General features: G+C 35.4%; 84 protein-coding genes (2 of these 84 cut by a window edge). 33 read left to right on the forward strand and 51 right to left on the reverse strand.

Annotation, left to right across the window (positions count from 1 at the left end; genetic code table 11):
* The 11 genes from ACIDC4_RS19860 to ACIDC4_RS19910 form a co-directional block, all read right to left on the reverse strand.
* Positions 1–1839 carry the 5' portion of a family 43 glycosylhydrolase gene (locus tag ACIDC4_RS19860; protein ID WP_412044219.1) on the reverse strand. Its footprint begins 306 nt before the window's first position, so 1839 of the gene's 2145 nt are visible here — the first part of the coding sequence; its start codon is at positions 1837–1839; the stop codon falls past the left edge of the window.
* A 198-nt stretch (positions 1840–2037) separates the two neighbouring features.
* Positions 2038–4137 carry a beta-galactosidase gene (locus tag ACIDC4_RS19865; RefSeq protein WP_412044220.1) on the reverse strand — a complete coding sequence of 700 codons (2100 nt, stop codon included), beginning with the start codon at positions 4135–4137 and terminating at the stop codon, positions 2038–2040.
* A 2-nt stretch (positions 4138–4139) separates the two neighbouring features.
* Positions 4140–6830 (reverse strand): DUF5695 domain-containing protein, encoded by a 2691-nt coding sequence (locus tag ACIDC4_RS19870; RefSeq protein WP_412044221.1) that lies wholly within the window; start codon positions 6828–6830, stop codon positions 4140–4142.
* A 286-nt stretch (positions 6831–7116) separates the two neighbouring features.
* Complete coding sequence (locus tag ACIDC4_RS19875; RefSeq protein WP_412044222.1) at positions 7117–8808, reverse strand: DUF885 family protein; 1692 nt, start codon at positions 8806–8808, stop codon at positions 7117–7119.
* A 118-nt stretch (positions 8809–8926) separates the two neighbouring features.
* Positions 8927–11977, reverse strand: a complete 3051-nt coding sequence (locus ACIDC4_RS19880; RefSeq protein WP_412044223.1) for a beta-L-arabinofuranosidase domain-containing protein — start codon at positions 11975–11977, stop codon at positions 8927–8929.
* A 24-nt stretch (positions 11978–12001) separates the two neighbouring features.
* The gene (locus ACIDC4_RS19885) at positions 12002–14251 is read right to left on the reverse strand and encodes a S9 family peptidase (protein ID WP_412044224.1); all 2250 of its coding nucleotides are present in this window, start codon (positions 14249–14251) and stop codon (positions 12002–12004) included.
* Positions 14252–14629: 378 nt separating this feature from the next.
* Entirely contained in the window at positions 14630–16045 is a 1416-nt protein-coding gene (locus ACIDC4_RS19890; RefSeq protein ID WP_412044225.1) for an APC family permease, read from the reverse strand.
* Positions 16046–16482: 437 nt separating this feature from the next.
* A complete protein-coding gene (locus ACIDC4_RS19895; RefSeq protein WP_412044226.1) occupies positions 16483–17718 on the reverse strand; it encodes an NAD(P)/FAD-dependent oxidoreductase in 1236 nt (411 codons plus the stop codon).
* A gap of 76 nt (positions 17719–17794) precedes the next feature.
* Positions 17795–18805, reverse strand: a complete 1011-nt coding sequence (locus ACIDC4_RS19900; protein ID WP_412044227.1) for a 4-hydroxyproline epimerase — start codon at positions 18803–18805, stop codon at positions 17795–17797.
* Positions 18806–18808: 3 nt separating this feature from the next.
* Positions 18809–20377 carry an aldehyde dehydrogenase (NADP(+)) gene (locus tag ACIDC4_RS19905; protein ID WP_412044228.1) on the reverse strand — a complete coding sequence of 523 codons (1569 nt, stop codon included), beginning with the start codon at positions 20375–20377 and terminating at the stop codon, positions 18809–18811.
* A gap of 20 nt (positions 20378–20397) precedes the next feature.
* Positions 20398–21312 (reverse strand): dihydrodipicolinate synthase family protein, encoded by a 915-nt coding sequence (locus tag ACIDC4_RS19910; RefSeq protein ID WP_412044229.1) that lies wholly within the window; start codon positions 21310–21312, stop codon positions 20398–20400.
* 138 nt (positions 21313–21450) lie between these two features.
* Between ACIDC4_RS19910 and ACIDC4_RS19915 the strand changes: the two genes are divergently transcribed.
* Entirely contained in the window at positions 21451–22293 is an 843-nt protein-coding gene (locus tag ACIDC4_RS19915; protein ID WP_412044230.1) for an AraC family transcriptional regulator, read from the forward strand.
* 635 nt (positions 22294–22928) lie between these two features.
* Here the strand turns inward: ACIDC4_RS19915 and ACIDC4_RS19920 are convergent.
* The 5 genes from ACIDC4_RS19920 to ACIDC4_RS19940 all read right to left on the reverse strand — a co-directional run bounded on the left by ACIDC4_RS19920 (position 22929) and on the right by ACIDC4_RS19940 (position 37150).
* The gene (locus ACIDC4_RS19920; RefSeq protein WP_412044231.1) at positions 22929–24536 is read right to left on the reverse strand and encodes a RagB/SusD family nutrient uptake outer membrane protein; all 1608 of its coding nucleotides are present in this window, start codon (positions 24534–24536) and stop codon (positions 22929–22931) included.
* A gap of 11 nt (positions 24537–24547) precedes the next feature.
* Positions 24548–27535 carry a SusC/RagA family TonB-linked outer membrane protein gene (locus ACIDC4_RS19925; protein WP_412044232.1) on the reverse strand — a complete coding sequence of 996 codons (2988 nt, stop codon included), beginning with the start codon at positions 27533–27535 and terminating at the stop codon, positions 24548–24550.
* Positions 27536–27899: 364 nt separating this feature from the next.
* Positions 27900–29840: an OmpA family protein gene (locus tag ACIDC4_RS19930; RefSeq protein WP_412044233.1), complete on the reverse strand. Its 1941-nt coding sequence runs from the start codon at positions 29838–29840 to the stop codon at positions 27900–27902.
* A gap of 11 nt (positions 29841–29851) precedes the next feature.
* Positions 29852–30757, reverse strand: a complete 906-nt coding sequence (locus ACIDC4_RS19935; RefSeq protein ID WP_412044234.1) for a PorP/SprF family type IX secretion system membrane protein — start codon at positions 30755–30757, stop codon at positions 29852–29854.
* A 63-nt stretch (positions 30758–30820) separates the two neighbouring features.
* Positions 30821–37150 carry a DUF7507 domain-containing protein gene (locus ACIDC4_RS19940; protein WP_412044235.1) on the reverse strand — a complete coding sequence of 2110 codons (6330 nt, stop codon included), beginning with the start codon at positions 37148–37150 and terminating at the stop codon, positions 30821–30823.
* A gap of 680 nt (positions 37151–37830) precedes the next feature.
* Here ACIDC4_RS19940 and ACIDC4_RS19945 point away from each other — a divergent pair.
* From ACIDC4_RS19945 to ACIDC4_RS19990, 10 genes are all read left to right on the forward strand, one after another.
* Positions 37831–39414 carry a helix-turn-helix domain-containing protein gene (locus tag ACIDC4_RS19945; RefSeq protein WP_412044236.1) on the forward strand — a complete coding sequence of 528 codons (1584 nt, stop codon included), beginning with the start codon at positions 37831–37833 and terminating at the stop codon, positions 39412–39414.
* Positions 39415–39463: 49 nt separating this feature from the next.
* Positions 39464–39880: a hypothetical protein gene (locus ACIDC4_RS19950; protein ID WP_412044237.1), complete on the forward strand. Its 417-nt coding sequence runs from the start codon at positions 39464–39466 to the stop codon at positions 39878–39880.
* Positions 39881–39915: 35 nt separating this feature from the next.
* Positions 39916–40920 carry a TQO small subunit DoxD gene (locus tag ACIDC4_RS19955; RefSeq protein ID WP_412044238.1) on the forward strand — a complete coding sequence of 335 codons (1005 nt, stop codon included), beginning with the start codon at positions 39916–39918 and terminating at the stop codon, positions 40918–40920.
* A 250-nt stretch (positions 40921–41170) separates the two neighbouring features.
* Entirely contained in the window at positions 41171–42298 is a 1128-nt protein-coding gene (locus ACIDC4_RS19960; RefSeq protein WP_412044239.1) for an NAD(P)/FAD-dependent oxidoreductase, read from the forward strand.
* Positions 42299–43012: a methyltransferase domain-containing protein gene (locus ACIDC4_RS19965; protein ID WP_412044240.1), complete on the forward strand. Its 714-nt coding sequence runs from the start codon at positions 42299–42301 to the stop codon at positions 43010–43012.
* Complete coding sequence (locus ACIDC4_RS19970) at positions 43009–44061, forward strand: type III polyketide synthase (protein ID WP_412044241.1); 1053 nt, start codon at positions 43009–43011, stop codon at positions 44059–44061. The genes ACIDC4_RS19965 and ACIDC4_RS19970 overlap by 4 nt, the downstream gene beginning before the upstream one ends.
* 294 nt (positions 44062–44355) lie before the next feature.
* A complete protein-coding gene (locus tag ACIDC4_RS19975) occupies positions 44356–44793 on the forward strand; it encodes a 3-hydroxyacyl-ACP dehydratase FabZ family protein (protein ID WP_412044242.1) in 438 nt (145 codons plus the stop codon).
* Positions 44790–46064, forward strand: coding sequence for a beta-ketoacyl-[acyl-carrier-protein] synthase family protein (locus ACIDC4_RS19980; protein WP_412044243.1), 1275 nt, complete (start codon positions 44790–44792; stop codon positions 46062–46064). Before ACIDC4_RS19975 ends, ACIDC4_RS19980 begins: the two co-directional genes overlap by 4 nt.
* Position 46065: 1 nt before the next feature.
* The gene (locus tag ACIDC4_RS19985; RefSeq protein ID WP_412044244.1) at positions 46066–46320 is read left to right on the forward strand and encodes an acyl carrier protein; all 255 of its coding nucleotides are present in this window, start codon (positions 46066–46068) and stop codon (positions 46318–46320) included.
* Entirely contained in the window at positions 46317–46823 is a 507-nt protein-coding gene (locus ACIDC4_RS19990) for a 4'-phosphopantetheinyl transferase family protein (RefSeq protein WP_412044245.1), read from the forward strand. Before ACIDC4_RS19985 ends, ACIDC4_RS19990 begins: the two co-directional genes overlap by 4 nt.
* A gap of 17 nt (positions 46824–46840) precedes the next feature.
* Here ACIDC4_RS19990 and ACIDC4_RS19995 read toward each other — a convergent pair whose 3' ends face one another.
* The gene (locus ACIDC4_RS19995) at positions 46841–47587 is read right to left on the reverse strand and encodes an IclR family transcriptional regulator (protein WP_412044246.1); all 747 of its coding nucleotides are present in this window, start codon (positions 47585–47587) and stop codon (positions 46841–46843) included.
* Between the two features lie 71 nt (positions 47588–47658).
* Between ACIDC4_RS19995 and ACIDC4_RS20000 the strand changes: the two genes are divergently transcribed.
* From ACIDC4_RS20000 to ACIDC4_RS20010, 3 genes are all read left to right on the forward strand, one after another.
* Positions 47659–48609 (forward strand): aldo/keto reductase, encoded by a 951-nt coding sequence (locus ACIDC4_RS20000; protein ID WP_412044247.1) that lies wholly within the window; start codon positions 47659–47661, stop codon positions 48607–48609.
* A 358-nt stretch (positions 48610–48967) separates the two neighbouring features.
* Entirely contained in the window at positions 48968–49384 is a 417-nt protein-coding gene (locus ACIDC4_RS20005) for an OsmC family protein (RefSeq protein WP_412044248.1), read from the forward strand.
* A gap of 109 nt (positions 49385–49493) precedes the next feature.
* A complete protein-coding gene (locus tag ACIDC4_RS20010) occupies positions 49494–50282 on the forward strand; it encodes an alpha/beta hydrolase (protein WP_412044249.1) in 789 nt (262 codons plus the stop codon).
* 168 nt (positions 50283–50450) lie between these two features.
* Here the strand turns inward: ACIDC4_RS20010 and ACIDC4_RS20015 are convergent, their stop codons facing one another.
* Positions 50451–51440 (reverse strand): hydrogen peroxide-inducible genes activator, encoded by a 990-nt coding sequence (locus ACIDC4_RS20015; protein ID WP_412044250.1) that lies wholly within the window; start codon positions 51438–51440, stop codon positions 50451–50453.
* Between the two features lie 145 nt (positions 51441–51585).
* Entirely contained in the window at positions 51586–52404 is an 819-nt protein-coding gene (locus ACIDC4_RS20020) for an alpha/beta hydrolase (RefSeq protein ID WP_412044251.1), read from the reverse strand.
* A 256-nt stretch (positions 52405–52660) separates the two neighbouring features.
* On the opposite strand from ACIDC4_RS20020, the gene ACIDC4_RS20025 reads away from it, so the two are divergent.
* Complete coding sequence (locus tag ACIDC4_RS20025) at positions 52661–53095, forward strand: META domain-containing protein (RefSeq protein WP_412044252.1); 435 nt, start codon at positions 52661–52663, stop codon at positions 53093–53095.
* Positions 53096–53264: 169 nt separating this feature from the next.
* On the opposite strand, the gene ACIDC4_RS20030 is transcribed toward ACIDC4_RS20025, so the two are convergent.
* Complete coding sequence (locus tag ACIDC4_RS20030) at positions 53265–55604, reverse strand: TonB-dependent siderophore receptor (RefSeq protein WP_412044253.1); 2340 nt, start codon at positions 55602–55604, stop codon at positions 53265–53267.
* A 444-nt stretch (positions 55605–56048) separates the two neighbouring features.
* Here ACIDC4_RS20030 and ACIDC4_RS20035 point away from each other — a divergent pair, with 444 nt between their 5' ends.
* The gene (locus ACIDC4_RS20035; RefSeq protein WP_412044254.1) at positions 56049–57173 is read left to right on the forward strand and encodes a PepSY-associated TM helix domain-containing protein; all 1125 of its coding nucleotides are present in this window, start codon (positions 56049–56051) and stop codon (positions 57171–57173) included.
* 42 nt (positions 57174–57215) lie between these two features.
* Here ACIDC4_RS20035 and ACIDC4_RS20040 read toward each other — a convergent pair whose 3' ends face one another.
* The 3 genes from ACIDC4_RS20040 to ACIDC4_RS20050 form a co-directional block, all read right to left on the reverse strand.
* Complete coding sequence (locus ACIDC4_RS20040; RefSeq protein WP_412044255.1) at positions 57216–58430, reverse strand: MFS transporter; 1215 nt, start codon at positions 58428–58430, stop codon at positions 57216–57218.
* Positions 58431–58489: 59 nt separating this feature from the next.
* Positions 58490–59071, reverse strand: coding sequence for a TetR/AcrR family transcriptional regulator (locus tag ACIDC4_RS20045; protein WP_412044256.1), 582 nt, complete (start codon positions 59069–59071; stop codon positions 58490–58492).
* Positions 59072–59276: 205 nt separating this feature from the next.
* On the reverse strand, positions 59277–60272 hold the full coding sequence (locus tag ACIDC4_RS20050) for an SLAC1 family transporter (RefSeq protein ID WP_412044257.1): 996 nt from the start codon (positions 60270–60272) through the stop codon (positions 59277–59279).
* A gap of 93 nt (positions 60273–60365) precedes the next feature.
* On the opposite strand from ACIDC4_RS20050, the gene ACIDC4_RS20055 reads away from it, so the two are divergent.
* From ACIDC4_RS20055 to ACIDC4_RS20065, 3 genes are all read left to right on the forward strand, one after another.
* A complete protein-coding gene (locus ACIDC4_RS20055; RefSeq protein WP_412044258.1) occupies positions 60366–61205 on the forward strand; it encodes an AraC family transcriptional regulator in 840 nt (279 codons plus the stop codon).
* Positions 61206–61405: 200 nt separating this feature from the next.
* Positions 61406–61795: a DoxX family protein gene (locus tag ACIDC4_RS20060; protein ID WP_412044259.1), complete on the forward strand. Its 390-nt coding sequence runs from the start codon at positions 61406–61408 to the stop codon at positions 61793–61795.
* A gap of 226 nt (positions 61796–62021) precedes the next feature.
* Entirely contained in the window at positions 62022–62822 is an 801-nt protein-coding gene (locus ACIDC4_RS20065; protein ID WP_412044260.1) for a DUF1223 domain-containing protein, read from the forward strand.
* A gap of 153 nt (positions 62823–62975) precedes the next feature.
* Here ACIDC4_RS20065 and ACIDC4_RS20070 read toward each other — a convergent pair whose 3' ends face one another.
* From ACIDC4_RS20070 to ACIDC4_RS20150, 17 genes are all read right to left on the reverse strand, one after another.
* A complete protein-coding gene (locus tag ACIDC4_RS20070) occupies positions 62976–63743 on the reverse strand; it encodes a LytR/AlgR family response regulator transcription factor (RefSeq protein WP_230039088.1) in 768 nt (255 codons plus the stop codon).
* Entirely contained in the window at positions 63724–64740 is a 1017-nt protein-coding gene (locus ACIDC4_RS20075; RefSeq protein WP_412044261.1) for a sensor histidine kinase, read from the reverse strand. Before ACIDC4_RS20075 ends, ACIDC4_RS20070 begins: the two co-directional genes overlap by 20 nt.
* 451 nt (positions 64741–65191) lie before the next feature.
* The gene (locus ACIDC4_RS20080) at positions 65192–65596 is read right to left on the reverse strand and encodes a hypothetical protein (RefSeq protein WP_412044262.1); all 405 of its coding nucleotides are present in this window, start codon (positions 65594–65596) and stop codon (positions 65192–65194) included.
* A gap of 601 nt (positions 65597–66197) precedes the next feature.
* Entirely contained in the window at positions 66198–66878 is a 681-nt protein-coding gene (locus ACIDC4_RS20085; RefSeq protein WP_412044263.1) for a metal-dependent hydrolase, read from the reverse strand.
* Between the two features lie 91 nt (positions 66879–66969).
* A complete protein-coding gene (locus ACIDC4_RS20090) occupies positions 66970–67740 on the reverse strand; it encodes a DUF1223 domain-containing protein (protein WP_412044264.1) in 771 nt (256 codons plus the stop codon).
* 64 nt (positions 67741–67804) lie between these two features.
* Complete coding sequence (locus tag ACIDC4_RS20095) at positions 67805–68215, reverse strand: organic hydroperoxide resistance protein (RefSeq protein WP_412044265.1); 411 nt, start codon at positions 68213–68215, stop codon at positions 67805–67807.
* Between the two features lie 411 nt (positions 68216–68626).
* A complete protein-coding gene (locus ACIDC4_RS20100; RefSeq protein ID WP_412044266.1) occupies positions 68627–69643 on the reverse strand; it encodes an alpha/beta fold hydrolase in 1017 nt (338 codons plus the stop codon).
* A 136-nt stretch (positions 69644–69779) separates the two neighbouring features.
* On the reverse strand, positions 69780–70181 hold the full coding sequence (locus tag ACIDC4_RS20105) for a cupin domain-containing protein (RefSeq protein ID WP_412044267.1): 402 nt from the start codon (positions 70179–70181) through the stop codon (positions 69780–69782).
* Positions 70182–70385: 204 nt separating this feature from the next.
* On the reverse strand, positions 70386–71681 hold the full coding sequence (locus ACIDC4_RS20110; protein ID WP_412044268.1) for an epoxide hydrolase family protein: 1296 nt from the start codon (positions 71679–71681) through the stop codon (positions 70386–70388).
* Between the two features lie 957 nt (positions 71682–72638).
* Positions 72639–73724 carry an NAD(P)H-dependent flavin oxidoreductase gene (locus ACIDC4_RS20115; RefSeq protein ID WP_412044269.1) on the reverse strand — a complete coding sequence of 362 codons (1086 nt, stop codon included), beginning with the start codon at positions 73722–73724 and terminating at the stop codon, positions 72639–72641.
* A 17-nt stretch (positions 73725–73741) separates the two neighbouring features.
* Complete coding sequence (locus ACIDC4_RS20120) at positions 73742–74191, reverse strand: nuclear transport factor 2 family protein (protein ID WP_412044270.1); 450 nt, start codon at positions 74189–74191, stop codon at positions 73742–73744.
* A 4-nt stretch (positions 74192–74195) separates the two neighbouring features.
* Positions 74196–74927, reverse strand: a complete 732-nt coding sequence (locus ACIDC4_RS20125; RefSeq protein ID WP_412044271.1) for an SDR family NAD(P)-dependent oxidoreductase — start codon at positions 74925–74927, stop codon at positions 74196–74198.
* Between the two features lie 5 nt (positions 74928–74932).
* Positions 74933–75151, reverse strand: coding sequence for a tautomerase family protein (locus ACIDC4_RS20130; protein WP_055095205.1), 219 nt, complete (start codon positions 75149–75151; stop codon positions 74933–74935).
* Between the two features lie 4 nt (positions 75152–75155).
* Entirely contained in the window at positions 75156–75695 is a 540-nt protein-coding gene (locus ACIDC4_RS20135) for a YceI family protein (RefSeq protein ID WP_412044272.1), read from the reverse strand.
* Positions 75696–76206: 511 nt separating this feature from the next.
* Positions 76207–76779 (reverse strand): Crp/Fnr family transcriptional regulator, encoded by a 573-nt coding sequence (locus ACIDC4_RS20140; protein ID WP_412044273.1) that lies wholly within the window; start codon positions 76777–76779, stop codon positions 76207–76209.
* Positions 76780–77268: 489 nt separating this feature from the next.
* Positions 77269–79728 (reverse strand): hypothetical protein, encoded by a 2460-nt coding sequence (locus ACIDC4_RS20145; protein ID WP_412044274.1) that lies wholly within the window; start codon positions 79726–79728, stop codon positions 77269–77271.
* Positions 79729–80019: 291 nt separating this feature from the next.
* The gene (locus ACIDC4_RS20150; protein ID WP_412044275.1) at positions 80020–80763 is read right to left on the reverse strand and encodes an SDR family oxidoreductase; all 744 of its coding nucleotides are present in this window, start codon (positions 80761–80763) and stop codon (positions 80020–80022) included.
* 329 nt (positions 80764–81092) lie between these two features.
* Between ACIDC4_RS20150 and ACIDC4_RS20155 the strand changes: the two genes are divergently transcribed.
* Positions 81093–81434: a winged helix-turn-helix transcriptional regulator gene (locus ACIDC4_RS20155; protein ID WP_412044276.1), complete on the forward strand. Its 342-nt coding sequence runs from the start codon at positions 81093–81095 to the stop codon at positions 81432–81434.
* 109 nt (positions 81435–81543) lie between these two features.
* Here ACIDC4_RS20155 and ACIDC4_RS20160 read toward each other — a convergent pair whose 3' ends face one another.
* Together ACIDC4_RS20160 and ACIDC4_RS20165 are read right to left on the reverse strand one after the other, a co-directional pair.
* Complete coding sequence (locus ACIDC4_RS20160) at positions 81544–82032, reverse strand: MarR family winged helix-turn-helix transcriptional regulator (RefSeq protein WP_412044277.1); 489 nt, start codon at positions 82030–82032, stop codon at positions 81544–81546.
* Between the two features lie 2 nt (positions 82033–82034).
* Positions 82035–82526 (reverse strand): GNAT family N-acetyltransferase, encoded by a 492-nt coding sequence (locus ACIDC4_RS20165; RefSeq protein ID WP_412044278.1) that lies wholly within the window; start codon positions 82524–82526, stop codon positions 82035–82037.
* A gap of 341 nt (positions 82527–82867) precedes the next feature.
* Here ACIDC4_RS20165 and ACIDC4_RS20170 point away from each other — a divergent pair, with 341 nt between their 5' ends.
* A complete protein-coding gene (locus tag ACIDC4_RS20170; RefSeq protein ID WP_412044279.1) occupies positions 82868–83455 on the forward strand; it encodes a TetR/AcrR family transcriptional regulator in 588 nt (195 codons plus the stop codon).
* Between the two features lie 95 nt (positions 83456–83550).
* Entirely contained in the window at positions 83551–84363 is an 813-nt protein-coding gene (locus tag ACIDC4_RS20175; protein ID WP_412044280.1) for an SDR family NAD(P)-dependent oxidoreductase, read from the forward strand.
* Between the two features lie 68 nt (positions 84364–84431).
* Here the strand turns inward: ACIDC4_RS20175 and ACIDC4_RS20180 are convergent, their stop codons facing one another.
* Together ACIDC4_RS20180 and ACIDC4_RS20185 are read right to left on the reverse strand one after the other, a co-directional pair.
* Positions 84432–86855 (reverse strand): ABC transporter permease, encoded by a 2424-nt coding sequence (locus ACIDC4_RS20180; protein WP_412044281.1) that lies wholly within the window; start codon positions 86853–86855, stop codon positions 84432–84434.
* 3 nt (positions 86856–86858) lie between these two features.
* Positions 86859–87572, reverse strand: coding sequence for an ABC transporter ATP-binding protein (locus ACIDC4_RS20185; RefSeq protein WP_412044282.1), 714 nt, complete (start codon positions 87570–87572; stop codon positions 86859–86861).
* Positions 87573–87853: 281 nt separating this feature from the next.
* On the opposite strand from ACIDC4_RS20185, the gene ACIDC4_RS20190 reads away from it, so the two are divergent.
* The 8 genes from ACIDC4_RS20190 (at position 87854) to pdeM (ending at position 99515) form a co-directional block, all read left to right on the forward strand.
* Positions 87854–89206 carry a sigma-54-dependent transcriptional regulator gene (locus tag ACIDC4_RS20190; protein ID WP_412044283.1) on the forward strand — a complete coding sequence of 451 codons (1353 nt, stop codon included), beginning with the start codon at positions 87854–87856 and terminating at the stop codon, positions 89204–89206.
* A gap of 203 nt (positions 89207–89409) precedes the next feature.
* A complete protein-coding gene (locus ACIDC4_RS20195) occupies positions 89410–90744 on the forward strand; it encodes a sensor histidine kinase (RefSeq protein ID WP_412044284.1) in 1335 nt (444 codons plus the stop codon).
* 72 nt (positions 90745–90816) lie between these two features.
* Positions 90817–91194 carry a response regulator gene (locus tag ACIDC4_RS20200; protein ID WP_412044285.1) on the forward strand — a complete coding sequence of 126 codons (378 nt, stop codon included), beginning with the start codon at positions 90817–90819 and terminating at the stop codon, positions 91192–91194.
* A gap of 565 nt (positions 91195–91759) precedes the next feature.
* A complete protein-coding gene (locus tag ACIDC4_RS20205; RefSeq protein WP_412044286.1) occupies positions 91760–92365 on the forward strand; it encodes a hypothetical protein in 606 nt (201 codons plus the stop codon).
* Positions 92366–92372: 7 nt separating this feature from the next.
* On the forward strand, positions 92373–93416 hold the full coding sequence (locus ACIDC4_RS20210) for a ligase-associated DNA damage response exonuclease (protein ID WP_412044287.1): 1044 nt from the start codon (positions 92373–92375) through the stop codon (positions 93414–93416).
* 219 nt (positions 93417–93635) lie between these two features.
* Positions 93636–95237, forward strand: a complete 1602-nt coding sequence (locus ACIDC4_RS20215) for an ATP-dependent DNA ligase (protein WP_412044288.1) — start codon at positions 93636–93638, stop codon at positions 95235–95237.
* 1176 nt (positions 95238–96413) lie between these two features.
* The gene (locus ACIDC4_RS20220) at positions 96414–98873 is read left to right on the forward strand and encodes a ligase-associated DNA damage response DEXH box helicase (protein WP_412045651.1); all 2460 of its coding nucleotides are present in this window, start codon (positions 96414–96416) and stop codon (positions 98871–98873) included.
* Positions 98874–98879: 6 nt separating this feature from the next.
* Positions 98880–99515: a ligase-associated DNA damage response endonuclease PdeM gene (gene pdeM / locus ACIDC4_RS20225; RefSeq protein ID WP_412045652.1), complete on the forward strand. Its 636-nt coding sequence runs from the start codon at positions 98880–98882 to the stop codon at positions 99513–99515.
* Here pdeM and ACIDC4_RS20230 read toward each other — a convergent pair.
* The 3 genes from ACIDC4_RS20230 to ACIDC4_RS20240 form a co-directional block, all read right to left on the reverse strand.
* A complete protein-coding gene (locus ACIDC4_RS20230; RefSeq protein ID WP_412045653.1) occupies positions 99507–100013 on the reverse strand; it encodes a hypothetical protein in 507 nt (168 codons plus the stop codon). The two genes, pdeM and ACIDC4_RS20230, sit on opposite strands and share 9 nt — an antisense overlap.
* Positions 100014–100584: 571 nt before the next feature.
* Positions 100585–101448 (reverse strand): helix-turn-helix domain-containing protein, encoded by an 864-nt coding sequence (locus tag ACIDC4_RS20235; protein ID WP_412045654.1) that lies wholly within the window; start codon positions 101446–101448, stop codon positions 100585–100587.
* A gap of 118 nt (positions 101449–101566) precedes the next feature.
* Positions 101567–102793, reverse strand: coding sequence for a PQQ-dependent sugar dehydrogenase (locus ACIDC4_RS20240; protein WP_412045655.1), 1227 nt, complete (start codon positions 102791–102793; stop codon positions 101567–101569).
* A gap of 445 nt (positions 102794–103238) precedes the next feature.
* Here ACIDC4_RS20240 and ACIDC4_RS20245 point away from each other — a divergent pair, with 445 nt between their 5' ends.
* Positions 103239–103901 (forward strand): FadR/GntR family transcriptional regulator, encoded by a 663-nt coding sequence (locus tag ACIDC4_RS20245; RefSeq protein ID WP_230039140.1) that lies wholly within the window; start codon positions 103239–103241, stop codon positions 103899–103901.
* A 45-nt stretch (positions 103902–103946) separates the two neighbouring features.
* Positions 103947–105179, forward strand: a complete 1233-nt coding sequence (locus ACIDC4_RS20250) for an MFS transporter (RefSeq protein ID WP_412045656.1) — start codon at positions 103947–103949, stop codon at positions 105177–105179.
* A gap of 101 nt (positions 105180–105280) precedes the next feature.
* On the opposite strand, the gene ACIDC4_RS20255 is transcribed toward ACIDC4_RS20250, so the two are convergent.
* The 3 genes from ACIDC4_RS20255 to ACIDC4_RS20265 form a co-directional block, all read right to left on the reverse strand.
* Positions 105281–106306 (reverse strand): NAD(P)-dependent alcohol dehydrogenase, encoded by a 1026-nt coding sequence (locus ACIDC4_RS20255; protein ID WP_412045657.1) that lies wholly within the window; start codon positions 106304–106306, stop codon positions 105281–105283.
* A gap of 168 nt (positions 106307–106474) precedes the next feature.
* Entirely contained in the window at positions 106475–107416 is a 942-nt protein-coding gene (locus ACIDC4_RS20260; RefSeq protein WP_412045658.1) for a PorP/SprF family type IX secretion system membrane protein, read from the reverse strand.
* 21 nt (positions 107417–107437) lie between these two features.
* Positions 107438–112444 (reverse strand): T9SS type B sorting domain-containing protein, encoded by a 5007-nt coding sequence (locus ACIDC4_RS20265; RefSeq protein WP_488381160.1) that lies wholly within the window; start codon positions 112442–112444, stop codon positions 107438–107440.
* Between the two features lie 271 nt (positions 112445–112715).
* On the opposite strand from ACIDC4_RS20265, the gene ACIDC4_RS20270 reads away from it, so the two are divergent.
* Positions 112716–114449 (forward strand): tetratricopeptide repeat protein, encoded by a 1734-nt coding sequence (locus ACIDC4_RS20270; protein WP_412045642.1) that lies wholly within the window; start codon positions 112716–112718, stop codon positions 114447–114449.
* An 86-nt stretch (positions 114450–114535) separates the two neighbouring features.
* On the opposite strand, the gene metQ is transcribed toward ACIDC4_RS20270, so the two are convergent.
* On the reverse strand, positions 114536–115343 hold the 3' portion of the coding sequence (gene metQ / locus ACIDC4_RS20275) for a methionine ABC transporter substrate-binding lipoprotein MetQ (protein ID WP_412045643.1). The gene runs 11 nt beyond the window's last position; 808 of the gene's 819 nt are visible here — the last part of the coding sequence; its start codon lies off the right edge, out of view — the gene reads right to left on this strand; the stop codon is at positions 114536–114538.

Below are 115343 nucleotides of genomic sequence, written 5' to 3' on the forward strand. Positions count from 1 at the left end.
TCCGTAATTGCTGCTATTATAAGCCAAAGCATTGTATGAATTGGCTAAATTAAATTCGTTTCTGTCACACCACGATGCCAGAATTTCTCCTTCTTTGGCAACGTCAGGATTTTTCACCCAGGTTGCGACTGTATAAGAACCATTCCATGCTAAAGATTTCGGAACTGGTTTATCTAATGTCAATGCTCCGTTTTTAAAATGAAAAGCTTTAATTCCATCCGGTTTTTCTAAAGTTATTTCGCCGCTTTTTGTGAAAGTTCCACCAATAGCACCTTTATTCGAAATTATATTTATGGATGAATTGTTTGCGATTTTATTAGCATCAAGATCAACTAATAATTTCTTAGTGCTTTTTACAGCAGGAGGTATTTTCGATGGTACATTTTTTAATGCTAACGGAAGATCAAATAAAGAACTATACACTTTGATATTCCAAACTGCAGCATACAATCCTGTTTTTTCAGTCGCTAAAACAGTAAGCTTTATATAACGTGCTTTTACATCATTATCATCAATCATTGGACTTCCGGCGGTGCTGTTTTTAGATTTATCAGCATAAAGCAACCAGTTTTTTCCGTTTACAGAATATTCCAGTTTGTATTGGTAATAATAACTCGCAAATTCAAATTGCGTCATTACTCTTTTTATGGTTTGAACAGTTCCCAAATCGATGGTTAAGTCCTGAGATGATATATTATTCGCCGCTTTCCACATTGTGGCATTATTATCATCTGTCGCATACGAAGGTTTATATTCGTAATCGTATTGAGTCGATTTTAAATGATAATAAGATGATGCTGTTGTTTTTGATCCGAAAGCAATATCCTTTGGTACAGTAGATTTAACAAGATCACTTATACCTTTACTTGTAGGTAGTACTTTTTGTATGGTAGAATCATTTTCGAAAATCATTTTATCGATACAAACCTGTCTGGCAAGTCCGCCTCGAGTCATAGGATAATCGTGTTTATGATACACAATGTAATAATCGTCTTTATCTTGTAATACAGAATGATGACCGGGACCATGTACGGTTTGATCTTCATTGGTACTCAAAATTGGATTGTTTTGTCCAGGCGTAAAAGGTCCGTATGGCGAATCAGAATACGAATAACGAACATTATAAGTTTCGTCGTGGCAAGAAGCTCCTGAATACATTAAGATATATTTAGAACCTTTTTTCATCATATAAGCAGCTTCAAACGGAGCGGGAGTTTGTGCAAGCGGAATATTGGTCGAATGAACCATTTCTCCCATCGTTTTTTTGTTTAATTCTCCAACAGCGTATCCGCCGTTGTAATGCACCCAGGTTCCCCAATAACCATATAATTTACCATCGGTGTCTTTAAAAAACTGCGCATCCAGAGACGGATAACCTTCTCGTGGATATCCGTTTGAAATTACGGGAACGTCCTGTTCGCTTAATTTTTTCCAAGGACCAACAGGAGTATCTGAAACATAGCCGTAAATATTACAGCCTATTTCGCAATTTCCAAAATACAAATAATATTTACCATCGTCTCCTTCTACAATATCCGGAGCCCAAAAATTCGTAATCGATTTTGCTGAAAATGAAGGAATTTCCATGATATAATTGAACCAATTTTTGAAGTCTTTACTATACCAGACTGTAGGCGCGCCAGATGCCAGCATTTCATTATCTGTCGTGGCATAGATATAATAAATATCGCCAAACTTTTTAATGGTAGGATCAGCAAACCAACCCGGCAAAATAGGATTTCCGGCTCCGGGCGTGTTTACAGGAATATCTTTTTGAGCAAAAACAGTTCCTGTAAAAACAAGTATGATAAGACTGTAAAATAGTTTCTTTTTCAGCATTGTATCTTTTTTATCAATATTAAAATGGTACGCAGATGACACGGATTTGCTTTGCAAAAACGCGGATTTGTACGGATTTTTTATTCTAGTTTCAAAAAACTTCATTGATAGCGGAGTCGAAGACTTTTTATAGAAACGGGGGCTTCGACTCCGCTCAGCCTGACAAGCATTATCTAATTTATATTTAAATAAATTCTATTAATATTTCCAAACCAATACATCAGCAGTTTTTATTGCTTTGGTACCAATAATGATTTTTGCTTTGTCCGGTAAATTCATATTATAAACCTTATCAGAATAATTGACTGCAATACCAAATCCGTCGCGATATTCGACCATAATTCCTTCAGGATAATTTTCTATAAGGGCATTTTGTTTTTGGTACAACTTTCTTAATACCTGTTTTTCAAGTTCACCGTTTTTAGAATCTACACCAATATACGTTACAGTTCCTTTACCTAAATTACGCGAAATAATAGCGGGTGTTCCAGCATAAAAATCTCCTTCGTAAGTGGCCCAAACTTCTGTTTCTTTATTAGGTTTTAATAAATCTCCCCAACTGGTCCAGGCAAATTCCTGATTATTAAATTTAATAACGCCCGGAGATTGAGGCATTAATAAATCATAGGATTCTATTTGAGAACCAATTAAATTCCACATAGGTTCGTAGAATTTAGCTTCCCAAAGATGACCTTGGCGATTTTGAATTCCGGATCGGCAACTCATTATCAAATTCCCTCCGTTTTTGGCATACAAGGTTAGTTTATCGATCATTTTTTGATCAATCATCTGATAAGCAGGTACTATCAAAAAAGGATATTTAGAAAAATTAGTAGTGTCGCGAACAAAGTCTACCGGAGCACCAAAAGATTTCGTCGCTCTGTAATATTTTAAAAAGTGTCCAATAGTATTCCACTCTTTTGTTTGCTTGTTTAATTCAATCCCCATTACATTATCCGGATTGAACAGAATTCCGGTTTTTCGTTTTAAATAATAATCCGGCAATGTTGCCTTAGCATCATACTTTTTTCGCAGCGTATCAATTTCTTTTATAAACTGACCAAATTCATTACCCCCTACCGTTGGCGTTACACCATCGGTACCTACAATTCCGTAATGAAATTGCTCGTAACCGTATAAAGGCGCACGAAAACGATACGTACACGTAAATTTACTTCCGCCGGCAAAAACATGCCACAACCACATGCGAACACTTCCCGGCAAAGGCTGCGGATTAATACTGCCCCAGTTTACTTGTCCAGGCTGTAATTCCATACAACCATACATTCCTTTTAAAGGTCGGAAAAAGTCATTCGACATTCCAATACTGGTATAATCGCCTAAACGATATCCTTTTGAACCTATTCCTAAACTTCCTCCGTAGACCAAATATCTTGTGTAACAATCAAAATCCAGTTCTTTAGACATTCCAACAAAACTTTCATCGTAATTGGATCTGTAATTAGACGTAATCCATTGGTCTTTGCTTACCAGTTTGCGTATCGTAACTGCCTGACTGTCCAGAAAAGTGGCGGTTTCCTCATCAGCAAATCGATAATGATCTAATTGAGAATGCAGGTTCATTCCCCATTCTTTGTGCAACGGAATATTAATTTGACTAAAGTCAGAATAAGTTCCGCTCCAGAAATTATTTCCCCACGCCTGATTTAACGCTTCAATAGTTTTATATTTTGTCTTTAGCCAATTGCGATAGCGTTGCTGCGCATCTGCACCATAATCCAGAAAACGGGATGGCTCGTTGTCTACCTGCCAACCAATAATGTTTTTATTATTACCATATCTTTTGGCCAATTGCTCAATCATTTTTAAAGAATAAGAACGATAATAATTACTTGAAAATGATGCGTGTTGTCTCGAACCATGATCGGTTTTTGTCCCATCTTCATAAGTTGAAAGAATATCCGGATGTTGACGAACGAGCCATACCGGCGGAGTGGCTGTCGACGTACACATAATAATTTTCAACTTATATTTTGCAGCAATTTCAACCGCTTTATCCAGCCATTTAAAATCATAAACACCTTCCTGTGGTTCTAATTGCGCCCAGGCAAATTCTCCAAAATGGGTAAATTCGAAACCCATTTCGGCAATTTTTTTCAAATCACGATCCCATTGACTCTGATCCCAATGTTCAGGGTAATAATAAACCCCTACTGTAGTCAGGTCTTTTTTGAGGAAAAATTTATCGAAATTTTGTGCACTGGAATTTAAACCGGCAACTATTCCAAATAAAACAAATAGTAGCTTTTTGAAAAGATGTTTTGATTGCTGTTTCATTCTTATAATTTAATTTGAATTGCTTTTGTTTTCAAGGCAATTTTATATGCTCCTCTTACTTTTTCATAAGGCAATTTTACCTCTTTATCGATTCTTAAATAAGCATCTGGTGTATACGCTGTTTTAGGATCTAAAGTAATTTTTACTTCACCCGTTTTAGTATTGTAGCTCACTTTATTGAATGTTCCTGCATCTAATGTCAGCCACATTTTTTTTGCCCCAATGAATACTTTAGATTTAGCTGCTGTTGTAATTTCTACTTCGACTTCATCGCCTTTCTCTTTTAAATTTCCTCCAAAAGCCAACCAGCCCAAATCTTTTTCATTGGTTATAAAAGTCGCTGTATTTACCGCATAACCAAAGAAACCGGAACCATAATCACCAGATAAATAATCGATTCTAAGCGTTTCAGGATAAGAGTGAAAAGCCGATGGTCCAAAACCATCTTCGGTAATATTCGAAATTCCGCCTAATAATCCACCGTAACCTACTTTTAGTAAATGAAAATCTTCAGGTGTTTTTCTGAATTGTTCCAAAACCGGAATCGCATTCAACGCCGAACCATAATGATGAATCTGACGTTCTACTCTCGACAATTTTCCTCCATACAAAAAGTCCCAATACCTGCGCGCGTTTCCGTTATACGCCCAGTTAGGCATTGTTGGCATATAAGCTAAAATGGCATCCAGTGTAATCTTTGCTTTGTCATTGTATCCAAAATAATCCGACCACATATAAACTTCTTCCTGACCTGTAGAATCCCAAGGCATTTCACTTCCAAAAGGATAATTAAGCGTTCGCCAATGATCGGCTCTTGCTTTCATTTTAGCTTCCAGATTATTAGCCATTTCGGTATATCCTTCGGTTTTTAGATCTTTTAAAATCAATAAAAAAACCGTTCCTTCCATTTGTCCAAACTGCGCATAATAAGGCGCCAGAGTTGTCATTGCAATACTGGTTTCGTAGGCATTTTTTAAATACCAATCCCAGCTATGATTCGTTACCAATCCTTTGTGGTATCTCGCCAAACGATACATTGTCCAGTGTGCAGCGGCAACGTGAGGATAATTGTATGATCTTCCCGGATCATCAGATCCTTTTTTGTCCCATGCAGCCCATGTTTTGTAATTTACATCTTTACTGTACGTTCCTTCCGGCATTAAAGTAGGTTCGTAATAAAAAACACTTTTTTTAACACCGTATTTAAGCGTATCTGCTGTGTTATACTGAATTCCGCCCCAAAGTGTTTTATCAACAAATTGCTCTAACTTTACTATTTCTTCTTTATTAGGCTCTATCAATTGTTTCATAATAGCGCCCAACCAGCCTCCTGCTCCACCTTCGTCACTTAAACCAGCAATCCATACGCGGCTGTCCTGACTTACTTGTTTTTTAGTTTCATAATCATACGAGATTACAGAAGGATTTCTGTGAAAAGGATCATTTTTCTCGTCAAACCATTGTGCGGTTGTAGAGAAATGACCAAAATCTGCCACAACATCTTTTTCAGCTTTTATTACTTTATAATTAATCGTTTGCTGTAAACCATCTTCATAAATTACCGTCAATCTGGCTCTTCCCCATTTTTTTCCGTTTACTTTGTATTGAAAATATCCTTTATCATTTTTTCCTTTTGCCTCAATTGCCAAAGCGCCTTCCGGTTCAATTTTAAAAGATTTAACGGCTTTTTTATATTGTAAAAAAAGTTGGCCGTCGACATCTTGCGGCAATACATATCCGGGAACTCCTATCGCTACCGGACGTTCTTTTTCGATTAATGTTTTTTGGATGTTTTTAATTTCATCAACCAAAACCAATTTCAAAGAGAAATTTTTAGAAGCTCCGGGCTCAAGTACTGTCGAAGAAGGAGTATTCCATTGTTCTGCTGATTTCCATTCATTTTCAGCATAGGCTTTACTCAATGGCATCCATTCATGAAATCCTTCAAAAACGATACTTCTTGGCGTAGCATCATCCAATAACGGACGATAGGCTTCAAATGGCATATTTTCTTCAGGAAGTAATAACAACGCCGGACCGTGACCGCTTAATCTTTTTACTTCAAGATAACCGGCATCTTTTCCTATATAAGGATCAAAAAATACATTATGGGCATGTGTTTCATCCAATGATTTTCCTTCTAGAATATTATTAAAAACCATAGGAATTCCTAAAGCTCCAATTTCTATTGCTGTTCCTGAAGTATTCGTAATTTCAAAACGCATCACCAAATCTCCGTTTTTATCTTCGTAATAACGTTTTACGCTAAGCGGAGTTCCCGCCGGAAAAGTATTAGAAAGATCGGCTGCTGCCAATGTAGTTCCTGAAACTGAAAGTTCTTTTACCGACGCACGTTTGGCTGCACTCGAGTAATTTTTCCAGGCTCCGGTCGCATCTTTAATTCTAAAATTAATATCTCCCAATTGGTAAAGTCCGTCTTTGTCTCTTATCGAAAGTCGCTCACCTGGAGTAAAATCAAAGGTTTTATCTGTCGCAGGAGATAAAGAAGCTACCGTTTGAGAGGATTTTAATAATTTAAGCTGAAATGATTTGGTGCTCACATTAATGAATCCTTTATCTATCTCCAATGTCGATTTTTCAGCTTTGATTTTATCCCAATACTCCTGCGCTTGCAAATTATTTGAAGCAATCGAGCAGCAAATCATCACGGCTAATAATGTTATTTTTTTCATATTTATTATTATTTTAAAAATCTAAACAGACTTTATTTATTCTTTTTATTTATACTTTTTAGAGATGAATTTTATTCTAATTAATTCAAGTTGCTAATGGCAATGTCATTAAGTTAAAATTTCACATAACCGCTTTGCGATCTTAAAGCAAAGCGCAATTCATAAAGCTTTGTAAACTTTGCGTAACCCTTTGCGAACTTTGCGGTAAAATTTTATTTTTTGCTTTTTAAAAAACTTAATGACATGTCCATAAGCACTACAGTTATTAAATACCAGCTTGAATTAATTATTTAAAATCAGTCGAAAACTTCCAATTCGTTTTATAATCTTCAGCAACAGGTAAATCTTCTAATATAATTCTGAGCATTTCTACCGGCATTATATTTTCTTTTAAAACACGGTCGTGAAATTGCTTTTCTGTCCAACCTTTGGCCAGCAATTCGTTTCTTAAAGCATAAAACTGTAATCCTCCTGTCATATAAGCAACCTGATATAATGGTGCATCTCCGCTGGCAAAAGAACGTCTTACTTCGGCTTCTGCATTGGCTCTTTCGTGCCCTACTTCGTTTACTAACAAATCAATGCATTGCTGTGGCGTCATTTCTCCCAAATGGTATTTTAATGAAAAAATGATTCGGGCGCAACGGTGAATTCTCCAGAATAACATTCCTAATTTTTGTTCGGGCGTTTGTGGAAATTGTTTGTTCCAAAGGTTGATTTCCCAATACAAAGCCCAGCCTTCCATCCAAAACGGAGTATCAAAAGGCTGCCTGTACGATTTATAACGGCTATTCATGAAAAACTGCAAATTATGTCCCGGCAATAATTCGTGCTGCACGGTCGCAAAAGAGAAGTTCGGATTATTACCACGCATACTCATCAGCTTGTCTTTCTGATCCATATCTTCGGTTGGATACGAAATACTAATTTCCCATCCTCCTGTAAAAAACGGGTTTATTTTCTGGCGTTCCGGTGTCATCATAATCATTTGCCAGGTTTCTTTTGTCAAATCCGGCAAGGTGATTAAATCCCTGTCTTCTATAAATTTAACCGATTGCTCGTACAAACTTGTAATGGCTTGCGGTTGTTCGCCTGCAGGAACATAAGTGTCTTTTACGTGTTCCAGCGCTTTTTTCCAATCGTTTCCGTAACCTAATTCTGTCGATGCTTTTATCATTTCTTTCTTGCACCACTCAAATTGATTTTGTGCAGTAGCAATAAGTTCTTCAGGCGAATACGGAATATATTCATAAGCTAAACTTTTGATAATAGCTTCTCTGCCAATTGGTTTTCCTATAATGCCGCTTCCGTCATCTTTTACGCTGTTTTTAGCATAGTTTCCTCTTAAAAATTCTTCGTAAACTTTAAGTTTATCCGATAGGTTTTTATACGGTTTCTGCATCCACCAGGTAAAGTCAGGATCGTAACTATAATAAAATTCATAAGCTTCTTTTAATGATTTCTCGAAAGAAACGACAGATTTAGCGGCTTTATCTGCTGCAAACCAATCTTTAAAAGGTTTATTTTTTAAAACCTCTGTTTTTTTATCAATACTAATTCCGGCAAGGTCAAATGCTTTTGCCAATTGACTCGAAACGGGTCTTTTGCCTCTTCTTCTTTCTTGGATAAAAAGAGTAATATCATCTGAAAAATCCAATACCGAAGCGACTTCTTTATACCCTTTATATTCTATTTGTAAAAAGTAATTCTCTTTATTAATTAGATTTTTCAACAGCAAATAATCTACTTTTCCGTCTTTAGACAAATTTTTAAAATCAATAGCTTTTACTGTTTTTTCCCAATCGGCATAAAACTTTGAAAACCGAACATAATATTCTTCTGATTCATTGTTCGAATAAAAATTCTGCAAGGTTGTTTTATCTGCCTGAAAAGTATTTATAACATCAATAAGGTCGTTTGCAAATGAAGGAACTGCCATTGCTAAAAATAAAAAAAGGGTTAGGAAATATTTTTTCATGTTTTTGGTTTGATGATTCTGAATGTTTTTTTGCCACAGATTAAAGGATTAAAATGATTTTTTAATCAGTGAGAATCTGTGTAATCTGTGGCATTATTTTTTAGCCATTTCTAATAAATTATTTCAGCGTAACATCCAGATAAACCGAATGGCGGCCATAGCTTTCGTAAAATGGTTTATACACAATTCCGTCGATAGTAAATTCTAGTTTCTTAGGATCTCCCTGTATCGATTTACTGATATCTTTTACGTCTAAGGTTACTTTGCGCCAGTCTTTTCTTGGTTCGGGCTCCTGCGCGGCAAGCAATATTGGTCCATAAAATAAACTCGCGATATTTTGCTGATCCATTACCGATTCTAAGTGAAACTGAAACGGCATGCGCAATTCAATTGCGTCTCCGTCTTTCCATTTTCTATTCAAAGTAAGATAGCTTCCGGGTTGGGCTTTTATCTTTTCCTCTTTCCCATTTATCTTTACAAAAAATCCTTTGGTTGCCCAATGTGGTACACGAACTTTAATATCAAATTTGCCATTTCCTTTGATCGTCAATCGGGTAAAATCTTCATTAGGAAAATCTGTTGTTTGTACTATAGTTACCTTTTTTTCTGTCCATTCTAAAGTGGATGGTACGTAAAGATTGACATACAATGTATTGGTGTCTGTACTTTTAAAATAAATGGAATTCTGGAATTTTGTATTACTCTCAATAGCAGTTCCATTGCAACAAGTAAAACCTGTCATGTGTGCATTACCAAATTGTTTTACTGAACCCGGTCGTAACGGTACGTGATACGTATTGGCAGGACTATCTTGAGCTACAGAAGCCAGAATATGATTATAAAGACCACGCTCGTAGTAATCCATATATTCTGCACGCTGATCATAAAGGAACAAATCTCCCGTTAATTTCAGCATATTGTAAGTGGCGCAAGTCTCATTTTGACCTCCCGATGAAAAACCATTTTCGTAAATCGTAGCGGGCTGGCTTATAAAACATTCTGCATTTGCTGGATTCCTTGCTCCTGCAACACCACCAATCGTATACATATAATCGTTTACAGTTTTGTACCAAAAGTTATCAGCTACGTTGTAATATTCAGGCGTATTAGAATCACGGTACATTTCGAGCGCTCCCATAATTTGCGGAATGTGCTGATTGGCATGCAATCCGCGGAAAGTGTCTACATTTTTTGCCAGTCCGTGTGAGTGTTTGGCATCGCCGTAAAACACTTTGATGTTATCGAATAATTGGGCTACTTCCAGATAATGAGGATCTTTTGTAATTCTGTACAATCTTGCCATGGCTTCGTTCATTCCGCCAAATTCTCCAGCGATATATCGGTTCCACATACTGATAAGCGTTTCGGTAGGTAGTTTTTTCATACGCGCATACACCCAGTCTCCCATGCCTTTGGCTGTTTCAAGCGCTTTTTCGTTGCCACTTACTTCGTAAACATCCATTAAACCGGCAAGGATTTTATGCAAAGTGTAATAAGGTGCCCAAATTTGAGTTTTTTGTCCTCCGTAAGTTGCTCCGTTTTCGAGCATAATAAACTGATCCGGCGGATAAGCACTAATAAATCCTTTTCCCCAATTCCAGTAATCGGTACGAATACCTTCCGGACTTAAATCTGAATCGTAACTTGTTTTTCCAGGACCAAAAGGAACTTCCGTAGGATCTGACACAGATTTACCTCCGGCTTCCTTTGGTTTTCCTGAAAGCTGTTCTAAATCGTACAACGTATTGACCATGTACTCCATTTTTTCCTTAAAATTGGCCTGAAGCGTTTTATCATAACCTGTACTTGCATATGCCTGAGCAATAGCCGTTAGGTAATGTCCGGTTGCGTGTCCGCGCAATTTGGTTTCTTGTGTGTCCCAAACTCCAAGTGGTTCTGCTCCTGTTGGCTGTGCTTGTCCAAACGCGTTACGGAACATATATAAAAAAGAATCAGGATCTGTGGTGGCAAGTGTTGTGATGAATTTATCGCGGTTCTCTATAAATTTTGTCTGGTTTCCATCAAGATCATTATTCAAAGAAACCTGATCAAGATGAAATACTTCTAATTTGCGTTGTGGTGTTACAACTTCTTTTGCTTCAATTACTTTTACAAGGGCTTTTGGTTTTAATGCTGTTCCGGGAATGATTCCGGTTACGGTATATTGACCTGTTTTTAGTACCTGACTATTGTCTGTTGGCGCAGGCCAGATTACACGAACTTCCGGTCCCTGAACGCCATCTTTGTAAACTCCTTTGATATAACTTGGTAATCTTGGCAGAAATCCTACTCCTGTTGTTACTGAAATATCTGAAACGCTGGTTAAATATTGATTGTAAAGTTGCGGACTTGTTTTAGGAAACGACGGAAGATCTTTTGCTTGTTCTTCTCCTGATTCTTCTTCCTGCTCTTCTTTTAAAGAATTATGGTAGATTCTGGCCACTTGTTTATCGTTTAAAGGAATGCGGTAGATTCTAAAATCATGTAGTTTAGCATTCAGAGAAGCACTTTCTGATGTTAATGATTTACCAATGTAAAGCACATTTTTATCTCCTGATTTATTATCGAAAATCTGATCTAAATTGAGTGCTACATTTTTAGTTTCGCTTACCTGTACTCCATTCACGAAAGTGGTAATAGATTTAGATGGAATATTGATCACAACGGCCACATGATACCATTTGTCTTTTTCGAGAGCCGGTGCATTTGCTTTGTATTTTGCTCCTGTTCCATTATTTATTTCAGCCTGAAATCCTCCATCAGTTGCTATTGGTTCAGCAAAAAAATGGGCATTGGTACTTTTTCCAAAATCAAAAAATATCTGCCCTTTTTGTGCAGATCGCAGGAAAATCCAGCCTGTTATACTTACAGATTCTTCTCCTACCAATGCATCACCCGGAAGTGTTACAAAAGCTTTGGCATCTGCCGGTAAAGACAATACTTTACCAAACTGTTCGTCATTTACAAATTTGGCTTGTGATTCCTGAATTTTTCCGTGTAAATTATTTCTTGACCAATCCTTTGCATTTCCGTCAAATATATAGCGCGCTATCAATCCTGTCTCACCAATTCCGTCTAAAATCTGATCGCCTCCTTGTGCCATTACTGTAGTTGAACAGGATGCCCAAAAACTTAATACTACACAAATAAATAGCCTATATCTTTTCATAATCTAATTCTTTTTAAACGTTTTTTACTTATAAACTTCGCTCCACTCCGGTGGTGTAACACCTAATAAATGCTGCACAAAATAGTCTCTGCGTTTGCGTTCTCCATAATCACCTCCGGCCGAATGTCCCATTCCTGGAACAGTTACTAATTCAAAATTTTTATTGGCTTTTATCAGCGCGTTTGCAAATTGCATGGTAGAGGCCGGATCAACATTATCATCTAATTCACCTAGAATTAACATCAAATTTCCGTTTAGTTGTGCAGCATTTGCTGTATTCGAGCAAGCTTCATATTCTGGTCCTACCGGATATCCCATCCATTGTTCGTTCCACCACATTTTATCCATTCGATTATCATGACAGCCACAAGATGCTACGGCTACATCATAAAAATCAGAATTAAAAACTAAGGCTGCTCCCGCATTTTGTCCTCCTGCAGATGTTCCGTGAATTCCAACTTTATCAATATTCATATAAGGATATTTGGTTGCAGCGGCTTTCATCCAGAGTTTTCTGTCTGGGAAACCTCCGTCTTTTAAATTTTTCCAGCAAACATCATGAAAAGCTTTTGAACGATTTGAAGTTCCCATTCCGTCAATCTGAACTACTATAAATCCTAATTCTGCCAGCGAAGACATCGCCCAGTAATAAGGCTGGAAATTTTTAGGTACAAATGAATCCTGCGGACCTGCATAAATGTATTCGATAATGGGATATTTTCGATTAGGATCTAAAGTAGTTGGACGCACGATAACGCCCCAAATATCTGTTTTGCCATCTCTACCTTTTGCTGTAAAAACTTCCGGTGCAGTCCAGCCTGTTTTCTGTAATTCGGTGATATCGGCTTTTTGCATTTCTACAATAGATTTTTGAGTGTCGATGCTTTTTAAAATGGTAATTGGTGCCAAATCTACACGCGAATACTGATCGACATAATATTTATAATCTGGCGAAAAAGTCACTTTATGATTCCCGTTTTCTGTTGTTAATCTTGTGAAGTTTTTTCCATTAAAATCAATTCGGCAAAACTGTAACAAATACGGATCCTGGTCTTTGTCTAATCCGCTTGCCGTAAAATAGATTTGTTTCTTTTCTTCGTCCACTTTAATTACTTCTCTAACTGGCCAGTTACCTTTAGTAATCTGATTCTTTACTTTACCTGTAAGAGCGTCGTATAAATACAAATGATTCCATCCGTCACGTTCCGAAGCCCAAACAATTTCATTACTTTTTTTACTATCAAAACGATATCTTTTTCCGCTGTATTCTACAAACGTCGGACTTGTTTCTTCTATAATAACCTTTACTTTTCCGGTTGTCGCATTTACTTCAAGAACGCGATATACCTGATGTCCTCTTTGATTGTATTCGAAAGTAAAACTGCTGCTGTCGTCTTTCCATTCAAACCCTGAAAGATCATATTGCTCCTGAAATAAATCAGTCGCCACCGGAATTTGTTTTTTTGAAGCCACAACGAACAGTTGCGGACTCTTAAATGGTAACTGATCGCCTGGTTTTAAATAATCTCTCGTTTGTAATTTGGGTTGAAACTGATCTTTAGGACTTGATTCTACAAAATAAATTTTGTGTTCTTCGCCAGGTCTTACTTTATACGCCATGATTTCGGCACTATTTGGTGACCACTGTAAATATGATGAATAATAAAAACCTTTTGAGCCATCATAACTCAACTGGGTTTCTACTTTAGTCTTTTTATTTTTAATATATAAATTGTAATTTTTAATGAATGCCGTATGTAAAGAATCCGGAGAACCTACAGGTTTATTACCCAGTTCATCAAAGTTTCCGCCCCAATAATCATTTGCTTTCAAAGGCTTTTTGTAGGCGCCTAATTTCTTTAATTCGTAAGTACTTAAATTACAAGAGATTTTGATTGTATCTGCTGTAAAAGTAAGTCTAGACAAGGTTTTGTCAAACTCTAAATTTTCAATTGGGAGATCTTTGGCGTTTATTTCTTTCCCTGCTATTTTTGATAATGACTGTGCTAATTTATTATGATCAAAAGCTTGTTGTTGTTTTTGCTGTTTGGCATCTACCAAAAGAAATTCTTTTCCTTTTAATAGATTATTGCTATACCATACATAGTCATTTCCAACCCAATGAAACTCTTTAGGAATATTAGTTACTTTATTTTTGAATAAAGAATCTACAGCGTTCGCTCTCTTATACTCTTTCAAAGTTCCCTGAGCCTGAGCTATTAAACAATACGAAAGTGTTAAAAATACACTTATTTTTTTACCAGTTGTTCTCATAATTTAAATATTAATAAAAATATATATTATTTATTGAGATCTATGGGTTAATATTAACAAATACTAATATTATATTACCCATCGAAACCAAAATGTGAGGAAAATCAGTTATTAAATGCAAGTAAGGTGTTGAAAAACAGTATTTCTTAACCTTAAAAATGAAATGAAGTAAATCGAATTATTTTTTCTTTGGCTTAAGCCAAAACAAATTCACTACACCTATTTGAGCATTTTATATTGTAGAGACGCACAGCAACGCGTGTACGAAAAATTTCTTAATATTCAATTTGTCAGACACATAAGTGCATCTACATCAATAATTGATTCAAAATTTTAGCAGACCTAACAGGTTTTAAAAACCTGTTAGGATGTCAAAGATTAATTTGGCGTTTTTTCTTTTATTAAATAATAGATTGGAATTCCCATTAACATAATTAAAACACCCCAGCCACAAGTAGAAAATTTGGTAAACAATAACGACACGCAAACTGCCGAGGCAATTACAATATACAGCAATGGTAAAAAAGGATATCCGATTGCTTTATAAGGGCGAACTGCATCAGGCATTTTTTTGCGAAGACGTATAATTCCGTAGATCGTTAAAATATAGAAAATCAACACAATGATGATGACGAAGTCTAGTAAATCTCCGTATTTTCCGGTAAGACATAATACAGATGCCCATATACATTGTGCCCAAAGTGCCCAGGCAGGAACGCTTGAATGATTTAATATTGCTGCTTTTTTAAAGAACAAACCATCAGTCGCCATCGTATAATATACTCTGGCTCCGGCCATAATCAATCCGTTATTGCAGGCAAATGTCGAAATCATGATCATTATGGCGATGATCAGCGTTCCTATATCTCCAAAAATATAGTCGGCCGCTACAACCGCAACCCGATCCGATTTTGCGCCGGCAATTTCGCTAAGCGGAATCACGGCTACATACATTGTATTGACCAGAACGTAAATAATAGTTACAATTAAAGTTCCCAAAAACATGCTTAAACCCACATTTCTCTTCGGATTCTTTATTTCTCCTGCAATAAAGGTAACTCCTGTCCAGGAATCACTCGAAAATAAAGTTCCAACCATTGCGGCAGAAATCCCTGAAATTAAAGCTGTTGTACCAATTGGCATCCAGGAACCTGTTTCGGTATTAAAGGAACGCGGCGTCCAGGCATCTGTCCAGTTCATATTCCAGATAGAAGATTTGGCTGCTAATGTAAATCCGAAAATGATTAATCCTGAAATGGAAACTATTTTTATAATGGTTAAAATCGTTTGTAGAATCTTGCTGTTTTTTACACCACGGGTATTCAGATAAGTAAGGAAAATAATGGTTACAATAGAAACGATTTGCGCCACATTGAGTTTAAAACTTCCCATTTCGTAGATAATATTTTCATCACTTACTGCCGGAATTAAATAGGCTGTAAATTTTGAAAATGCGACTCCAACCGCCGCAATTGTTCCGGTTTGGATAACAGCAAAAAAGCTCCAGCCATATAAAAACGCTACTAATTTATTATACGCTTCTTTAAGATAAACGTATTGCCCGCCGGCATTAGGAAACATCGCGCTTAATTCTCCGTAACTTACTGCAGCAATCATCGTTATGATTCCTGAAATAAGCCATATTAAGATAAGCCATCCTGTTGATCCTACTTGTCTGGCAATATCGGCACTTACAATAAATATTCCTGAACCAATCATAGAACCTACTACAAGCATGGTTCCGTCGAGAAGTCCGAGTTCTTTTTTAAATTCTTCCTTGTTATTGTCTGTCATTTTTAGGTTTGTTTTTTTGGTTGTCTTTTGTTTAGGAATGTGGTAATCTGTTTTTTAAATTTTAAATGTGGTTAGTATTTAGAATTTATGTTGTGATTTTTTGTTGTTATTACAAAGCCATATTTTTTTTAGCAAATGATCAAAATTTAGTAGCGCCAAAGATTTACACATATTTTTGTCATTTCGAGGAACGAGAAATCCTCGCAAGAAGCTCCGCAAAGAAAATTATGTTTGTCTTTTTATAGCTTGGATTGAAATGAACAAGTTTGTCTTCAATCTTTGTCGAGTTACTTACGAGGATTTCTCGTTCCTCGAAATGACAAGATTGTGTTCAAACTTTGCTCTTACATTTTCTAGCAAACATTAATACAATTCAAAATCCTTATTTAAATAAAAAAAATCAGCTTCAAGTTTGGTTAGAAAATGAAGCTGATTTTTTAGAGTTGAAACATTTGCGTATCTACAGAAGTAGTTTTCCCTGAAATGATTTCTTCTACTATTTTGCCTGTTGCAGGTGCCAGACTTAATCCCATCATGGCGTGTCCTGTAACTAAGGTTAAATTTTTAAGTTTTTTATCTCTCGCAATAATTGGCATTCCTGAAGGCGTACAAGGTCTGAAACCAAACCACGTATCTTCTACTTTTGGTATTTCAATTTTTAAATCCGGATAAAAATCATTTACTGAATTTACAATTCCCTGAAGTCTGTTTTGATTGATTTTGGTGTCATTGGTGTGCGTAATTTCCATGGTTCCTCCAAAACGAATATCATTATTCATAGGGGTTACAGCAACTTTTCCTTCGCATAAAATGGTTGGAATCGATGGTTTATGGTGTTGATCTTTTAATGTAAAACTATATCCTTTTCCCGGTAAAATCGAAATGTTGACATTCAGTTTTTTAGCAATATGCGGACTCCACGATCCTGTTGCCAAAACTACTTCGTCTGTTGGAAAATTGCCTTTATCGGTGATGATTTCTGCGACCGTGTTATTCTTTAAAACAAAATCATTTACCGTGGTTTGCGAATGAATTTTTACGTTTAATTTATTCAGTTCTTCTTTGATGAATTGCATGAATTTTTGAGGATAAACATGTGCATCACTTTTATAATGTACACCACCAATTACATTTGTAGTTGTTCCTGTTTCTAATTTTGAAACTTCTTCTTTTGAAAGAAAATCGACTTCTAATCCTAATTTTTCTGCCAGTATTCCTTCGTGCTGAATTTCTTCGCCTGTTTTTTCGGTTTTAAAAAGCATCAAAAGTCCTTTTTCTTCATAAAAAAAGGAATTATTTTGTTTGGCAAAATCCTGATACAAGTCTTTACTCAAAAGTGATAAGTCGCAAAGTGCCGGCATGGCTTTTTCGACATGTTTTAAATTGGCGTGTTTGTAGAATTGCAATCCCCATTTCATTAAATCCATGTTTAGTCTGGGTTTTACGTAAAACGGACTTTGGCTGTCAAACATCCATTTTATTCCCTGCGCAATCATGCCGGGCTGTGCGAGCGGAATTATATGCGAAGGAACGATCATTCCTGCATTTCCGTAAGAACAGCCGTCGCTCATATCTGATTTATCAAAAACAACTACTTCATAACCTTCTTTGGCTAAATAATAAGCTGAACACAAGCCTATTATCCCTCCGCCAATTATACTTACTTTTTTCATTAGTATTCTAAATTTAAAAAATCATTGGCAAGAAGTTTTTCTGTAAACCAATGATTTTTTTATATTATCATTTTTTTTAAATCACCTGAAAACCAAATGCGTACGGATCATCATCTTCGTCGATAATGATATTATTGTAACCGTACACTTTTGCCCAGCCCTGAATACTTGGTACTATGGCTTTGATATTTCCTATAGAAGTTTCTTCTTCTACCCTGCCAATAAATTTACTTCCAATAAAACTTTCGTGTATATAATCTTCTCCTTTTTTTAGTTTTCCTTTGGCGTGAAGCTGTGCAATTCTGGCCGAAGTTCCGGTGCCACATGGCGAACGATCAATAGCTTTATCTCCATAAAAAACGGCATTTCGACCTGATGAAGTTGGATCGATAGGATCTCCTGTCCATAACATATGACTTACATCACGAATGGTATCATTTTCTGGATGAATAAAAAGATTTGGATATTTCTCGTTGATGCGTTTGCGCACTTCCTGACTGTACTGCACAATTTTTCCGGCTGTAAAATCCTGAACGCCTGAGAAATTCTGCTGCGGATCTACAATGGCATAATAGTTTCCGCCGTAAGCGACATCAAAAGTAATCTCTCCCAATTCCGGACAATCAATAGTAAGGCCTTCTGCTGCGAGATATGATTTTACGTTTGTCAATCGTACCCAGTCTACTTTTTTGCCGGTTTGCTGGTATTCTATCTGCACTAAACCTGCAGGCGCTTCCATCTTAATTTTTCCGGGAATTTTAGGAATAACCAAACCTTCTTCAATCGCAATAGTTATCGTTCCGATGGTTCCATGGCCACACATAGGCAAACAACCTGAAGTTTCGATAAACAAAATTCCGAAATCATTTTCAGGATTGCTTGGCGGATACAAAATACTGCCGCTCATCATGTCGTGACCGCGGGGTTCAAACATAAGTCCTTTACGAATCCAGTCGTATTCTTTTAAAAAATGTTGTCGTTTTTCGCTCATGTTGTTTCCAACCAAATTGGGACCACCACCAGCGACCACTCTTACCGGATTTCCGCACGTATGTGCATCTACACAAAAAAAGGTTTTTCTTGGCATAAATTATATTGGGTTCTTTGTTAGTATATCGTTTACGGTTCTGGTAATATTTAAAGGATTTTTATCCTGTAAAGCGCCTGGCAATAATTGATCCGGCCAATCCTGAAAAGTTACCGGACGAACCCATCTTTTCACCGCTGTTAATCCTACAGATGTAAATTTACTGTCGGAACTTGCAGGAAAAGGTCCGCCGTGTGTCATTCCTGAACAAACCTCTACTCCTGTTGGAACATTATTAAAAATTAATCTTCCGACTTTATTTTTAAGATTATCGATTACTTCCGTAAATTCTTCAAACTCTTGCAAATCGGAATTTAAAACTGTTCCGGTCAATTGTCCTTCTAAATCGAAGATAATTTTATTAAGATGTTGAATATCATCACATTTAACTACTACAGAAAAAGGCCCGAAAACTTCTTTGTGAAATGTTTTATTGTTTAAGAAGGTTTCACCGTCGACCGTAATTATATTTTGCAATGCATAATTTGGTTTTACCACTTTTTCTAAACTGGTTTTCTGCGTATATCCTTCTTGTCCAAGCACTTCTGATTTCAGGTTTTCGTATTGGCTTTTTATATTGGGATGCAGCATGCAAGTTGGGTCTATTTTATCTGTCTCTAAAGCTAAAATAGCAATAAAATTATCTAACTCAGCGCTTTTTACTCCTAAAATAAGGCCCGGATTTGTACAAAATTGTCCTGTACCTGCTACAATTGAAGCAGCATAATTTTTCGCCCATTTTTCACCATCTGTTTGTAATGCCGATGGTAAAATTAGAACAGGATTGATGCTTCCCATTTCTGCATAAACCGGAATTGGAATAGCTCTGTTGGCTGCAATTTTGCAAAGTGCCGTACCTCCTTTTATACTTCCGGTAAAACCAACTGCTTTCACTGATGGATTTTCGACCAACGCTACGCCTACTTCTATACCGTGACTGTTCAGGTTTGAAAATACACCATTTGGCATTCCGGTTCTTTTGGCTGCTTTTATAACTGCCGAAGCTACTAATTCACCTGTTCCCGCATGTAGCGGATGCGATTTTACCACTACAGGACAACCCGCGGCCAATGCGCTGGCGGTGTCTCCGCCGGCAGTAGAAAATGCTAGCGGAAAATTACTGGCTCCAAAAACGACTACAGGACCAAGTGGAATCTGCAATCTTCGAATATCGGGTTTACCTTCTGTTTTATTAATGATGGCTTCTATCCAGGAACCTTCTCTCAACATCGTTGCAAATGCTCTAAGTTGTCCGGTTGTTCTGCCGCGTTCGCCATTTGCTCTTCCGGCAGGAAGACCTGATTCCTGAATATAAGTCGCTAATAAATCTTCGCCAAGGGCTTCAATTTCTTCGGCAATTGCGTCCAGAAAATCGGCTTTTTTAACATCTGCAATTGTGCCATATGTTTTAAAAGCTTCTTCAGCTAGTGCTACGGCTTCTGAAATTTCTTCTTCTGTAGCTTCATAAAAAACAGTTTCATTCTCAGAATTTTGTTCCGGATTTATTGTTTTATAGGTCGTTTTACCTTTTGCGGAAAGCACATCTCCAATATAATTTTTTCCTGTAGTCATCGCTTTCTTTTAAACTTTAATTAAATACTTTTATATGCCGGCAATACGGGTCTGTTTTTCATCGCCAAATCAATGATCGATAAAACACGTTCTCTTTCTGATCCCTGTAATGGTAATCTTGGCGCTCTTACATTTTCTGTTCCAAGTCCTGTCGCTACTTCGGCCAATTTGATATTTTGTACCAATTGCGGAGAAATATCCAATTCTAATAATGGCATAAACCATCGGTAAATTTCTAAAGCTTCGGCTACTTTTCCGGCTTTTACCAGTTTGTAAATGGCTACTGTTTCTGCAGGATATGCTACTACTAATCCGGCAACCCAACCATCAGCTCCAGCCACCAAACTTTCAAGTGCCAAAGTATCTACACCGCAAAGTACCTTCAATCTATCGCCAAAACGGTTTCTGATTCTTGTTACATTGCTAATGTCTCTGGTAGATTCTTTTACGGCCTGAATGTTTTCTAGTTTCAAAAGTTCTTCAAACATGTCCAGCGTCACCTCAATTTTATAATCTACAGGGTTATTGTAAATCATAATAGGTAATGACGTGCTTTGGGCAATTTCTTTAAAATAAACTACTGTTTCATGATCTGTTGCTTTGTATCGCATTGGCGGCAAAAGCATTAAACCGTTTACACCCAACTCTTCAGCACGTTTTGCTAGAGTAATGGCTTCGGTAGTAGTTTGCTCTGCAATGTTCACAATAACCGGAATTTTTCCGTCGACTATTCTTAAAGTGTTGGTTATTAAAACTTCTTTTTCTTCTTTAGTCAATGTACTGGCTTCTCCCAGGGTTCCTCCCAGAATGATTCCATTAACTCCAGCATCAATTTGTGCTTTAATATTCTTTTCGAACATTACGAGGTCCAGTTGACCTTCTGCTGTAAACTTTGTTGTTACAGCTGGCATTACGCCTTCCCAATTTATTTTCATATTCTTAATTTTTATCAAAAATAAAGCTTAAAGAAAAGAGCTCCTGTGTGATTATTAGCCTTTATCAATACTATATTACCACATCTATTGTATAATCTGTTTTTTTTGTTAATATTTACATATCCTAAAAACAAAACGTTGAAAATTCTACCTTTTAAAATACCCAAAACCGAAAGAGAAGCTCTCATTTATCAGGAAGATATTGAGCGTGTTTTCTATGATCAATTGCACCAACATGAAGAAATTCAGATTAGTTATATTGCAAAAGGTTCCGGAACTTTAATTGTGGGAGATTCTATAAATGATTATAAGGAAGAGGATATTCTGGTAATTGGTGAGAATGTTCCTCATGTTTTTAGAAGTAATGTGGAAGCAAGTCCGGAATCGGTAATGCTGACTTTGTTTTTTACGAAAACTTCTTTTGGTAAAGATTTTTTTAGCCTGAACGATATGAGTGCTGTAGATGATTTTTTTAAAGATTCTGAATATGGTATGAAAATCCTTTCGAATCAAAAGAAAATTACACACCATTTTAATAAACTAAAAAAACAAAACAAAATTCAGCGTATTGCTTCTTTCTTAAAAATTATAAATATTATTGTTTCTTCGGAGAAAACGCCTCTTTCTTCTTTTGTTTATAAAAAGAAATATACTGATGATGAAGGTCGCAGAATGAGTGCTGTTTTTGAATATGCGATCGAATTTTATCACCAGAATATTACTCTTGATGAAGTGGCAGAAAAAGCGAATATGAGTAAAAATGCTTTTTGCCGTTATTTTAAAAAACGAACCAACAAGACTTTTTTTCAGTTTTTGATTGAAATCAGAATTGAAAATGCCTGTAAATTACTTCACAATAAAAAAGATCTTTCGATTGCTTCTGTTTCTGAACTTTGCGGTTTTCAGGATATTGCTAATTTCAACAGAAAGTTTAAGGAGTTGAAAGGAATTTCGCCTTCGCATTATCGTGCGCAGTTTTAAGTTTTGTTTCACGCAGATTTTTTTTAATCGCGCAAAGACGCAAAGGCGCAAAGTTTTTATTTAACTTGTTTTTATAAATTGTCAAGAAAATAAGGCTTTAGCTAAATATTTACATTTTGGCTAAAGCCTGTAGTTGTCTGCGCATTTTTGTCATCCCGAACGAGGGATCTCCGTTAGTCGCTCGACAATTTTTGAAATACTTTGTGTGAGTTTCTTGTGGAGATTTGTTTCACGCAGATCTTGCAGATTGAGCAGATTTTATTTTTTGTTAGCCTATAATTTTAATCTAAAAAACTTTTAACCCAAAAGTGATTATCATATTGTCAGGCTGAGCGTCCCGAGACTTCGGGAGAAGCTCATGTTTCAATTGGAGCGCCCTTCGACTTCGCTCAGGGTGACACACGAGGGTTATGTTAAATGTTTGTTTTTTCAACCAAAAGTCTATATTCTATTGTCAGGCTGAGCGGAGTCGAAGCCCAGGTTCCAATTGAAACGCCCTTCGACTTCGCTCAGCCTGACAATGATTGTGGTTATTTGAATAATAACTAAAAAATGAAAAGCCATTCCTAAACAAGGAACAGCTTTTCACACACTTATAATTACAAGCAACCAACTTGTAAAATCTTCATATTAATTTAATAACCAGGATTTTGTTTTAAATTACTGTTTTTAGCCATTTCTGACTGTGGGATTGGGAAAATAGCTCTAAAACTATCTGCTGCATCACCTTTTTTAGAAAACCAGGATTTTGTTGAGTATATTCCAAATCGTATTAAATCTTGTCTTCTGTGTGCTTCTCCAACAAATTCCCATGCTAATTCGTCAAGGAAACCGCCGTACTGGATATCTGCACCTCCTTCGTAATTTGTAATCACTCCGGCCTGATAAGTTCCGTATTTATAGACACTTCCGCCTAAAAGTTTTGCGCCTGATACTACAGCTTTGGCAGGATTGGTGTTTTTAAAATTTCTTTGTCTTACTTCAGTAACAATGGCTGCGGCTCCGCCAGCATCACCTTTTCTTAACAGGCACTCTGCTTTGATCATCATAGCATCTGCTAATCTGTAAAAAGGAACGTCATTACTAGCTTGTCCTACAACGCCGGGACCAATTTCATATTTCACCATTCTATAACCTTCGTTAGGCTCGGTACCGTCAACACTTGTCATGTAATTGATATATTCAAATTGTGTTACTTTATCGTCTAACATTATTGGCTCTCCTTTACTGGTAAACTGTTTTCCGCCTAACCAACAATCTTTTAGTCTTTGGTCATCCGGATCATAGGTATCTATAAATTGTGGTATTCCGCCAGTTCCGTTCCATGGACCTCCTGCCAAATCATAAGTCGCCTGACTTGCCGCTGCCAATGTTCTGTACGGCCAGCTTGTTCCGGGAGCTTTTACCTGATCAAAAGGAATGGATAATATTTGTTCTGTTGAAAATTCATTTTTTATAATGAAATTGTCCAAATAATTATTTGTCAATCTAAACCCACCATTATTGATAACATCATTCACCTGAGCCAAAGCTTCATCCCATTTAGGTGTTCCTAAATAAACACCGGCATTGAGATACAATTTTGCCAAAGTCATTTTTACAGCCCACTGATTAATTTTACCATAGGTCGAAGAATTATTTTTATCGCTTAAATAAGGTAAAGCTGTTTTTAATTCCTTTTCTACAAAATCAAATACTTCTTTCCCTGTATTTTGAACCGGTAAATATCCCGGAGGATTGATATATGAAGTTACAATAGGGACATTTCTAAAATTATCCAGCAGTAAATAATAATAAATGGCTCTTAACGCTTTTAATTCCTGAATGACATTTTCTTTGTTTTCGACACCGTCTATTTGCTCTAGTTGGTATATTGCTCTATTGACTTTATTTACTCCTGTAAACATATAATACCAGTTACCCTCTGCCATAGGAAGTGCAGTACCCCAGGTATGTTTGTGCATGGTAATGTAATAATCTCCCCAACCAATACCGTTTCTTTGAGGCGTTACCATTAGATCTGATGAATCTTCATACAGGTTAAAAATAGCATCCCAGTCTGCATAAATTTGTCTGAATGAGTTGTAAGCTGGTGCAACAATACTGGCTAAATCTTCCGAAGTTAATTTAGTATCCTCGGCACTTACCTTATCATAAACGGTCTCATCTAAATTGGTACATCCTGTTCCTAAAAGAAATAAGCCCGAAATAAGAATTTTATATACTATATTTTTATTTTTCATTTTGATTTAATTTAAAAAGTTACATTTAAACCTAGTGTGATACCTCTGGTACTTGGATATTTATCTCTATTATCCATTCCTTGTGACAAAGGGTCTTGTCTTTTTATTTCCGGATCCAATCCTTTGTATTTAGTAAATGTGGCTAAGTTATTTCCAGACACATACAATCGCATTGCATTTATAATTTTGAATGGTGTTACATCAAAATTATACGAGAAGGTTACATTATCTACTTTTACATAATCTCCTTGTTCAACATAATAACTTACGTAGGTTTGGTTGTAGTTTAATACCGCTTTATCATACACTTTATCATATGCACTATCTAACATATTATAAGCAATGGTTGGATTTTCGTAAAACATACGTTGTGTGTTTAATATTTGAAAATCGAAAGCTCCCGTTAATACAACACTTAAATCAAATTTTTTGTAGGTAAAAGTATTCGTCCAACCGGCATAATACTGCGGAATACCATTTCCTAAATATTGTTTGTTACTATCATTATACATTTCTGTGGTAAGTGTTTTTCTAGTTCCGTCAGGCAATTCTACAATCCATTTCCCATCGGTAGTAATATCTACAGATTTTAGTCCCCAAAAATTACCTATTGGTTGTCCTACTTCTAATCGATGTGTTTCAAATGAAATTGGATCTCCTGTGTTTCCTGTATTCAAAAAATCTCCTTCAATTTTATATAAATCATTAGAAAGACTTGTCAGCTTATTTTTATTGTGTGAAAAAGTCATTGAAGAGTTCCAATTAAAGTCTTTTGTTCTAATAGGAACTGTATTCAAAAGAATTTCAAATCCTTTATTTTCCATTTTCCCAACATTGGCAGTAATTTGACGGAATAAATAAGGAGGAGTTGGTACATTATAATCCCATAACATATCACTTGTTTTTTTATTATAAACATCAAAGCTTCCTGAAATTCTGTTATCGAAAAATCCAAAATCAATACCAATATTTACCTCGGCTGTTTTCTCCCAACGTAAATCAGGATTTGGGTTGCTTACCGGCTCTAAACCTTTGACCCATTTTCCGTTACTAAAGAAATAGCCTTCATAATTATACAAGGTCATAGACATATAAGGATCATTAGGTATTACTCCTGTTTCTCCGTAACCTCCTCTTAATTTTAAAGTATTTATAGCAGTAACATCTTTAAGAAAAGACTCTTTATTGATGCTCCATCCTGCAGAAACCGCTGGAAAATTACCCCATTTGTGATTGTCTCCAAACTTAGAAGAACCTTCTCGTCTGATACTAAATAACAAATCGTATTTATTATCAAAATTATAATTAAGCCTGCCAAAGAATCCGATTAATTTACTATCATTTTTATAACTATCGATAGATGCAGTACCATCTGACAAACCATTTCCTGCGTCTAAATTATTATATGAAAATGCATCTGTTGGAAAATCAGAATTACGGGCAGAAAATCCTTCATTTACAGTATATTGATAACTATAACCGCCTAATACCGTAAAATCATGCCTGCCTAAATCTTTATGGTATTTTGATGTAATTTCTACATAATCATTATCTGTAACTCCTGTACTTCTTGAGGCAACTCCATTTCTTTTATTTATGGTATTTGAATAATGTTGTTTGGTTTCAGCATATCCTGTTAAACCTGTATTTTTATTTTTTGAAAGCTGCGCACTTACATCCCATCCCGGCAATAAATCCAAAGTAAGATTAGCCGTAAATCTTTGCCATGTACTATTTCTGTCCTGTGTCGTTTCGTTTAAAATCGCCACCGGGTTGTAATACTGAAGTTTGTTAGGATCTTCGTTATAAGTACCATTTGGGTTATATACAGGAGCGGTAGGATTTCTGATCATTGCCTGTCTGTAAGCATAGGCAGCAATACCCTCATCAATACCCATATCTTGTGTACCGTTTAGTAAGCTCAAGTTGATCTTTAACTTATCGTTGAACATGGTATGATTAACATCAAATGAAAATCGATATTCTTTATTATACGTATTAGTAAAAGCCCCTGTTTGATCTACATAGTTAAGGTTTACTATGTAATTTGTTTTAGCAGTTCCGCCTTTTAAAGCTAAATTATGATTTTGAGTAAATCCTGTTCTCGAGATTTCATCTAACCAATCTGTACTGGCACCACCATCAGTAAAAGGTAAGGTAACTCCTTGTGCACGCAAACTTCTTTGTTGACTGGCATCTAAAAATTTAGCCTTGTTCGCAAAATTAGATGTTGTAGCAAATGTTGAGTACGTAATTGTTGGCGCTATTTCGCTATTTACTGTTTTTGTTGTAATAAGAATTACTCCATTCGCTCCTCTGGTTCCATAAATAGCTGCTGCCGAAGCATCTTTTAAAACATCTATTGACGCAATTTCATTTGGCGATACCGTATCAATACTTCCGGGTACACCATTAATTAAGACCAAAGGGCCTGTTCCTCCTTTTAGAGTAGAGAATCCACGTAATGTAATATTGGGGGTTGATCCCGGATCTCCTGAGCCGTTATTAATACTAAGACCTGCAACTTTACCTTTGATAAGATCCGAAGCATCATTAATAGCTCCTCTTGTAAAATCTTTTTCTTTTACACTGGCTATAGCACTCGTAACTCTTGATTTTTTCTGAGTTCCGTATCCTACAACAACTACTTCGTTTAATTCTTCTTTACTGTCCTGGAGCGCTACATTTATCTGACTCTTATTCAAAACAGCAATTTCCTGAGTTACAAAGCCCATATAGCTAAAAACCAATTTTGAATCTTTATTTTTAAGTGTAATCTGAAAATTACCATCAAAATCACTTACAGCACCATTAGAAGTATTTTTTTCTAAAACTGATACTCCAGGTATGGGAATATTATTTGCATCTGTAATTTTACCGCTGATCTTCTGTTGTGAAAATGAGCTAAAAACAACAAACAAAAACAAAATCGTAAAGAACATCTTTTCTCTGTAAGAGGATGTTGCAGTACTTTTAAAAACATGCGTGGTTGGTTTCATAATTTTAACTATTTGGTTAGTGTATTTTTAACACTTGTAAAATTATGTTAAATTGGAGTTAACAAAATTGTTGATATTACCACATCATAATACTATATTATCCTCTTTTTAATAAAAGCATCCTCATTTAGCAAATCAGTTAATTATTTAACAGAAAATTACATCAAAAAATAAATAATACTCTTTTTTAACCTCAAAACACCTATAAGTATTCAATGCGTTATGAGCTAATTACTTTCTCGTTATTTTGTTATTGAATGCCTTCTCAAATAATCATTATACTTTTATCCATGTACTATAAAAATAAAATGCCCTTTCTAAAATTTTAGAAAGGGCATTTTATTGAAAACTTTTTTATTGGATATTATTCTATTGCAATAATGATAAACTCACTTCGTCTGTTTAACTGATGTTCAGCTTCTGTACAAGAAACTCCATCTGCACAATTATTTATCAGCTGACTCTCGCCATATCCTTTTCCGGTTAATCGATTTGAAGCGATACCATTTTTTGTTAGCCATTGCACGGTTGCTTTGGCTCTTCTGTTGGATAAGGCGATATTGTATTCTGCAGTTTGTCTACTATCTGTATGAGAACGAACATCGATTTTCATCTTTGGATATTGTTTCATTACTGCCAGAATTTTTTCCAGTTCAAAAGCTGCATCTTTACGAATGAAAGATTTATCCAAATCAAAATAGATAATAGGTATGTTGAGCGTTTTGGCCAAATCAGTTCCTACCCCTATTGGTTTAATTCGTTTTTCTAGTGCCACTACAACACTTGTTTCGCCTGCTTCTCCTGTTATAGTTACCGGAACTTCTTTGGTTTCGTAGTCTTCTTTTGTGGCTCTAACATAGTATTTTTTAGTGCATTCTACATTAAATGTAAAACTTCCATCTGCTTGTGTAACAACCTCATCAATAACTTTAAATTGTTCGTCAAGCAAAGTTACTTTGGCATTGTCCAGAATTTTATTGGTTTCTAAATCAACAATTGTTGCTTTTAGTTTTTGCTCGCAAAGCAATTTTCTTGTTTCGGTAATTTTGTAAATATCATCGTTTCCAATTCCGCCCTCTCTGTTAGAAGAGAAAAATCCGTTGCTGGTTTCGCTATTGATGATAAAGGCAAAATCATCTTGTTTACTGTTTATTGGTGCACCTACGTTTTGCACTGCTGTAAAAGTATCATCGTTTTTGATTGTTGATACAAATACGTCAAGGCCGCCTAATCCTGGTCTTCCGTCACTGGCAAAATACAATTGATTGTCTGCAGCTATAAACGGGAAAGTTTCTCTTCCTTCGGTATTAATGGCAGGTCCCAGATTTTCGGGTTTGCCAAATGTTTTATCATCGTTTATGGTTACGCTATACAAATCAGATTGTCCTAATGTTCCGGGCATATCAGAGGCGAAATACAACTTTTTTTCATCATTGCTAAGTGCGGGATGTGCCGTACTGTATTGGTTGCTATTAAAAGGTAGTTCAGTTATATTCATCCATTTATCCTTAATAAATTCTGCCTTATAAAGCTTAAGCAATGTAATTTTCTGATCGTCTCTGCCTCTTTTTCCTTTAAGATAGTTGTTTCTTGTAAAATACATTGTTTTTCCATCTTTAGTAAAAACAGGTGTCGATTCGTTGAACTTAGAATTGATTTTCTTTTGAAAACGTTCCGGTTCTCCTAATGTTCCATCTGCTTTTAATTCCGCCAAATATAAATTGGTAAACGCTTTATTGGTCCATTTAAATGTCTTTCTACTTACACCTCCTGTATCTCTGGCAGATGCAAAGACAATTTTGTCGTTGTAATATGCACTTCCGTAATCCGTTTGCTTCGAATTTATTCCGGCATTCGCAATTTCGAACCTTCCTGAATTGGCTTTTATTTGCTCGAGATAGTTTTTATTATTTTCGAATAAAATACCTCTCTTATCTGTTGCCGTTTTTTTATTGAAGGCTTCGAGGATTTTATCCGCTTTAGCGTAATCTCCCATTGCTTTTAAAGTTTGTGCATAGCGGTAATAATATTCCGGTTCCTGCTCTGCATTCATTTCAAAAAGGGCATCGTACCATTTGGCAGCCTTAATTAATTCGCCATTAAAATAATAAGCATTACCTAATCGCTGAAACATGGTTTCATCTTTATATCCTTTTTCTGCAACTCTTTCATAAGTTCCAATTGCATCAATATAAGCATATTGGGTATAATCTTTATCTGCTTTATTCTGACTAGCTGTTTGCGCGTTTCCTTTTAGCGCTATAAGTGCTAAAAAAATGGAAGAAACTATATGTTTAATTTTCATCTTTGAAGGATTTAGAAGAATCTTGGTGAAGTGATACGGCTATAATTATTGAAGAATTCGAATCGCAGGAATATCTCATGTGAACCTGAATTATAATTATTTAATCTCGTTGTTTCGCGATCATAAGAATATCCAATAAACAATCCGTCGGTTACCTGAAATCCAGCCATTGCACTTAATGCAGCGCTCCATCGATAGGCTAAACCTGCTACGAATTTATCATTGAACATAAAGTTTGCCGAAAGGTCTACTTGAAGCGGGGATCCTTCGACCATTTTGGTCAGTACTGCCGGTTTGAATTTAATGTAAGGATCTAAATCGAATACATAACCTGCTATTAAATAATAGTTGATTTTGTCTTTGAAGATCGCTGTATCATTATCATCATATCTATTGGTTTCGATAAAATTGGGTACCGATAATCCTATGTACGCTTTATCTGAATGCCAGTATACTCCTGCCCCAACATTTGGCGAGAATTTGCTGTTGAGATCCTGAAATTGAGGATCACCCTGATGTTCTGGCTGCAGTTTGTTTACATCAAGACTAAAAAGGTTTCCTGTCGCCTTGATACCAAAAGATAGTTTGAAGGTTTCAGAGGTTGGAACGGTATAAGACAAATCTGCCGATATGGTATTTTCATTTGTTGGTCCGATTTTATCGTTTACCAGCGAAACTCCAAGTCCAAGATTACTATTACTAAGTGGCGTATTTACTGAAAAGCTGCTGGTTTCAGGTGCTCCGTCAAGTCCTACCCATTGGGTACGGTACAAACCAAAGATGCTCAATGCTCCTCTTGAACCCGCATAAGCAGGGTTTATATTGATGGTGTTGTACATGTATTGTGTGTACTGTGCGTCTTGTTGTGCAAATCCTACAGCGGAAAAAAACATAAAAACTAAAACTAATTTTCTCATTTATTTTTCTTTTAATAATGGCTTAGCTTTTAGAGACTAAGCCATTTTAATTTGTTCTAACTATTATTTACTCAGGTATAAATATCCTGCTTCCTGATGTGCGTTTGAATCGCTGTCTTTGTACTTAAGAATATAGTAATACGTTCCAACCGGTAATCCGTCTGATTGTTTTACTGTTGTGCGTCCTTCAGACATTCCTCTAAAAGCACGTTCTTCGTTATTATAATTCTCACGCTCGAACACCAAAACTCCCCAACGGTTGTAGATCTCAACTGTATTGTCAGGATAACATTCTAAGCCCTGAATGTAGAAGCGTTCGTTTTTGGTATCTCCATTTGGAGACATCGCATTAAAGATTTTGATTATGCAGCCTTCTATTTGTGAAACAGTTGGATTATTTCCTGAGTTATCATTATCATCAGAAGCATCACTTACAGTAACACCCAGAGGATTTTTTGCCGTTACAAAAGCCTGATTAGAAACTTTTCCTGTATTGATATCACTTTGTTTTAAAGCATAAATTCCTTTAAAACTAATATTATCACTTTCTCCCGGAGATAACGAGATTGGTCCTCCTGTCATAACAATTCCTGGCAACGGATCGTTGATAACAACATTTGTTAGCCTCACATTTCCTGTATTGGTAACAAGAAAACTATATGTTATGGTTTCACCTGCTTCGGCATTTTTATTATTGTTTTCATCATTAAATACCGCTGTTTTAACTAAGGCAATTCCTGATTTTTGTTCCAAAGTAGTAACGGTACAAGTAGGACAAGCAGGCTCGTAAAATTTATCTTGTGGAGTTAATGGTGAAATATCTTCAGAATCATTATCGATACTTACTCCATTTGGATCATTTCCGGTAACCAGAGCTAAATTATACACTGCTCCCAAATCGATATCTGATTGCGTAAGTACATAACTTGCTGTAAAAGTTGTTGTATCAAAAGCTAGTGGTTCCAGTGAAATTGGTCCGCCTGTAACTGTAACCATAGGATCAGTTACTACAATATCTTTGATGGTAACATTTCCTGTATTGATTACTCTAAAAACATAATTAATACGGTCGCCTTCACTTACTGATCCGTCATGATTTGCATCTTCAAATATACCGTGTTTCAATAATTTTAAACCAGGATTCTGAGATAACTTCGTTATTGTTGAATCATTTTTCCCTGGTAACGCAGGGTCATTGCTATCTGATAAATTAGATATTGGAGCTCCAACAATTGGAGTTGCTGTTACCAAAGCCTGATTGTTTATAGCTCCTGCATCAACATCTGCCTGTGTGATTACATAAGTCGCGCTGAAAGTGGTATCGTCTTTTGTGCCAACATTTAATACTGCAATTGGTCCGCCAGTTACAGTAACCATTGGATCGGTTACCACAACATTGGTTAATTGCATTGTTCCCGTATTTACTACTGAAAAATTATAAGTAATCGTTTCTCCTTTTTGAGCAAAGCCATCGCCATTGACATCATTAAAAGTTCCTTTTTTGATAACTTCTATAGTAGGCACCTGAACTATAACATCTATTGTAGCTGTATCACAAATCAAGGGATTGGCAACCTGACAAATACTATAAGTTATAGGATAAGTTCCAGGCACTGTATTAGCATCAACCGTAATAGTTCCGTCTGAATTTAATGTCAATCCTGTCGGAAGAGTTATCGAAGTCGTTAATGTAACATCTGTCGGTAAAAATGCAACTTCATCCAAAGTATCATTTGCAAAAACAGTTGGGATTGTTCCTCCCGTTGTTCCGTTGATTGGTGATGGTGTATCGTTATTCGCATCGATTGTAGTTATAATTACAGTTTTTGTAGCTGTATCACAAATCAATGGATTGGCAACTTGACAAATTGAATATGTAATAGGATAAGTTCCAGGCGCTGTGTTAGCATCAACGGTAATAGTTCCGTCTGAATTTAAAGTTAATCCTGTTGGAAGAACTGTCGAAGTCGTTAATGTAACATCTGTCGGTAAAAATGCAACTCCATCCAAAGTATCATTTGCAAAAACAGTTGGGATTGTTCCGCCAGTTGTCCCGTTGATTGGACTTGGTGTATCATTTGAAGCATCGATTGTAGTTACAATTACTGTAGTAGTTGCTGTATCACAAATTAATGGATTAGCAACCTGACAAATACTATAAGTAATAGGATAAGTTCCCGGTGCTGTATTAGCGTCAACTGTAATAGTTCCGTCTGAATTTAAAGTCAATCCTGTTGGAAGAACTGTTGAAGTCGTTAATGTAACATCTGTAGGTAAAAATGCAACTCCATCCAAAGTATCATTTGCAAAAACAGTTGGAATCGTTCCGCCTGTTGTTCCGTTGATTGGATTTGGTGTATCGTTTGTAGCATCGATTGTAGTTACAATTACTGTTGTGGTTGCTGTATCACAAATCAATGGGTTAGCAACCTGACAAATACTATAAGTTATAGGATAAGTTCCCGGTGTTGTGTTAGGATCAACTGTAATAGTTCCATCTGAATTTAAAGTCAATCCTGTTGGAAGAGTTGTCGAAGTCGTTAATGTAACATCTGTCGGTAAAAATACAACTCCATCCAAAGTATCATTTCCAAAAACAGTTGGGATAGTTCCTCCTGTTGTTCCGTTGATTGGACTTGGCGTATCATTTGTAGCATCGATTGTAGTTACAATTACTGTAGTAGTTGCTGTATCACAAATTAATGGATTGGCAACCTGACAAATACTATAAGTAATAGGATAAGTTCCCGGTGCTGTATTAGCATCAACCGTTATCGTTCCATCTGAATTTAAAGTCAATCCTGTTGGAAGAACTGTTGATGTTGTAAGTGTTACATCTGTCGGTAAAAATGCGACTCCATCCAAAGTATCATTTGCAAAAACAGTTGGGATTGTTCCGCCAGTTGTTCCGTTGATTGGATTTGGTGTATCGTTTGTAGCATCGATTGTAGTTATAATTACTGTTGTAGTTGCTGTATCACAAATTAATGGATTGGCAACCTGACAAATACTATAAGTTATAGGATAAGTTCCAGGCGCTGTATTAGCATCAACCGTAATAGTTCCGTCTGAATTTAAAGTCAATCCTGTTGGAAGAGTTGTTGAAGTTGTTAATGTAACATCAGCCGGTAAAAATGCAACTCCGTCCAAAGTATCATTTGCAAAAACAGTTGGAATTGTTCCTCCTGTTGTTCCGTTGATTGGATTTGGTGTATCGATTGTAGCATCGATTGTAGTTACAATTACTGTTGTGATTGCTGTATCACAAATTAATGGATTGGCAACCTGACAAATTGAATATGTAATAGGATAACTTCCCGGTGCTGTGTTAGCATCAACCGTTATCGTTCCATCTGAATTTAAAGTTAATCCTGTTGGAAGAACTGTTGAAGTCGTTAATGTAACATCTGCCGGTAAAAATGCAACTCCATCTAAAGTATCATTTGCAAAAACAGTTGGAGTCGTTCCTCCTGTTGTTCCGTTGATTGGGCTTGGTGTATCATTATCTGCATTGATTGTCGTTATCACAACTGTTGTTGTAGCTGTATCACAAATTAATGGATTGGCAACCTGACAAATACTATAACTAATAATGTGAGTTCCCGGCGCTGTGTTGGCATCAACCGTAATAGTCCCGTCTGAATTTAATGTCAATCCTGTTGGAAGAGTTGTTGACGTAGTTAATGTTACATCTGCCGGTAAAAATGCAACTCCATCCAAAGTATCATTTGCAAAAACAGTTGGAATTGTTCCTCCTGTTGTTCCGTTGATTGGGCTTGGAGTATCGTTTGTAGCATCGATTGTGTTTACAATTACCGTAACAGTTGCATCGGCACAGTTTAAAGGAATATCAACCTGACAAATCTTATAATCGAATGTATAAGTTCCGGCCGCTGTTCCCGCTGCAACATCAACACTACCGTCAGTATTCAAAGTTAATCCGGCAGGGACACCTGATGTTCCCAAAGTTACAACAACGTCAGCAGGCACAAATGAATTCCCATTTATATTATCATTTGCAAAAATGTTAATCACATTAGTTGCTCCTGTATTTCTGTTAATAGCATTTACAGTATCATTATCCGCAAAAATTACAGGTTTTGTTTCCGTTTCTGTATCATTATCATTATCTGCAGCTGTTCCTGATATATCTTCAACTGGATTGTTACTACCGTCAACACCTTTTGCTTCGGCTGAATTAATCACTTTACCGGCTATAAGATCAGCAAGCGTTACAGTATGGGTGGCTATACTATTTGCTGAAGCACCCGGAAGAAGCGTTGCTACTGATGCAGGAGAAATACTTCCCGAATCTGCATTGGCATCTGTAATATTGATATTAAATACCGGTACTTTACCCGTATTCGTAACGACAAGATCATAAGTAATTACATCTCCGGCTTTATTAAATACTCCTGTTCTGGCTGTTTTTACCAGTTTTAATTCAGCTTGAGGTGTTGCGTTATCACTGTCATTTGTCAAAGTGAGATCAATATTATCACCTTTTATACTTGCTGTGTTCGTAACTCCACCTATAGTTTTTATAGTCGCCGTAATATTTAAGGCAGCAGCAGCATTAACGGCAAGATTACCAATGTTCCAAATTCCGGTACTTTGATCATAAGTTCCTGTGCTTGGGGAAGCTGAAACAAAAGTATACCCTGAAGGTAAAGCATCCGTAACAACAACATTTCGGTCTTCATTTGGTCCGTTATTTTTAGCTGCCACCGTAAATACAACTTCATTAGCGGCTGATCCGTTTGCAACAGTTTTGGTGACTTCACGATCTCCACAAACAGCAACATATATTGCAGCCGATTTTCCTGTAACTCCACAATCACGTGTTCCGGTAATCGAATAATTTCCTGTTTTTTCCGGAATGATAGATTGACTTGTTGCGCCTGGTATGAGCACTCCTTCAAAATACCATTGGTATGGTTCTAATCCCGGATCAGCAGTTATGATGTTAATCGCACAACCATTACTGTCTTTTGTAACTTCAGGTAGTGCCGGGGTTTCATTAAAAGAAGAAAAGAATCCTGACATCGAAAATCCTCCACCTTGCTGTACAATCCCTACATTCATTCTTGCCGAAGAAGTAACAGTAATATTTGCAGGGTTTCCAATTTGTGTGTTTTCAAATCTAATTAAATAAACTCCTGTTGTACCTAACTGGAAACGAAGATTACCTGTTGTACTCTCAATATTAGTCCCGTTTACATAAACAATCGCTGTTAGAGATTCTACCAGAACAAATCCAAAATAAGGCAATACTTGTCCGTTATAACCTTTAAACTCACTTGTTGAGGTCCATTTTGATCCTGAACATCCTCCTACCGGAAGAACGGTAGCAATATCCACTTCACATGATTGTGCTGTTCCTGAATATACTGCAATAGGTTTATTTGATTCTATTATTGAGGATGAATAACGATTATTAGCATCGCCATGATGAATAGAACGATAAGATCCTCCGCTTGCAAGTGTAAAAGTTGTTGTATTAATAAAAGCTCCATTTGGAGCATAATTAGTTACTGTAACCTGAGTATTTTCCTCAGATGCAATGATGGTAGACTGTTCAGGTAAATTAGCTCCTGTTCCTGCCGTACCACTACCTCTTACTACAATATATTTTGTTCCTAAAATACTTACCGGTGCCATTTGATCTACTGCTCCATCCCCACATCCTCCCGGAGTGTCTGTATAAGCACCAGTATTAGCTACTACCGGTTTATTTGCTTCAAGCAAATCTCCTGTACCCGTAGGTTGAAATAAATAACTTTGTCCCTTATTTAAGAGCACCAAATTGGCCCCGTTTAGCTTTACTTGTGTATTATCATCAATTGCCATAACCGAATACACGGGAAGGTTGGCGGCTCCATTAAATCCTGTAATACCTGCAAAATTACTTCGGTAATATCCCAAACGGAAAGCAGTTCCCCTGCCTTCATTACCAAAACTAACCAAAGAAGCATTTCCTTTAATGGTGGAACCATTAGTATCTCCACCACCGGAACTAGCCTGATCTGAAGCTACATTTCTAAGATTTACAGATACTTTTCCACCTGTACATTCTACTATTAAACCTCTATCGTCCTGAATAGTATTAACAGGGTTACTATTTAATAACCATGGCGAACCAGCGAAACGATATACATTAGGCGCGGCCGAAGTAAGCGTTCGGGTTGTAAGTAATGTACCGTCACTTTTCTTTAAGGTTACCGTGACCGTTGTGGTCGATTCGGTCGTAAGTACAATTTCATTTGCATTACTCCAATATTGCCAGGGTGATGGTGCTATATAATGACTGGTTGCGTATTGGGCATTTCCCTTAAATACAAAAAAAAGAAACAAAACTAAAAAGAGTAGTTTTTTGGGTAATTTTTTTCTCATAGTTATCATTTGAATTATTATTCCAGATATATTTTGATTTTGGGTGCGAAAGTAGAGATTAGAGCTTCCTCTAAAGGGACCATTCCTTTTTCGATTACGTAATAGAGAAAATATCTGTTCAGGAAAAAACAGATAATCATTTAACAAACAGATAGTTGCGGTTAAACGATTTTTAAAGCACTTTGACGAATAGAATTGTCATTTTAGCCGTAATCAGGATTTGAAAAGTAATTATACGAGAGTCAATTCAAAAGTTTTGGATCATTATGCCACAAAGAATCCATTTTTATTAGAAAAAAAATAGAGCAAAGAGCATTTTTATAAAGAAATTAAATGGCCTTCTTGTGAAGTTTATCAATAAAAAATCTACCAAAAAAATTATATTTGCATAAGCTCTTCGTTTTTGAAATTACCTATGATTTAGCGCTAAAAACAGAAGTTATTCTCAACATTATTATTTCTTAAGTGTTTTGTAACGTAATGATTATAAGTTGTTACTATTTCAGAAAGTCTTGACTTTTATCAAAAAAAATAACTACTTTGCCCATCACAATGATTTGCTGCACTGCATTGATAGAAATCATAGTATTTTTCTTAAAATTTGATATAACTTGTATCATTAAGCGAAAAATCATCAAAAAAACCATCACTATACAACCTTTTAATTACAATTTACTTACATGCACCTAAAACGTATTCTTATTCTATTTATAGCTGTGGTTTTTCCTTACTTAAGTTCCGCACAAAATTCAAAATTTGACAGTATTTTTTCAGAAACAGCTCAGGTATTAGTAGGCTCCAATCCAAAGAAAGCTTTAAAAAATACCGATTACCTTTATAAAATCGCAAGTGATAATTCACAGCGAATAAAATCCAGTATGCTGAGAGCAACGCTTTTGCGCCAATACGGTATTCGCAACGAAGCAGTTGCCGCATTAAAACGTGCAGACAGTCTGGCTATAATTGACAAGAATTACAATATGCAGGCAAGGATAAATGGTTTTTTATCCACACTTTACCGCGAATTCGAAATTTATAGCATAGGAAAAATATACTTACAGAAAGCGGTTACGATCAGTAAGAAAATTGAGGATAAAACAGACATGTATAAGTTTCAGGGCAATCTGTCTCAGGAAATAGCCTACTACTACATGTATTCTTCGGATTTTTCAAAAGCTATTGTAAATCTTAAAAAAGGCAATCAATTATTTGAAAAAGCCGGAGGTAGTATTGATGTTAACTTTCAAACCGCTGTCAATAAAGAACTTATAGCAAAAAACTATCTCTCATTGCATAAAGTCGATTCTGCATTTTTCTATTATAACAAAGCCAAAAAAGGACTCGAATCATCACAATCACCAAATAGTCCTCTCAAAGGTTTTATATACAATGGTCTTGCAAATGCCTACATAGCTAAAGGCGATTTTAAAAATGCTACTTCAAATTTCAAAACAGCAGAACAAATAGCAAAAGTTTCGAATTACTTTACATTAAAACAGGAAGTCTATGTTTCTTTGTTGGAGTTTTATAAAAAAACCGATAATAAAAAATACATCACTTATAATGAGCTCAATCTTAAACTCAATAAAGATGATGAGCAAAGCCGAAAAGTTATTGCAGATGACTTGATAAAAGAACTACGCAAAAAACAGGTTGATACCCAATCTGAATACCAAAAAAGCAAATATCTTATCATTGGAATCTGTATTTTTATTGTACTCATTATTATTGGTATTTATATATTGAAAAGAAAACAGGATTATAATAAAATTAAAAAGTTCATTAATAAAACAGAGAACCAGACAGAAACTGAAGTGAAGATTTCTCCCAAGAAAGATGTTGCTAAAGAGTATATGTCGGAGGTAACTGAAAGCACGATTTTAGAAAGCATAAAGCAGTTTGAAAAATCTAATTTGTATCTCAACAAAGATATTTCCTTAAATTCCGTAGCTGCAGAACTTAGTATCAATCAACGCTATTTATCTTATGTCATCAACAAACATAAATCAAAGGATTTTGCCAGCTATATCAATGAACTTCGAATCAATTATATCATTAACCGACTCAAAAATGATCCTAATTATTTAAAATATAAAATAAGCTATCTTGCCGATCAATGCGGATTTTTATCGCATAGCAGATTTACAATTACCTTTAAAAAAGTTACCGGAGTTTCTCCCCTAACTTTTATTACCTATCTTCAAAAAGAAAACCAGGAGAAAAAACAATCCAATCATGTTACGAAAGCAAAACATATGAGTTAAAGTAAGCATAGAACGGTAAAGTTTATTTTTAAAGGACTATTTTTATAAAATGAAATTTCAAAAACCCATTATTTTAGTACAGTACCTAAAGCAGCTTTTGCTTTTAGTGGGGTTAATCTATGCTTTTTCTAATTGTCATATTAAAAAATCTGTTTTGCATTTTGCAGGAATCGAGTCTGTAGCACTTTCTCAAAAAAGCCTGACACAACTGCCTGTTCAGGGCGCGTGTACAGTGAATTATCTTCATAAAGAAATTACATCAAAGAAAACATTCGCTGCTCCACAAACACCTGTCGTTCCCGGATTACAATACTTTAGTTTTCAAACAACAGAAAACAAAGCTTATAAGGCATTACCCATTCATCCTGCCTTTGAATTCAATAAGAGTTCGACAAGCTTCCCTCCTATTTTTATAGTATTTAAAAAACTAAAGATTGCGCCACGAGTAGTTTCGTACACTGCTTAAAACATTTTTTTACTTTTTAAATTTTATACAATATCATGCAACATCAAAAAACTTTTGACGTGAACTCTCTTGTTCCGTTAGCTTTGCGTTTAGTCGTAGGCTGGACTTATTTCTCGGCCTTTTGGAGGCGACTTATCCTCGAAAACAAATTAATTCCCGAAGAAGCCGGATATATAGGCGAAAAATTCAACCATTTTTTACCCAATGCCTTGGGAATAAAACCTGTTATAGAATACCTCGTTACACATCCTGATGCTTTATGGATTAATATGGTCGCTTTTACAATTATCGAAGGAATTGTTGGTTTAGCTCTAATAGTGGGTCTTTTTACACGATTGATGAGTATTGGTGTTTTCCTGTTGGCTTTAGGGATTTTATTAGCTTCGGGCTGGATTGGGACTACTTGTCTGGACGAATGGCAAATTGGAATTTTAGGATTAGCATCAGGATTTACCTTGTTTTTAACCGGAAGCAATTATCTTTCTGTTGACGGTTATTTTATAACCAAAAAATCAGCTTTTACCCAAACAAAATGGTTTCGATTATTGGGTTCCGGCGAGCTAAATCTGGGTTCTCATAAACCGTTACTTTTAGTTGTAGCTTTTTCTATTTTTGGACTTACTTTGTTTACCAACCAATATTTTCACGGCGGGGTTTACGGAACGCTTCATAACAAATCGGTAAAGCCAAAGCTTGAAATCAGCAATTTAAGAATTGATCGTAGCGAAGTAAGTTTCGATGTTTTTCGTGTAGAAGGAGTTGATGTTTATGGTTCGTTTCTAATTGGTATCTCACTTAAAAACGAATCGGGAAAACACCTTTTACAATTAGACGGAAATGATTTAGCCCAACTATCTCCTCAAACAATATCCAATTATTATGTAGCCAAAATAAAGCCTGGTAAACATAGTTTGGTGATTCCGTTGGGATCGAAAGCAAAAATCCGAATTCCGATAGATAATAAATGGGATTTTCAAAAAAGTGCTTACACCCTGACCTTAACAGATATTAGTGGTGCCACCTGGACTGCAGGTTTGTAATTTAGCGAAAGCGGGAAAATCTAAACTTCCCGCTTTTTTGTTTTTATATCGTTATGACAACTAAAAATTCGAGATAATAAAGCTGTAATTTTATAAGGAAGAAATAAAATTATGTAATTAAACAATTAACAAGTTCTTGATCTTTGTAGTAAACAATTGTGTCCGAACCAGATTTATCGTTGCAAATTTTAAGCAATTTTACTATAAAAATGTATTAAATATTTGAGATATAATAGCTAAATTGCTTAGTATGAAAACAAATTCAGATGTAGTTATTATTGGAGGCGGTCTTGCCGGTTTGGCGAGCGCTTTACATCTGTCTCAAAAAGGATTAAAAGTAACATTAATAGAAAAATCCAGCTATCCGCGTCATAAAGTATGTGGCGAATATGTCTCGAATGAGATCTTACCATATCTTCATTGGCTTAGAGCCGATATTTCAAAGTTACATCCTACTACTATCAATAAATTTGAGTTTACCACACGTAAAGGAAAAACAGCTTCGGCAAATCTTCCATTAGGTGGTTTTGGTATCAGCAGGTATCAGTTGGATAACTTTTTATATCAAAAAGCAGTCACAAATGGCTGCAATATTATAAAAAAAATGGTTACCGATATTTCTTTCGAAAATGATCTCTTTACGATTACCACTGCCAATCAGGTTGTATCAGCAAAAATAGTATTGGGCGCTTTTGGCAAACGTTCGAATATCGATCAGGTGTTATCGCGTGATTTCTTTGTAAAAAAGTCTCCGTGGTTAGCCGTAAAAGCGCATTATTACGGAAATTTCCCTAATGATGTCGTGGCACTTCACAATTTTAAAGGTGGTTATTGCGGCGTTTCGAAAGTAGAAAATGACATTATCAATATTTGCTATCTGGCCGATTATGCGACCTTTAAACAATATAAAAATATCGAAGAATACCAGCAGAATGTATTGTATAAAAACAAACATCTGAAAGCTGTATTCGAAAACAGTACACTTCTTTTTGATAAACCTCTTACCATAAGTCAGATCTCTTTTGATAAAAAGCTCCCCGTAGAAAACCATATTTTAATGATTGGTGATACGGCCGGGCTTATTCATCCTTTATGTGGCAACGGAATGGCAATGGCCATACACAGCGCCAAAATCGCATCAGAATTAGTCTTAGATTATTATTCTGAAAAAATAAAGTCGAGAGAAGAATTAGAAAAAAGCTATACAAAACAATGGAAAAAACATTTTGGTAAACGCTTATTCATAGGAAGGCTTTTGGCTAAGGTTTTAAGAAACAAAACCATTACCAATACCCTCGTTGCCATTACAGTAGCGTTACCTGCCCTACTACCCGCAATAATTAAACAAACGCACGGCAAACCAATAGCAATTGATTAAATGACCATAAATACTAAATACAGAACACAGGAAACAGAGATAATGGATGATTTTTTTCTGGAAGGAAAAGAATTGCAGGAAGCGTTGGATAAAATTGCCAGTATTAACAGGTTATTGGGCGGTAATAAACTCACGCTACACGGACTGAAAATATTACTAAAAAAATCGGATCCTGCTAAAACAATAACAATTGCAGATATAGGCTGCGGTAACGGAGATATGCTGCGTATGCTGGCGAAATACGGCCAGAAAAACAACCTGAATCTTAAACTTATTGGTATAGATGCAAATGCTTTTACTATAAAATATGCCAAAGAATTATCAACTGAATACTCTAATATTGACTATTTATGTGTCGATATTTTCAGCAAAGATTTTAATGCTATTCAGTATGATATTGTTTTATGTACCCTTACCCTGCACCACTTTGACAACGACCAAATATTAAATATAATGACTACCTTTAATAACAATGCCAACATTGGAATTGTTATTAACGATTTGCACCGCAGTAAATTAGCTTATCGTCTTTTTGAAAAGGTTTGCGCTGTTTTCAAATTAAATAAGATGTCACGCGAAGATGGACTTGTCTCTATATTAAGGGGATTTAAGAAAAAGGAACTGGAGAATTTCTCTAAAAAACTGAATTTAAAAAACTATACCATAAACTGGAAATGGGCTTTTCGTTACCAATGGATAATTGCAAAAAAATGAGTGTAAAAATTATATCAGTTGCCAAGCAACTACCCAAATATTCACGAGCAACAGCAGACATACTTCCGTTTTTGGATGTGTGGCTGCAGGATCAGGACGAACGTTTCATCAAAAAAGTAAAAAAGATTTTTGAAGGTGCAGCTGTAGACAAACGCTACTCGATCATGGATCCCGAAGAAGTTTTTACAGCCACATCATTTGAAGATAAAAATGATATTTACAGCCGTGAAGTGATTATTCTGGGCGAACAAGTATTAGAAAAAGCGCTTAACAAAGCAGGTTGGGATCCGCAAACGCTGGATTACATTATTACAGTAAGTTGTACAGGGATAATGATTCCGTCTCTGGATGCTTATCTCATTAATAAAATGAAACTAAAACAGGATATCATAAGGCTTCCGGTAACTGAAATGGGCTGTGCAGCCGGAATATCAGGTATTATATATGCCAAAAACTTCCTGAAAGCCAATCCGGGGAAACGTGCTGCGGTTATAGCGGTAGAATCTCCAACGGCGACTTTTCAGTTGAATGATTTTTCGATGCCTAATATAGTTAGTGCTGCCATTTTTGGCGATGGAGCTGCCTGTTGTTTATTGTCATCTTACGAAGAAGATTACGGCCCTGAAATACTAAATGAAGAAATGTATCATTTTTATGATGCCGAACATATGATGGGTTTTAAACTGACTAATTCAGGTTTGCAAATGGTATTGGATATCGAAGTTCCGGATACGATTTCTTCTCATTTTGGAGATATCATTCATCCGTTTCTGAAAAAAAACAATTTAGAAATCAAAGATATCGATCATATGATTTTTCATCCGGGAGGAAAAAAAATAGTCAATACCGTAGAAGCTCTCTTCTCGGGATTAGGCAAAAATATCGACGCTACTAAAGAAGTCCTGAAACAATACGGTAATATGTCAAGCGCAACAGTTTTATATGTTTTAGAACAAATTATGGATGAAAAACCAAAAACGGGAGAAAAAGGATTAATGCTGAGTTTTGGCCCCGGATTTTCGGCACAGCGTGTTTTGTTGCAGTGGTAATAGTAACGAATTTGATTATTGTTATATAAAATTAGACGCGGATTTTACTGATTCGCAAGGCGAAAACGCAGATTAAAACGGATTTTTGCTGATATTAAAAAAAATCCGTTTTAATCCGCGTCTTTACGAAGTAAATCCGCTTTATCCGCGTTCAAATTATACACATATTAAATATGATTTTAAAACATTGGATTTTACTAACATTTAAACAATCCGGTTTCATCCGTGTCTTTACGAAGTAAATCCGTTTTATCCGCGTTCCATTAGACATCAAATTATTAAACGAAACAAATTATGACTTTAGAAAATATTTTAGCAAAGTTGCCTTATAGTAAACCTTTTCATTTTGTAGATGAGCTATTACATGTAGATGAAAACAGTATTACCGGAACGTATACTTATAGTGAAGATCTTGATTTTTATAAAGGTCATTTTAGTGGAAATCCGGTGACTCCAGGTGTTATTTTAACCGAAACAATGGCGCAAATAGGTATGGTTTGCCTGGGGATTTATTTATTAAAGGATACCTTCAATAAAGATACAGTAGTTGCTTTTACTTCAGCAGATATGCATTTTTTAAAACCTGTGTATCCAAACGAGAAAGTAACCGTTACATCGCAAAAAATATTTTTCAGGTTTGGAAAACTTAAGTGTGATGTAATTATGACAAACGAAGCCGGACAAGAAGTTTGCAAAGGTGTCTTATCCGGAATGATCACAACAAAATTATGAGCAAAAGAATTGTAATAACAGGCTTAGGCGTAGCAGCTCCAAACGGGGTTGGGATTCCTGCGTTTACCCATTCACTGAGAAATAGTATTTCGGGAATTCGTCATGATGCGCAATTACAGGAATTGCAATTTTCTTGTCAGATTGCAGGTCAGCCACCAATTTCAGACGAATTAAAATTAGAGTATTTTACAGAATTAGAGCTCCGCGGTTTTAATAGTACAGGAATTTTATACGGTGTAATTGCTGGAATAGAAGCCTGGAAAAATGCCGGATTATCAATCGAAAACAATGAAGAACCGGATTGGAACAGCGGAACCATTTTTGGATCAGGAACATCAGGTATCGATAAATTTCGCGAAAGCATTTATAAAATAGACGAATTACAAGTTCGACGATTGGGAAGCACCGTTGTAGCTCAAACCATGAATAGCGGTATTAGCGCTTATCTTGGTGGCAAACTTGGTTTAGGTAATCAGGTTACCACAAATTCATCTGCCTGTGCGACAGGAACCGAAGCTATCATGATGGCCTACGACCGTATACAAGCCGGACAGGCAAAACGCATATTAGCAGGAAGTACCGGCGATAGCGGACCGTATATCTGGGCAGGTTTTGATGCTCTTAGGGTTTGCAGTTCTAAATATAATGATACGCCCAAACAAGGTTCCAGACCTATGAGTGCCAGCGCAGCAGGATTTGTTCCCGGAAGCGGTGCCGGAGCTTTAGTAATCGAAGATCTTGAAAGTGCCTTAGAACGAGGCGCCACCATTTACGCCGAAATATTAGGAGGAAATGTAAACTCCGGCGGACAACGCGGTAACGGCAGTATGACCGCTCCTAACAGCACAGCGGTTCAGCGATGTATTACTGATGCAATACAAAATGCAGGAATTTCTGCAACTGATATTGATGCTATAAACGGTCATCTTACCGCCACTACAAAAGACAGTCTCGAAATTGATAACTGGACTAAAGCATTAGATCGAAAGGGAACTAACTTTCCGTATATCAATTCCTTGAAAAGTATGACCGGACATTGCCTGAGCGCCGCCGGAAGTATCGAAAGTGTTGCTACGGTACTCCAGCTTCATGAAGGTTTTTTATTTGGAAATACTAATTGCAAAGATCTTCATCCTGAAATTACGGCCTTGATTGATGCTTCAAAAGTACCTTTAAAAACAATCGATAAAAATCTGAATATAATTGCTAAAGCCAGTTTTGGTTTTGGTGATGTAAATGCCTGTATAATCTTTAAAAAATTTGAAAACTAATATGAATAAAGAAGAACTTATTGCCAAGCTAAAATTGATCATTAAGCCTTACACAACCAATATCGAAGCTTATGACAACCTTACCGAAGACACTGATTTTATTAATGATTTGAATATAAATTCGGCAAACTTGGTAGACATTATTCTGGATATCGAAGAAGCATTTGATGTCGTGATTGATAATACTGATATGGAACGAATGCTCGATGTAAAAACTTCGGTCGAAATTATAGCTGAAAAGCTCGCTGCGAAATGATTGGTAATGATGTTATAGATATGATGCAATCCCGAAAGGAAAGCAACTGGCAACGTAAAGGTTTTGTCGAAAAGCTCTTTACTGCTTCTGAACAATTGCTAATATCTAAGACATCAGATCCTGAAATGATCGTATGGCTGCTTTGGAGTATGAAAGAAGCAGCCTATAAAATATATAACCGTCAAACCAAAATAAGGAAATATATTCCTCACAAACTGGCGTGTACTATCATCTCAAAAAATGAACATCACGTTACGGGAATAGTAAATTGTCCGGACTATACCTATTATACAAAAACTACAATCTCTAAAGATAGTTTACATACCGTTGCTGTTATGCATGCAAAGCATTTGGATCATGTTATTGAAATTGAAAAGAAAAACATTATTAAAGATGAAAACGGAATACCTTTCCTAACTACATTATCATCAAATGTTCTGAAAGATGTTTCGATAAGTCATCACGGGCGTTTTCAAAAAGTGGTTATTATTAATCATAAATAAAAGAGAAATTTCTACTTTTAAATTGTCAGTTTGCTATCGTATTTTCCATGTTCCTTAATCAGGGATTCCATTATACGTAAGGATTCTATAAATTGTGGTTCCTTAAATCTAAACGAAGGGCCCGAAACGCAAAGTACTGCAATTGGTTTATTCTTGTAAAATATAGGCATTGCCACACAATTCAAATCAGGATCATAGGCCTGAACATCCAAAGCATAACCCGCTTTTATTATGGTTTTAATTTCGGTTTCAATTGTGGCTGCCATTTCTGGAGTATATTGCTTACTTAAATTGGTTTGTAAATGGGCTGAAAAAGCAAGAAATGATTTTCCTATAGCCGTAGTTGCCATTTCGTACTCTTTACCGGTATTAAGCGTGATTTTTACTGCCCTGTTGGGTTCGCATTTAAGTTCATGTCTGTAATAAGATCCCATTTGTACCGCGAGATAAGAAGATTCATTGGTAAGTTGGGTTATTTTTTCTAAAATAGGCCGTAACTCACTTTTGAGCTCATTCACAGATAATAAAGGAGCATACAAACACTCCAGTTTTGATGTTATTCTATATCTCGGACTTACTTCATCTTGCTCTAAATAGCCCAGTTGTTTAAGACTGTCTAAAAAACTATGCACAGAATTTTTCTTTAAATCCAAAGCCTTAGCTACGTCGTTAAGTCTCACGAAATTACCGCTTGAAGCAATATATTCTAAAATTTGAAATGTTTTTTTGACCGACTGATTCATAAGTTCATATATAATGAACAAATTTACATTTTTTATTATTTACAAATACAAAAGTTCATTAAACAATTACTTTTGATTAAAATTTAAAAATTATGATACAAAATAAAAAATTAGGCAATTCTAGTATTGAAATTGCGCCACTGGTATTTGGAACCAATGTATTTGGCTGGACTACCGACCAAAAAATGACAGCAAATTTGTTAGATCAATTTACAGATGCAGGATTCAATACCTTAGATACGGCAGATGTTTACTCAAAATGGGTAGAAGGTCACGAAGGTGGAGAATCGGAATTGGCTATTGGAAAATGGCTGAAAGAATCCGGTAAAAGAGATAAAATTATTCTGGCTACAAAAGTAGGTGCCGAATTCTCTGAAACTAAAAAAGGATTAAGTAAAAAGTATATTATTCAGGCTGCCGAAGATTCATTAAAACGCCTTCAAACCGATTATATAGATTTGTATCAATCTCATTATGATGATCTTTCTACTCCTATCGAAGAAACTCTCGAGGCTTACGACAGTCTTATCAAAGCAGGAAAAGTAAGGATAATTGGCGCTTCAAACTTTACGCCTGAACGTTTACAGGAATCGCTTACAATTAGCAAGAACAATAATCTTCCTGCTTATCAAACTTTTCAACCTGAATATAATTTATATGATCGTCATGATTTTGAAGATAATATAAAACCAATTACTGCAAAAAATAATTTAAGTGTTATCAGCTATTTTTCTTTGGCAAGTGGTTTCTTAAGCGGAAAATATCGTGAACAAAGCGATCTAAAAGACAGTAAAAGAGGTGCATTTGTAGAGAAATATTTAAACGAAAAAGGATTTAGAATTCTAAAAGCACTTGATACTGTAACCGCAAAACATCATTCTGTTCCGGGAACAATTGCATTGGCGTGGGTAATGCATCAACCTGAAATTGCAGCACCAATAGTAAGCGCAACAAATCCAGAGCAACTAAAAGAGTTAATCAATGCAACTACAATACAGTTGGATACTGAAGATCTTGCTTTGCTAAATACCGCAAGTTTGTAATTTAGATCAAACAATTAATGAACAACAGACTTATACTCTTGTAGACAAATCTGATATTTATTTAATTTTTAAGGGATATTAAATACTTAAGTGTAAAACATTTAAATATTTAATGTCCTTTTTTCATTTGTATTATTTATTCTCTGCTTCTTATAAATATCCCAAAAAGCAATGATTTCAGGTCTTTGGCTCAGGATTAGTGGCACACAGATTTCAAAAAACCCTATCATTATAAATTAATTTTATAATGGTAAAAAATTATTAATTTGATTAATAATAACTATCGCTATAAATTTGTCTCATCAAAATCAAACAAACGATTTGAATCATTAAATAAATAACTATAAAAATTAAGATCATGAAATTTACAAGAAGAGCAAACGCAAACTGGAAAGGTACAGGAATGGAAGGAAAAGGTACTATTAGCACTCAAAGTACCACTTTAGATAATGCCCAATTATCTTTTAAAACCCGTTTTGAAGAAGGTGTAGGAACCAATCCTGAAGAATTAATCGCAGCGGCACATTCTGGCTGTTTTACCATGCAGTTAAGCTTTTTACTTTCTGAAGCAGGATTTATTCCGGAAGATTTAAGCACAGAAGCAAAAGTAACTTTTGAAGACGGAACAATCACTTTGATCCAATTAATCCTTAACGGAAAAGTTCCGGGAATTACAGAAGAAGATTTTCAGAAAGCAGCACAAAAAGCAAAAGAAATTTGTCCTATCTCAAAATTATTAAATACTGAAATTACTTTATCAGTAACATTAAACTAAATACTTTATGTCAACCTGAGCGGGGCGCTTCGACTTCGCTCAGCCTGACACAACAATTAAAACAACAAAACAATAATTTAAAAAACATACAATTTAAAAACATACAATTATGAAAACAATAGCATTAAAAGAACAATTGAATCGTTATTTCATGTTCGCAGTACTTATTTTTAGTTTCTTATTTGCAACAGCAAATTCTAATGCGCAAGCTACAGATCCGCAAATTAAAAACGTTGTATTAGTACACGGTGCATTCGCTGATGGTTCTGGCTGGAAAGGTTTATATCAGGTATTAACTAAAAAAGGATATAACGTTACCATCGTTCAAAACCCTTTAAGCTCTCTTGAAGATGATGTAAGAGTAACTAATTTAGCCCTGGACAAACAAGATGGACCAACAATTTTGGTAGGACATTCCTGGGGTGGTACTGTAATTACAGAAGCCGGAAATCATCCAAAAGTAGCGGCTTTGGTTTATGTAGCAGCTTTACAGCCTGATAACGGAGAAACTTCTGTGCAATGGTTAATGACGGCTCCTCCAGCTCCTGAAAATGGTGTTTTAAGCCCAGATGACAAAGGAGTGGTTTATTATGATAAAGCTAAATTTCATGCTGGTTTTGCTGGTGATATCAGCAAGGAAGACGCTGATTTTATGTATGCTTCTCAAGGCGCATTCTACGCAAAAGGATTTGGAACTCCGATCACAAAAGCAGCCTGGAGAAATAAACCTTCGTACGGAATCGTAGCAACTGAAGACAAAAGTATATCTCCTGAAATAGAACGCGCCATGTACAAACGTTCGAATACAAAAATTACAGAAATAAAAGGAAGCCACGTAGTGTTTATTTCGCAACCAGAGGCTGTAGCAAAAGTTATAATTGCTGCTTCTAAAAAATAAATTAAAAATAAATTCCAAATTTTTTAAATTCCAAATTCCAATTGGCTTGCCTTCAAGTTGGAATTTGGATTTTTTTTATTTGGAGTTTCTCTTTAAAATTGGAATTTTGGAGCTTTTTATTGGAGTTTCTATTTCCAGTTTGGAATTTAAAAAATTTGGAATTTATTTTTAAGCTTTAGAATGTGATTTTATATAATCACTAACTGATTTGGCAAAATAAGGTGAATCATTCCAGCGTATTTTTCGATACGCAAAATCTTTTTTGAGGGAATCCGGAAGACAATTCCAGATCGCTTCGTTCATTTTTTCGAGCAATAGTTTTTTCGAAAAGGAATCAGAAACCACCAAACTAATTTCTCTTACCGGCTTAGGTTCTTTAAAAGGTTTAAAAAGTCCCGAATTATTTTCGTTCAAAATAGAAAGTTCCGGTATAATGGCAAATCCTAATTGGGCACGAACCAGATTTTTTAAGGTTTCGATTGAACTTATATCATACGTAAACTGCTCTTTTAATTTTCCCGGAGATTTGATTCCGCAGATATCCAGCAATTGTGCGTTATAGCAAAATTCACTATGAAGCAATAATAATTCTGTTTTATCACCCGGCTGAAGTTCATAAAACTCATTATTCGCCATTGGGTGATGCTCGTTTAAATAAGCTACAAAAGGCTCTTTAAAAATAGGATGTTCGATTAAATTAGGGTTTCCGGTTGGCGTTGCCATCAAAACCACATCTAGCGATCCGGTTTCCAATTCTTTCATCAATTGTCCCGTATTGGCTTCTCTTATAATAAAATGCACTTTGGGAGTTGCCTCTTTCATGGCCTTTATAAACAACGGAATCAAATAAGGAGATAAAGTCGAAATTACTCCTACTCTAACTTCTCCCTCTAATAAGTTTTTTTCGTTTACCACAAAATCCCTGATTTCATCGGCTTCGCGAAGTATTTTCTTTGCTTTGTTTATAATCTCAATTCCAAGTGTTGTAGGTGTTAACGGAACTTTATTTCGATCGAAAATTTTAATACCTATTTCTTCTTCGAGATTTTTTAACTGAATCGTAAGTCCGGGCTGTGTAACCATACAAACTTCGGCAGCTCGTGCAAAATGACGTTCTTCATCTAATGCTACTATATATTTTAATTGCTGTATCGTCATGATTATAAAATTATTTTATAAAGATAGCAAAATATACTTTCTGCTTATATCATAAAAAAACAGGCAAAAGAAAAATTTCTTTGGCCTGTTTTCTTCCCTTCGCTCTTTAATAAATTCGCTTTCTGTTTTTGATATTTTAGATTTCTTACTTTTCAGTATTAAAATAATTTTCAAACAAAGCCAATTGGTTGTCCAAAGATTTGTTCCAATACTTTGGGTCATGTCCACCCGGAGATTCAATGTAAAGATGTTCTATTTTTTCATTCGTCAAAAGCTGATGAAAATCGCGGTTCATATCAATCATCTGCGTATCTTCTGTACCACAATCAACAATATAAAACTGATTTGCCTGCGCCATTTTTTTGGTTTTATCAAACGTAAAATACTCTTTGGATAAACTTCTAAAATCTCCCAAAACTTTATCTACCTGATAATTATGAAAATTTTCTCCAAAACGATTAAAATCCAGTGCGCCACAAGAACTGCCAACAATACCAAAAGTATCTGAATAAAAAATTCCAATATTTAATGCACCATATCCTCCCATACTCCAACCCAGAATTCCCCTCGACTTACGATCCTTTATAGTAGGATAATTAGCATCGATATAATCAACTAATTCTTTCCCTATAAAAGTTTGATATTGTGATGATTTATCTACCGGACTATCTACATACCAACTATTAAAATTACCATCGGCTAATACATAAATCATGTTGTATTTTTGAGATTTACCTACAAGATCCGGAATATCTTGTTTGTAAGTTCGATCAGGATTTCCGCTATAACCATGAAGTATATAAATGGTTTTATAGGTTTTTCCTTTTATCAGTTTTGGAGTAATAATAACTGTTTCAATCTCTTTATTCATTTTTTTACTGAATACTTTTTTATGAATAATTTGTTGTGCCGAAACAGATAGCGATATTACTAAAAGTGCCAGAGTGGTAAATAATGTTTTCATCTTTTTTGTTTTTAATGATGAGACAAAATTCAGCTATAAAAAATGCAAAAACATTTACATGTGTTGAGAAATTAAAACTTTATTTCTGTATGTGTACGAGCAAATCGACATCTCAATAACTTATTAAACCTTAATAATCTAACCCGTTAATTCTCTCAATTTTCGGTTGTTTCAAGGTTTAAAACTAAAAATAAGTCAGATTTATGGCCTGAATTTTGATTAAAATCTTTAAATTTATGTTTTAAAATCTTATTTTATGAAAAATTACGTACTAGTATTCGTCGCTATTTTAGCATTATCTTTTAATTCTTGTACTTCAATGAAAGACACTTCAAAAACTGCCGATCTCTATAATACAACTTGGGAACTTGAGTATATTTCCGGCCCACGCATCGCTTTTGAAGGTTTATTTCCGGATAAAAAACCGTTTATTAAATTTGATGAAGCTACTAAACAAGTTTCAGGAAATGCTGGTTGTAATGGTTACAGCGCTCCATTTACATTAAAAGGAAAATCACTTACTTTTGGTGAACAAGGTCCTGCTACTTTAATGTACTGTGAAGGTGGCGGAGAACAGGTGTTTACAAAAACGATCAAAAATATTGATAGTTATTCTATTGATAAAGATGGTAAACTGAATTTGATCATGAAGGATATCCCTATGATGAGATTTAAAAAAGTGACTAAATAATTTTTATTGCTTTACATAGAACAATTAATAAAAACAAAATCCCTCAGTTTTAAAACCTGAGGGATTTTTTTATGGATGATGTATGTTGTGCAGAAACATAAAAAAAGGTTCCTGACGAAAAAGACCGCCAGAAACCCTCAAATAAAAAAACAAAATAATAAGTTATCCTCTAAAACCTGAATGTTAGATTTACTAAAAAGTTTGCCGGAGGTTGTGGTGCTCCCCATGAACTCCAGTATTTTTTGTTCGAAAGGTTATTTATCTTAAGTCCCACTCTCCAGTTTGATTGCTCGTAAAATATAGTTTGATTATAAATCGTGTACGAAGGAATATAAAAAGTATTGGTAGTCGCCATATAACTTTTATCTACATAGTTTGCACCAACACCAATACCAAGACCTTTTAAAACGTTTTGAAATTTATACGAAGCCCAAAAGTTTACCACATCTTCAGGAGCATCTTGTGCTTTATTGCCTTCGATAGCTTTATTGGCTTCACTGGTCTTCACAATTCGATTATCATTATAAGCATATCCTGCTGTAATATCTAAACCGGGAAGCGGATTAGCAAGAAACTCAAATTCAACTCCTTTACTCACCTGTTTTCCATCTTGTTGGTACGTTAAATCAGCTTGGCGTATTAGCGCATTATCATTCGTGATTTTGTAATAACTTACTGTGGCACTTAATTTTTTATTAAACATTTCCGCTTTTATACCTCCCTCATATTGATTTGCATATAAAGGATCTAATATAAGCTGCTCGCCTCCCGGTTGTGTAACCGGAGCAAGATTCTGAAATCCGTTCATGTAATTTCCAAATACAGAAACCTGATCCTTCACAATCTGATATACTATTCCTAATTTTGGTGACAATGAGTTTTGACTATATCCAGGCACGGTTCCGCTTTCTTTTCGATCAAAATTATCCAAACGTAAACTTGCCATTGCATATAATCTGTCTGCAACACTTAATACGTAAGAGGCATATCCGCTAAAAGTGTATTCATCACGTCCCGCTCTTATCACCGGTGCCAGCAATACTTTATCAATCTCGCTTCTTCTAACCGGATTAAAATTAGTAGTTACATCAATGGTTCTAAACGGAGCCGCAGGAGTTGGTGTAGACGAAAATGTATCGGTATAATACCTGTAATTAACTCCCGCCAATATTTTATGTTTTAAAATTCCTGTCGAAAATTCACCATTAAAATTCTGCTGAATATTAGTATAATTACTCGAAATTGGTCCAAAAAGCGTTGCGCGCATAGTAGCCGTTGTAGGCGAAGTCCAGGTTGGTAAAACCTGATAACTATAATCTAAGTCTTCACTTACGTAAGAAAATAAAGTAGTCGATTTCCAACGATCATTTATCTGATATTCGGCCTGAACAAAAGCTTTAGACGAAGATGATTTTGCATCGACATCATCGTGAACCAGCGATTTTTTATAATTTAATTGTATATCGCCAGGATTCGTTATTCCTGATGCAACGGTTGCAGTTGGGTATAACGGTCTTGTATTATTTACTTTAAACAACTCTGCATCAACGCTAAAAGTAAGTTTTTCGCTTGCTTTAAAAATAATACTTGGCGTAAAAGAAAGTGTTTTATTAAAACCATAATCCAGGAAACTTTTTTCATTATTGACTTCGGCATTCAATCTAAAAAGTACATTTTTATCTTTCGTTAATGGAGTATTTAGATCTACTGTAAGTCGGTTTATACCAAAACTTCCAGCTGTATAGGATATTTCAGTAGCCGAAGTTTCAAAAGGTTTTTTGGTAACCAGATTGACAACACCACCAAACGAAGAAGCCGATGAACCAAATAAAGTTCCCGAAGGTCCTTTTAATACTTCTATTCGTTCAACATTTGCAATACCTACACTTGATCTTCCCGAAAGTGTTTCCATTCCGTTTCGGGAATTAATTCCTGTCGTAAAACCTCTAAATATAACCGCAAATCCACCTGATGGATAATTAAGGGGTACAACTCCGGGTGCGTTTCTAACCGCTCCGGCAGGGTCAATTACAATTTGTTCCTGAATCAATTCTTTGTGTATCACATTATAAACCTGAGGATTTTCTATATTTTTAAGAGGCATTCTCGCAACATATTGTGTTTTCTTAGAAAGAAGACTTTTTCTGTTATTGATTACCACCTCCTGTAATTCCTTGTTCGAAACCTTCAATTGCACATTAAGTGTCGTGGTTTCGTTATCTGCTACTACAATTTGCTGCTCTACAGTTTCGTAACCTGTTAAGGATATTTGCATTGTATATGAATTGCTTCTTATACGGCTGAGTTCAAAATTCCCCTCCTCATTGCTACTAATATTATATTTCGAATTCTTTAAAACAATATTTACTTCAGAAGCAGGCTTTCCATCAGAAGTAGTTATTTTCCCTTTAATTTTTCCGTGGCTTTGTTGTGCAACGGCGGCACATACAGTAAATAAAAAGCATATAATAAATAAAAACTTTGATGTTCTTACACTAAAATAGTTCATTGATTTTGAGTTTGGTTAATTTTGTTTTTATTTAGAATTAATAAAAACAGTGCAAAAATAGAAATTAATGACACTTTAACAAGTAGAATTTCTATTTATTATAAAGTATCTCACTTTTATACGAGGTATTCAACAGAAAATCAATCCGTTTCTCTATTTACCAAAGACAACTTTATATTATTTTGAAGGACTTTACTTGTCAGTAAAACGGATAAATTAACCCGTAAAATTCTATTTTTAAGGCTTTCTTTTTGATTAACTTATAATAGAAATCTGAATGTTTTATTTTAAATAAAAAAAGCAATTATTTTTTTGAAACATAGTGTATATTGAGTCTAAATAAGTATAAATTTGTGCGAGAATTTTAGAATCATTAAACAATTCTATACAACATTAACAAAATCTACGGATCACTTTATTTGACTGATCTGGAAAACAGCCTATATGAAGAAAGGATTTAAAAAAAATATTGGACTTTTGCACTTATGGTTGGGTCTAGGTTCTGGTTTAATTGTTTTTATTGCTGCATTAACAGGTAGTATTTTGGTTTTTGAAAAAGAAATTGACAAAGCTATACATCCGGAATATTATAATGTTACTACCGTTGGAACCACCAAAAAGACTATTGACTATTGTGCCGATATTCTTGAGAAACAATATTCGATAAAAAAAATTACCCGTATTTATACTTTTAGTGATCCTTCGCGTACCATGCAGGTTTTAGGAAAGGACTCTGATAAAAAAGCACAATTTTTTTCTATCGATCCTTACACCGGAAAAGTTCTGGCAACAACTCCTCAGGAAAAAAGATTTTTTGTTTTTGTGCTAAAAATACACAGACAATTATTACTGGGTGAAACGGGACAGATCATTATGGGAACTTCCTGTCTGATATTTGTCTTTATGCTTATTTCCGGATTAATTTTATGGTGGCCAAAGAAAATCAAAAACCTAAAACAAAGATTAACCGTAAAATGGAATGCTTCTTTCAAAAGAGTCAACTGGGATTTTCACTCCACTTTTGGTTTCTATAGCTTTTTAATTCTATTAATTATTGCTCTAACCGGATTAAACTTTGCTTTTAGCTGGTTTCAAAACGGAGTTTATTTCGTAGCTGATGGCACTACAAAAAAGTCTTCTGCAAAAGTAAAAAACCCAACGAAAATAGATCCTAAACTAAATCACACGGCCTTTTACCAAGGCATTTACAATAAGGCTGATAGTATTTTTCCTTACACAGGAAACATCCAAATCAGAATGCCGGTGGATACCATTAATAGTATTTTGGTCTTAAAAGAATATTCAGAAATAACCATTCCAAATCAATCCAGTGCCGCTTATTTTGACAAATATACCGCCAAAGAAATTGAGGCAAGACCTTATGAGAATTTTTCAAACGGAGATAAACTAAGACGTTTGAACTATCCTATTCATACCGGAAGTATTTATGGTTTACCAACTAAAATATTGGCATTTTTAGTCTCTCTTTTCGCTTTAACATTACCTATTACAGGATTATTAATCTGGTTGGGAAAAAAGAAGAAAGTTAAAAAAAATTCCAAATTCTAATGAGCGTTGGAATTTGGAATTTAATTTTTGGAATTTAATTTTTTAAGATTTAACAGGAGCAGCTGCCAAATTCTGTACTCTGTATCTGTTGAAAATCATGAAAACAATCACTACAATAAAGATTAGCGAAATATTAGCAAACCCTAATAACAACTGGCTTTTCACGGCATATAAATTGACAAATCCGTAACTGAATAAAGAGCTTAACATATAAGTTCCTCCGCCTGTAAGTCCGCTGGCTACTCCGGCATTTTTAGAAAAACGGCTTAGACAATAGCCGTAAATATTATTAAAAATAAATCCTCCACAAACGTTGATTCCCATTGTAAAACCTATTAGCGTATAAATATTGCTGGTAATAGAAGCCGTAGAAATCATTAATAATACCAAAATCACTTGTACCGTAACGGCAATAGTTACTTTTTTAGCCAAAGGTTTATGAATAAGCGATTTGGCAATAATACCGCCTGTCATCACCGCCAAACCCGATAGTAAAGAACTATAACCAGTTGTAATGGCCGAATATCCCAATACGCGTTCTACAATAAACGGACTGGATAAACTATACACGACAACAAGCCCGAAACAAATTGCGAGAATCAAAACGCCCAAAGTAAAATCGCCTGATCTTAGCATTCCGGAGTAGGTTTGTGCAATGGTTTTTAATTTAAAAGGATGAAAATATTTGAGAGATTCTCCGCTATACAAAAGTTCTAAAACCAAAAAAAGCAATGATAAACAGCCAAGGAAATAAAAGTTGGATCTCCAGCCAAAGCTACTTTCTAAATATCCTCCTAAAAACGGCGCCATAATAGGTGCACACGCCCAAATGATCGAAAATAAACTGATATAACTCTTTAGTTTTTCACCCGAATAAAGGTCGACGAAATAAGCTCGTTTGGCTATGACAATAAAAGCAATCGCGATTCCCTGAATGATTCGCATGGCATAAATCACATAAATATCAGGCACCAAAGCAATCACAAAACTGGTGGCTGAAAACACGGCAAGTGAAGCTATATTAATTTTAAAGCGTCCGAAACTGTCTAATATACTGCCTATAAAAATTTGGCTTACGCCGAGGCTAAACATAAAGAAAACTAACGAAAGCTGAATGGCTCCCGCAGAAACGTGCAAATCTTTTGCCATAGCAGGAAGTGAAGGCAAATAAATATCTGTGGCAAATCCGGATAACGGAATAAGGGATAAAGCTAATAAGGTACTAAAGCCCTTATGATTTTCTTTTAAAGTTCTCATTTTTTAAAATTAATTAGTTTTAAATTAGACCGATCGGTCTAAAAAAGTTCAAAAAAAAACTACAATACATAGTTTTCGAATTCGGTTTTAATGCTGTCCAGAATAATTTTCATTTGATCATCAGTTCCTAAAATTTTTCTACATAAAATAGCGCCTTCAATCATGGCAAAAACTTTTATGCTAAAATGTTCAGGATTGATTTCTGATGATAATTCATTGTTTTTTATTCCTTCTTCAGCAATAATAAAAAATCTATTTTGGGCAGAACGAATGGCTTTTTTTACCTGTTCTTTCATAGCAGGATTAGTATCGTCAGCTTCGACTCCAAAATTCAAAATCGGACAACCATCTGCGGTATTGATGTCATTGGCATAGACATCCAATAAATTAAACAGTTTCTCTTTGGCCGATTTTCCTTCAGCTACAGCTGTATTCAGTTTTGTAGACAATTGAGATCTTAGATACAAAAATGATTCCTTGCAAATCTCTTCTTTGTTCTCAAAATTTCCGTAAATACCGCCTTTAGCCAGTTTCGTAGCTTCCATAATATCGCTCAATGAAGTTCCTGCCATCCCCTTTTTGTTGATTATAGGAGCCGATGCTTCGATAATAAATTGTCTGGTTCTTTCTGCTTTACTCATAGCCTTTTTATTTGAGGGAACAAATTTAGACCGTTCGGTCTTTATTTACAAATATTTTAACTTTTTATTTTTTGATGGGCCACGGGTTATACGGATTTAAAGGGTTGACGCGGGTTTTCTTTTTAAAGTATTTATCATCCACGACAAACCCGACAGGTTTTTAAAACCTGTCGGGTTTACTCTCTCCAATATTAAATAAGAATTTTTACTTTGGAAAATAACTTCCTTTCAAAATCAATTTTACAGATCCTATTCCAACTCCTAAAACCACAATATTCATAATACAAAAGATTATTATTGCCAAAATAGAAACCGTAAAATCAGCGGTTTTTAAAGCAAAAATCGAAAGTCCCTGCGATAAGGTTGCAATGCCAAAAGTATACGCCCAATATCCGGGTGCAAAAGCTTGTTCTTTTAGCCATTTTAAGGCAAAAGTTATCGCTGTAAAAATAAATAATGCATATCCCATTAAACCATAAGTAATGGGGATACTTAAATTTTCTCCTGCCAAAACCTGATACGCCACAAACAAGATCACGGCCGGTGCCATGTAAATTCCCATAAAGTTTCTGGTTTTAGCGCCAAGTCCACCAACGGTTAATTGTTGTGTGATTACAGAATCCATAATGAGCCACGAAATGGTTCCAATGCCCAGAAGTACACAACCATAATTGCTATATCCTAATAATCCGGCTGCGAGTGCATTTACCAAAATACTTGCCGTGAATGTCAGGAATAATGACGGCGTTGTCTGTTCAGCCTGACGTTCTTGTGTCCATAAACCCGAAAGTTTGTAAGCGCCATAAAGAAGATTTAAAACTGAACCTATCCAAAACAACGATATAGCAATCGACAAACTATAAACATGAATCGCGATTGCCATTAATATAATCGATTCAGGAATTAATGCCAGAAACGACGATTGTACAGGATCATTGAATTCGTTTACAGCCAGTTTTCGATGCTGAATCCATTTGTTACAATACAGCAATAACCACCATAAAAAAGAAATTATGGCTAAACCTTCTAAAACTTCGCCAATATAAGAAGGTAAATTCCATAATGAAGTGGCGTTTCTCCAGGCATTTCCTGTTTCAGCCAATCCTAAAGTCATCGCGAAAAAAGATGCGGGCGCAATTGGTAATGTAATCTCTTGTTTTTGAAACTGTTGTTGTCTGGTTTTGTATGTGATTTTGTCCATTATTAAAATATTTAATTTAACTTTGAGCAAAATTATACTGATTTAACTATTTTATAATTGTAATATCATTCGTTAATTTAGTAATATGTTGTTATGATAAAGACCAATTTATATCTTCCGTACGAAGTTATTTTTAAAGAAGTAAACGAATCTCTGCACACAGAAGTCGGTAACAATTTCTTTGAATTGCTTTATATCGTTTCTGGAACCGGTGTACAAACCATCAACGAAAATCGATTATCATACGAACCGGGACATCTTTTTTTGATCACGCCTCAGGATTCCCATTCTTTAGAAATCAAAAGTCCAACGACTATATTTCAGTTGCGTTTTACGGATATTTACATCAAAAACGGACCTTTTACATCGAATAATCTTTATAAGCTCGAATACATTTTGCAACACGCTCATCATCAGCCGGGATGTATTTTAAAAAGAGCTACAGACAAAAATCTGGTGCATCCGGTTATAGAAGCAATTAGGCATGAATATCATAATCCCACTTTGTACAATACCGAACTGATTCAGTTATTGATCAACACTTTGATTGTTATTATTGCCAGAAATATCTCTGAATATCTTCCGGAAAACATCAACAAACAATCTGACGGAAAAGCGCATACATTACTGGAATATATTCAAACTCATATTTATGAACCTGAAAAATTAAGTGTAACGGTTATGAGCGAGAAATTTGGCATTTCTGAAACTTATTTAGGAAGATATTTTAAGAAACAAGCCAATGAAACACTCCAGGACTATATCTCGAAATACCGAATAAAACTGGTCGAAAACCGATTACTTTATAGTGATTTGCGCGTGGGCGAAATTGCAAACGAATTGGGGTTTAATGATGAAAGCCATCTCAACAAAATCTTCAAAAAACATCGGGGCACTACTCCATCTGCGTTTAGAAAAAATCAAGTGAATTAACCTGGTTCTAATCATCATGTTTTAATGTGATTATGAATCTTTATTTCTAAATTTTCTTTAATATAAAAACTTCTAAATTAGATCAGCTTAGAGATTGTCTATTTCAAAGTTTAAATTGTCCGTTTCAACATTATTTCAATTTTAAATTGATGACTTATGGCGCAAATTTGTCCTATAAATCAACTTAAAAAATAGAAATCATGACTACAAAAACAACAAAAATTATTTACTGGACAGGAATTATTTTAACTTCTTTATGGTTTGGTGCCAGCGGTTTTTTCGAATTAACTACCAACCCGATTGTTTGGGGAATTACGCAACAACTGGGCTATCCGGAACATTTTATTTATTTACTGGGCGTAATGAAAGTTGCCGGAGTAATCACTTTATTGATTCCGAACAAATTATTGCGATTGAAAGAATGGGTATTTGCCGGAGTGTTTTTTGATATCACTTTCGCCTTCTTTTCAAAACTTGCCGTTTTAGGTTTTCCTGCGACTACCGATGCTATTATTGCTTTTATAATGGTGAGTGTAACGTATATCATGTTTAGAAAATTGTACACGGCAACTTACGCACTATCAAATTAAGCATTAAAGCTTTACTGTTTTAATCTCGCAATCCCAATAGCATCATACCGTTTGGACACGAATATTACAGCTCAATTTTAAACACAAATTGCACTAATTGACACTAATTCATTTCGTGAAATTAATTTCACAAACTAAATTAAACGAATTAAAATTTGTTGTACTGATTTCCAGACGGTAGGTTAGCATCGGGATTGCGCTTTTTCCAATCATTCAAAATAATCATATGAAAAATACACTTTTAATAAGCGCCCTCATTGCGCTTTCCGTACTATTTTCTCTCAACTGTTTCATGTTTCCCGATAGTTACGAAGAACTATCCGGAAAGTTAAAATCAGAGAAAATCGAAATACAAACTTCTAATAATAAAGGATTTGCCATTGTAGAACTTTTTACTTCCGAAGGTTGTTCGAGCTGTCCTCCTGCCGATGAATTGATGGCGAAACTACAAACCGAAAACAAAGACAAAAACATTTATTTCCTGGCGTACCATGTTGATTATTGGGATCGTTTGGGTTGGAAAGATCAATTCAGTTCAAACGAATTTACCGTTCGCCAGCAACAATATCAAAAATGGCTGAATCTTTATGTCATGTACACGCCACAATTCATCATCAACGGAACTACAGAATTTGCGGGCTATAACGAAACAACACTTTCTAAAAAGATTTCTGATGCTTTGGCAATGCGACAAACTTCAAATCTGGAACTTAATGTTCATTCTGAGAAAGATTCTTTAGCAATTCATTTTAAAACCAATCTATTAGAGCAAAATACCAATTTGTTTATTGCCACAATTCAAAAAGAAGCCATCTCGAAAGTAGCAAGAGGCGAAAACAAGGGAAACACTTTACATCACGTTCAGATTGTGAGGCAACTTAAAAGTTTTGCTTTAAATGAAAAAGAAGGAAATATTGCCATTGAAAAACCTGCAAATTTCAACGCTAAAGAATGGGAATTAATAGGTTTTATTCAAAATACTTCGAACGGGGAAATTTCCGCTACAGCGAAAGTTAACTTGAAATAAGGATTGCCCACGGATTGCACGGATTTAAACCAATGTTCACTGATTATTATTTTTATAATCAGTGATTTTTTTATGCCACAGATTACACAGATTAAAATGATTTTTTCTTTGAAATCAGTTTGATTTTTAATCTGTGGCATATTAAATAATAAACTATCTATTCTCTAACCAACTCAAAAATGCAGTGGCTTTGTCTTTACCAACCAGTAATTTTTCTTCTGTTGGGATGGTTAATTTGAGGATTAACTTACGTGAAAAATAATGTTCTGCTTCTCTAATGGCTGAAAAATTGACCAAATATTGCCTGTTTGTTCTAAAGAATTGCGTTGGCGATAAAAGTTTATGCACTTCATCAAGAGATTGTGTTATTTGGTATTCGGCCTTATCGAAAGTCATAATCGTTGGCGTTTCATTTTTAATATAAAAAAACGCAATATTCTCTGTTAGAATAGTTTGGTATTTATTATTCTTAAAAACCAAAAAACTGCTTTTCCCTTTATTCTCGCCTGTTCTGGTTAGTAAATACTCGAAATCAGGCATTGCTTTTTTATTTCTTTGAAAGAAATTCTTCAACTCTCCTGCTTTCTTAATCGCCTGAGCGATGCTTTCTCTTGAGAATGGCTTCAATACATAATCTATTCCGTTTGATTTGAAAGCTTCAATTGCGTAATCATCAAAAGCGGTACAGAAAATTACGGGAGATAAAACTTCGACATTTTTAAAAATTTCAAAACATAAACCATCGGCCAGTTGAATATCCATAAAAATAAGATCAGGCTGATCATTCTCTAACAAATAACTCACAGCACCGTCTATGCTTTGTATATACGACAAAATTTGAGCATCTGGCCTGATACTCAATATAAGCTGACCAAGTGCTTTGGCCGTTTTTACTTCATCTTCAATTATTATGATAGTCATAGGTCATTGGTATTTTTACTTTAAAAATAGTTTCGTTTTTATCGATTTCAATTTCTCTGTGAATCAAATGCGAAAAGCGCTGATTAATATTGTCCAATCCAACTCCGGTAGACAATACGCCTCTTTTGAGCTGAATCTGATTTTCGATCACCAGGAAATCTCCTTCGGTATATAATTTAATGTGTAAAGGTTTATCTAATGAAACCACGTTGTGTTTGATGCAGTTTTCGATTAATAATTGCAGCGTAAAAGGCGGAACAGCCGAATCATATTGTCTTTGATCGACTTCGTTTTCCAGAACAAATCCGTCCTCAAAACGGGCTTTTAAGAGATAAACGTAAGAATCCAGAATCTGAAGTTCTTCTCGTAAGGGAATCAAATCCAGTTTCCTGCTTTCAAGTGTAAAACGATAAAAATCTGATAATTTCAGAATAAAATCAGAACTCTGAGGATCCTGAATATCCACCATCGATTTTAAAGTATTTAAACTATTAAACAAAAAATGCGGATTGACCTGTTGTTTTAATAGTTCGTATTGTGCGCCCAGATTTACGGCTTTGGTGCGTTCGAGTTCTACGCCCATTTGCTGGGTTTGATAATTTTGAAAAAGCAAATGCAAGAACATATAGACAATCAAATTGATTAAAACGCCTCGTAATTCGAACATAATTGGAGCGTCCATTTTTGATATTTGAAAAAGTTCCTGATGTCCGATTACCAAAATCACCATGACCACAATCCCCATGACAACACTGAGTAAAAGTTTCCAGTTGAATAAACTTTGATGGCTGCGCTGCGAAGAAAATTTAGGCAAGCTATACATGTTATAATACCATATAAAAACAGAAAACAGCAACGTAATCGAAGAGTTTATAATAATGTCTCCGGGTGTCGAATCGCCATCAAATAATTTGGGTATCGAAGCAAGAATTGCGAGTGCTATAGAACTTCCCCAAATGACTTTATGGGAAACCTCAAAGCGTTTTACTTTTTCCATATTTTGTGTTTATTTTTTTAATCTTGCTTTTCAAAGATAATATATTTTAGAAGTATTTTATATCGAAAAATAGTGTCCTGATTATTTAGAAATCTATGCTTTTTTCTATTAATTTATATTAATTAAACACTTTATATAAAACATTAAAAATATCTGATTTTAATTTAGTTAAATTAGTAATTTTATTTATTAAAGATTTAAGTTTAAAGTTCCTCTGCGCATTTTTACCATTCTGGGGAATGAGGAAACTTCGAACGTAATTTCGCAATATAACTTCGCATCGAAAGTGCAATCTTTATCGTGCTTCTATTGCAGATTGCTTCGCCAGTTCGCTATCGCTCGTGTCCTGTTCCTCGGAATGACAAAAATGACGGTTATCACTACTAATAACGGATTCTAATCCCTTGAAAGGATCGTAAATCAAAATTATAAATGTGCATATTAGCAAACCTTAAAAACTGTAAACCAATATTGTATCGCTAAATAAAGCCGGTTCATCAAAAACTAATTTTTTCTCCATAAATCCCATCAAAGGATTTCCAAAGAGATTTATTTTGTCTTTATCAGTCACTTTAATCATCGCCAGATTAGTGGCAGAAGTACGATTGTTTTCGTTTAAAACCGTGTTCCACTTTTGACTGTGTAATTCCGAACGGAGATCTTTTGAAAATTTATTTAGCATTGAAATACTGTCATTCCCATTCGTGATATATTTATTAAATATAAATTCTTCAAACATTTGATTATTTTTAAAATATATAGCCTTATCTAAACTATTACTAGAATATTTTTGAGCATGAGATTCAACAGAAAAAAAGAAAAAAGCTGCGGCTAAAAAAGAGAATATTGGTTTCATTATGATAGTATTTAAGAGTTAAAAAGTGTTTTATTTTTAAACAAATTTATATTGTAACCCTTGAAATAAGAAGTCAAAAAAAGGTCAACCGGACAACTTAAAACCTGAATTGGACATGCACTTATATGAACTAGTTTTATGTTTTTTTCGAAGCAAAGATATTCTTGAATTGTTTCTCTAAAATAATCGCGCAATCCCGATAGCTATCGGGAGCCAAGGCGCAAAGAAAAATAAGCAAAAAGGCTAAACTTGGCGACTTGGCGTCTTTGCGCGAAATTAAATCTGCTTTGTAAAAAACAAAACCGGAAGAAATCTCCCGGCTGGTTTTTAAAATCCAAATCAAGTATGTCGCTCCGATGGAGCTTTTATATACTGTAAATGCTTTTATTTTCTATAAATATAACGCTCCGCCGGAGCTTTAACAATGATTATGTATCGATCTTCTATAAACATGGCGCTCCGCTGGAGCTATAAAAAAAGAATGAATAATGAAGTCCCAGCGGGACGTTATATTTATAGAAAAATTTATACGCTGTTTGATTAAACCCCAGAGGGGTGAGATATTGAATATGGCACTATTTTAAAATATTACCTAAAACCTTTACACATTTATGGTTTCGCCAATATCAGGCAAATACAAACTCAAACCTGCAGTTTTAAATTCATCGATTGCGCTGTTTTTATCCATTTTTATGAATCCGAAAGTATCATAATGAACTCCAATTACTTTTTTGGTTTTTACCAATTCTGCCGCTTCAATAGCATCGTCGATTCCCATTGTCAATAGATCTCCCACGGGAAAAACTGCAAAATCTAAATCTACCCATTTCGCAACAAGGCTCATATCTAACGTAAGTGCTGTGTCGCCGCTGTAATAAAAATTACCTTCGGATGTTTTAAAGGCAAATCCGCTGGCAGATCCTGCGTAGGCACCGTCAGGAAAACTACTTGAATGCTGTGCGATAAAAGCTTTTACGGTTCCAAATTCAAACGTTCCTTTACCACCCGGGTTTATTGGCTGTAGATTTTTAAGTCCGAGTTTGCCGAAATAATGATACAACTCCCAACTGCCAAATACAGTTGCTCCAGTCCGATTTGCAATAACTTCAACATCGAGCATATGATCAAAATGTCCGTGAGAAACAAAAATATAATCCGCCTTAATTGCGCTTATATCAATATCTTTTGCCAATTCGTTTCCTGAAATAAAAGGATCAAACAACAAGTTTTTGCCTCCTACTTCCACCGAAAAGCAAGAATGGCCGTAATACGTTACTTTCATATTTTTATTTTTAAATGGTTAATTCCACATACTAAATTACTAAAAATCAATTAATTAAAACTAAAATCATATTTAGCGATTTTATTCTTCTTTATAATAAAGGCTCCTGACAAGCTGCTTTATTGGCACCCAAAATGATTCCGTCGTTTCTGTCCTGTACAAAACCTATTACTTCCCAGTCTTTTGTATTAAAATCTTTAGGCAAATGAATAATAGCAATTCCGGATCTGTCTTTGTTAAGATTTACGGTATGCAAATGATGCACGATTTGATAATGCGATAAAATACGATGGGCATTCTCCCCTCTTTTTACATTGCTTTTGGCAGATTTTTGAACAATGGCAATCAATAACCGACTGTTTTTTGATGTTCCCTCAACTGTATAATTGACAGAAAGAGTATTGTTAATTTCACTTGCTTTTAATGTCAAATCAGCAACTGCGGGCTTATACAATGCTGTTTTAATGCCGTTTCTCACAACCGTTTCCTGCGAACCAATATAATCTGCTTTTCCGTTTATGATTAGTTGTGGCGTGTAGATGGGTTCTTTCCCGAGAAATTTAGCATATTCGTATTGCCTTTGGGTATAATCAGGATTGCTAAAAATATCTTTCCAGCCTTGTTTGTCCCAATAGTCAACGTGATAAGCAAGAACATATAAATTGCTGTCTTTGTACTCGTTCTGAATTTTGCCCAGCAATTCATCCGCCGGAGGACAACTCGAGCAACCTTCTGATGTAAATAATTCTAAAAGGGCAAAACCTTTCTGCTCTTTTTTATCTGTAGCATTTTGTGCAGAAGAAGTCATTGCAATAAGAAGCATCAAAGTAATAAAAACGCGTATTGATTTTATTTTTTTCATGATTTCTGTTTTAAAGATTACTAATAAAAAACCTCTCCGGAAGAAGAGGTTTTCGTTTGATTGATTATATAATATTAATTGTCACATCAATGTTTCCTCTTGTCGCTTTAGAATATGGACAGGTTTGATGCGCCATTGCTGTAAGTTCTTTTGCGACTTCAGGTTCAATTCCAGGAAGGCTCACATTAAGACGCGTTTGCAAAGAATATTCTCCCTCTGTAACGCATAAATCTACTTCAGCATCTACAGCAGTTGCTACCGGAAGTTTAATTCCTAATTTTGAAGCTGCGATTCCCATTGCCCCAATAAAACAAGCCGACCATCCCGCGGCAAATAGCTGCTCCGGATTTGTTCCCGGACGTGATGTTCCTGGCGAACTTAGTTTAATATTCAATTGATCATCTGAACTTTGAGATGCTCCTTCACGACCGCCTGTTGTGTGTGTTTTTCCTGTGTATAATACTTTTGTTCCCATGTTAATTAATTTTAGATTTTAGACTTATGATTTTAGATTATTTGAAATTTTAAATTGAATGCTTTATGATTTAACCGCAAAGCTTTGTTTAACTTTGTGTTCTCTGTCGTAAGTTTAACCGCAAAGCGCGCAAAGTTTTTTAATTTTAAGGAGCTTATAAAAACGCTAAGAGCGCAAAGCTTTGTGTTCTTTATTATAAATAATTTTAAGTACTTCAAAAATAAACCTAGCGAACCTTGCGTAGATCCTTGCTCTCTTTGCGGTTAAACATTACTTTAAAATAAACCTTAGCGAGCTTTGCGTAAATCCTTGCGCTCTTTGCGGTTAAACATTACTTTAAAAATAAACCTTAGCGAGCTTTGCGTAAATCCTTGCGCTCTTTGCGGTTAAACTTTTTGCGGTTAAATAACTTTACTTTGCCACATCAATAATCGCCTGAGCAAATGCTTTTGGATCTTCTTGCGGAACGTTATGTCCAATTCCTTTTAGGATTCTGTGTTCGTACTTACCGGTGAATTTATTGGCATAAGCTTTTCCGTCTATGTTAGCACCGTCGAAATCGCTTCCTATTGTGATTGTCGGAACTTTAATTGCTGGTCTTGTGGCCAATTTATTTTCCAAACTATCGTATTTAGATTCTCCTTTTTCAAGAGACTGTCTCCATCTGTAATTGTGAATTACAATTGCTACGTGATCCGGATTATTAAAAGACTGAGCGGTTTGATCGTAAGTTGCTTTATCGAAATTCCATAACGGAGAAGCTATTTTCCAGATCAGTTTATTAAACTCATAAGTATTTTGGCTGTAGCCGAGTTTCCCTCTTTCAGTGGCAAAATAATATTGGTACCACCATCCTAATTCGGCTTGAGGAGGTAACGGTTTTAAATTCGCTTCCAGATTTACAACAAGGTAGCCACTTACAGAGACCAATCCGTTTAGGCGCTCCGGCCAAAGTGCTGCCATCACGACCGCTGTTCTTGCTCCCCAATCGAATCCACCAATAGTCGCTTTATCAATTTTTAAAGCATCCATAAAAGCTATAATATCGCTTGCCAAAGCCGCCTGCTGTCCGTTTCTAAAAGTATCTTTAGAAAGAAAAGTCGTTGTTCCTGATCCTCTTAAATAAGGTGTAAGAACTCTGTATCCTTTTGCAACTAAAATAGGCACCACTTCATTATAACTTTGAATGTCGTAAGGCCATCCGTGAAGCAAAATTACCGGAGTTCCGTTTGAAGGTCCTGCTTCAGTATACCCTACGTTCAATAATCCGGCATTAATTTGTTTTAAGGTTCCAAGAGAACTTGCCGTTGTTTGTTTCTCTGATTGCGCATTTACAAATGTCATTGTAAAAAACAAAGCTGCTATTACAAGTATTTTAGAAGCTATTCTTTTAGCGAAACTGCTTTTGTTATTGTGTATTGTTTTCATGATTATTGTTTTTAATATTTTGATTATGAGTTAATTTCTTCGTCAAAAGTATTCTGATAACCATTCTTGTACAATCAGAAAATAGTTGAAACGGACGAAGTAAAACCTGAAACGGACAAACCTAAACCTGAGATTTTTATTTTTTCATCACTAAAATTGGTTTGCCTTTCTCGACGATATAAGTGGCTAACTCAGAAGCTTTGGCATTGGTATGATTTTTTGCCGAGTGAAACTTTCCTGCCGGAATAAAAAGCACTTCTCCTGCTTTTAAGGTTACAGGCGTTTCATCTTCAATTTGATATTCCAGCGAACCTTCTATCACATAAATAATTTCTTCTCCCGGATGTGCGTGTTTGCCAAACGAAGTATGAGCATCAAAATCAATTCGGGCCTGAACCGTTTCTTTTCCCGGAATGCTTAGATCGTGTTTTTGTAAATCGGTTCTTTTTATGCCGCTTTGTTGTGCATGAGCATTCGATGGGGTCAATAGTGCAATAAGACCTACGATCATAATTGCATATATTTTATTTGTTTTCATTTTGTTTGTTTTTGATTATGTGTTATATATTATTTCACGCAGATTTAAAAAGATTTAAGCGGATAACCGCAGATTAATATTACTAAAAATTTAAATCTGCTCCAATCTGTCAAATCTGTGTGAAACAAAATTATTTTAATCTCAATAATTCTATCTAACTCTTTGTCAAAGTCCCGAAACCTGTTAGGTATATTCTACTATTATTTATTTTCTCAAAGATTTAAATGCTGCGCGAAGTTCTTCTGTAAAAAGTTGTGGTTCTTCCCAAGAAGCAAAATGACCTCCTTTTGATACTTCATTAAAGTAAATCAGATTTTTATAACTTTTCTCTGTCCAGCTTTTAGGCGCCTGATAGATTTCTCCCGGAAAAACAGTTACAGCAACCGGAATTTTTATATCGTTTGTTTTTTGTTCAACCACATTAAAGTTGTTGGTATTATTTTCCCAATACAATTGTGCCGATGAGTTTGCTGTGTTTGTCAACCAATACAAAGTGATATCATCCAGCATTTCATCTTTCGTAAGTGATTTTTCAGCATTTCCTCCACTATAGGTCCATTCGTTGAATTTATCCAGAAAAAAAGAAGCCAATCCAACAGGAGAATCTGTAAGTCCGTAGCCTAAAGTCTGAGGTCTTGTTACCATCATTCCCGCATATCCGCCGCCTCTGGTATATAATTTATTAAGAGATACAAAAGCTGCTTTTTCTTTAACCGATAATGCTTCAGGAGCGGGATCTCCATCTTTTAAAGCTTTCGCAATATCTGCAGGAACTGTTGCAGGCATATTTACGTGAATCCCCAATAATCCTTCTGGAGCCTGGCGTGCCATGGCATCAGCAATTACAGAACCCCAATCTCCTCCTTGCGATACATAAGTTTTATAACCCAAACGTTTCATTAAAATATCCCAAGCATTACCTATTTTTTCCGGTTCCCAACCTGTTCCTGTTGGTTTTTCAGAAAAACCATAACCCGGCATTGACGGAATTACAAGATCAAAAGCGTCTTCGGCTTTTCCTCCGTAAGCGGTAGGATCTGTTAAAGGTTCAATTACTTTCAAAAGTTCAAAGAAAGATCCCGGCCAACCATGCGTAATCACTAATGGCAATGCATTTTTATGTTTTGATTTGATGTGAATAAACTGAATGTCTAATCCGTCGATATTGGTGACAAATTGAGGCAATCGATTCAATTTAGCTTCTGTTTTGCGCCAATCATAAGTAGTTCCCCAATATTTTACCAAATTTTGAATTTGCTGTAATTTAACACCTTGTGATTGGTCTGTAACCGTTTCTTTATCCGGCCATCTTGTAGCGTTTACACGAGTGCGAAGATCCGTCAAGGCCTCTTTCGAAATACTAATATGATACGGACGAATTGCTTCTGAATCTACTTTAGTTTGCTTTTTTTGTCCAAAGCTTGTTGCCGCAATCAGCATAAATGTTCCTGTAGCAATGGCGTTTAGGAAGCTGCGTTTGTTTGTTTTAATTGTTTCCATTTTGATTATAAATTTTGTTATTGTGATTAATTTCTTTGTCAAAAGTATCTCGATAACAAGCGATTTAAAATCAGTAAATAGTCTAAACGGACGAAGTCGAACCCGAAACGGACATTGAGGAAGTTGAAGGTTTTAAGGTGATATTATCAAATTGAATTCTATGATGTTTTTTAGGAGCTAATCCCTCTATCCGTTCCAATCTTTTGTGTCCGCCGCGGCGGACACAAAAGGATTTCCACTTCTATCGGGGCTAGGGCTTTAGGTTTCATAAGGTTATTTTTGTTTATTTTGTCATTTCAGAAACGACAAAATTGTAACCTAATTTAATTTCTTTGTTCAAACATAGCCCGTGGTTTCAACCACGGGAACACCATACGAGGCGTGATTATATTGTACCCCGTGGTTGAAACCACGGGCTATCTCTGGCAACTTTGTGTTTACATCATTTCTAAATCCCGCTGGCTTTAAAGACTTCCAACATAGCCCGTACGAGGCGTGATCATATTGTACCCCGTGGTTGAAACCACGGGCTATGTCTGACAAGTTTGTGTTTATAGCATTTCTAAATCCCACATGCGTTAAAGACCTATGGGATTTATTGCATTATGTAAATCATTTAAACACATAGATTTTCTGTTTTACTATGTCATCAATCTTTGGCGAGTTTCTTGCGAGGATTTTTCCTCGCGTCGAAATGACAAGATTGCGGTCATTATCTGGAAAACTAAAACTCCTAATCCTTTGTCAGGTTTTAAACCAACTGTTTAAAACTCTTATAAATGTATATATTCAAAGTTAGTCTGCGTATTTTTGGGAAACTATGCGATACTATTAAAAGTGAAATGCCCTTTTTTACGCATTCCAAATCTATGTCTCTATGTGTTTAAAAAAACAATAACGCATAAAAAAAGCCTAATCTCTAAAATCAGGCTTTGTCCATTTGTATTTTGAATTTGATTATCCCTTTAAATCATTAAAATAAGCGTTCGTTTCTTCTATAAGCGAATGCATCAGTTCTTTCGCTTTGGTATGTTTTAAAATTGGTGCTATTTGTCCGCCCCAAAATAAAATCATATCCCATTTTTGCTGATCGAGTGCTGCTTTTCGTAAGGGTGATATTAGAGTCGTCTGCAAAGGAAACGGCAGCACATCTTGTTCTTTACCTGAAATCTCTTTGGCAATTCTGCTGGTTAATCCGCGGCCTAACCGTCCTGTGTACGCACGGGATAAAGTCGTGTATTTTGCTGCATCAGAAAATAACATTTCTCTATGAATGGGTAATGCGTTCGATTCGTCACAGGCCAGAAATGCAGTTCCTATCTGCGCCGCACTTGCTCCTAAAGCTAAAGCTGCAGCGACGCCTTTTCCGTTGGCAATTCCTCCGGCAGCAATTATTGGCGTTTTTACTTTTTCGCGAATGAGTTGTAGTAATACAAAAGTTCCTGTTAGTGATGATTCGGCGGAAGCCAAAAACGAAGGTCGGTGTCCTCCCGCTTCAAAACCTGAGGCAATAATCATATCTACACCGGTACTTTCTAGAAAAATAGCTTCGTCTAAAGTCGTTGCAGCCCCAACGGTTACGATCCCTGATCTTTTACATTGCTCCAAAACATCGGCCGAAAGTGCTCCAAACATAAAACTGAATACTTTTGGTTTTATATCTAAAATTACCTCTAACTGATTTTCAAATCGGGATTGAAACGGAGCAGGTTTTTCCGGTAACGGAATACCAACTTCATCAAAATAAGGTTTGAATAATGCTGCCGTTTTATCATATTGTTCATCTGATAAACCAGATTGCGGAATATCATGATCAGAAACCCATAGATTGATATTGTACGGTTTATTGGTTGCTGCTTTTAATTGTTTGTCGGCCTCAAAAATTTCCTGAGGTGACATTGTATAAGCTCCATATCCGCCAAGTCCGCCGGCGTTTGATACCGCAGCAGTTAACGCTACGGTTGATAAATTTCCGCCAAATGGTCCCTGCATTATAGGATAATCAATCCCTAATAATGCTGTAGCTTTTGTATTGTACCACATTGCTATCTTGTTTAGAGTTATTCGCTTGTATCGGTCAACATTTTATTGACGATAAGCCATTTTCCGTTAATCTTATGGAAAGATAAAAAATCCCGATAATTAAAGTCGTACATTTTAACATTAATTTCGGCTGTAGCAATTGAATTTACTACATTAATCTTCAAAATTTCTCCTTTGAAAGGTTTTCCTGAATCTTTAGGACTTTGTCTGTTTTGTACGCCACTTAAATAAAGATCTACCGTTTTAAAATAAGGCTGTCCTTTTATATCTCCAAAAAGTAAAGCGCTTTCATGAAAGATACTTCCCAAACGTCTTTCGTCTCCTTCGTAAATTCCTTTAAAATAATAATTTTCTAATGCATCAGTAATCGCTGACACGTCGGCCTGATTTTCCATTTTAATGTTATTTTGAGCTTTTATGCCCTGCAAAGTGCAGAACATAAAAGCAATTAATAAAATAGTTTTCATGTAATTATAAGTTGTGTCCTGCACCTTTACCGCCATCAACATTGATAATTGAACCAGTAATAAAACTGCTTTTGGCAACAGTATAGACCATTTCGGCCACGTCATCGACTTCTCCTACTCGGTTCAAAAGATGCAGTCCGGCACTTTGATCTGATTTGTCTCCGTGCATTGGCGTGCGAATAACACCCGGCGCAACAGTATTGAAACGAATGTTTTGTTTACCAAATTCTGCTGCTAACTGAATCGTCAAAGCATGAATAGCGCCTTTGCTTGATACGGGAGCCGAAGCCGGCCATCCGCCCAATCCGTGGTTGACCAAAGGAGTTCCTATGTTGATTACAACTCCATCTTGTTGTTTCAGCATTTGCGGAATAACAGATTGTGTAGTAAAATAAGTTCCCTTTAGGTTGGTGGTCAAAAATTTATCCAGATAAGCTTCATCAACTTCTAAGAATGGTTTACTGTCGAAGATTCCGGCATTGTTTACCAATACATCTACAGAACCAAATTTTTCTAAAGCAATTTTTACCAATTCTTCTCCGGTTTGTTTTTTGCTCACATCTCCGGCAAACATTGCCAGATTGTCTCCTGCTCCAAATTCGTTGTAAGCACTTTCTAACGCCGATGGTGTTAACGAATTGATGACAACATTATCGCCTCTGTCCAAAAAGTATTTGGCGATTCCTTTTCCGATTCCCGAAGCTGCTCCGGTAACGATTATCGTTTGTTTTTTCATGATATTTATTTTTTATCGGCTGTTATGCCTTTTTCTCTTAATACAGATACCTGATCTCCAGCGTAACCCCAATCGTCGAGTTCGATTTCCTGAATGACAACGTGGGTCAAATGCGGATCTTTGTTCAATACATCGGTAATCAGATTAGTGATTCCGCTTATTAGTTCCTGTTTTTGCTCGCGGGTAACACCTTCGCGGGTCAATTCGATTTTTACGTAAGGCATGGTCTTAGTTTTTAGATACTTCGGCTATGATAGTAAAATCTAAATCAAAGTCGTTGTAGATTAATGTATCGCCCAAATCTTTGAAGAAGTTTCCTGAACGGAATCTGATATCGTATTTCGTACGATCAATAACCAATTTACCTGCAAGTGAAAGTGTATTGTTAGTACTTTCTACTTCGGTTTCAAAACCTGTAAGGTGTGTGATGTCTTTTATCGTAAGATTACCTTCAAGATAATACTTTCCGTTTGAAATTTCTTTTACAGAAAGAATCTCAAATCTTGCAGTTGGAAATTTTTCGATAGAGAAAAAATCATCCGAAGCCAGATGTCCTGCAAATTGTGCATTTGTATCCGGATCTGTAACGTCCAGAATTTTTATTGAGGCGGTATTGATCACAATATTTCCACCATTTATTTTTCCGTCATTCAAAATAAAATGACCTTCTTTGATACCAATTGTACCATTATGTGCACCGGTAACTTTTCTACCAGTCCAATCGATGTTGCTGTTTGCGCTTACGATATTAAAATTTGTTGTTTCCATTTTTATTGTATTTAAAAGTACAGTACAAAGGAACGACGGGTATGGAAATTGGTTACGTGATGTAGATCACAATCTTTTTTTTTGAGGTGCAAAGAGGCAAAGGTTCAGAGGGGCAAAGGTTTTGTTTCGCGATGATTAAAAAGATTTGGGCGGATAAAGGCAGATAATTATTAAACCAATGCTTGTTTTTTTTAATCGCGCAATCCCGATGGTTATCGGGAGCAGAGGCGCAAAGTTTTTTGTTTCACGCAGATTTAAAAAGATTTAAGCGGATGGACGCGGATGTTTTTTATGTTGATTTTTGATTCTCATTTTTGTCATCCTGAGCGAAGTCGAAGGACACGCGAGTAGCTCGACAAAGATTGCGATTTTGCTTGAGGAGTTTCTAATGTGATCCTTCTTTCCTCACGATAACAAACTAAATGAAAAAGCAAAAATCTGCCTAAATCTGCTTAAAATATTTTTAAATCTACGTGAAACAAAATCCTTGTAATCTGTGGTTAAAAAAACTTTATGAGTTATATAATCTGCTTAAGGTTTCTCTTGAAACTCCCAGATAGGCGGCAATTAAATGTTTGGGAACTAAATTATAAAGTTGTGGATATAATGCCAGAAGTTCTTCGTAGCGGGTTTTGACATTGTTGTTCATAAAAGATAAAAGTCGCTTTTGTGATGCGATATAGCCTTTGTTGGTTCTCCAGCGGAAAAAGTGTTCGATTTGATGAAATTCAGCACACAATTTTTCGCGGTCGCTGTTGGAAAGGCAAAGCAATTCGACATCGGAGATGCAATCTACATTTATAGTTGCGGGGGTTTGATTGTATAAAGCGCTATAATCTGATGTCCACCAGGTGGGCATGGCGAATTGCAGAATGTACATTTTGATTTCGTCATTGATGAAAAAAGCTTTCAGGCAACCTGAAATTACAAAATACTCGCAATCGACTTTTTCTCCGGCACTAATAATAGTTTGTCCTTTTTTGAATGATAACGGTTTAAAATGCGAATAGAAATAATCGAATTGATCGTCTGTCAACGAAGCGGTTTTGGCAATGTGTTGTTGAAGGATTTCTTTGGATTCCATAAAAGAGTGGCAAAGGTTCTGAGTGACAAAGGTACAAAGGATTTTCTTTTTTAAGGTTCAAAGGTGCAGAGGTTCAAAGGGACAAAGGATTTCTTTAAAGGTGCTAAGGTTCTAAGATGCTAAGGTTCTGAGTTTTTATTTAAGGCTCAACAGGAATCGTAGAGGCGCACAGCAGTGCGTCTCCTCGTATGGTATAATAATCTCGAAAAGGTTCAGCGGCGTATATATTTCTGATGAAAACTGATGCCTAGCCCTGATGGGAGGGAAAATCCTTTTGTGCCGGGGTTCGGCACAAAAGATTTGGAAGGACAGCAGGAAATAGCTCCTAATAAAAATTAAATTCCAATCCCTAAACTTGGTGATAAAATCCAAATTCCAATTTAGGGGCTATACTTTTAAAAGATGATTATCTTTTTGTCGTAAATAAAAAATCAGGAAACAATATTGTCAATATCGTTCCTGATTTTTTAATAGTAGCTTTTAGTGAACTTATCTTCTACCTCTAAATCCGCCGCCGCCTCTAAAATTTCCACCGCCTAAACGGTTTCCTTCTCTTTGGAAGTTTTGAAAATTACGGGTTTGGGATTCTCCTCGATCTCTGGAGAATGCTGAACGATCTAGATCATTTGTAATTTCAGGACGACCGGCTTCTCCGAGTGGTTTATCTCGTTGGCCAAGCGTTTGATTGGCTTTTGGGAAATTATCATGCTGGATTCCGTCACCTAAACGATTTTCACCACCAATATTTTGGCTTGGTTTAGGCAAATTATTGTTTTGAATTCTATCGCCGGCACGCGTTGCTCCGCCAATTGTCTGGTTGGGTTTATTGCGTTCGATAGCTGAACCCGGATTTTTTGATGAACCAAGTTTACCGGCTTGTGTCCAGCCTCCGTTGCCATTGTTATAGTGACTCCAGTTTCCGTTAGCGTCTTTTTTATAGACATGTCCGTCGTGTCCGGCATACAAATTATTGTTGGTATGAATGGTTGTCCCTCCTCCTCTATGATGTGTAATTACGCCTTTTTGACCTCCCGAAGTTTCGTAACCAATTGCTGTACCGCGTCTTGTTGTCACGTGTCCGGATTGTACCCACTGACGGCCATTTGTAGCTGCAGAATGTCCCCATTGTGCATAGGCATTATGGCCCTGATTGGTTCTGGCATAATTTCCTGTCCAGGGATTATAAGAACTTGCTGCTGTACGACCTCCGTACCAGCCTTGTACACTTGCAGAACGTCCGTATCTTCCTGTTGCAGGATTGTACCATGCTGATGTTCCGGCAGCACCGTAAGGTCCGTAAACGCTTCTTCCGGCAGCCCAGCCGCCTGTCCATGGGTTGTAGACTGCTCCGCCTCCGTAAGTATACGGCCACGGACGATAAATTGGGTATAAACCTCCATAATATACGTATGGCGGATAGTAAAATCCTGTACCATAAGTTAATATCGCACCTACAGTTGCGCCAATAATAAAGGCGCCAAAATAACCGGCCGTTGTACTGCTTGATACTGTTGTATCTGTTGTTGTTTGTGTAACGTAGGTTACATTATATACGGGAGAACTTGGCGGAATGGTATAAATTTCTTTAGGAACAGAATCTGCTGTTTTCCAGGGTCCGTTAGGGCTTGTCGACATGAACCAAACTGCCTGAAAACACAAATAATACAAATCACCCACTTTTATGACTTTATCCTGCGTGTTGCTTGCATATTGCATTTTGGTACCTTCGATAGGTTTAAACTGAGGCGTTCCGTCGTAGGTAACTTTGGCTTTTGCTTCGGCATCGGCTTTGTTTATAATGGCTGTTGTAGGAACCTGAGCCAGCATTACGGCATCTTTGGCTTCCTGAGTTCCCGGTACAGATGCTAATACATTTGCTCTTGGGGAATCTTTAGGGATTTTGGCAAAATCAGCCGGCAGGTTATTTCCGCCATATGTCCACGGCCCTGTTAATGCTGCAGATTTAAACCATCTTCCGGATAACAAAACATAATATTGTCCATCGCCTTCGTTGGCAAAAATATCATTTTCGGTATTGTCGATGTATAAAAGTTTGGTTCCGTCTATTTTAATAAATTTTGGGGTTCCGTTTATAGCAATTAACTCAGCCGGTTTGTTGCTGTAGAAAATTTGTGGAGCGGTACCTCCTGATGGCGGCGGAATCACTTTTTTGACATCATCAAAATTTTGACCTGACGGAAGATTGCTTAAACCGGAAGGCAGTTGAGTGGTTTTTACCCATTTTCCGTCTAGTGTTTTCGAAGTAACCCATACACTATCGGCCAGCAAATAATAGTCTTTTGTGGTTTTGTCAAAAAACAAATCCCAGTTGGTATTGACTACATATTGAATATCTGTTTTTTCTACCGGCACTAAAACGGGCTCTCCTTGTACAATAAGCAAAACTGCCGGATTTGTACTGTAAAAAATGGCAGGCGGATCGTTTTTGCCTGCAATTCCTTTTGAAGGGCTTTTGGTCTGGTTTAAATCTGCCAGAATGCGATCTACCGAAATAGGATCACCGCCTTTGGGCAATGTTTCTTTGAAAAGCTTTTCCATTTCCGGAACTTTTTTTTCATCGAGAGCTGGAAATCGTACATCGGTTACCTGAACATTCTTAAAAAATACGTTGCGGTTATCTTTGTCTACTAATGTTTCCGCTTTTAGAGACGCTACACCCAGGACTTCTTTACCGTCTTTTGGAGTCAACGCAAAAGCCAGTCTTGCCGTAATTTCTTTATAATCTTTCCAATCATCAACCTGTGGCTGATAATAAACCAGCTTTGTACCATTGTTTGATGCTTCGCGTGGCCAGCCATCATCGGTAATTGAATCGGAAGCAGCTGATTGAGCTTTCTCTGAAGTTGCCTGATCCTTATTTTTATCTTTCTTGCATGAGAAAAAAATTGAACTAATACAAAGTACAATTATTAGAAAAGCCTTTTTCATAAATTAAAAAATTTAGATTACTATTTATTGAAAAATCATTTTTATCGATATCCCGTAAAAATTATTATGATAAAATTAAGTTTACGGGAATTATAAATCTAGTAATCAGGCTTTTCGTTTGTTTCAAATTGTAAAATGAAACCAAAAAAGTAACTAAAATTTTAAATTTCAAAAAATAAATTCTAAATTTCAATTGGGAAGCCTTTCGACTTCGCTCCGGATGACAATAGAAAAAAACTTTTTAACCTTTGCCCCTCTGTCCCTTTGTTCCTTTGTCCCTCATAAAAAATCTTAAGCTAAAACCATCCCGCCGTCCATAATAAAATCGGCTCCGGTAATGAATTTTGCTGCGTCGCTGCTCAGGTAAGCAACCATTTTGGCAACGTCTTCTGAGGTTCCCATTTGTTTTAGGGGAATGTTGTCTACAATGGCATCCATCATTGTTATTACTGTTTCTTCATCCAGACCCATTTTTTTCATTATTTCTGTTTCTGTCGGACCAGGACTAACAGAATTTACTCTAATTTTTCGCGGAGCCAATTCTAAAGCTGCAATTTTCATAACTGAATTTAGAGCCGTTTTACTGGAAGAATATATTGAAGTTCCGGCATAACTCATATTTGCTGTATTTGAAGAAAGAAATACTACTGAGGCGCCATTTTTCAAAATTGGGATAAATTTACTTAAGGTGAAATAAGCACCTTTAAAATTGATATTCATGATACTGTCAAATAAAGCTTCGGTTGCTTCTTCAATTATTCCTTTATTGGTAATTCCTGCGTTTATGAATAAAATATCCACTTGTCCGAAATCTTCTTTTACTTTCAAGGCCAGATTTTCGATGTCTGCAATACTGGATTGATCGGCAACAATAGCTGTTACTCCCAAATCTGAAGCAGCTTTTTCGATTGCTTCTTTTCTTCTTCCGGTAATGATTACAGTTGCACCTTGTTCTTTTAATTGTTTGGCTGTTGCGTAACCGATACCGCTGTTTCCGCCTGTAATTACGGCAACTTTATTTTTTAAATTGTCCATTTTTTTATGTTTTTAAATTAATGGTACAAATTTAAAGGGGAAAACATATTGCTTTTTCAGTGGTATCATGGAGTATACCTAGCTATGTTTTTTTTATGTTTTTTCCACCATATAAGTTATATAAGTTCATTTAAATTTGGAAGGTTAAAAAAGTAAGTGCTTATAATTTCTTATAGCATTTATATCGTTCAAAACATTCTAATTCACGCTTTCTTATATTTTCTTACATTCCTTATATGGTTTAAAAACAATCCACGATTCTCTTATAATTTATTATATCACTTATATGGTGAAAAAGAATGTTTTTATATATTAGTCTAAAAAATTTTATGGAAAGAAATCAGAAAGAAGAAGTTCAGGCGCTTCAGGATACTATATATGTTTTGGGAGGGAAATGGAAATTGCCGATCATCAATTCTATCTGTAACGGAAACCATCGATTTAAGGAAATTCAGCAAAGTATTCCGGGGATCACGTCAAGAATGCTTTCGAAAGAACTGAAGGATATGGAACTGAACAATCTCGTAAAAAGAACCGAAGATCGTGATGCAAAAGTGGCTATTCTTTATGAGTCAACTCCTTATTGCCAATCGTTTGGTCCAATTATAACCGAAATGATCAATTGGGGAATAGCACATAGGAAACACATTAAAAATAAAGTTGAAAAATAAATCTAAATTGAAATTCCAAAAAATAAATTCCAAATTCCAATTGGGAAGCCCTTCGACTTCGCTCAGGGTGACAATAGAAAAAAACTTAGAATCTTAGCAACTTAGAACCTTAGTCGCTTTCTCCATTGCTTTTCAACTGCAACGCTCTTTGTAAAAAACTCTGATGCATTAATTTATTTTCGGCTTCGTTGATGGCCTGAAGGAGATTGTTTTGATTGTCGGCAATTTCTTTAAGTACGCTTGACATTACATCCCAAACGGGTTTCATTTTCAGGATCAATTCCTGTCCTTTTGGGGTAAGTGATATCAATCTTTTTCGTTCGTCGACTTTGTCTTTTTTGGAACGGATTAGTTTTTGTTTTTCGAGTTCTTTTAATAAACTAATGGTCGAAGGATGTGTATAGCCTATTTCGTTTGCAATTTCTACGACACTCAAAACCTCCTTATGATGCAAAGTATACACGACAGGAAACCATTTGGGTTCAAAGTCGATTCCGTATGATTTGTAAAATAAAGCACCGTCTTTTCGCAACTGCTCGCTAAGTCTTTGCAATCGTGTCGAAATGGCTAAAATCCCTGATTCATCAATTATATTCATCGTTACTTTTTTAGTTTTAAATGACAAAATACATTGTCGGCACTCATAACAGGAAAAGTGTCCGGAAGCGATTCTTTTTCGATTCGTATGAAATGATTCCTTTCATAAAAACGCAAAGCAGCTTCTAATACTGTTATGGTTCCCAAATATAAATCATCAATTTGATTTTCGTTGCAATAATCGAGTAAAGTGTCTAATAATTTCTGAGCAATCGAAAACTCTTTTCCGCGGAATTCTTTCTTTACAAACATTTTTCTAATGGCGGCCTGAGTATCATTAAATTTTACCAAAGCAATCGTTCCCACCAATTCATCATTGATAAAAGCGCCCCAGAAATGTCCTCCGCTGGCGTAATAGAAGTTTTGAATATTTAATAAATCCGGCTGATCCTCAATAGTAATAGCAACGTTAAATTCTTTTTGCTGAATGTTTAAAATTAAATCTACTACCTCATTTGAGAATTTATTTTCTATGGGAATAATTTGTGGTTTCATGTTTTTGAAAATTTATTTTACAAAACTACGTAGTTAAATACATAAATAAAAATATTTGATTGAAATTGTTTGTTTTTAGTTTCACGCAGATTTCGCAGATTGAAGCAGATACTGCAAATTATCATTTTTTTTAATTTGATTAATTTAAAAATCTTTTTAAATCAGCTTGAATCTGCTTCAATCTGCGAAATCTGCGTGAAATGAAAAAAAACTTTGTGCCTTAGCGCCTTTATGGCAACCAACAAGCCAAGTCTAAATGTGAAACTTATCACAAAAAAGGAAAAAGATTTGCAGATATGACCAATCGGTCATATATTTGTACTCGTAAAATGAAAACTATCATGACAAAGGGAGAAGAAACCAGACAATTCATTATAGAAAAAGCAGCACCAATTTTTAATACAAAAGGAATTGCCGCTACTTCTATGAGTGATATTATGGAGGCTACCAAATTGTCTAAAGGAAGCATGTACGTTCACTTTGAAAATAAAGATGTACTGGCCTGCGCCGCGGTAGATCATAATATGAAAGTACTGGGTGATAAACTGGTATCTGAAATTAGTAAAAGTAAAACTGCCAAAGAAGAACTTTTTACTTATATCGATTTTTTCAGTAATGCTGTAAATCCTCCGCTTACCGGTGGTTGTCCGTTACTGAATTTTGGTACCGAGGCTGATGACACTAACCCTATTGTAAAAGAGAAAATAAATAAAGGCTGTAACGCTAATCAGCAATTATTGACCAATAGTGTCAGCAAAGGAATTGCCAACGGAGAGTTTAACCCGGAGTGGAATGCTGAAGAGTTTGCCATCGTTATGTTAGCCATGATGGAAGGCGGTCATCTCATTTCGAGAATGGCGGGTAACAATGATAAAATGAAAGTTATCGCTAAAACATTAAAAAAAATTATAGAGGAAAACACACTCTAATTTTTTTTTACCAAAAAAATGACCGATCAGTCATTTTTATAAAAAAAGAAATAAACAATAATCAATTTATAATCAACAATTAATAATTTAAGATCATGTCAAAAACAATTTTAATTTCAGGAGCATCAAAAGGATTTGGAAAAATCTGGGCAGAAGCATTTTTAGCAAAAGGATACAAGGTAGCTGCAACAGCACGAAATATTGATACCCTCGCCGACTTAAAAGCACAATACGGAGACGCTATTTTGCCTCTAACATTGGACGTAAACAAACGTGAAGATTCGTTTGCATTGGTAGAAAAAGTAAAACAACATTTTGGTACAATCGATATCCTGATCAATAACGCAGGTTATGCGCTAAACGGAGCTGTTGAAGAAGCTAGCGAAACTGAAGCAAGAGCTCAATTTGAAACTAACTTTTTTGGTACTCTTTGGTTGACCCAAGCAGTTTTACCTATAATGAGAGATCAAAAAAGCGGACATATTATACAAGTTTCTTCTATTTTAGGAATTGCAACTTTGCCTAATTTAGGTCTTTATAATGCTTCTAAATTTGCTGTAGAAGGTCTTACAGAGACTTTAGCTCAGGAAGTAAAACAATTTGGAATCAATGTAACTTTGGTTGAACCAAATGGTTATTTTACAGACATCTGGGGTAACGGTTTCAATAGTAAAAGTATTGATGCTTATGACGGACTTAAAAAAGCAATAGCAGAAGGACATGATCCTGACACTTTTGGACAAGCAAGCGCTACTGCAACTGCGATTGTTAAACTGGTTGAAGCAGAAAATCCTCCTTTACGCCTATTTTTAGGAAAAGTAGCATTGCCACTTGCAAAACAAGTTTACCAACAAAAATTGGCCACTTGGGAAGAATGGGCTGATGTTTCTGTAGCTGCTCACGGTTAATTTTAAATCTTTCATTAAAAATAAAACCTCCAAAATTATTCGTTTTTTGGAGGTTTTATTTTTATATCTTATTCGTATTTCAGGTATTTCAAAATATCAATTTTCGTTGCCTGATAAGCTCTTGTAAGCACCACTAATAACGTTAAGAACAATAAAGCAGTAAAGCCAATTATAAACGGATAAACAGAAATAGTAATTCTGTAAGCAAAATTCTCTAACCATTTATTCAATAAATAATAGACTGGAAATAAAGCTATTAAAAATCCTATGATACTAAAGATCACATATTGTTTACAAAGTTCTTTTAATAAAACATTTGTTTCCGCACCTAGTGTTTTTCGAATGGCGATTTCTTTCATACGTCTTTCGATAGAATATGAAGCGAGAGCAAATAACCCGAAAAGGGCAATTACGATAACAACAACATTCAATAAAGAGAAAAGATTCTTTTGCTTTACATAACTGCTATAAGACTTTTTATATTCTTTGTCTACGAAATCATATAAAAACGGATATTCTGTATCTACTTTTTTTGTCCAGAGATTTTCTATATCAGCTATGGTTTGCTGCATGGTTTCAGGATCTGCCGTAATATAAATATTGTTTAAAATTCCTGAAAACCAGGGTACGGTTTTAAAATGGAAAAAAGACATTGGAGGAATTGGATCTCCCGGATTTCCTATATTAAAATCTTTTACAATCCCAACAATAATGGCATCTTGTCCGTTCCAGTGCAATTTTTTTCCTATCGGATTTTTTTCATTTAATAGTTTTAAGGCCGTTTCATTAATTAACATTGAAGCAACAGTATCCTGCGCAAATTTAGGACTCAAATAACGCCCTTTTACGATTTTTATTTTCATCATTTCCAGCAGTCCAAAATCTATTGGTACATTATTTCCGTCAATATTTCTGTCTTTATAATGATATGATATTACAGATTTTGCCCCACTTCCAAAAACAAAACCACCTCCTGCAACTAGTTGTACTCCTTTTATGTGCTTCAATTGGTTTTGAATAATACTATATCGTTCAAAACGGTCTTTATCAGTTATTCCGTCGCCGTAGATATTTCTGTAGGAGATATTAAGGATTTGTTTTCCGCTAAACCCAAGGTCTTTGGAGTTCATAAGCTCTATTTGCTCATACACAATATAAGATCCAACAATAAAGAAAGCCGCAATAGCAAATTGAAAAATCAGCATTCCGTTTCTAAGCCAGACACCGCTTTTGCTTCTTCCAAAATTTCCTTTTAATACTTTTAGTGCTTCAAAATTAGAAACATACACTGCAGGAAATATTCCGGCAAGAATAACAGTCAAAATAAATATAGCCACAAGCTGCAAATAGAACTGACCACTTTGCAATACGAGCGTTTTTTCTAAAAAAGCATTATAATAAGGCAGAGAAAGCTCAACAATAACAAGCGATATCAAAATTGAAAATAACGAAATGATAGCGGTTTCAAAAATAAATTGCTTGATTATAGCTGATTTTGAAGCTCCGATAATTTTACGCACTCCAACTTCTTTCGCTCTCTTTATCGCATTTGCTGTAGCTGAGTTAACATAGTTTACAATAGATAGAATTAGAATTAAAACAGATAATCCTACCATGATTAGCAAAAATTGAAGATTGCCGTTTGCTTCTATCACGCCACTGGTTTTAGTATGTAATCGTATAGAGGATAATGACTCTAACCCCGGTTTTACCTGGCCATATTTCTTAATAAACTCTTCAGGTGAAATACCCTGATCTTTTGCAAAAAGGGCGGTCATGTTGTCAAAATATAATTTTTGAAGATTTTGAATCACTCGTTGCTGTCCATTAGGGTTCTTTAATTTTAACAACAGAACAAATTGAAAATTACCCCATTGCTGAATCGTTTGTTTTATTCTTGCATCTAAAAAATTAACTACGCACGAAGGATTATAAACTGATTTTTTATCCAGTTTATAAACACCTCTTACTATTAGGTTTTTACCCTGCAGCACAATTTGTTTGCCCACGGCAGGTTGGTTTCCGAAAATCTGAATCGCCAAATCCTGCGACAAACAAATGCTGTTTACATCTGGTAATGCATTTTTTGCACTTCCTTCAATAAATTGATAAGGGAAGTAATCAAAGAAGTTTTCTTGAGCCTCAATTATTTTATCCGATTGCACTTTTTTATTATTAAAGCGAATAATATCATTGCTATAGTAACCGCTTAGATAACAGTAAGATTCGACTTCAGGGCTTGCGTCTTTTATAGCAGATCCTATTGGTGCTGAACTTGAAGCCCAATAGGTAGTCGCATCCATTTGATTGGCTACTAAAAATATATTGTCTTTATTGGGATTCCATTGATCATAAGAATGTTCGTCGTTCCAATATAAAATCGCAAAAATTAAACCTGCAATTCCAATACTCAATCCCAAAACATTCAGGGCTGTAAAAACCTTATTGTTTTTGATATGATAAATAAATATGTTGATCCAGTTTTTTAGCATGATTTAGTTGATTGAGTTAGTTACTAAAACATCTACATTTCTATGATTCATTTTTTCTGAAAGTATGATTCCATCTTTCATTAAAATAGTTCTTTGAGAAAATGAAGCATCATAATCTGAGTGAGTTACCATCAGGATCGTCGCTCCGCTGGCATGAAGATCTGTTAATAATTCCATCACTTCATTTCCGTTTTTACTGTCCAGATTTCCTGTAGGCTCATCGGCAAGAATAATCGCCGGATCATTGATTAAAGCTCTTGCAACGGCAACACGTTGCTGCTGACCTCCTGAAAGTTGTTGTGGATAATGTTTCAAACGATGCGAGATACCTAATATCTTTGCCATCTCGTCTACTTTTTTCTTTCTTTCTGATGATGGAACGTTGTTGTAAATCAGTGGTAATTCGATATTATCAAAAACCGATAATTCATCAATTAAATTAAAATTCTGAAATATGAAACCAATGTTTTCTTTTCTGGCTTTCGATTTTAGATTTTCTTTCAAGCCAATCATTTCCTGACCTAACAATTCGTAGCTTCCGCCAGATGCGCTGTCCAGTAAACCAATTATATTTAATAAAGTCGATTTTCCGCTTCCGGATGGTCCCATAATCGATACAAAATCGCCCTGATTTATGGTTAATGAAATTTCGGTTAAGGCATTTGTTTCTACTTCTTCGGTTCTAAAAATTTTAGAAAGCTTTTTAATTGTGATCATACTAATTTGATTTTTGATGTTTGTTTTTCTTACTGAGAATTTTATTGCCGAAGTAAAAAACAGATCCTAAATTAAGATAATTGATAACATAATCTATAAATATCTATTTTTGTTACATTTACCAGCAATAATGATTCTCATACTTGATGATTTACTAATCTAATTGTGATTTTCATGCCAAAAATTTAAGATTTGTAACTATCTAATTTTTAAATTTTTATTTTTTTACAGCAATCTAAAGTGTCCATTATTGGACAGCTTTCGTCCAAAACCGAACAACAATGAAAAAGACAAATGCCTCAATTTTAATCATAGACGATCAGGAAGACATCCTTTTTGCGTCGAAAGTGTACCTGAAAAAGTATTTTGAAGACATTTATACCCTTAATAATCCAAAAAATATTGTCGAATTATTGTCAAAAAATAGCATTGATGTCGTTTTGCTCGACATGAATTATCGAATAGGTTTTGAAGACGGAAGAGAAGGTTTGTATTTATTGAAAGAAATAAAAACACTTTCGCCCAAAACAGTTGTGATTTTAATGACTGCTTTTGGCAAAGTCGAAACCGCTGTTGAAGGTTTAAAAAACGGCGCTTTTGATTATATTTTAAAACCCTGGGAAAATAAAAAACTTTTGGAATCTGTAAAACAAGCCGTTGACAAATCGCGCAAAGAACAGAAGAAGGAAAAAAATATTGAAATTGAAAATGGCTTTTTTATTGGAACTTCGGAGATTATAAAAAAAGCATATTCCCTGGCGGATAAAGTCGCCAAAACCGATGCCAATGTTCTGATTTTGGGCGAAAACGGAACCGGAAAATTTGTTCTCGCTCATCATATTTACAAACAATCCGAAAGAAAAAACAATCCTTTTATTGCCGTTGATTTAGGATCTTTAAATTCTAATATTTTCGAAAGTGAACTTTTCGGTTATGCAAAAGGCGCTTTTACAGATGCGAAAGTGGATACGCCAGGACGTTTTGAAATGGCACAAAATGGCACTATTTTTCTGGATGAAATTGGGAATGTTCCGCTGCATTTGCAATCTAAATTACTGCAGGTGATCCAGACTAAAACAGTAACCCGATTGGGCGAAACAAAAGCAAGACCATTAAACGTGCGCATTATTACAGCAACCAATTTAAATCTAAAATTAGAAGTTGCAGAAAAAAATTTCCGTGAAGATTTGTATTATCGTATAAATACTATGGAGATTGTATTGCCTCCGCTAAGAGAACGTAACGAAGACAAGATTCCGTTAGCCGAATATCTGTTGGATAAAATGATCGAAAAATACGGAAGAGACGAAATTACTTTTGATAAAAAAGTACCGGAACAAATCGAAAAACACGCTTGGAACGGAAACATTCGCGAGATGGAAAACAAAATCGAACGTGCCGTAATTTTGTGCGAAAACAATAAAATTACAATTGCTGATTTAGATCTTGAAACCATAACCGCTTACGAAGAAAATCACGATGATATTCAGCTTTCCTCTGTAGAAAAAGCTGCGGTCGAAAAAGCATTGCTCAAAAACAATAATAATATCAGTAAAACTGCCGAAGAATTGGGTTTGTCAAGAGGTTCTTTGTACCGCCGTTTAGAAAAATATAATATCAAAACAGATGAGTAACACCAATTTACTTCGTCCGTTCGCTATCGCTCGGGTCACTAATTGACACTAATTTTTGTTTGTGGAATTAATTTCACAAACAAAGTTTAATAATAAACTTTGTGTTTAAAATTGATTTATAATACTTGTGTCCAGATTATAGCACATGAGAAAAAATGAAAGCTTTCAAAGTTTTTAATCCTCAATTTTTAATTAAAAAAAATATGTTTAAAACATTTCAAACCTATAAACTGCTTTTTATACGATTAATTTTAATTGTTGCGACGATTGAACTTTCGATTTATTTTTTTAAAAATGGTTTTGTTTTTACCGGAGTATTTGGACTTTTTATTGTTTTTCTCATGATTCGTGAAATGTTTTTTTACGTTCGCAATTTTGTTCTCATTTATAATAAAACCATTTCTTCGATATTACAAGATGATTTTAGTTCTGATTTTTCGAAACATAAATTCAATACAAACTATAGTGACTTATTTCTTTTATATGACACTTTAAAAAGCAAACAAAACGAACAGATTTCAAAAGACATCATCTATCGTTCTATTTTAAATAATATCGAAACCGGAATTATAATTCTGCAAAAACAGGATAACGATTGGAATATTTTTTTAATGAATGACTACTTTTCGACACATTTTAATGTACCAAAAGTATCGAAGTGGAAATACCTGAAAAACCAATTGCCATCGCTTTGTGAAATTATTGAAGAAGATAATTTTCAGGAAATAAAGACATCTATAGAAATTAGCATTAACGAACAAAACAACCAAACCTTTGTTTTGCAGGCTTCGAGAACCGAGATTTTCGAACAGGATTATTTTATTGTTTTATTAGATTCAATTCAGAATGTAGTCGAGAAAAAAGAGAAAGAAGCCTGGGCAAATTTGATGAAAGTGATCTCGCATGAACTCTTAAACTCCATTACCCCTATTCGTTCTATTTGCCAGAATTTACAGGATTTGGTTGAGCAGGATTCAATGTCAGATGAAGATCTTGAAGATGTAAAAAACAGCGTAACCACAATGTTAAGGCGAAGTGACCATTTGCAAAAGTTTGTCGAAGGGTACCGAAAACTGGCGATGCTGCCTTCTCCTAAAAAAGAAAAAATAGAATTGCAGCACTTGATCGATACTTGTCTTCAGGTTATGAATCCTCTATTTAAGGAAAAAAATATTGAGGTCATTAATAACATTGCTTTCAAACGATTTATAAACGTAGATTCTCAGCAAATAGAACAGGTATTGATTAATCTGCTAACGAATAGTTTTCATGCTCTAAAAGACACTTTACAAAAGCAGATTTTAATTTCGGCGGAAGCCAAAGAAAACCGAATCTTCATTAAAATTACCGACACCGGAAACGGAATCGAAAAAGAAATAGAAAACAAAATATTCCTGCCTTTTTTTACCACAAGACCAGAAGGAGCCGGAATTGGCCTGACCTTGTCTAAAAATATTATAGAAGCTCATGGCGGTTATATCTCGCATAAAAACGAAGATGGTAAAACTACTTTTGAAATTTCCTTAATTGAGGATTAAACATTTATATTATATAACATCTGCATAAAATTATATAATCAAAAGTTGCGGAATTTAAAATAATTTCATGGAATGAAAAATACAGTAATTTTATTAGTGGATGATGACGAAGATGACTGCGAACTTTTTATCGCTGCGATTGCTTCATTAAACAAAAATATACTCACTACAATCTCCAATAATTCTCTTGAAGCATTAAACAATTTAAAAGCAGCAACTGTTTTGCCTGACTTTATATTTCTCGATATGCAAATGCCTTATTTAAGCGGTGCCGAATTTATACAGGAATTACGAAAGGTTCCTGAACTAAGTAAAATTCAGGTTGTCGTATATTCTTCACATTCGCATGAAATCTTAAAAAAACTAACGAACGAATTTAGTTCGGTACAAATATTTACTAAGCCTAATAATTTCCAGGATTTGGTGAGTACGCTTGATGGTATATTGTAATTATTTTTTAATATATCAATTCTCTACGCATTTTTGTCATTTCGACGAAGGAGAAATCCTCGTAAGAAACTCGACAAAGATCGGCTTTTAGCAATGGAGCTACTTGCGAGGATTTCTCCTTCGTCGAAATGAAAATGATTGTGGTTAATCACAATACGTTTCCCAAGGTTGAAACCTTGGGCTATATTTGATATTTGAAATCTATAATTTACTCTGCGTATTTTTATTCGTTTCTACGAAGGAGAAATCTCCACAAGAAGCTCGACAAAGATTAGCTTATTTGAATGTAGTTACTTTCTAAGATTCCTCGTTCGTCAGGAATCACAATGATTATGCTATTAGTGAAAAACTAAAGTTACTTAAATTCTTGTGTTTCAATCATTAGCACGTTATAAAGTATCATTCTTTATTCTATATTCTTTATTCTATATTCTTTATTTTTTATTCTTTATTCTAAAATCCTAATCAGAAATCATGTAACATTTTGGAAAAAAAGTATAAATTCTAAACTCGGTTCACTTAGTAACTTTGAGTAAAGTATTTTATCCTTAACACCTTAATTGCTATGTTACTACAATTTATATCCAATTTATTCGAAAGCGACGAAACTGATCAAAATCCGTACGATATTGTAATTCAGATTAATGATAAAGTGTCACCTTTAGACCGAAGAAATCTTTATATGTTGCCTTTACATGATTTCTTATCAGAAAATAACTATGGTGAAATTTCCGGTGGCGGAATACTTAAAGAAGAGCCGGGAGAAATTATCTTTTGTGATATTCATGTCAAATTTTATCAGGAAGAAATTAGTACAGCCGTTTTAAACGACATTATTAATTTTGTCGAAATTTGTGGCGCTCCAAAAGGATCAAAAATTATAATCGAAAAAACACATCAGGAAATTCCGTTTGGTAAAAACGAAGGAATTGCTATTTATTTTGATGGCGGAAATGATCACCAAAAAGATCAGGAAGATTATAATGTTGACTTCGTACAATCTGAAATTTCGAAATTAACCAATACATCCCAGGAAAGATACTGGAAAGGAAACTCAACCACCGCTTTGTATTTTTACGGAAAATCTTTTGATACCATGAAAGACGGCGTGTCTGATTTTATGCATACATATCCCTTGTATAAAAGTGCAAGAATTGCTCAAATAGCTTAATCAGGTTATGAAAGTCCCGTTATTAGCTTTCAACGACAAAGGTATATATTGCCAGCAGGCAGATGTATACCTCGATCCGTGGCGTCCGGTTACCAACGCTATTATTACGCACGGACATGCTGATCATGCGCGTTGGGGACACAAAAATTACATTACACATTATGACAATGTGCCTATTATAAAACACCGTTTGGGCGATATTAATGTTTCCGGAAAAGACTGGAACGAAACTTTTACGGTAAATGGCGTGAAATTTTCACTTCATCCTGCAGGTCACGTCATTGGTTCTGCACAAATACGCGTAGAATACAAAGGCGAAGTCTGGGTTTTTACCGGCGATTATAAAACCGAAGATGACGGAATTTCTGTGCCACACGAAGTCGTAAAATGCAATTCGTTTATCACAGAATGCACGTTTGGATTACCCGCTTTTAAATGGACACCTCAGGCCGAAGTCATGACAGATATAAATAATTGGTGGGCAGAAAATCGCGCCGAAGGAAAAACGTCTGTTCTCTTTGGATATTCGTTAGGAAAAGCACAACGTTTATTAAAATACCTGGATCCTAATATTGGAACAATATATACGCACGGAGCGATCGAAAATATGACGGAAGTTTTACGCCCATTAGTCGATTTTCCGGCCACAATAAGAGTCACATCAGAAACTAAAAAAGAAGATTTATTAGGAAGTATTGTCCTTGCTCCACCAAGTGCACACGGTTCGACTTGGATCAGAAAAATGACTCCGTTTGTGACAGGTTCTGCCAGCGGATGGATGACTTTTAGAGGTGCCAGACGAAGAAGAGCTGTAGACAGAGGTTTTGTTTTAAGCGATCATTGCGACTGGACGGGTTTACTGGAAAGCATTAAAGCAACCGGAGCCGAAAAGGTCATTTGTACCCACGGATATTCGGATATATTCTCGAAATATTTACAGGAATTAGGGTATGATGCAAGAACTGCTCACACGCAATATGAAGGGGAATTGGGAGAAATGGATAGTAAGAAAGATGTTGAGGAAGAAAAAATAGAAGAGCAAAGAGAATAGATGCAAGAAAAAAGAGGATAAAATATAAACTTTACGAGTTTTTTTTAAACACATAGAAACATAGGATTTTTAATGTTTGTAAAAGAATACAAAAAAGAAACACATTTCTTTCACATAGCAAATACTCAAAAATTAAACTCAATGATTATAAACCTTTTGACTTCTAAAATCTAAGCCATAACTCATAACCCATAACCCATAACTTTTAACGCTAAAAACATGAAAAACTTTGCCGAACTTATAAAAGCGCTTGACAGTTCTAATAAAACTTCGGTAAAAGTAGATGCTTTAACCAATTATTTCATTAATGCCAGTAATGAAGACAAAGTCTGGACAATTGCTATTCTTTCGCACCGTCGCCCTCCCCGACCTGTAAATACTACTTTATTGCGATTATGGGCGAATGAACTGGCGGATATTCCTCTTTGGCTGTTTGAGGAAAGTTATCATATTGTGGGCGATCTTGCCGAAACTATTGCTTTGATAATCCCGACTACAAAAGAACATTCTGATAAAAGTTTAACCGAATATCTTCAGGAAATTATTGCCCTGAAAAAGAAAACAGATATCGAGAAAAAAGAATATCTGCACGAAAACTGGCTGGCACTTAATTACTACGAACGTTTTGTTTTTACTAAATTAATTACCGGTAGCTTCAGAATCGGCGTAAGCCAAAAATTAATGACGCGCGCCCTTTCTAAAGCCGAAAATATTGATGAAGATTCATTGGCACATAAATTAATGGGCGATTGGAATCCGAACACGATTACTTTTCAGGAATTAATTTTAGACGAACAAAACAGCGATTATTTATCGAAACCTTTTCCGTTTTATCTCGCTTATCCTATCGAAGGTGAACCTTCAAACTTAGGAAATCCCGAAGATTGGAGCGCGGAACACAAATGGGACGGAATAAGATCGCAAACTATTATTCGTGATAATGAAATATTTATCTGGAGCCGCGGAGAAGAATTGGTAACCGATAAATATCCTGAATTTGCTTCTTTTATTGGAATTATTCCTGATGGAACGGTGATTGACGGAGAAATTCTTCCCTTCATAGAAAATGAAATCGGAACTTTTAATGATCTGCAAACCCGAATTGGACGTAAAACTGTTTCGGCTGCGATCCTTAAAAAGTCACCTGTAATTATAAAAGCCTACGATTTATTAGAATGGAAAGGTCAGGATATTCGAAATCTTCCTTTTGAAGAAAGACGTATAGTATTGGAACAATTGTACGAAGATATTAAACACAATGATATTCCGCTGCAACTTTCTGAACGGGTTAAATTTTCAACCTGGGAAGAATTGACGGAGGAAAGGTTGCGTTCCCGCGAAATGAAAAGCGAGGGTTTGATGATTAAAAGAAAAGATTCGCCTTATCTCGTAGGAAGAAAAAAAGGCGATTGGTGGAAATGGAAAATTGAACCTTTAGTAATTGATGCCGTCCTCACCTACGCCATGCGCGGTCACGGACGACGTTCGAATTTATTTACCGATTATACTTTTGCCCTTTGGCATAATAACGAAAATAACGAACGTGAATTGGTCACATTCGCGAAAGCCTATTCCGGTTTAACCGATGCTGAATTTAGAATGGTGGACGATTGGATTAAGAAAAATACGCTGGAACGATTTGGCCCCGTTCGAAGTGTAACGCCTCAATTGGTTTTCGAAATTGGTTTTGAAGGGATTGCGCTTTCAAAAAGACATAAAAGTGGCATTGCAACACGATTTCCGAGGATTTTAAGATGGCGACATGATAAAAAAATCGATGAAGCTAATTCTATTGAGGATTTGAAGAGTATGATTTTATAGTTAAGAATTGCGAGATGGCACGCGGATTACGCGGATTCGCTAAAGCGAAAACACAGATGAACGCGGATTTTATTCTTATTTTCTTTTTCTATCCGGATTTTTTGTCATTTCGACGGATGAGAAATCCTCGCGAGAAGCTCGACAAAGATTGACGATTTTAGGAACGGAATTTTTTAATGCGATTTCTCCTCTGTCGAAATGATAAAATTGTGGTAAAAAAAATGGCACACGGATGACACGGATTCGCAAGCGAAAACACGGATGAGCACGAATTTTTTATAGAGTAGTTTTAAAGCTCCAGAGGAGCGTAATATTTATAGAAACTATGAATGTGCTAGAAAAACAGCTCTAGTGGAGCGATATATAAAATTTTAATTAATGCATAATATGTCACCCCGATGGGGTTCTAAAAAATAAACTTATAAATTTCTATAAATATGACGTCCCGCTGCGACTAATTTAAAAAACCGGTTTCTTAATTTTCTTTGATAAAACAAAACTTAATGAACTTAATATCTTAATGGTAAAAAAAAATGGCACGCGGATGACGCGGATTCGCTAAAGCGAAAACACTGATGAGCGCGGATTTTTTATTTCTTGTTTTAAAGCTCCAGAGGAGCGTAATATTTATAGAAACTATGAGATTGTGCCAGAAAAAGAGCTCCAGCGGAGCGATATATAAAATTTTAATTAATGCATAATATGTCACCCCGATGGGGTTCTAAAAAATAAACTTATAAATATCTATAAATATGACGTCACGCTAGGATTAATTTAAAAAACCGGTTTCTTAATTTTCTTTCACAAAGCAAAACTTAATGAACTTAATATCTTAATGGTGAAAAAAAATGGCACACGGATGACGCGGATTCGCAAGCGAAAACACAGATGAGCGCGGATTTTTTATAGAGTAGTTTTAAAGCTCCGGAGGCGCGTAATATTTATAGAAACTATGAGATTGTGCCAGAAAAAGAGCTCCAGCGGAGCGATATATAAAATTTTAATTAATGCATAATATGTCACCCCGATGGAGTTCTAAAAATAAACTTATAAATATCTATAAATATTACGTCCTGCAGGGACTAATTTAAAAAACCGGTTTCTTAATTTTCTTTGATAAAGCAAAACTTAATGAACCTTAATATCTTAATGGTAAAAAAATAATAGCAAAGACAAATGAACAGAGAGCAACTTTTTGCGGTAGCAAATGAATGGTTTGAGAATCAGGGATGGAAACCGTTTCCGTTTCAGACTCAGGCATGGACTGCTTTTTTGCAAGGAAAAAACGGTTTACTGAACGCTCCTACGGGCAGCGGAAAAACCTATGCGCTCTGGTTGCCTATTGTTCTCAATTACATAAAAAATAATCCCGATTATAAAACCAAACATAAACCCGGTCTTAAAGCAATTTGGATTACTCCTTTACGTTCGCTTTCGGTTGAAATAAAACAAGCTGCTGAAAGAGTCGTTAATGATTTGGGAACCCAAATGACAGTTGGAATTCGGTCTGGAGATACATCTGCAAGCGAAAGAGCCAAGCAAAAAGGAAAAATGCCTGATTTATTGGTTACCACTCCGGAAAGTTTGCAATTGCTTTTGGCAACCAAAGGATACGACAAAATATTTGGTAATTGTACCGCAATTGTTATTGACGAATGGCACGAATTATTAGGTACAAAACGAGGTGTTCAAACCGAATTGGCTTTATCCCGACTAAAAACTATTGCGCCAAAAATGCGTATTTGGGGAATCTCGGCTACGATTGGAAATCTGCAGCAGGCGCAGGAAGTGTTACTTGGTGTAGATTCAGAAGCTTACAATAATTCGGTTTTGATAAAGGCTCAGATTCATAAAAAAATAAAAGTCATTTCGATTATTCCGGATAAAATGGAAACCTATCCGTGGCGCGGACATATGGGTTTGCATCTGATTGATGAAGTGGCAAAAATTATAAAAGCAAGCAAAACGACTTTGATCTTTACGAATGTACGTTCGGCTTGCGAAATCTGGTTTCAGCGATTGCTCGAAAAATATCCTGAATTTGCAGGAGAAATGGCGATGCATCACGGAAGTATAAATCGTGAAACGAGACTTTGGGTCGAACAAGCTATTAGAGACGAAGAACTAAAAGTTGTGGTTTGTACTTCAAGTCTGGATCTTGGAGTTGATTTTGCTCCCGTAGAAACTATTATTCAGGTTGGTGGGCCAAAAGGTGTTGCCCGCTTTTTGCAAAGAGCTGGACGAAGCGGACACCAACCGGGGAAAGAAAGTGTAATTTATTTTCTGGCAACGCATGCGATTGAATTAATAGAAGCTTCGGCATTGAAAAAAGCGGTTGAAGAGAATGTTATTGAAGATCGTGTTCCCTACTTGAACAGTTGGGATGTTTTGGTACAATACCTCAATACTTTGGCGGTTTCTGACGGATTTCTTCCCGATGATATTTTCAAAGAAGTCAAAGGAACATTTTGTTATCAGGCGATTACGGAAGAAAACTGGAATTGGGTTTTGAATTTCATTTCTAACGGAAGTCAAAGTCTGCAAGCTTATGACGAATATAAAAAAGTAGAAATCGAAGAAGGCGGACGTTACAAAATCAACAGTAGATTGATTGCCATGCACCACCGCATGCAAATAGGAACTATTGTAGGCGATGCTGTTGTAAACGTAAAATTTATGAGTGGCGGTTATATTGGTACTATCGAAGAATGGTTTGTCTCGAAATTAAAACCGGGCGATACTTTTATCTTTGCGGGAAAACAGCTCGAATTGTTCCGAATTAGGAATATGCAGGTTTTGGTTCGAAAGGCAGATCCTAAAAAGAAATCGAAAGTAGTAAGCTGGATGGGCGGTCGAATGGCGCTTTCGGCACAAATGAGCGAATTGTTACGTCAGGAATTGTATCGTGCCAATACCGATAATTTATCGCCGGAACTCAAAGCTTTACAACCGCTATTTGCCCGACAAAGAAAGGAATCCATTGTTCCCGGAGACGATCAGTTTTTGATTGAAACTTTTAAAACCAGAGAAGGATATCACGCTATTTTTTATCCATTTGAAGGTCGGTTTGTGCATGAAGCGCTGGCGAGTTTACTAGCTTATAGAATTAGTTTACTTTTGCCTATCAGCTTTTCATTGGCTTATAATGATTACGGATTCGAATTACTTTCTGATCAGGAAATTGATATGCAAAATGTGCTGGATAACAATTTATTCTCGACAGAATATGTACATCATGATTTGCAAAAAAGTCTGAATGCTACCGAAATGGCAAGACGGAAATTCAGGGATATTGCCGTGATTGCAGGTTTAGTTTTTACTGGTTTTCCAGGGAAAATGGTTAAAACAAAACATTTACAAAGCGGCTCTCAATTGCTGTTTGAAGTTTTCAGAGATTACGAACCTGATAACTTATTATTTCAGCAAGCGTATCGCGAAACCTTTGAACATCAGCTGGAAGAAGGGCGTTTGATTATGGCTTTGGAACGAATAAACAATCAGGAAATTATCTGGAAATCGTGTTTGAAACCTACGCCTTTTAGTTTTCCATTAATTACAGATCGATTACGGGAAAAATTATCCAGCGAAACATTAGCAGAACGAATTAAAAAAATGACCGCTTCGTATATGAAGTAATATGATATGACGATTACCATACACAACCAAACGTTTATTTTGCACCCAAGTGGAGCTTTATTTTGGGAAACCAGAAAATTGCTTCTCATATCTGATGTGCATCTCGGAAAAGTATCGCATTTCAGGAAACACGGCGTGGCGATTCCGAATAATGTGGTTTCTGAAAATTTTAAGCGTTTGACCGATATTGTTGATTTTTTTAAACCCGAAAAAATTATTTTCCTGGGAGATTTATTTCATAGTTCTAAAAATAAAGAATGGGATTTATTCGAAAAATGGGTAGAATGCTGCACGAATACAATTATCCTAATCGCAGGAAATCATGATATTATTGATAAAAAACATTACCTGGAACTTAATATTGATGTTGTAGAATTTCTGGAAATCGACGATTTTTTACTCACACATCATCCTACCTTAAAAGAAGGTTTTTTTAATTTTTCAGGCCACATTCATCCCGGAATTATGTTGCGTGGTTTTGGTGCGCAATCTTTAAAACTGCCTTGTTTTTTTCAGAAAGTAAATCAAATGATTCTGGCCGCTTTTGGTGAATTTACCGGAAAACATATTTTAAAACCAGAGCAAAACGATATTGTCTATGCGATTGCAAATGATGAAGTTATCAGAATTAACTTAAACTGATTTTTTAAGGTAAACTTGTTTTTCATCAGTATCACGAGTTGTATCACTTTCATAGTTGAATTCTTGGTATCCTAACGATTTCAAGGTCTCGATTAAAAACGTATCAACTGCAAAAGCTTTTGCCCAAATTAAATCGTATTTTCTTTGTAAAGCGACTTCTTCGGCACGTTTAAAAAGCACGTTAATATCTTCAGGATTGAAGTACACAATATGATCTACACCCATTGGTTTATTGGCATCAAGATTTTGATTCGAAAGTCGGGATGAATTCAGTTTCATAAATGACAACGGATTTTCGCCATCATAAGCCATCAGCATTTCGACTGAAAAATCATTTTGTATTTTGAATAGCTTTTGACTTGAAAGGTTTTCATTGGCGTACTTCTCTCCTATTTCTTTCGAAGAACCAAATAAATCCGAATAGAATTTCAGGGCTTTTTCTTCCATCCAAACTACATTATCATTTATGATTACTACGAATTTTGCTATTTTAGACATATCTTTTATTTTTTTTTATTACTGCAAAGTTGAGATGATTTGATGGATCAGAAAAGAGCTAAACGGCTTTTGTTTTGTTCGAAAAGTCGGTTGAATTAATTGGGATGTCTTTTTAAACACATAGAGACATAGCTTGTTGAATCGCTTAAGAAAGGCGTTTTACTTTTAATAAATCACAATAGCAGCAACTTTAACAATTGAGATGCAGATGCTAACAATTTTATTCGCTTAAAGACAATGCATTGTATTGTCATTGTATTGTCAGGCTGAGCGAAGTCGAAGCCCACGTTTCAATTGGAGCACCCTTCGACTTCGCTCAGGGTGACAATTGGAATGTTTAAATAAAAAAATTAAACCCAAGATTGGGCTAAAAAACTAAAAAAAGAAATCGAAAACGAATAACTACTCCATTCGCTCGTCGCTCGCGAGAGGGATAGAAGCAAGCTACCGAAGTAGCGCGGATAGCCCGACAGCATCCCGATAAGAGGGCGTATAAGCGCATAGTAAATTTGCCCTCTTATCGGGATGGTGACTCGCCCAAAGTATAATTACGTATATACTTTTAAATATACTAAACATTCTTTCTGCGATATTCTAAAGGTGAAATTCCTTCGCATTTTTTAAAAAATCTCCCAAAACCGGATTGATTGGGGAAGTTTAAAGTATCGCTAATTTGATTGATTGTAAGATCTTTGTTTTGAAGTAATATTTTGGCTTCGAGAATTACAATATCGTCGATCCAGTCGCTGGCGGTTTTTCCGCTATTATTTTTAATTACTTCTGATAAATATTTGCGAGATACATTTAGAACATCTGCATAATATTGTACTGATCTTTGGCTTATAAAATCTCTGGAAAGGATTTCTTTGAACTTTTCGAATAAAGGATTTTGAGCTGAATCGTTTGTAATGGTTTGCTTTATAACATCTAATTCGTAAATCAATATATAAAGATAAGCTCTTAGAATAGAAGGCTGATTATCAGAATTATGTTCGATCGATTGTCGTAACAAAGTAAAAATTTGTTCAAACTTAATTTTGTTTTTTCTCTCAAGATTGAAAACGTGCATTTCGCTATTTTCGAAAAAATCATACTGCGAAAGAAAAAAAACATTAGCCTGATTGTGCAGAAAAAATTGAGGCTTGAAAAAGATAATATCGATTAAAATTTCGTCGCTATCTTTTGTAAAACTTCGAATTACCGAAGGTCCTAATGTTAGAATTGCAGGAGCATAAATTACTGTTTTCTTGAGTTTGGTTTGCATTACAATGCTCCCTTTTCGAAGAAATTCTATGGCATAACTTTCTGCGCGATAAGGTTCGCTGATATAAGGATGATCTTTTGCCTGAATATAAAAATACTCTCTATCATTATTGGCATCGGTAAACAAACTTTTGTGATGCTCTAGTGAATATGTGGTTATTTTTGTATTCAATTGTTTTTGCATTTAATCGATACCAAATATAAGGAACTCATTTTGCATAACAAATAATGGCGCCATATAGCGCCATTACAAGTATTCTCCTAAAAGAATATATATTTAAAAAGTGAAACTATTTTTTATCGATTTTGTAAAGTTTTCCACCATCAGTAACGGCGTATAAAGCTCCGTCGTTTCCTTGTGTTATATCTCTAAAGCGTTGGTTTTCTGAAGCCAGAAGTCTTTCTTCGCCAATTACTTTATTGTCTTTTATCGCAAGACGAACAATGTGCATTCCGCTTAAAGCGCCTATAAAAAGGCTATTTTGCCATTCCGGTACACGATTTCCTGTGTAGAACGTCATTCCGCTTGGCGAAACTACCGGATCCCAATAGTAAACAGGCTGTTCTAAACCATCTTGCTGCTGAATCCCTGCTCCTACTTTTTCTCCGCTATATTCGATTCCGTATGTAATTGTTGGCCATCCGTAATTTGCTCCCGCTTTAAGGCGATTGATTTCGTCACCTCCGCGTGGTCCGTGTTCTGACAACCAAATTTCTCCTGTATTAGGATTAAGTGCCAAACCTTGCGGATTTCTGTGTCCAATAGTATATAATTCAGGTAAAGCTCCCGTTCCTGTAAAAGTAGGATTGCCACTTGCTGGCTGACCTTCTTTTGTTAATCGAACTACTTTTCCTAAACCAGATGCTACAGATTGTGCCAATGGTCTAGTTTCTAATACAGAACGTTCTCCGGTACTTACTACTAAGAAACCAGATTTATCAAAAAGAATGCGTCCGCCATAATGAAGATTACTGGCGTTTGCAGGTTTTGCTCTGTAAATTACGGTTGCTCCTTCGATCGTTTTTTCGTCAGTTGACAGTTTTCCTTTGGCTACAGCCGTATTATTTCCGCCTGTTGTTGCTTCGGCATACACCCAGTAAATCATTCTGTTGGTTGCAAAATCAGGATCTATAGTTAAACCTAATAAACCTCCTTGTCCAGAAGCATTTACGGCAGGAATACCTGTAATAGGTGCGCTTAAAACTCCGGCTGTTGTAGCAATACGCATGGTTCCGGTTTTTTCGGTAATTAATAATCTACCGTCAGGAAGACTTTTAATTCCCCATGGACTGCTTAAGCCTGTAGCAATAGCAACTCCCTGATAAGGTGTGTTGGTTTGTACGCCACTAACTCTGGTTTGCCCTTCGAAAGCAGGTTTATAAGTTGTATTGGCAGCATTTCCTTCGACAGGATTGGTGGTTGTGCCCGGATTTACATCGACATCTTTATCACTAGAGCAGCTTAAAAAGGTGATTAGCATACTCGATACAATAGCAATCTGGTTAATATTTCTCATAGTTTTGGGATTTTTATATTAGAATAGATCAAAAATCTTAAATATAAAATAAAGACTGTTATATAATTTATAGGAAAATTTATATAATTAATTGGAAGGCTTGTATTTTACCGCAAAGTTTTTATTTAACCGCAAAGCACGCAAGGATTTTTTTACTGGGCTGAAATAATCTCGCGAAGGCGCAAAGACGCAAAGTTTATATTTTTTTTTAACCGCAAATTTGCTTCGCCTGTTCGCTATCGCTCGAGTCACAATTATCGCAAATTTTTAAGCTGTCAATCTTCGGTTTAGCTTTGTAAACTTTGCATTCTTTCCTTTATCATTAAAAAACTTTGCGAATTTTGCGCAATTCTTAGCGTGCTTTGCGGTAAAAAAATAAGTTCTTTGCTGTTATTTAAAATATTTTTATACATTTGCAATCATCAGATGATATGATAATTCAATTATGGCATTAATCAATAAAAAATCTCTCGCAGAAGAAGTTGCTTCAAAATTACAGGAGCAAATATCGCTTGGTCAGTATAAGATCAATGAGAAGTTGCCTATTGAAGCAGAATTGATGAAAAGTTTTGGTGTTGGAAGATCGTCGATAAGAGAAGCGATGAAGCTACTCGCCAATTCAGGTTTGCTCCGGATTCAGCAGGGAGTTGGTACTTTTGTTCAGGAAGTGACCAGCATACAGGAACCTATGGATCAGCGATTGAAGCGTGCTAGTCTTGAGGATTTAGACGAAGTACGACAATTATTAGAATTGAAAATTGCTGAAAAAGCGGCCATCAACAGAACAGAAGATGATATCATTGCGATGAAACAGCATTTGGCTGACAGAATGAAAACTGCCAATGAAGGTTTACTCGAAGAATGTGTAGAGGCTGATATACAATTTCATATTGCAATTGCTCAAGCCTCAAAAAATGAAATTCTGGCCGATTTATATAAATCTGTATCGAAACATTTAAAAAAGGAGTTTCTTAGAATCTATCCAAACACTAAAATATTTCAGGATACATACGCTATACACGAACAGCTTTTAAAAAATATCATTGCAAAAGACCCAAAAAAAACATGGAATACTGTTGCAAAAATAACAGGACATACTAATTACTAATTTTTTACTCCAATTCATCAGATGATCTGATTTTTTTAATTCATTATGAAAACAAGCACTATTACCCATTCGAAGCAGTTGACCCAACAAACTGTTTTCTCTATTTTATTTACTATTAGCTTAACGCATTTTATTAATGATATGCTTCAGGCTGTGGTTCCTGCGGTTTACCCTATTATAAAAGATAAATTTCATTTGACCTTTAGCGAAATTGGTTTAATTACGCTGACTTATCAACTTACGGCATCTATTTTACAGCCTTTCGTTGGATTTTATACCGATAAGAGACCACGTCCGTATTCGCTAGCCGTTGCGATGGTTTTTACACTTCTAGGTTTGGCGGCCGTAGCAGTGGCTTCAAGTTTTGTAAACATCTTACTTGCTGTTAGTTTAATTGGTGTTGGCTCATCTATATTTCATCCAGAAGCTTCTAGAGTTGCACATATGGCATCCGGAGGAAAGAGAGGATTGGCGCAATCTATTTTTCAATTAGGAGGAAATGCTGGAAGTGCTATCGGGCCTTTGCTTGCGGCTATAATTGTAGTGCCTTACGGACAGTTTAATATTATCTGGTTTTGTATTGCAGCTGCTGTAGGAATCATTATTCTTTCGGGAGTTGCGAAATGGTATCAGGAACATTTAAACCTTAAAGCTAAAAATAAATCGGCTGTAGCTGAAGAAGTTCATCATTCGCTTTCAAAACAAAAAGTAATTTTTTCATTGGGTATTTTGCTGGTATTGATCTTTTCAAAATACTTTTATATGGCCAGTATGACTAGTTATTATACTTTTTACCTGATTGATAAATTCCATGTATCTGTACAGGAATCTCAAATTTATCTTTTTGCTTTTCTTGGTGCCGTTGCTGCCGGAACATTGTTTGGCGGAGCTTTAGGAGATCGTTTTGGACGAAAATATATTATCTGGATTTCGATATTAGGTGTTGCGCCTTTTACATTGTTATTGCCATATGTTTCTCTTTTCTGGACAGGCGTTTTATCCGTAATTATTGGTTTAATTATATCATCGGCTTTCTCGGCAATTTTGGTTTATGCCACTGAACTTGTTCCTGGAAAAGTGGGTCTTATTGCGGGTCTTTTCTTTGGATTGGCTTTTGGTATGGGAGGATTAGGATCTGCTATACTAGGAAAATTAGCCGATGCTACAAGTATAGAATATGTTTTTAAAGTTTGTGCTTTTCTGCCTTTGATAGGGATTTTGACCACCTTTCTTCCGAATATTGAAGGAAAGAAAAAAACTACTGTACAGAAAGATTAAATTGTTTTTTACTAATTCAAATTGTTATATAGAAAAAGCGCTGGATGTAATAATTCAGCGCTTTTTTCTTTGTAAAATAACAAAATGTTTCTTATTTTAAATTAAGGAATTAAAACCGCGCGCCCTTTAATTTTTCCTTGTCGTAATTTGTCATAAACTTCAAGTGCCTGATCTAAATTATATTTTTCAATTTCAATATGAATTTTCTTTTGTATCGCCAGTCCAATTACTTCCATTAGTTCTGTTCTGGATCCCCAATAAGGATTTGTCATACTTACGCCAAAAGGTAATCCATTCATATTATATTCGAATTTTCCTCCGCCTAAACCAACAATTGTTAAATCTCCGTCTAAACCAATTATTTTGGTTCCCAAATCTATTGTAGAGGTAGCACCAACAAAATCAAGAACTACCTTTGCTTTTTTTATTCCTGTAATTTTTTTGATTTGTTCTGCAGCATCTTTATCCGTAGAATTTACTGCATAAGCTGCCCCAAGTTGTTTTGCAAATTCTAGTCTTTCGGGGGTTATATCGCAAGCGATGATGGTCGATCCACACATTTCAGATAAAATCTGCAGCGCTACATGTCCTAGTCCTCCAACTCCAATAACCACCACATATTCATCTGGCATCAATTTATGCAACGAGCGTTTTATAGCAGAATATGGTGTTAATGCCGCATCTGTTAAAGGAGCAGCAATTACAGGATCTAAATCATGAATAGGTACTAATAAACGGGATGAAGGTACTAACATATAATCTGCCATTCCTCCGTTTAAACCTAATCCTCCACCGTAAGCTTGTTCTGATTGATGATCACAATAATTTTCGTTTGAATGCTGGCAGGGCTTACAATGTCCGCATCCCCACGGACCGTATACTAAAACTGCATCTCCTTTTTTAAAACCTTTTACATCTTGTCCTACTTCTTCTACCCATCCTGCATTTTCATGTCCTAACGTAAAGGTTGATCCGGAAACGGTTCCTTCATCGATTATATGTAGGTCCGAATGGCAAACTCCTGCTCCGCCAATCTTTAATAATACTTCATCACCTGAAGGTTTCGGTTTTTCTAAGTCATTTATAATTCTAACATCTTTGTGCCCATAATATCGTACTGCTTTCATAAGAATATATTTATAATTTGATATCATAAATTTACTGAAACCTTATGGAACACAAAAGTTAATATATGATAAATAAAGCTATTCATACGTTAAAAAAAGAAAGGGTACTGCTTCAAAGTTTAACTTTTATTGTGACTTAACTTTTAATATAATTCAGTAGCCAAAAAATTAAAAACCAAGATTATTTGTTGGATCTGTAAAACTGCAACTACATTCCCTGCGGATATTTTTAGATTGTTTAAAAATGTATTTAATGTAAAACTGATGCGATGAGGGTGCATATTTTCCTAATCCGTTGATGTTGTAATCGTATGCATAACCTGCCTGAAAATCTTGCAGAATGTTAACTCCCATCATTCCGGTAATGGCCGAATTCCACCTGTAGGAAGCTCCAAGCCTAAACTTTTCCCTGAATTCAAAATTAAGGGAAAAATCTATTGCCAATGGTGCGTTTTCTACTGCTTTTGCTAATATCGAAGGTTTAAATAAAAAATCATCATTTATACGAGTCTGATAACCCGTCGTAAAATAAATTTGAGGCTTACTTGTAATTGTAGAAGTTTTTATGGTTGGATTGTAACTTTCCTTAATAAAATTAGGCACAGATAAACCAATAAACCAATTGGGTGTATTGAACAAAAGCCCTACTCCTATTCTTGGAGTTACCTGATTTTCGATGTTATTCTGAAAGCTTAAATCGTCAGGATTATTAAGATCAAGACGGCTATAATCTATGTCAAGGATACTCAAACCTGCTTTAAGTCCAAAACTTAACATATTCAGTTCATTTGTATAAATAGTATACGAATAATCTCCGGTAATAATAACGTCCTGGGTTACTCCCAGCTTTTGATTGGTAACATTAAATCCGGCTCCCATATTAAGATCTATGGGAATATTAATATTTAGATTTTGTGTTTCCGGAGCGCCATCAAAACCGGCAAATTGTGTACGGTGAATTAGTAAAACACTTCCGTCGAAAAAGCCGGCAAAAGCGGGGTTAAAACTCGACATATTGAGTTTGTAATCTGAAAATTGTGCATCTTGCTGCGCTTTTGCAGAAAACAAAGTGAATGTAAATAAAAGAGTTGCTATAATTTTGAATTTCATTTGTAATAGTTGGTTTGTAGATTAAGGATTTAGGTGTAAAAAGCCTGTTTTTGTTACCCTTTTATTATCATGATTGGTGAAACTAAAAACATAATAATAAGTGCCGAAAGGAAGTAATCCTTTTCCGCTGCCTAATCCTTTGTTTGCAACGCCTCTAAATAGATTTTCTTCGTTTCCGTAATTGGCTGTTTCGAAAACTAAACTGCCCCAACTATTAAAAATTTCGAGCTTATTATCCGCGAAAGTTGTCGCTCCTTCTATATCAAAATAATCATTCTTTCCGTCGCCATTTGCCGAGATTCCGTTGTATACTTTAACATCGCAATAGCGAAAAACAACTTGTACTTCGAGTCTTTTAGAACTTTCGCATTCTGCTCCTATGTAGGATGCATAGTACTTATGATTGTCTTCCAGAAGTGTTGTAGATCCTAATGCAAAACCTCCTGTGGCGGTTTCATACCATAAAACTTCTTCTTCGTTTGTGATAAGATCAGTTACGGTTGCTTCTTTTTCTTTACACATAAACTGTATTGCATTTCCTGTTGGTGCCAAAGCATCATTTACAATAATAGTAACAGCAACACGATCGCTGTAACAACTTCCGTTATAATTGGCAGCATAATAGATGCCGCTGGTTAAAGCTGTATTAGCTGATAATGTCTGAGAAGATGAAGCGTCTTTAAACCATTTTAGATAGGAGCTGTTTACCGCTATGCTCGATATAACAGGATTTTCGATAGCACAAAACTCTTGTGTTAAATTCGAAAATAATGGCGGTGATAGAGGAAGAACGGTTACAATTGCCGTTGCCGAAGCCAAATTACCATTTTTATCTTTTACTGTTAGCGTCACGATATTATCTCCCAGATTATCGCAATTGAATGTTGTTTTATCTAAAGTTAATTTATCGATAGCGCAGTTATCCGTTGAACCATTATTGATTTGGTCCGCAGTGATTGTAGAAGTGCCAGAAAAATCCAGCTGAACGGTAATATTCTGAGTTACAACTATCGGATTTATTTTATCCTGAACGGTAACAGTCGCATTTTTTGAAGCTGAATTTCCATTGACATCCGTAACCGTCAGTTTCACGGTATTGAGGCCAATATTCGAACAATTAAAAGATGTTTTATTGATTTCTATTTTATCTATCGCGCAATTATCTGTTGAGCCATTATTGATTTCTGCAGCGGTTATTACGGCATTTCCAGAAGCGTCCAGATCGGCAGTTATATTCTGAGTGATCACGATAGGTTTTAATTGGTCTTCGACTTTTACCGTTGCCGTTTTTGAAGCCGAATTTCCGTTAAAATCAATAACCGTTAATCTTACTGTATTGTCTCCAATGTTCGAACAATCAAAAGTAGTTTTATCTAACGTTATCGCAGCAATACCACAATTATCAGTTGAACCATTATTTATCAGCGCCGGATTTAGTACTGTATTTCCTGTAGTATCGAGTTGAACTGTTATATTTTGGGTTATAACAGTTGGGGCGATCAAATCTTTAACAGTTACAATAGCAGTTCCGGACGCTGAATTTCCACTTTTATCTGTTAGGTTAAGTGTTACATTATTATCACCAATATTCGAACAATCGAAAGTAGTTTTGTCTAAAGTCATAGTAGCGATCTCACAATTATCAGTTGAACCATTGTTGATTTGAGATTCGGTTATAGTTGCTTTTCCTAAAGCATCTAATTCTACTGTGATATTCTGCGTTACCACTATTGGTTTTACTTGATCTTCAATTGTAACTATTGCGGTTTTTGAATCTGAATTTCCGTTGACATCTAAAACGGTTAGTGTTACAGTATTGGCTCCAACATTCGAACAATCAAAATCTGTTTTGTCTAAAGCCATTTTATCAATAGCGCAATTATCGGTTGAGCCATTATCGATTTCTGTCGCCGTAATAACTGCTTTTCCTAAAGCATCCAATTGAACGGTAATGTTCTGTGTTATAACAGTTGGTTTTATTTTATCCTCAACTGTGACTGTTGCAGTTTTTGAATCTGAATTTCCATTAACATCTAAAACGGTTAGCGTTACGGTATTGGCTCCAACATTCGAACAATCAAAATCTGTTTTATCTAAAGTGATTTTATCAATAACACAATTATCAGATGAACCATTATCGATTTGAGTCTCAGTTATAGTTGCTTTTCCTAAAGCATCCAATTGAACGGTAATATTCTGAGTTATAACAATTGGTTTTATTTTATCCTCAACTGTAACAGTTGCAGTTTTTGAATCTGAATTTCCATTAACATCTAAAACGGTTAGCGTTACAGTATTCGCTCCAACATTCGAACAATCAAAATCTGTTTTATCTAAAGTTATTTTATCAATAGCACAATTATCAGATGAACCATTATCAATTTGAGATTCAGTTATAATTGCTTTTCCTAAAGCATCCAATTGAATAGTAATGTTCTGTATTATAACAGTTGGCTTTATTTTATCCTCAACTGTAACTGTTGCGGTTTTTGAATCTGAATTTCCGTTGACATCCAAAACGGTTAGCGTTACAGTATTCGCTCCAACATTCGAACAATCAAAATCTGTTTTGTCTAAAGTTATTTTATCAATAGCGCAATTATCGGTTGAACCATTATCGATTTCTGCCGGAGTTATAATTGCTTTTCCTAAAGCATCCAATTGAACGGTAATGTTCTGAGTTATAACAGTAGGTTTTATTTTATCCTCGATGGTAACTATTGCGGTTTTTGAATCTGAATTTCCGTTGACATCTAAAACGGTTAGCGTCACAGTATTCGCTCCAACATTCGAACAATCAAAATCTGTTTTGTCTAAAGTTATTTTATCAATAGCGCAATTATCGGTTGAACCATTATCGATTTCTGCCGGATTTATGACTGCGTTTCCTGAAGCGTCAAGCTGAATAGTAATATCTTGTGTAATTACAACGGGAAGTTCTGAATCTTTAACCGTAACTTTAAAAGAACAGGTATGCACAATATTGTTTTTATCTGTGATCTCAAATGTATTTGTAGTAGTACCTACAGGAAATAAACTACCATTTGGCAATCCGGCAATTTGATTGATCTTTAGACCTTTTCCTGTCCATTTTAATGCATTACTTATTATTTTGGCTCCATCAGTAGCAGAATCCCAACCTTCAGGATCCACAGTATTTGAAACAGGTTGAAGATTTAAGCTGGCGCGCTTTGCATGATTCAAACCAACATTTTCTTTTGCTATTACTAGCATGTCATTATTATTATATCTAGACACTACATAAGATCCTGGAGTGATATTTGTAGAACCAGAACGATAACCTCCAATAAAAGTGGCTACATCTTTCATTATGGGGTGATTTGGTATGTCGATTGTTCCTAAACTTAATACTCCCCTTAAATTAATATTATTAGGAACTAATACTCTATATGCATTAGTATTATATAATCCTGTAATAGGCTGGTTACTATTCTCAAAAAGAGCATCTACAATACCGCCGCCACCATCGATATATTGAGCTAGTACATCTCCTAAACCTGGCCTGCCTATCTCGCCATAAGCAGTGCAAACAAGTATAGCATCATACTTTTGTAAAACCACTAAGTCTGGTGTAAAAGAAGTTAAACTGATAACATCTACATTATCAAATTCATGAGTATTTTCAAGTTTCTGTTTTATATCAAGTGCACTAAGACCAGAATATGAATTAAGAATAAGAACATTTGATGCATGATTATTCTTAAAATCATAACTAATAATAGCACCGCATTTGCCAGGATCATTGGTATTCACAACAATATCTGCGGGGCAGTTTAAAGGAATTGTTACAATCGCAGTTTTTGAACTTGTGTTACCATTTACATCTGTAACTGTCAATGTAACGGTATTATCTCCTATATCGTTAAAAGTAAAATTGGTTTTATTAAGTACTTTCGATGCTATACCACAATTATCTGTAGAACCATTATCGATTTCATCTGCGGTTATAGTCGCTTTTCCGTTATTGTCAAGCTGAACCGTTATATTTTGTGTTTGTACTACCGGAACTTCTGTGTCCTTAACAGTCACAATAAATGTTGTAGTAGCGGTATTAGAATCTTCATCAGTTACAGTTACGGTAATTGTTGACGTTCCTGTTTGATTTACCATACTTGTAAAATCAAGAGTACGTGTCGCGGCAGTACCTGATAAGATTAAATTAGCATTTGGAATGAGTGCCTGATTTGATGACGATGCAGTTACTATAAGATTAACAGGTAATGTCTCTTTGTCTCCAATCTTAAATTGTACAGAACCTGAGTCTCCGCCACAAACTATTGTTATCGGATTAATCAGTGTAACAAAAGGTCCTTCAGAAAGTTTACTTATCATTCTGTACAATAAATTCATTATTTCAGGTTTGGGTGTCCATTGAGGATTTTCAAATAAAGAAGTTGTAATTCCTGAAAAACGCACCAATCCTCCTCCTACTTTCTTTTCTGCTACTACAGCTTGTCCGGTAGGAGAAACTATAATTTTTTCTAATCCTGTACCTGACAAAAAATTATGCGCAAAATAGTTTCCTGTAAAAAAAGGAGTCGTAATAGGTAGATACGGAGATAAAGTAAAAAAAGGATTGGAAGCATCCGCCGGTGATGCACTAGCAGAAATCGAATTTGTACTAGTTACACCAAAACCTAAATTAAAAGGAGGTATAGCTTCGGTTGTCGCTGCATTTATAAGTAAAGTACCTCCTGCATGAACCCATTTATCTATTATCTGACTATTAGTATTCAGAAAAGATATCATTTTAGTTGTGCTAATTTCACTCCCTTCTATCCAAATAAACTTTCTGTTAGAATCAAAGAGTGTTGTTGCATTTACAGTATTATAATTATACTGTGTCCAGTCAGTTCCATAAACTGAATTCATCGCATTGATATTTCCTGTTAAATTAAATAATAAGTACCAGGGTTCTGTATTATCACTTAAATAACCGGCAGTAGTTTGGCTTTGAAGTTTAAACACACTAAATATTAAGAAGAAGATAAGTAGTTTTTTTTTCATGTATTGAATCAGAAATTAATAGTGGCAGTATTAAAGTATAAATCAGAAAGTACATTCATTGACAAATGAAACGGACAATAAATACTTATGGAGCTGTTGACAAATGTAATTCACACATTATACTTTTAACAGTATCAAAGGGGGACAAATAAGGGACATTTTTATTCAAAAAACCATTAAAACCAATACTTTACAAATTGTGTTGTAAAAAGTAATAGATTTTTTTTACTATTTTTACGCACCAAATTTGATAACCACTGATAAAAACGTAATGCTTTTTAAAAAATCATATTGTGTCCTTTTATTGCTTTTTATTGTACAAGTAAAATCCCAAAACGTTCCATTACAGATTCCGTCCAAACCAGGTAAGATTGCCAATATCGAGGCACTTCTGGTTCAACAAAAATCTTTTGAAAGTGATACTGTTTCATTAAAAAAATATCTTGATCCTCTAAGCAAATCAAAAGAATACAGATCTGTTTACGAAGGTTTGCTTGCTAACGGATACAGTGATTTTTATAATACCACCAATTCAAAAAGTAATTTTTATTATTTACAATCTATAAAAAGTGCTGTTGTACAAAAAGATTTGTCTCTTGAAATCTGGGCACAACTTAACTATATCAGCTATCTCTATCTTTACAGGGATTATACAAGCATGACACCAAGATTGCTGCGAGTAATTGATAAAATAAAAAAACTGCCTGATAATGAAATTATTCTTCCCGGAGAAACTTTCAAGAAAATTGGCTGGATCCTGCAAACCCTTGAAGATTATCCAGAATCATTGTATTATCTGAATCTTGCCCAAAAATACACTCCAATAAAAACTGCCGAATATGCTTCGATAATTGATAATATTGGAATCAACTATTTTCGAATGGGAAATGACAAAGCAGCTGAATCTTATTTTAATAAAGCAGCTGTAATGGCAAAGCAAATAGATAATAAGCTTCGATATGCAAAAGCTTTAGGTAATCTGGCTCTTATAAAAGAAAAAAACGGTGATTTGCAGGCAGCGATTTCTTTATTGAAAGAAGATATTCAAATTTCAGAAAACGAACAAAGTGACCAAAACACGATGTATGCCTCTATCCTTTTGGCAGAATTGTACGTAAAAAATAATAATCTTGCTCAGGCAGAAGAAATACTAAACAAAGCCAAAGAAATTGCCGATTCGAAATCCTATTTCAAAAAATCAGAACTGCAAATCATCAAACTTAAATTAGATATTTTAAAACAGCAAAATAAGACTGATAATGAATTGGCGCTCAGAAGAAGAATGATTGTTTTAGAAGATTCTCTAAAAAACAAAGATGGTGATATTGCGATAAGTAATGCTAATTGGGTCATTCAGAAAACAAAATTCCAACAAAATATAAACAGAACTGCAAATGAGGTCAAGCATGAATCTGCAATGAAAAACATGTATGCTATTGTGATTATTATGGCTTTTATATCAGCAATATTTATATTCTTAAACTTTAAAAAACAACTAAAAAACAGACAATTAAAATACAATCAAAAAGTTACTTTATTAGAATTAGAAAAAGTAAAAACGGAACATAAGCTAACCGAAGCGCATGAAAATTTGAATGCCCAGATCGATTATTTAAAGGATAAGAATATTCAAATCAAAAAACTAAAAAATGAGATCGACCATATTAAACAATCATCATCTCACTATCTCGAGAAGGAAAATAAAAAACTGAGTACTTTGCTGGAATCTCATTTAATGACAGAAAATAACTGGAATACCTTTAAGAGAGAATTTCAAAAAGAACATCCTGAATTTTACCAATTATTACAAAATGATTTTCCGGAGATTACAGATTCTAATAAAAGAATTTTATTGTTACAGAAACTAAATTTCAACAACAACGAAATCGCCGAATTACTAGGCATTACACCCGATGCTGTAAAGAAATCGAAACAACGACTTAAGAAAAAACTGGGAACAAAATTTGACACGCTTTTTGAGCATATCAATTCAAAATCGGCTTAACAAAACATTCAAATTACAACATAAAAAAAGCGCTAAATCTATGACTTAGCGCTTTTTTGGTTGTATTAAAAAAATACAACTATTTTTTACCAGCCTTTTACAGCTCCGCCTTTAAATTCTTTAAGCGCTGCTGCTTCAACTTCTGGAGATTGAAAAGCTTGTAAAAACTGTTTTACTTTTTCTTCGTTTTTATTATCCTCACGACTTACTACTAAGTTTACATAAGGAGAATCTTTATCCTCTACAAACAAAGCATCACGCGACGGAACTAATCCTGCCTGAGAAGCAAACGTATTATTTATAATCGCAATTGTTACATTGGCATCATCAAGAGCTCTTGGCAATTGAGGTGCTTCTAGTTCTAAGATTTTAAGCTTTTTAGGATTGCTTACAATATCTGTTACTTTAGGTAATAAACCAATTCCGTCTTTCAATTTTAGCAAACCGTTTTTCTCCAAAAGCAATAACGAACGTCCTCCGTTTGTTGGGTCATTTGGGATAATAATAGTGCTCTCATCTTTCAAATCTGCCAGACTTTTAATCTTTTTAGAATACGCTGCGATAGGGTAAATGAATGTTTTACCAATAATCGCCAATTTGTATCCGCGTTGTTTCGATTGCTCATCAAGATAAGGTTTGTGCTGAAAAGCATTTGCATCAATATCTCCCTGGCTCAAAGCTTCGTTAGGAATCACGTAATCATTAAAAGAAATCAACTCTACTTCAAGTCCGTATTTTTCTTTTGCTACTTTTTTAGCCGCTTCTGCTACTTTATATTCCGGTCCTGTTGCAACCCCAACTTTTATGTGGTGCGGATCGTTGTTTTTGGATTTGCCACAATTTGCCAATGAAAGTGTCAAGGCAATAATTCCGATTGCTTTTAGAAAATTTAAG

Origin of the sequence: Flavobacterium sp. C3NV (assembly GCF_046825355.2) — a bacterium.
Classification (GTDB): Bacteria; Bacteroidota; Bacteroidia; order Flavobacteriales; family Flavobacteriaceae; genus Flavobacterium.

Coding starts and splice junctions, on each gene's coding strand:
- ACIDC4_RS20065 (WP_412044260.1), top strand. CDS start 62,022: ATGAAAAATACACTTTTAATAAGCGCCCTCATTGCGCTTTCCGTACTA.
- ACIDC4_RS20090 (WP_412044264.1), bottom strand. CDS start 67,740: ATGAAAAAAATAAAATCAATACGCGTTTTTATTACTTTGATGCTTCTT.
- ACIDC4_RS20070 (WP_230039088.1), bottom strand. CDS start 63,743: ATGACTATCATAATAATTGAAGATGAAGTAAAAACGGCCAAAGCACTT.
- ACIDC4_RS20180 (WP_412044281.1), bottom strand. CDS start 86,855: ATGCTAAAAAACTGGATCAACATATTTATTTATCATATCAAAAACAAT.
- ACIDC4_RS20115 (WP_412044269.1), bottom strand. CDS start 73,724: ATGTGGTACAATACAAAAGCTACAGCATTATTAGGGATTGATTATCCT.
- ACIDC4_RS20010 (WP_412044249.1), top strand. CDS start 49,494: ATGAAAACAATAGCATTAAAAGAACAATTGAATCGTTATTTCATGTTC.
- ACIDC4_RS20020 (WP_412044251.1), bottom strand. CDS start 52,404: ATGAAAACATTATTTACCACTCTGGCACTTTTAGTAATATCGCTATCT.
- ACIDC4_RS20210 (WP_412044287.1), top strand. CDS start 92,373: ATGAAAGTCCCGTTATTAGCTTTCAACGACAAAGGTATATATTGCCAG.
- ACIDC4_RS20230 (WP_412045653.1), bottom strand. CDS start 100,013: ATGTCTAAAATAGCAAAATTCGTAGTAATCATAAATGATAATGTAGTT.
- ACIDC4_RS20005 (WP_412044248.1), top strand. CDS start 48,968: ATGAAATTTACAAGAAGAGCAAACGCAAACTGGAAAGGTACAGGAATG.
- ACIDC4_RS20140 (WP_412044273.1), bottom strand. CDS start 76,779: ATGGAATCCAAAGAAATCCTTCAACAACACATTGCCAAAACCGCTTCG.
- ACIDC4_RS20185 (WP_412044282.1), bottom strand. CDS start 87,572: ATGATCACAATTAAAAAGCTTTCTAAAATTTTTAGAACCGAAGAAGTA.
- pdeM (WP_412045652.1), top strand. CDS start 98,880: ATGACGATTACCATACACAACCAAACGTTTATTTTGCACCCAAGTGGA.
- ACIDC4_RS20260 (WP_412045658.1), bottom strand. CDS start 107,416: ATGAAATTCAAAATTATAGCAACTCTTTTATTTACATTCACTTTGTTT.
- ACIDC4_RS20195 (WP_412044284.1), top strand. CDS start 89,410: ATGTTTAAAACATTTCAAACCTATAAACTGCTTTTTATACGATTAATT.
- ACIDC4_RS20055 (WP_412044258.1), top strand. CDS start 60,366: ATGATAAAGACCAATTTATATCTTCCGTACGAAGTTATTTTTAAAGAA.
- ACIDC4_RS19925 (WP_412044232.1), bottom strand. CDS start 27,535: ATGAAACCAACCACGCATGTTTTTAAAAGTACTGCAACATCCTCTTAC.
- ACIDC4_RS20205 (WP_412044286.1), top strand. CDS start 91,760: ATGTTACTACAATTTATATCCAATTTATTCGAAAGCGACGAAACTGAT.
- ACIDC4_RS20035 (WP_412044254.1), top strand. CDS start 56,049: ATGAAGAAAGGATTTAAAAAAAATATTGGACTTTTGCACTTATGGTTG.
- ACIDC4_RS19875 (WP_412044222.1), bottom strand. CDS start 8,808: ATGAAAAAATATTTCCTAACCCTTTTTTTATTTTTAGCAATGGCAGTT.
- ACIDC4_RS20165 (WP_412044278.1), bottom strand. CDS start 82,526: ATGAAACCACAAATTATTCCCATAGAAAATAAATTCTCAAATGAGGTA.
- ACIDC4_RS20245 (WP_230039140.1), top strand. CDS start 103,239: ATGGCATTAATCAATAAAAAATCTCTCGCAGAAGAAGTTGCTTCAAAA.
- ACIDC4_RS19900 (WP_412044227.1), bottom strand. CDS start 18,805: ATGCCAAGAAAAACCTTTTTTTGTGTAGATGCACATACGTGCGGAAAT.
- ACIDC4_RS20170 (WP_412044279.1), top strand. CDS start 82,868: ATGACAAAGGGAGAAGAAACCAGACAATTCATTATAGAAAAAGCAGCA.
- ACIDC4_RS20045 (WP_412044256.1), bottom strand. CDS start 59,071: ATGAGTAAAGCAGAAAGAACCAGACAATTTATTATCGAAGCATCGGCT.
- ACIDC4_RS20135 (WP_412044272.1), bottom strand. CDS start 75,695: ATGGAAACAACAAATTTTAATATCGTAAGCGCAAACAGCAACATCGAT.
- ACIDC4_RS19885 (WP_412044224.1), bottom strand. CDS start 14,251: ATGAGAACAACTGGTAAAAAAATAAGTGTATTTTTAACACTTTCGTAT.
- ACIDC4_RS20105 (WP_412044267.1), bottom strand. CDS start 70,181: ATGAAAACAAATAAAATATATGCAATTATGATCGTAGGTCTTATTGCA.
- ACIDC4_RS20220 (WP_412045651.1), top strand. CDS start 96,414: ATGAACAGAGAGCAACTTTTTGCGGTAGCAAATGAATGGTTTGAGAAT.
- ACIDC4_RS19880 (WP_412044223.1), bottom strand. CDS start 11,977: ATGAAAAGATATAGGCTATTTATTTGTGTAGTATTAAGTTTTTGGGCA.
- ACIDC4_RS20250 (WP_412045656.1), top strand. CDS start 103,947: ATGAAAACAAGCACTATTACCCATTCGAAGCAGTTGACCCAACAAACT.
- ACIDC4_RS20050 (WP_412044257.1), bottom strand. CDS start 60,272: ATGGACAAAATCACATACAAAACCAGACAACAACAGTTTCAAAAACAA.
- ACIDC4_RS20110 (WP_412044268.1), bottom strand. CDS start 71,681: ATGGAAACAATTAAAACAAACAAACGCAGCTTCCTAAACGCCATTGCT.
- ACIDC4_RS19960 (WP_412044239.1), top strand. CDS start 41,171: ATGAAAACAAATTCAGATGTAGTTATTATTGGAGGCGGTCTTGCCGGT.
- ACIDC4_RS20030 (WP_412044253.1), bottom strand. CDS start 55,604: ATGAACTATTTTAGTGTAAGAACATCAAAGTTTTTATTTATTATATGC.
- ACIDC4_RS20040 (WP_412044255.1), bottom strand. CDS start 58,430: ATGAGAACTTTAAAAGAAAATCATAAGGGCTTTAGTACCTTATTAGCT.
- ACIDC4_RS19965 (WP_412044240.1), top strand. CDS start 42,299: ATGACCATAAATACTAAATACAGAACACAGGAAACAGAGATAATGGAT.
- ACIDC4_RS19980 (WP_412044243.1), top strand. CDS start 44,790: ATGAGCAAAAGAATTGTAATAACAGGCTTAGGCGTAGCAGCTCCAAAC.
- ACIDC4_RS20015 (WP_412044250.1), bottom strand. CDS start 51,440: ATGACGATACAGCAATTAAAATATATAGTAGCATTAGATGAAGAACGT.
- ACIDC4_RS20175 (WP_412044280.1), top strand. CDS start 83,551: ATGTCAAAAACAATTTTAATTTCAGGAGCATCAAAAGGATTTGGAAAA.
- ACIDC4_RS19920 (WP_412044231.1), bottom strand. CDS start 24,536: ATGAAAAATAAAAATATAGTATATAAAATTCTTATTTCGGGCTTATTT.
- ACIDC4_RS19865 (WP_412044220.1), bottom strand. CDS start 4,137: ATGAAACAGCAATCAAAACATCTTTTCAAAAAGCTACTATTTGTTTTA.
- ACIDC4_RS20155 (WP_412044276.1), top strand. CDS start 81,093: ATGGAAAGAAATCAGAAAGAAGAAGTTCAGGCGCTTCAGGATACTATA.
- ACIDC4_RS19970 (WP_412044241.1), top strand. CDS start 43,009: ATGAGTGTAAAAATTATATCAGTTGCCAAGCAACTACCCAAATATTCA.
- ACIDC4_RS20160 (WP_412044277.1), bottom strand. CDS start 82,032: ATGAATATAATTGATGAATCAGGGATTTTAGCCATTTCGACACGATTG.
- ACIDC4_RS20200 (WP_412044285.1), top strand. CDS start 90,817: ATGAAAAATACAGTAATTTTATTAGTGGATGATGACGAAGATGACTGC.
- ACIDC4_RS19930 (WP_412044233.1), bottom strand. CDS start 29,840: ATGAAAATTAAACATATAGTTTCTTCCATTTTTTTAGCACTTATAGCG.
- ACIDC4_RS19975 (WP_412044242.1), top strand. CDS start 44,356: ATGACTTTAGAAAATATTTTAGCAAAGTTGCCTTATAGTAAACCTTTT.
- ACIDC4_RS20145 (WP_412044274.1), bottom strand. CDS start 79,728: ATGAAAAAGGCTTTTCTAATAATTGTACTTTGTATTAGTTCAATTTTT.
- ACIDC4_RS19955 (WP_412044238.1), top strand. CDS start 39,916: ATGCAACATCAAAAAACTTTTGACGTGAACTCTCTTGTTCCGTTAGCT.
- ACIDC4_RS19905 (WP_412044228.1), bottom strand. CDS start 20,377: ATGACTACAGGAAAAAATTATATTGGAGATGTGCTTTCCGCAAAAGGT.
- ACIDC4_RS20190 (WP_412044283.1), top strand. CDS start 87,854: ATGAAAAAGACAAATGCCTCAATTTTAATCATAGACGATCAGGAAGAC.
- ACIDC4_RS19890 (WP_412044225.1), bottom strand. CDS start 16,045: ATGACAGACAATAACAAGGAAGAATTTAAAAAAGAACTCGGACTTCTC.
- ACIDC4_RS19895 (WP_412044226.1), bottom strand. CDS start 17,718: ATGAAAAAAGTAAGTATAATTGGCGGAGGGATAATAGGCTTGTGTTCA.
- ACIDC4_RS20025 (WP_412044252.1), top strand. CDS start 52,661: ATGAAAAATTACGTACTAGTATTCGTCGCTATTTTAGCATTATCTTTT.
- ACIDC4_RS19985 (WP_412044244.1), top strand. CDS start 46,066: ATGAATAAAGAAGAACTTATTGCCAAGCTAAAATTGATCATTAAGCCT.
- ACIDC4_RS20060 (WP_412044259.1), top strand. CDS start 61,406: ATGACTACAAAAACAACAAAAATTATTTACTGGACAGGAATTATTTTA.
- ACIDC4_RS20270 (WP_412045642.1), top strand. CDS start 112,716: ATGCTTTTTAAAAAATCATATTGTGTCCTTTTATTGCTTTTTATTGTA.
- ACIDC4_RS20150 (WP_412044275.1), bottom strand. CDS start 80,763: ATGGACAATTTAAAAAATAAAGTTGCCGTAATTACAGGCGGAAACAGC.
- ACIDC4_RS19910 (WP_412044229.1), bottom strand. CDS start 21,312: ATGAAAATAAATTGGGAAGGCGTAATGCCAGCTGTAACAACAAAGTTT.
- ACIDC4_RS20100 (WP_412044266.1), bottom strand. CDS start 69,643: ATGAAAACAATACACAATAACAAAAGCAGTTTCGCTAAAAGAATAGCT.
- ACIDC4_RS20130 (WP_055095205.1), bottom strand. CDS start 75,151: ATGCCTTACGTAAAAATCGAATTGACCCGCGAAGGTGTTACCCGCGAG.
- ACIDC4_RS20255 (WP_412045657.1), bottom strand. CDS start 106,306: ATGAAAGCAGTACGATATTATGGGCACAAAGATGTTAGAATTATAAAT.
- ACIDC4_RS19870 (WP_412044221.1), bottom strand. CDS start 6,830: ATGAAAAAAATAACATTATTAGCCGTGATGATTTGCTGCTCGATTGCT.
- ACIDC4_RS20000 (WP_412044247.1), top strand. CDS start 47,659: ATGATACAAAATAAAAAATTAGGCAATTCTAGTATTGAAATTGCGCCA.
- ACIDC4_RS20215 (WP_412044288.1), top strand. CDS start 93,636: ATGAAAAACTTTGCCGAACTTATAAAAGCGCTTGACAGTTCTAATAAA.
- ACIDC4_RS20265 (WP_488381160.1), bottom strand. CDS start 112,444: ATGAAAAAAAAACTACTTATCTTCTTCTTAATATTTAGTGTGTTTAAA.
- ACIDC4_RS19935 (WP_412044234.1), bottom strand. CDS start 30,757: ATGAGAAAATTAGTTTTAGTTTTTATGTTTTTTTCCGCTGTAGGATTT.
- ACIDC4_RS20120 (WP_412044270.1), bottom strand. CDS start 74,191: ATGAAAACTATTTTATTAATTGCTTTTATGTTCTGCACTTTGCAGGGC.
- ACIDC4_RS20075 (WP_412044261.1), bottom strand. CDS start 64,740: ATGGAAAAAGTAAAACGCTTTGAGGTTTCCCATAAAGTCATTTGGGGA.
- ACIDC4_RS20085 (WP_412044263.1), bottom strand. CDS start 66,878: ATGAAAGTAACGTATTACGGCCATTCTTGCTTTTCGGTGGAAGTAGGA.
- ACIDC4_RS19950 (WP_412044237.1), top strand. CDS start 39,464: ATGAAATTTCAAAAACCCATTATTTTAGTACAGTACCTAAAGCAGCTT.
- ACIDC4_RS20125 (WP_412044271.1), bottom strand. CDS start 74,927: ATGAAAAAACAAACGATAATCGTTACCGGAGCAGCTTCGGGAATCGGA.
- ACIDC4_RS19940 (WP_412044235.1), bottom strand. CDS start 37,150: ATGAGAAAAAAATTACCCAAAAAACTACTCTTTTTAGTTTTGTTTCTT.
- ACIDC4_RS20095 (WP_412044265.1), bottom strand. CDS start 68,215: ATGGGAACAAAAGTATTATACACAGGAAAAACACACACAACAGGCGGT.
- ACIDC4_RS20080 (WP_412044262.1), bottom strand. CDS start 65,596: ATGAAACCAATATTCTCTTTTTTAGCCGCAGCTTTTTTCTTTTTTTCT.
- ACIDC4_RS20240 (WP_412045655.1), bottom strand. CDS start 102,793: ATGAGAAATATTAACCAGATTGCTATTGTATCGAGTATGCTAATCACC.
- ACIDC4_RS19990 (WP_412044245.1), top strand. CDS start 46,317: ATGATTGGTAATGATGTTATAGATATGATGCAATCCCGAAAGGAAAGC.
- ACIDC4_RS19945 (WP_412044236.1), top strand. CDS start 37,831: ATGCACCTAAAACGTATTCTTATTCTATTTATAGCTGTGGTTTTTCCT.